The sequence below is a fragment of the Bacteroidota bacterium genome (assembly GCA_018816945.1).
In the GTDB taxonomy this organism is placed as follows: domain Bacteria; phylum Bacteroidota; class Bacteroidia; order Bacteroidales.
Genome location: JAHIVC010000087.1, coordinates 1 through 115,343, shown reverse-complemented (window position 1 = coordinate 115,343; position 115,343 = coordinate 1). Strand labels below are relative to the sequence as shown.

84 protein-coding genes, 3 tRNA genes and 1 pseudogene are annotated in these 115,343 nt (G+C 35.8%); 38 read left to right on the top strand and 50 right to left on the bottom strand.

The window, feature by feature from the left end; genetic code table 11:
* The first annotated feature begins 50 nt into the window (after positions 1 to 50).
* A complete protein-coding gene (locus KKG99_13345) occupies positions 51 to 914 on the top strand; it encodes a hypothetical protein (GenBank protein MBU1013979.1) in 864 nt (287 codons plus the stop codon).
* On the opposite strand, the gene KKG99_13340 is transcribed toward KKG99_13345, so the two are convergent.
* From KKG99_13340 to KKG99_13330, 3 genes are read right to left on the bottom strand one after another with little or no spacing between them, the layout of a single operon-like run.
* Complete coding sequence (locus KKG99_13340; protein MBU1013978.1) at positions 905 to 2,281, bottom strand: sigma-54 dependent transcriptional regulator; 1,377 nt, start codon at positions 2,279 to 2,281, stop codon at positions 905 to 907. The two genes, KKG99_13345 and KKG99_13340, sit on opposite strands and share 10 nt — an antisense overlap.
* Positions 2,278 to 4,572 carry a PAS domain S-box protein gene (locus KKG99_13335; protein ID MBU1013977.1) on the bottom strand — a complete coding sequence of 765 codons (2,295 nt, stop codon included), beginning with the start codon at positions 4,570 to 4,572 and terminating at the stop codon, positions 2,278 to 2,280. The genes KKG99_13340 and KKG99_13335 overlap by 4 nt, the downstream gene beginning before the upstream one ends.
* Positions 4,573 to 4,575: 3 nt before the next feature.
* A complete protein-coding gene (locus KKG99_13330; GenBank protein ID MBU1013976.1) occupies positions 4,576 to 5,046 on the bottom strand; it encodes a DUF1684 domain-containing protein in 471 nt (156 codons plus the stop codon).
* Between the two features lie 869 nt (positions 5,047 to 5,915).
* Between KKG99_13330 and pdxH the strand changes: the two genes are divergently transcribed.
* The gene (pdxH, locus tag KKG99_13325) at positions 5,916 to 6,563 is read left to right on the top strand and encodes a pyridoxamine 5'-phosphate oxidase (protein ID MBU1013975.1); all 648 of its coding nucleotides are present in this window, start codon (positions 5,916 to 5,918) and stop codon (positions 6,561 to 6,563) included.
* Between the two features lie 85 nt (positions 6,564 to 6,648).
* Positions 6,649 to 8,094, top strand: coding sequence for a sodium/proline symporter (locus KKG99_13320; GenBank protein MBU1013974.1), 1,446 nt, complete (start codon positions 6,649 to 6,651; stop codon positions 8,092 to 8,094).
* A gap of 130 nt (positions 8,095 to 8,224) precedes the next feature.
* Here the strand turns inward: KKG99_13320 and KKG99_13315 are convergent, their stop codons facing one another.
* Positions 8,225 to 9,745 (bottom strand): DUF4301 family protein, encoded by a 1,521-nt coding sequence (locus KKG99_13315; GenBank protein MBU1013973.1) that lies wholly within the window; start codon positions 9,743 to 9,745, stop codon positions 8,225 to 8,227.
* 136 nt (positions 9,746 to 9,881) lie between these two features.
* Here KKG99_13315 and KKG99_13310 point away from each other — a divergent pair.
* The 28 genes from KKG99_13310 to KKG99_13175 all read left to right on the top strand — a co-directional run bounded on the left by KKG99_13310 (position 9,882) and on the right by KKG99_13175 (position 46,721).
* Positions 9,882 to 9,965 (top strand) — tRNA-Leu (locus tag KKG99_13310).
* Between the two features lie 50 nt (positions 9,966 to 10,015).
* Positions 10,016 to 10,099 (top strand) — tRNA-Leu (locus KKG99_13305).
* Positions 10,100 to 10,386: 287 nt separating this feature from the next.
* Positions 10,387 to 11,136 carry a dipeptidase PepE gene (gene pepE, locus KKG99_13300; protein MBU1013972.1) on the top strand — a complete coding sequence of 250 codons (750 nt, stop codon included), beginning with the start codon at positions 10,387 to 10,389 and terminating at the stop codon, positions 11,134 to 11,136.
* 246 nt (positions 11,137 to 11,382) lie between these two features.
* Positions 11,383 to 12,735, top strand: a complete 1,353-nt coding sequence (locus KKG99_13295; GenBank protein ID MBU1013971.1) for a PQQ-like beta-propeller repeat protein — start codon at positions 11,383 to 11,385, stop codon at positions 12,733 to 12,735.
* Positions 12,736 to 12,758: 23 nt separating this feature from the next.
* Positions 12,759 to 14,123 (top strand): PQQ-binding-like beta-propeller repeat protein, encoded by a 1,365-nt coding sequence (locus KKG99_13290; GenBank protein MBU1013970.1) that lies wholly within the window; start codon positions 12,759 to 12,761, stop codon positions 14,121 to 14,123.
* A gap of 17 nt (positions 14,124 to 14,140) precedes the next feature.
* Positions 14,141 to 15,496, top strand: coding sequence for a PQQ-binding-like beta-propeller repeat protein (locus KKG99_13285; GenBank protein ID MBU1013969.1), 1,356 nt, complete (start codon positions 14,141 to 14,143; stop codon positions 15,494 to 15,496).
* Positions 15,497 to 15,566: 70 nt separating this feature from the next.
* A complete protein-coding gene (locus tag KKG99_13280; GenBank protein MBU1013968.1) occupies positions 15,567 to 16,211 on the top strand; it encodes an SGNH/GDSL hydrolase family protein in 645 nt (214 codons plus the stop codon).
* A 263-nt stretch (positions 16,212 to 16,474) separates the two neighbouring features.
* On the top strand, positions 16,475 to 19,018 hold the full coding sequence (locus tag KKG99_13275; GenBank protein MBU1013967.1) for a DUF5686 and carboxypeptidase regulatory-like domain-containing protein: 2,544 nt from the start codon (positions 16,475 to 16,477) through the stop codon (positions 19,016 to 19,018).
* Between the two features lie 65 nt (positions 19,019 to 19,083).
* Positions 19,084 to 20,358 (top strand): kynureninase, encoded by a 1,275-nt coding sequence (kynU, locus tag KKG99_13270; protein ID MBU1013966.1) that lies wholly within the window; start codon positions 19,084 to 19,086, stop codon positions 20,356 to 20,358.
* A 179-nt stretch (positions 20,359 to 20,537) separates the two neighbouring features.
* The gene (locus KKG99_13265; GenBank protein MBU1013965.1) at positions 20,538 to 21,749 is read left to right on the top strand and encodes a PQQ-like beta-propeller repeat protein; all 1,212 of its coding nucleotides are present in this window, start codon (positions 20,538 to 20,540) and stop codon (positions 21,747 to 21,749) included.
* 133 nt (positions 21,750 to 21,882) lie between these two features.
* Positions 21,883 to 23,130 carry a PQQ-binding-like beta-propeller repeat protein gene (locus KKG99_13260; GenBank protein MBU1013964.1) on the top strand — a complete coding sequence of 416 codons (1,248 nt, stop codon included), beginning with the start codon at positions 21,883 to 21,885 and terminating at the stop codon, positions 23,128 to 23,130.
* A 49-nt stretch (positions 23,131 to 23,179) separates the two neighbouring features.
* The gene (locus KKG99_13255; protein ID MBU1013963.1) at positions 23,180 to 24,427 is read left to right on the top strand and encodes a PQQ-like beta-propeller repeat protein; all 1,248 of its coding nucleotides are present in this window, start codon (positions 23,180 to 23,182) and stop codon (positions 24,425 to 24,427) included.
* A gap of 29 nt (positions 24,428 to 24,456) precedes the next feature.
* Positions 24,457 to 25,683, top strand: a complete 1,227-nt coding sequence (locus KKG99_13250) for a PQQ-binding-like beta-propeller repeat protein (protein ID MBU1013962.1) — start codon at positions 24,457 to 24,459, stop codon at positions 25,681 to 25,683.
* 18 nt (positions 25,684 to 25,701) lie between these two features.
* Positions 25,702 to 26,946, top strand: coding sequence for a PQQ-like beta-propeller repeat protein (locus KKG99_13245; protein MBU1013961.1), 1,245 nt, complete (start codon positions 25,702 to 25,704; stop codon positions 26,944 to 26,946).
* Between the two features lie 4 nt (positions 26,947 to 26,950).
* Positions 26,951 to 28,201 (top strand): PQQ-binding-like beta-propeller repeat protein, encoded by a 1,251-nt coding sequence (locus KKG99_13240; protein MBU1013960.1) that lies wholly within the window; start codon positions 26,951 to 26,953, stop codon positions 28,199 to 28,201.
* A gap of 38 nt (positions 28,202 to 28,239) precedes the next feature.
* Positions 28,240 to 29,673, top strand: coding sequence for a PQQ-like beta-propeller repeat protein (locus tag KKG99_13235; GenBank protein ID MBU1013959.1), 1,434 nt, complete (start codon positions 28,240 to 28,242; stop codon positions 29,671 to 29,673).
* Positions 29,674 to 29,686: 13 nt separating this feature from the next.
* Complete coding sequence (locus KKG99_13230; protein ID MBU1013958.1) at positions 29,687 to 30,655, top strand: hypothetical protein; 969 nt, start codon at positions 29,687 to 29,689, stop codon at positions 30,653 to 30,655.
* A 9-nt stretch (positions 30,656 to 30,664) separates the two neighbouring features.
* Positions 30,665 to 30,880, top strand: coding sequence for a hypothetical protein (locus KKG99_13225; protein MBU1013957.1), 216 nt, complete (start codon positions 30,665 to 30,667; stop codon positions 30,878 to 30,880).
* Positions 30,877 to 31,461 (top strand): ferredoxin, encoded by a 585-nt coding sequence (locus KKG99_13220; GenBank protein MBU1013956.1) that lies wholly within the window; start codon positions 30,877 to 30,879, stop codon positions 31,459 to 31,461. Before KKG99_13225 ends, KKG99_13220 begins: the two co-directional genes overlap by 4 nt.
* Before the next feature lie 16 nt (positions 31,462 to 31,477).
* Positions 31,478 to 32,770, top strand: coding sequence for a 4Fe-4S binding protein (locus KKG99_13215; protein MBU1013955.1), 1,293 nt, complete (start codon positions 31,478 to 31,480; stop codon positions 32,768 to 32,770).
* On the top strand, positions 32,767 to 34,656 hold the full coding sequence (locus KKG99_13210) for a PQQ-binding-like beta-propeller repeat protein (protein MBU1013954.1): 1,890 nt from the start codon (positions 32,767 to 32,769) through the stop codon (positions 34,654 to 34,656). Before KKG99_13215 ends, KKG99_13210 begins: the two co-directional genes overlap by 4 nt.
* A 154-nt stretch (positions 34,657 to 34,810) precedes the next feature.
* Complete coding sequence (locus tag KKG99_13205; protein MBU1013953.1) at positions 34,811 to 37,162, top strand: NAD(P)H-dependent oxidoreductase subunit E; 2,352 nt, start codon at positions 34,811 to 34,813, stop codon at positions 37,160 to 37,162.
* Between the two features lies 1 nt (position 37,163).
* Positions 37,164 to 38,735: a (2Fe-2S)-binding protein gene (locus KKG99_13200; protein MBU1013952.1), complete on the top strand. Its 1,572-nt coding sequence runs from the start codon at positions 37,164 to 37,166 to the stop codon at positions 38,733 to 38,735.
* A 10-nt stretch (positions 38,736 to 38,745) separates the two neighbouring features.
* Complete coding sequence (locus KKG99_13195; GenBank protein ID MBU1013951.1) at positions 38,746 to 39,978, top strand: PQQ-binding-like beta-propeller repeat protein; 1,233 nt, start codon at positions 38,746 to 38,748, stop codon at positions 39,976 to 39,978.
* Positions 39,979 to 39,997: 19 nt separating this feature from the next.
* Entirely contained in the window at positions 39,998 to 41,293 is a 1,296-nt protein-coding gene (locus tag KKG99_13190) for a glycosyltransferase family 4 protein (protein MBU1013950.1), read from the top strand.
* Positions 41,294 to 41,389: 96 nt separating this feature from the next.
* Positions 41,390 to 42,073, top strand: a complete 684-nt coding sequence (locus tag KKG99_13185; GenBank protein MBU1013949.1) for an ABC transporter ATP-binding protein — start codon at positions 41,390 to 41,392, stop codon at positions 42,071 to 42,073.
* A gap of 4 nt (positions 42,074 to 42,077) precedes the next feature.
* Positions 42,078 to 45,350 carry an FtsX-like permease family protein gene (locus KKG99_13180; GenBank protein ID MBU1013948.1) on the top strand — a complete coding sequence of 1,091 codons (3,273 nt, stop codon included), beginning with the start codon at positions 42,078 to 42,080 and terminating at the stop codon, positions 45,348 to 45,350.
* Between the two features lie 735 nt (positions 45,351 to 46,085).
* Positions 46,086 to 46,721: a hypothetical protein gene (locus tag KKG99_13175; protein MBU1013947.1), complete on the top strand. Its 636-nt coding sequence runs from the start codon at positions 46,086 to 46,088 to the stop codon at positions 46,719 to 46,721.
* A gap of 415 nt (positions 46,722 to 47,136) precedes the next feature.
* Here the strand turns inward: KKG99_13175 and KKG99_13170 are convergent, their stop codons facing one another.
* The 4 genes from KKG99_13170 to KKG99_13155 all read right to left on the bottom strand — a co-directional run bounded on the left by KKG99_13170 (position 47,137) and on the right by KKG99_13155 (position 52,476).
* Positions 47,137 to 49,962, bottom strand: a complete 2,826-nt coding sequence (locus tag KKG99_13170) for a prolyl oligopeptidase family serine peptidase (protein MBU1013946.1) — start codon at positions 49,960 to 49,962, stop codon at positions 47,137 to 47,139.
* Between the two features lie 198 nt (positions 49,963 to 50,160).
* Entirely contained in the window at positions 50,161 to 51,285 is a 1,125-nt protein-coding gene (locus KKG99_13165) for a diaminopropionate ammonia-lyase (protein MBU1013945.1), read from the bottom strand.
* A gap of 10 nt (positions 51,286 to 51,295) precedes the next feature.
* Entirely contained in the window at positions 51,296 to 51,982 is a 687-nt protein-coding gene (locus KKG99_13160) for a GPP34 family phosphoprotein (GenBank protein ID MBU1013944.1), read from the bottom strand.
* Positions 51,979 to 52,476 carry a hypothetical protein gene (locus tag KKG99_13155; GenBank protein MBU1013943.1) on the bottom strand — a complete coding sequence of 166 codons (498 nt, stop codon included), beginning with the start codon at positions 52,474 to 52,476 and terminating at the stop codon, positions 51,979 to 51,981. The genes KKG99_13160 and KKG99_13155 overlap by 4 nt, the downstream gene beginning before the upstream one ends.
* A 146-nt stretch (positions 52,477 to 52,622) precedes the next feature.
* Here KKG99_13155 and KKG99_13150 point away from each other — a divergent pair, with 146 nt between their 5' ends.
* Positions 52,623 to 54,998 (top strand): ABC transporter permease, encoded by a 2,376-nt coding sequence (locus KKG99_13150; GenBank protein ID MBU1013942.1) that lies wholly within the window; start codon positions 52,623 to 52,625, stop codon positions 54,996 to 54,998.
* A 324-nt stretch (positions 54,999 to 55,322) separates the two neighbouring features.
* Here the strand turns inward: KKG99_13150 and KKG99_13145 are convergent, their stop codons facing one another.
* From KKG99_13145 to KKG99_13115, 7 genes are all read right to left on the bottom strand, one after another.
* Complete coding sequence (locus KKG99_13145) at positions 55,323 to 55,817, bottom strand: polymer-forming cytoskeletal protein (protein MBU1013941.1); 495 nt, start codon at positions 55,815 to 55,817, stop codon at positions 55,323 to 55,325.
* 184 nt (positions 55,818 to 56,001) lie between these two features.
* A tRNA-Gly gene (locus KKG99_13140) sits at positions 56,002 to 56,074 on the bottom strand.
* Between the two features lie 369 nt (positions 56,075 to 56,443).
* Positions 56,444 to 58,213, bottom strand: a complete 1,770-nt coding sequence (locus KKG99_13135; GenBank protein MBU1013940.1) for an ATP-binding protein — start codon at positions 58,211 to 58,213, stop codon at positions 56,444 to 56,446.
* A gap of 1 nt (position 58,214) precedes the next feature.
* A complete protein-coding gene (locus tag KKG99_13130) occupies positions 58,215 to 58,877 on the bottom strand; it encodes a hypothetical protein (GenBank protein ID MBU1013939.1) in 663 nt (220 codons plus the stop codon).
* A gap of 6 nt (positions 58,878 to 58,883) precedes the next feature.
* Complete coding sequence (locus tag KKG99_13125; protein MBU1013938.1) at positions 58,884 to 60,521, bottom strand: hypothetical protein; 1,638 nt, start codon at positions 60,519 to 60,521, stop codon at positions 58,884 to 58,886.
* A gap of 21 nt (positions 60,522 to 60,542) precedes the next feature.
* On the bottom strand, positions 60,543 to 60,764 hold the full coding sequence (locus KKG99_13120; GenBank protein ID MBU1013937.1) for a hypothetical protein: 222 nt from the start codon (positions 60,762 to 60,764) through the stop codon (positions 60,543 to 60,545).
* Between the two features lie 442 nt (positions 60,765 to 61,206).
* Positions 61,207 to 62,778, bottom strand: coding sequence for an ankyrin repeat domain-containing protein (locus KKG99_13115; protein MBU1013936.1), 1,572 nt, complete (start codon positions 62,776 to 62,778; stop codon positions 61,207 to 61,209).
* A gap of 186 nt (positions 62,779 to 62,964) precedes the next feature.
* On the opposite strand from KKG99_13115, the gene KKG99_13110 reads away from it, so the two are divergent.
* A complete protein-coding gene (locus KKG99_13110; GenBank protein ID MBU1013935.1) occupies positions 62,965 to 63,897 on the top strand; it encodes a helix-turn-helix transcriptional regulator in 933 nt (310 codons plus the stop codon).
* 142 nt (positions 63,898 to 64,039) lie between these two features.
* On the opposite strand, the gene KKG99_13105 is transcribed toward KKG99_13110, so the two are convergent.
* Complete coding sequence (locus KKG99_13105; protein MBU1013934.1) at positions 64,040 to 65,680, bottom strand: hypothetical protein; 1,641 nt, start codon at positions 65,678 to 65,680, stop codon at positions 64,040 to 64,042.
* A 504-nt stretch (positions 65,681 to 66,184) separates the two neighbouring features.
* Between KKG99_13105 and KKG99_13100 the strand changes: the two genes are divergently transcribed.
* Positions 66,185 to 66,706: a serine acetyltransferase gene (locus KKG99_13100; GenBank protein ID MBU1013933.1), complete on the top strand. Its 522-nt coding sequence runs from the start codon at positions 66,185 to 66,187 to the stop codon at positions 66,704 to 66,706.
* Between the two features lie 2 nt (positions 66,707 to 66,708).
* Positions 66,709 to 67,616 (top strand): annotated as a pseudogene (gene cysK / locus KKG99_13095) (cysteine synthase A).
* 15 nt (positions 67,617 to 67,631) lie between these two features.
* On the opposite strand, the gene KKG99_13090 reads toward cysK, so the two are convergent.
* The 26 genes from KKG99_13090 to KKG99_12965 all read right to left on the bottom strand — a co-directional run bounded on the left by KKG99_13090 (position 67,632) and on the right by KKG99_12965 (position 101,913).
* A complete protein-coding gene (locus tag KKG99_13090; protein ID MBU1013932.1) occupies positions 67,632 to 68,360 on the bottom strand; it encodes a LytTR family DNA-binding domain-containing protein in 729 nt (242 codons plus the stop codon).
* Positions 68,332 to 69,411, bottom strand: a complete 1,080-nt coding sequence (locus tag KKG99_13085) for a histidine kinase (protein MBU1013931.1) — start codon at positions 69,409 to 69,411, stop codon at positions 68,332 to 68,334. Before KKG99_13085 ends, KKG99_13090 begins: the two co-directional genes overlap by 29 nt.
* Positions 69,412 to 69,493: 82 nt before the next feature.
* Positions 69,494 to 71,350, bottom strand: coding sequence for a DUF1080 domain-containing protein (locus KKG99_13080; protein ID MBU1013930.1), 1,857 nt, complete (start codon positions 71,348 to 71,350; stop codon positions 69,494 to 69,496).
* Positions 71,351 to 71,355: 5 nt separating this feature from the next.
* Complete coding sequence (locus KKG99_13075) at positions 71,356 to 72,888, bottom strand: dienelactone hydrolase family protein (GenBank protein MBU1013929.1); 1,533 nt, start codon at positions 72,886 to 72,888, stop codon at positions 71,356 to 71,358.
* Between the two features lie 55 nt (positions 72,889 to 72,943).
* On the bottom strand, positions 72,944 to 73,690 hold the full coding sequence (locus tag KKG99_13070; GenBank protein ID MBU1013928.1) for a hypothetical protein: 747 nt from the start codon (positions 73,688 to 73,690) through the stop codon (positions 72,944 to 72,946).
* A complete protein-coding gene (locus KKG99_13065) occupies positions 73,691 to 77,293 on the bottom strand; it encodes a CIA30 family protein (protein MBU1013927.1) in 3,603 nt (1,200 codons plus the stop codon). It lies immediately after the preceding gene.
* Between the two features lie 23 nt (positions 77,294 to 77,316).
* A complete protein-coding gene (locus KKG99_13060) occupies positions 77,317 to 78,150 on the bottom strand; it encodes a transglutaminase-like domain-containing protein (GenBank protein ID MBU1013926.1) in 834 nt (277 codons plus the stop codon).
* The gene (locus KKG99_13055; protein ID MBU1013925.1) at positions 78,147 to 79,994 is read right to left on the bottom strand and encodes an ankyrin repeat domain-containing protein; all 1,848 of its coding nucleotides are present in this window, start codon (positions 79,992 to 79,994) and stop codon (positions 78,147 to 78,149) included. The genes KKG99_13060 and KKG99_13055 overlap by 4 nt, the downstream gene beginning before the upstream one ends.
* 24 nt (positions 79,995 to 80,018) lie before the next feature.
* Positions 80,019 to 80,921: a hypothetical protein gene (locus tag KKG99_13050; GenBank protein ID MBU1013924.1), complete on the bottom strand. Its 903-nt coding sequence runs from the start codon at positions 80,919 to 80,921 to the stop codon at positions 80,019 to 80,021.
* Positions 80,918 to 81,838 carry a hypothetical protein gene (locus tag KKG99_13045; GenBank protein ID MBU1013923.1) on the bottom strand — a complete coding sequence of 307 codons (921 nt, stop codon included), beginning with the start codon at positions 81,836 to 81,838 and terminating at the stop codon, positions 80,918 to 80,920. Before KKG99_13045 ends, KKG99_13050 begins: the two co-directional genes overlap by 4 nt.
* A 126-nt stretch (positions 81,839 to 81,964) precedes the next feature.
* Positions 81,965 to 84,376: an ABC transporter permease gene (locus tag KKG99_13040; GenBank protein MBU1013922.1), complete on the bottom strand. Its 2,412-nt coding sequence runs from the start codon at positions 84,374 to 84,376 to the stop codon at positions 81,965 to 81,967.
* Positions 84,377 to 84,399: 23 nt separating this feature from the next.
* A complete protein-coding gene (locus KKG99_13035; protein MBU1013921.1) occupies positions 84,400 to 85,296 on the bottom strand; it encodes a hypothetical protein in 897 nt (298 codons plus the stop codon).
* A 43-nt stretch (positions 85,297 to 85,339) separates the two neighbouring features.
* On the bottom strand, positions 85,340 to 86,800 hold the full coding sequence (locus tag KKG99_13030; GenBank protein MBU1013920.1) for a serine hydrolase: 1,461 nt from the start codon (positions 86,798 to 86,800) through the stop codon (positions 85,340 to 85,342).
* A 178-nt stretch (positions 86,801 to 86,978) separates the two neighbouring features.
* Complete coding sequence (locus tag KKG99_13025; GenBank protein ID MBU1013919.1) at positions 86,979 to 87,410, bottom strand: CPBP family intramembrane metalloprotease; 432 nt, start codon at positions 87,408 to 87,410, stop codon at positions 86,979 to 86,981.
* Between the two features lie 346 nt (positions 87,411 to 87,756).
* Entirely contained in the window at positions 87,757 to 88,977 is a 1,221-nt protein-coding gene (locus KKG99_13020) for a beta-lactamase family protein (GenBank protein MBU1013918.1), read from the bottom strand.
* 161 nt (positions 88,978 to 89,138) lie between these two features.
* Positions 89,139 to 90,773 (bottom strand): tetratricopeptide repeat protein, encoded by a 1,635-nt coding sequence (locus KKG99_13015; protein MBU1013917.1) that lies wholly within the window; start codon positions 90,771 to 90,773, stop codon positions 89,139 to 89,141.
* A gap of 79 nt (positions 90,774 to 90,852) precedes the next feature.
* Positions 90,853 to 92,247: a tetratricopeptide repeat protein gene (locus KKG99_13010; GenBank protein ID MBU1013916.1), complete on the bottom strand. Its 1,395-nt coding sequence runs from the start codon at positions 92,245 to 92,247 to the stop codon at positions 90,853 to 90,855.
* Between the two features lie 13 nt (positions 92,248 to 92,260).
* Positions 92,261 to 93,241: a hypothetical protein gene (locus KKG99_13005; protein MBU1013915.1), complete on the bottom strand. Its 981-nt coding sequence runs from the start codon at positions 93,239 to 93,241 to the stop codon at positions 92,261 to 92,263.
* A gap of 123 nt (positions 93,242 to 93,364) precedes the next feature.
* Complete coding sequence (locus KKG99_13000; GenBank protein ID MBU1013914.1) at positions 93,365 to 94,312, bottom strand: hypothetical protein; 948 nt, start codon at positions 94,310 to 94,312, stop codon at positions 93,365 to 93,367.
* A gap of 26 nt (positions 94,313 to 94,338) precedes the next feature.
* Positions 94,339 to 95,277 carry a hypothetical protein gene (locus tag KKG99_12995; protein MBU1013913.1) on the bottom strand — a complete coding sequence of 313 codons (939 nt, stop codon included), beginning with the start codon at positions 95,275 to 95,277 and terminating at the stop codon, positions 94,339 to 94,341.
* A gap of 22 nt (positions 95,278 to 95,299) precedes the next feature.
* The gene (locus tag KKG99_12990; GenBank protein ID MBU1013912.1) at positions 95,300 to 96,304 is read right to left on the bottom strand and encodes a hypothetical protein; all 1,005 of its coding nucleotides are present in this window, start codon (positions 96,302 to 96,304) and stop codon (positions 95,300 to 95,302) included.
* Positions 96,305 to 96,329: 25 nt separating this feature from the next.
* Positions 96,330 to 97,250 carry a hypothetical protein gene (locus KKG99_12985; protein MBU1013911.1) on the bottom strand — a complete coding sequence of 307 codons (921 nt, stop codon included), beginning with the start codon at positions 97,248 to 97,250 and terminating at the stop codon, positions 96,330 to 96,332.
* A complete protein-coding gene (locus KKG99_12980; protein ID MBU1013910.1) occupies positions 97,234 to 98,934 on the bottom strand; it encodes a hypothetical protein in 1,701 nt (566 codons plus the stop codon). The genes KKG99_12985 and KKG99_12980 overlap by 17 nt, the downstream gene beginning before the upstream one ends.
* 11 nt (positions 98,935 to 98,945) lie before the next feature.
* Entirely contained in the window at positions 98,946 to 100,133 is a 1,188-nt protein-coding gene (locus tag KKG99_12975; protein ID MBU1013909.1) for an ankyrin repeat domain-containing protein, read from the bottom strand.
* Between the two features lie 804 nt (positions 100,134 to 100,937).
* Positions 100,938 to 101,585, bottom strand: coding sequence for a hypothetical protein (locus KKG99_12970; protein ID MBU1013908.1), 648 nt, complete (start codon positions 101,583 to 101,585; stop codon positions 100,938 to 100,940).
* 97 nt (positions 101,586 to 101,682) lie between these two features.
* Positions 101,683 to 101,913 carry a hypothetical protein gene (locus KKG99_12965; GenBank protein ID MBU1013907.1) on the bottom strand — a complete coding sequence of 77 codons (231 nt, stop codon included), beginning with the start codon at positions 101,911 to 101,913 and terminating at the stop codon, positions 101,683 to 101,685.
* Positions 101,914 to 102,641: 728 nt separating this feature from the next.
* Here KKG99_12965 and KKG99_12960 point away from each other — a divergent pair.
* The 3 genes from KKG99_12960 to KKG99_12950 all read left to right on the top strand — a co-directional run bounded on the left by KKG99_12960 (position 102,642) and on the right by KKG99_12950 (position 107,486).
* Entirely contained in the window at positions 102,642 to 104,492 is a 1,851-nt protein-coding gene (locus KKG99_12960) for a tetratricopeptide repeat protein (protein ID MBU1013906.1), read from the top strand.
* 184 nt (positions 104,493 to 104,676) lie between these two features.
* Positions 104,677 to 106,950, top strand: a complete 2,274-nt coding sequence (locus KKG99_12955) for a PAS domain S-box protein (protein ID MBU1013905.1) — start codon at positions 104,677 to 104,679, stop codon at positions 106,948 to 106,950.
* Positions 106,951 to 107,003: 53 nt separating this feature from the next.
* Positions 107,004 to 107,486 (top strand): response regulator, encoded by a 483-nt coding sequence (locus tag KKG99_12950; GenBank protein MBU1013904.1) that lies wholly within the window; start codon positions 107,004 to 107,006, stop codon positions 107,484 to 107,486.
* A 17-nt stretch (positions 107,487 to 107,503) separates the two neighbouring features.
* On the opposite strand, the gene KKG99_12945 is transcribed toward KKG99_12950, so the two are convergent.
* The 8 genes from KKG99_12945 to KKG99_12910 form a co-directional block, all read right to left on the bottom strand.
* The gene (locus KKG99_12945) at positions 107,504 to 108,274 is read right to left on the bottom strand and encodes a hypothetical protein (GenBank protein ID MBU1013903.1); all 771 of its coding nucleotides are present in this window, start codon (positions 108,272 to 108,274) and stop codon (positions 107,504 to 107,506) included.
* Between the two features lie 877 nt (positions 108,275 to 109,151).
* A complete protein-coding gene (locus KKG99_12940; GenBank protein MBU1013902.1) occupies positions 109,152 to 109,931 on the bottom strand; it encodes an ADP-ribosylglycohydrolase family protein in 780 nt (259 codons plus the stop codon).
* Between the two features lie 195 nt (positions 109,932 to 110,126).
* Positions 110,127 to 110,543: a hypothetical protein gene (locus KKG99_12935; protein MBU1013901.1), complete on the bottom strand. Its 417-nt coding sequence runs from the start codon at positions 110,541 to 110,543 to the stop codon at positions 110,127 to 110,129.
* Positions 110,530 to 112,011: a DUF2779 domain-containing protein gene (locus KKG99_12930; protein MBU1013900.1), complete on the bottom strand. Its 1,482-nt coding sequence runs from the start codon at positions 112,009 to 112,011 to the stop codon at positions 110,530 to 110,532. The genes KKG99_12935 and KKG99_12930 overlap by 14 nt, the downstream gene beginning before the upstream one ends.
* A gap of 66 nt (positions 112,012 to 112,077) precedes the next feature.
* A complete protein-coding gene (locus tag KKG99_12925) occupies positions 112,078 to 113,385 on the bottom strand; it encodes a type II toxin-antitoxin system HipA family toxin (protein MBU1013899.1) in 1,308 nt (435 codons plus the stop codon).
* Positions 113,379 to 113,732 (bottom strand): helix-turn-helix domain-containing protein, encoded by a 354-nt coding sequence (locus tag KKG99_12920; protein MBU1013898.1) that lies wholly within the window; start codon positions 113,730 to 113,732, stop codon positions 113,379 to 113,381. Before KKG99_12920 ends, KKG99_12925 begins: the two co-directional genes overlap by 7 nt.
* A gap of 208 nt (positions 113,733 to 113,940) precedes the next feature.
* Positions 113,941 to 114,351, bottom strand: a complete 411-nt coding sequence (locus KKG99_12915) for a response regulator (protein MBU1013897.1) — start codon at positions 114,349 to 114,351, stop codon at positions 113,941 to 113,943.
* 505 nt (positions 114,352 to 114,856) lie between these two features.
* Positions 114,857 to 115,343 (bottom strand): hypothetical protein (locus KKG99_12910; protein ID MBU1013896.1); only part of this gene is annotated, 487 nt, incomplete at its 5' end.

The following is a 115,343-nucleotide window of genomic DNA, read 5'->3' as shown; positions in this document are numbered from 1 at the left end:
ATTGGATTTATATCTAATGAATTCAATTAAAAAGTTGCCATAATCCAACCATGAAGAACCAAAAAATGATGAGAACGCGGATAATAAGTTTTGTTTTTGTTTTTATGATGATCTCTGGTTTTGCCCAAAAAGATGAACTGAAATTACAAAGAGATAGCCTATATCAGGAGTATGTCAACTTTAAAGACACAATGAGCTCAAGAACCTGGATTAATATGGTTGATTTGTCGAAGAAACTTGAAGCAGTGGTATTTTTTGATAACACAATGCTTGATTCCATGGCTATTGTTTCACCTAGTGAATCAATTTTGCATTCACGTATTCAAGAACTTTCAAAGTTAAGGGATGAGCTAATCACTGATAATGCCAGAGTCAATACCTTGCTTATACAGACAGAAAAATATAAAAATACCTTATTGATTATTGCCATTATGATGGGTTTACTTTTTGTGGGAGTTTTAATTAGCTTGATATTCATTGTTACCAAACACAAAAAATTATCTTCCGATTCGGATAATTATATGGACGGCATATTAAAGCTTAAAGAAGCCCATAAAAAGGAAACGGATTTATTGAAGGATCAGATTGAGGAATATGCAGGTGAAATGGAATTGCTCGAGAATAGTGCACTTTCAATAAAAAAAGCATATGATATTTTAAAAACTGAGCAGGTAAGCCAGCCTGATATCGCCCCGACAGATAACTCAAATGAAATAGCTGATATTCGTAAAGAAGTAGAAGAACTCAGTGAAGAAATGGCTAAATTAATAGCAGAACGGGACGAATTTGAAGAAGCTTTAGGAATGGCTAATCTAAAACTGGCCCATCAAATTGATTTAAACAAGAAATTTGAAGCTGATCTTGAAAGCTTATTAGGACGTGTCAAAGGCAAACCGAAAGACGATCAGGATTGATCAGAAATCCCATACTTTTTAAGACGCCGATCAAGTGATTGCCATGAAATATTCAATAAGGTTGCAGCTTTTGATTTGTTATAGCCTGATCGCTCAAGTGCTTTGATTATGAGTTCCTTTTCGATTAACTCAATATCGAGCATTTCATTTTGCGGATCTGGATTCTTAGTTATTTTATCGCGATTAAACAGAAAATGATTAATACTTAAATGATCTTCATCACAAACGATCATCGCGCGCTCTACCATATTCTTTAGTTCGCGCACATTCCCGGGGAAAGAATAATCAAGTAAGTCATTAAAAATAACCGGATCTACCGTTTTAATGGATTTTGCCATCTTTCTGGAATATTCCTTTATGAAAAAGTTTAAAAGTACTTTTATATCTTCCTTGCGCTCACGCAAGGGCGGAATATGAACAACAAACGAGCTTAAACGATGGTAGAGGTCAAAACGGAATTTATTGTCTTCGCTCATCTTTTCGAGATCACGATTTGAGGCAGCGATTACTCTTACATCAACCGGGATTAATTGATATGAACCTACCTTGCTTACTTTTCGTTCTTCTAGCACACGCAAGAGCTTTGCCTGCTGATTTAAAGGCATATCGCTGATTTCATCTAAAAACAGGGTTCCTTTATCTGCAATTTCGAACCAGCCCTGTTTGTCACTATCAGCACCTGTAAACGATCCTTTTTTGTGCCCGAAAAATTCACTTTCAAATAAACTTTCAGGAATGGCGGAGCAATTTACCGAGTGAAATGACTTGTTTTTTCGGTTACTTAAATAGTGAATGCCTCTTGCAATCAGCTCTTTACCCGTTCCACTTTCTCCTGTAATCAAAACTGAGGTTGTATCGCTTTTTGATACTTTGCTCATTAGGTCGATCACTTTCTTTAGGGCACTGCTATCTCCGATTAAACGCTGACCAATATTATCATGTAATTCTTTTGATAACAGCGTATTACTTGCTTCAACTTCCTGAAGTTTAAGGTTTAAATCTCGAAATCGTTTGGTCCGTTCAATGGCATTGTTTATTTCCAGCAAACGAAAAGGTTTTGGGAAATAATCAGCCGCACCTGAGCGCATGGCATCAATAACACTGTTCATATCGCCATGACCCGAAATCATAATGATTTCAATGGTTGGATCCTGTTCTTTTATTTTTTTCATCACCGTTATTCCGTCCATTTCAGGCAATTTGATATCAATAATTCCAATATCGATTTTGTTTTTTTTCAGAACTGTAAAAGCTTCAGAAGGTGAGGCGGCTTTATAAACCTTATAGTGATTCCCTACCAGAAATTCCTCAATTTCTTCTCTTACTCTTTTTTCGTCATCAAGTACTAATATTTTAAGCTCGTTCATGATTTATATTTTGGCAATGTGATTGTCATAATGGTATATTTATCTTGCTCACTCTCAACCTTGATGTCGCCCTTCATTTCTTTGATTAATCCATACGAGATGGATAGGCCAAGCCCTGTTCCTCTGTCAAATTCCTTGGTAGTATAAAAGGGATCAAATATTTTATTTATATGTTCACTGGCAATTCCAATCCCGTTATCTTCAATAACGATTACTAAGTTTTTATCCCGACTGGCACTGTTTATGCTAATTCTCTTGTTAAATGAAGAATCAGATCCTTGTTTCTCTTTTTTCTCATCAACTGCATGCTTTGCATTAGATAAAAGATTTAATAGAACTTGCTCTAGCCGGTACTGATTCCCAAAAACGAAATTATCTGTTTCTACCAAATCGAGAACGAAGTTGATCTGATGGTTCGAATATAAGTTGTTAATAATTGATAATGCATTTCGAATAACCACATTTATGTCCACTTTTGTAAATTCGGTTTGTTGTTGTCCTCTGGAGAATGTTCGGATATGGTCAATAATCGTTTTGATGCGTTCAATATCTTCAAATGATTGTCTGATTTTTTGTTGCAGGTAATCTTTTGAAACTTCACCATCGTTAAGTTTAATCAGGATATTGTCCATTGCCATCGAAATTCCACCTAATGGTTGGTTAATTTCGTGGGCAATCCCTGCAGCAAGCTCACCGAGTGACTCAAGCTTTGATTTTTGAATTAGAAGTTGTTGCTGTTCTTCTGTTTTTTTTAATTCTTCTTTAACTCTCTTTTCAAGATTCAGGTTTAGTTCGCTCAGTTCATCTTCAGTTCTCTTTCTTTCGGTAACATCACTGATAAAAGTCAGAACCGCAGGTTTTTGTTCCCAGGTTAGTAATGCCGACTTAATCTCAAACCATTTTTCCTCACCACTCTTTGTGAATACCTTGATATCATATCTTTCCTGAATCTCCATTCCCTTTAACCTACCAACATGGTTATCGTAAACAACGTCGCGATAATCGGGATGTACAAAGTCGGTGAATGGTCGTTCGATGGCTTCCTTTGGCAGGAAACCTGTAATTTCACATAATTTGGGATTAACAAATCTGATTACTCCATCCACCGTCAGCAGAATTCCATCATTCGCATTTTCAAATATTTGACGATATTTTTCCTCACTTTCGCGTAGGAGTATTTCGGCAAGTTTACGATCGTTTACTTGTTTTTGAAGTGCCCTTGTCCTTTTATCTACACGTGTTTCCAATTCATTGTTCAGCATCAATAATTCTTGCTCAATCTGATTGCGATGGATGGCAGCACCAATAATATCGGCAGTAATGGAGAATATTTTTAGCTCAGTATCATTCCATTCTCGCTCACGCGTGCATTCATCAAATCCAATAAAACCCCACCATTTATTGTGAATAAAGATTGGTAAAACAGCGATGGAAAGTATGTTTTGCTGAGATAGAATTATCCTCTCTTTTTCAGGGAAGTTCTTTACCAAACCATGGAGTGGTTTGTCGTTTTTTAAGATATCGACCCAACGTTTAAATCCTGATTTTGCAAAATTAAAAAATTGTAAATCCGGATTATCAATTTGAGATTTGATGTTTTTGTTGGTCCATTCTAGTTTATGGCTGCTAACTAAAGTTTTGTCAATGATAGCATTCTCAAATATATAAACCCTGCTTGCACCTGTTGCCCGCCCCAAATTCTTAAGTACTTTTTTAAAAGTTTCTTCACTAAAATCAAAACGAAGAAATTCTTCAGTGGCAAAATTTACGGCTTCCTGCACCGATTTGCTTTCCCTGATCATGTCTTCAAGTTTTACCCGCCTGTATTCTTCATACTTGATATTTCGCTCAAGCATAATGCGTTCGGCAAGCTCATCGATGGCACTAAAAAGACGTTTTGTATCAACCGGTTTGATCAGATAACTCTGAACCCCAATGGTAATGGCACGTAAAAAATAATGTGGTTTACTAAAAGCCGACATCACGATTGCCTTGGCCGATTTATCTGTTTTTTTAATTTTTTCAATCATTTCCAAACCATCCATTTCAGGCATTTTGATGTCAGATAGGATCAGGTCCGGCTTATGTTCAATATACAAATCGTAACCTTCACGCCCGTTTTCGGCAACTAAAAGTGTTTCAAATTTCCGTGACAGAATTTTCTTGAATTTTTCCCTTAAAATAGGATCATCTTCTGCATATAAAACGGTGATTTTTATTTTTTTCATCTGTTTGTAAATTGTTTTCATTCGCCAAATAGAACTTGTCCAGAATGTTGGCACTCGTTTCATAATTTAATGATCATTATATTTCAATTCGCCTGCAGTTATTCTTACATTTAAATGATTTTCGTATGGTGGTATCGGGCATGAATACTTATGGTTGTATGCACATAGAGGGTTATATGCCAGATTAAAATCGATGTATACCGTATCCTCACCATGATACCGAAAGTCAAGATACCTGCTGGCACCATATGTTTCTTCTCCACTGGTTAAATCTCGGAATGGAATGAATAAATAATCTTCATATCCGGGACGCTTTGTCAGTTCTACATTTTGATAAGCACTTAACACACATTCAACAGTATCGATTTTAAAATGAATTTTACCGTAAGTTGAATACAGAGGCAAGCGATCGGTTGATGTTTTCATTTCAAAAGTTCGGAAGATTGTATCTTTTACAAAGAGTCCTTTAACTTTGAATGTCGGATTAATTTCAAAATAATTAAGCATCACAAAGGTTTTTAATTGCTCCTCTGTCATCGGGCTTGATTCTTTCTTAGTAAATTCAATGTCCTTGGCATTTCTTTGGTATTGTATTTCATCAATAAAAAATCCGGCTTTAAGGTCAGATAGTGCAATTTCTTTGTCGGGATTAAACAAAAATTTCGCATAGAAATATGCGAGTGCCTCATTGAGCACGGTTCTAAACCCCTCACTTGATTTCCACCATTTCTTTCTATCATAATTCTTATCGTTTCCGGCGATAATGCCAACTTCGTAATCAGATCCTAAGGCTTGTTCAAATAATAATAGTGACCGTCTGGCATGACAGCCAAGGGTGAACACATTTACAGTTTTTGTTTCATATTTGTTTTTTTGCAGCCAATCCCAAAGTAATAATCCGGTATTGTAAGTCCGGTCGCGAAAAACCGTTTCAGGGATGGAAATATTAATAATTTTCGAAGTATCCATTCCCATTTTCATCAACGATGTTTTCATTAAATCGGCAGAGGTCATGTATCCGATGATATAATTACCCTGACCAATTGGTTTTCCGATGATGATCATGATCTCATAATCACCTTGATAAAATTCAATCATCAAATCCTTAAGCGTATAATCAGGGAGAAATCCTTCGACTGCCAATACTTTGCTTTGAACGGGTTCTGTAATACTCAGGAATTTGTTTAATCCTTTGAAAATAAAAAAGATGATAATAATTAAGACGAAAAAAATAAGTAGTTTTCCCATTATTGTAGGGCGAGTTCTTACTTTGGTAGAAAGTAGTCGGAATTTTATCATATTAATTTTCTTAAATTTGAACGCCAAGTTAGCAAATTTATATGTTTATTGGTGCGATTAGATTCACCTAAATCGTAAAATTGTTGATTATAAAGGCATACGAAGATATGGAAGAAGTAAACAGATTGCATGGAATCAGAAGGGAATATGAAAAATCCAGCCTTGATGAACATTTGATGGATCAAAATCCCCTGAATGAATTTAGGGTATGGCTGGGCTCAGCGATTAATTTAATTGAGGATGATGCAACAGCAATGGTACTTTCAACGGTTTCTAAGAATGGACGACCTTCATCCAGAATGGTTTTATTAAAAGATGCAAACGACAACGGACTTACCTTTTTTACTAATTATAAAAGCAGAAAGGGTAAGGAATTAATAGGTAATGCATTTGCCAGTTTATTGTTTTACTGGAAAGAACAAGAAAGACAAATTCGAATTGAAGGTAAGATCAGTAGAACAAACCCTGAAATTTCAGACGAGTACTTTAACGGGAGGCCATATGATAGCCAAATTGCAGCCATTTCTTCTCAACAAAGTCAAGCTGTTGAGGATCGTTCAATACTCGAAAAGTCATTTGAGCGAATAAAAGCAGAAACAATGGGTAAGAGTTTAAAACGACCTGAACATTGGGGTGGGTACATCTTAAAACCGGATACTTTTGAGTTCTGGCAAGGGAGACCTAATCGTTTGCACGACAGAATCGTTTATATTTTAGAAAATAATTTGTGGTCAATTAAAAGATTAGCACCTTAGGAAAATTGCTGTTAGCTGTAAGTCTTTAACTTTTAGGTGTTGGTATTGAATAATCAATGAACAATATAAAATAATCATTCTAAAAATGGAATACCAAACACAATTATTATTGGTAATGATCATTTATATGGCATTGCTAATCGTTTTTGGAATTTATCATGGGAGAAAAGTTAAATCAGCATCAGACTATGCAATTGCTGATAGAAAATTGCCCGGATGGGCTGCAGCTTTATCTGAAAGGGCTACAGGTGAATCATCCTGGGCTTTGTTGGGACTTCCCGGAGCCGCTTATGCAACTGGGTTAACTGAAATCTGGACAGCAATTGGTTGCGTTGCTGGAATAATTACCGCTTGGGTTGCCATTGCTTGGCGATTAAGAGATGCGGCCGAAAAATACAAGGTGAACTCCTTTACCGAATTTATTGCAAAGCGACATGGAGAACAAGCAAAATGGCTAAAAATCGTTGGTAGTTCAACCATCGTTTTCTTTTTTTTCTTTTATGTCGGTGCTCAGTTTTTAGGTGGAGCTAAAACTTTGCACACGATGTTTAACATTAATACAAACTGGGGTATTTTCATAACCTCAGCTATCATAATTCCTTACACTATTTATGGTGGTTTCAGAAGTGTGGTATACACCGATGTTGTGCAAGCCATGGTTATGATTATTACTTTAATTGTAGGTCCAATCGTTGGTATAATTTATATTTCAGGACATCCGGATTTATTTGCACATTCAATTTCAGAAGCACTCATTTCGGCAGGACCAACCTATACATCATTAACAGGTGGAGTTGGCGGTTTTGTTGCAGGGATAGTAATTGCCGGAGGATTTTCCTGGTTTTTTGGTTATTTAGGAGGCCAACCACAGCTAAGTATGCGATTTATGGCCATCAAAGATGTTAAAAATGCCAAACAGGCTCGAAATATTGGAATAATCTGGACAATAATTGCATATGTTGGGGCCTTAAGTTTAGGCTGGATAGGCTTAGCTATTTTTGGCCCTAATGGCCTTGAAGATCAGGAATTTGTTATGCCGGCTGTTCTTTTACATATTTTTCCCCCTGCTATTGCTGCCATATTGATTATGGGAGCTATTGCTGCAATGACTTCAACCGCAAATTCAATCATTATTTTATCTTCAACTGAATTATCTGAAAACTTGATCAAACCACTGTCAAAAGTTGGTTTAAGGAATGCTGAAACATCCTTATTCCAATCTAGATTGATCACAACTTTATTAATTGTTGTGGCACTTGGTTTATCCTATATTTCTCCTTCCAGACTTATTTTTACTTTGGTTAGTTATGTTTGGGCAGGAATAGGAGGGACCTTTTCAGTAGTAATCCTGCTTAGTTTATTTTGGAAAAGATACCATGGCAAAGCAGCATTGTTGACGATCATCGTTGGGATGGTTTTTACTATCATTTGGATAAGTAGCGGGATGGATGAAATTATTACATCTCGTATTCTTACATTTTTTGTATCCGCAATTGTTGCAGTGTCTTCAACTTATTTGATAAGAAAGTAATTTGAAGTATGATGCGAGACTTACTAGTAATAGTTTTTTGTCATCTAGATTCAAATCTTAAAATCAAGAACTGATTCATTCAGATTCTCAATTCATCACTCATCACTCATCACTCATCACTCCTAACTCCTTACTGGTGTTGTTCCCTCAATAAATCATTAATGATTTTAACAGGATTAAAAGTGAGAATAGGGCATTCAACAAAAATGGTGATCCAATTGGCCATGGCACCATTCCACAATCCGGGTAATTCCTGAGCTTTAAGCTCTTTTCCATTTTGTGATTTAATGGAGATAAATCCGGTTTGATGATCTACATAATTCTTTAGGTTGAATTTATTTCCTTGATAATCGCGAACACCACAAACTAAATCGACGGGATTGAAGTGAGTTGCATCACCCACTATCTTTTTCTGATTTTGGTTTTTCAGGTCGATTTGTGAGTTTTCGACAATTTGAAGTGATTGATTGCCATTTTGATCAAAAACCCAAAATGGACCTCCTCCGGGTTCTCCTTCGTTTATTACCATTCCGCATACCCTTAGGGGGCGATTCATTTTATTGAACAAATATTCGGCACGATCTATATTTATTGACTTATCACTTAAATCGATAAATAATTTGTTCTTGGCAAATGCTTCAATTTCGCTTAATAATTTATCAGGGATTGCTTTATTCTTAAGATTGGTAAGATATTCGAAAGTTTGCACTTGTAATTTAATCAGATGCGCGGCAATCACCTTTTTGTATATATAAGTTGTTTCTCTTAATCTGTCGGGTACGATATTATCAATATTTTTAATAAAAATAATATCTCCATCAATGTCATTCAGGTTTTCGATAAGAGCTCCGTGCCCTCCCGGCCTAAAAACCAAGTCGCCGTTTGCATCACGAAGAGGTTCGTTTTGCATATCAACTGCAATCATATCAGTCGAGGGTTTTTGAATGGAGAAACTGATCTCAAATTGAATGTCGAATGCTATTTCATGCTTTCTTTTTATTTTTTCAATTGCAACTTCAGATTTCTCCTGATGTTCGGGTGATACCGTAAAATGAATTTTCACTTTATTGTCATCATTCTTACAATATACAGCTCCTTCAACCAGATGCTCTTCAATTGCCAGCCGGGCACCATCGTTGTAGTTATGAAATTTCAATAAACCTTTGGGCAGGGATGCATATTGAAGTCCTTCAGCATTAAGTAATAGGTCAATGATTTTATTATATTCTTTATTCTGGATAGATACTGAAAGATTAAAACCCTCGGATTCAAAGATTTCGGATAAATCGTCATAAAATGCAAATTCAGTTAAATGCTTAAAAAAGTAGCCAACTGAGTTAAACCCATCATCATTCAATTGTTTAGTGTCTGGATTATCCCTGAATTCAAATAAATGCTTGAACATTCGACTTGCAGCACCCGAAGCCGGAACAAATTTAATGATCTCCCGACCCAGTGATTCCGAATTGAAATATTTAACTAGCTCTTTGATCTCAATATTACCAAATTTGATAATCCCATTCCCTGCAGTGGCAGCAGATTTTAAATTAGAATAAGGAAACCCGCTTTTAAAATTCAGTATATGGGTTTCTAATTGTGCTTCGCTTATACCTTTTGCCTTTATAAATTCAATGTCGTTGTTTTTGAGCATAATGTTGGGTTAGGTTGATGTAATAAGGCATAAAAATAAGACTAATTTTTATAATCTTAAGCCGAAATTAATTCTTGAATTAATTTCGGCTTAGCAATGTAAATTTGGCAAATAATGTTAATTTTGCAAATTGATTGCCCAGGTGGTGAAATTGGTAGACACGCCAGCTTGAGGGGCTGGTGACCATTAGGTCATGCAAGTTCGAGTCTTGTTCTGGGCACTTTTGAATAATCATTCGAGAATAGTCATTCAAAAATTATCATTTGTAAAGCCCAGATGGCGAAATTGGTAGACGCGCTGGTTTCAGGGACCAGTGGATGCAAATCCGTGCAAGTTCGAGTCTTGTTCTGGGCACTTTTGAATGGTTAATGATTATTTTAATTTTTTAAACATCTTTAATAAAAAATAAACATTGAAAAATAATCGTTCAAAAATAGTTATTCAAAAATTATCATTTGTAAAGCCCAGATGGCGAAATAGGAGAAAAGGTTTCGTGTATCAATTCATTTCTTAAGGTTTAAATCCGAGCACCGTTAGCATTTCTATTTTGTTTTTCTTTTTCGATCTAATGATTTTTATGCTAAAAACAAGATGTTTTTTATCTTTACATCACTAATATATTCATAAAACAGAAACATAAAATGAAAAAGAGATTATTATTGATCAGTAATTCAACGAATTATGGAGAGGCCTATTTAGGCTGGCCGCAGGAACACATAAAGAGTTTTCTTCAAAATACAGGAGTTAAACGCATCTTGTTTATTCCTTATGCCGGAGTTGGGTTATCAAAAGAAAGTTTGGAGAAATCATTTGATCTTTACGAAGAGAAAGTAAATGCAGTATATCAAAAGCTTGGATATGAAATTTATTCAATTCATAAAGAAGTTGATCCGATAAAAGCGGTGAAAGCTGCTGAAGCAATTGCAGTAGGAGGAGGTAATACTTTTCATCTGGTTTACATGATGCATAAAACAAAAATCATGGATGCGATTCGTGAACAAGTGAATAAAGGAGTTCATTTTATGGGATGGAGTGCCGGATCAAATGTATGCTGTCCTTTTCTTAAAACAACCAATGATATGCCCATCGTCGAGCCGGAAAGTTTTAATTGCTTAAACTTGATTCCGTTTCAAATAAACCCACATTATTTGGATGTCAATCCTGAGGGTCACGGAGGTGAAACCCGTGAGCAAAGAATCGAAGAATTTATGGTCGTGAACAGAGATATTAATGTTGTTGGTTTGAGGGAAGCTTGTTTGTTATTATTAGAAGGGGATAAGTTAAATTTGGTTGGAAGGTACGGGATGCGACTATTTAAATTCGGACAAGAGCCACAGGAAATCCGGAAAAATAGCGATGTTAGTTTTTTACTGAAGCAAACAATTAGATAATCTTAATAAAAAACTGGTTATAAATTAATTAATAAGCACGATTGTCAATTTGGCAGTCGTGTTTTTTTATGCTTTTTAGGTAAAATTCTTCTGTTAGCCAATTCAAATTGCTATAAAAATGATTGTTTATTTCCTGACAATTTTTTGGTGCTATTTTATCAAATCCTGACGACATTTTTTCTAAAAATGTGATTTCGGTAGATCGAATTTATTTCTATCTTTGAAGCAAGCTCAAATAAAAAAACAATGAAAAAACCAATCACATTTATTCTTACAATTTTACTTTTTTCTGTATATAGTCATAGTCAAAATTCTGTTGCTTTTAGTCAAAATTGGCCATCGTTTAGAGGTCAGTATGCGAGCGGAATTTTTGACAATTCGAACATTCCTCTTGAATGGAATTTAGAAGAAAACATAAATATTGCATGGAAAACCCCAATACCCGGTTTGGGTCATTCATCGCCAATTATTTGGGGAGATAAAGTTTTTATTACAACAGCCATTAGTGAAAATTCGGAAGAATATTTAAGAGTTGGATTGTACGGTGATATTGCACCTGTTATGGATAGCAGTATTCATGAGTTTAAAGTTTATTGTCTGGATAAGAATAGTGGGAATATTATTTGGGAGAGGCTGGCTCATAAAGAAGTTCCAAAGGTAAAAAGGCATACTAAATCATCCCATGCAAATCCAACTCCGGCAACAGATGGAAAACATTTGGTTGTTTTTTTCGGGTCGGAAGGATTATTTTGCTATGATTTGGAAGGAGAACTTTTATGGAAGAAAGATTTAGGGGTTTTAGATGCTAATTTTTTTGCATTGCCTTCTGCACAATGGGGTTTTGCTAGTTCTCCTATCATTTATAAAAATAGAGTGGTAGTTCAATGCGATGTGTACGAAAGATGTTTTTTGGCATCGTTTGATGTAAAAACAGGAGAAGAAATCTGGAGAACCGATAGAGATGATTATCCAACATGGGGAACTCCGGCAATTTATGCCGATAAAAACAAAACCCAAATTGTATTAAATGGGTTTAAGCATATTGGAGGCTATGATTTTAAAACGGGTGAAAAAATTTGGTGGATGAAAGGTGGAGGCGACATTCCTGTACCTACCCCTGTTATAGCTCATGATATGATCTTTATCAATAGTGCTCATGGTAAGATGTCGCCCATTTATGCAATTTCGCCGGAATCAACAGGTGATATTTCATTGTTGGCAGATAACACATCCAATGATTTTATCAAATGGAGTATCGGTCGTGGGGGTTCTTATATGCAAACGCCCTTGGTATATGGTGATTATCTATATAATCTCGCTGGTAATGGACTTTTGAGCTGTTATAATGCACTTACTGGTGACTTAATCTATAAAGAACCATTAAAACCTAATGGAGGTATTTCAGCTTCAGGCGTAGCTTCAGATGGTAAATTGTATTTTGCTTCTGAAGCTGGCGATATTTTTGTCGTAAAAGCGGGTCCTGTATTTGAAATCCTTTCAAAAAACCCAATGGGAGAAATTTGTATGGCCAGCCCTGCAATTGCAAAGGATGGGATATATATCCGCACCCAACATCATATCGTAAAAATATCCAAATAAAATATTTAATTAAAACTTGAATTATGTTAAAATCACGTCTTCTATTAGCTTTAATGTTTGTATCGTTGATTGCCTGTAAATCAGAAATTAAGAAAGAAAGTTTAAGCCTTATGAACCAATGGCCAAGTTTTAGAGGATATCAGGCCAGCGGTGTAATGGATAATTCTAATATTCCATCTGTTTGGAATGTAGAAGAAAACGAAAATGTAGCCTGGAAAACTCCGATTCCAGGCTTAGCTCATTCAAGCCCAATAATTTGGAATGATAAAATTTTTATTACCACAGCTATTAGTAGTAGTGAAATGGAAATTTTGAAAGTTGGACTTTACGGTGATGGTGATTCTGCTCAGGATACTACCAGCCATCAGTTTAAGGTTTATTGCCTTGATAAAAACAGTGGAGATATTCTTTGGGATCGAATTGCACATGAAGGGGTGCCAAAAACAAAACGCCATACCAAAGCCACTCAAGCGAACTGCACCCCGGTAACTAATGGGAAATATTTGGTTGCTTTTTTTGCTTCAGAAGGATTGTTTTGTTATAACATGGATGGTGATTTGATTTGGAACAAAGATCTAGGGAAGTTGCAAACTGGGCCAATAAGAGATATCAGTCTGGATTGGGGTTTTGCAAGTTCTCCAGTAATTTATGATAATACGGTTGTTGTTCAATGTGATCATTCGGGAGATTCATTTTTAGCAACATTCAATATTGAAACTGGTGAAGAAATTTGGAGAATGCCCCGCGAAGAATTTTCTACTTGGTGTTCCCCAACTGTAATTGAGGTCAATGGAAAACCACAAATTATTGTGAATGGGTATAACCATATTGGATCTTATGATTTTCTAACAGGAAAAGAAATTTGGTGGATGCATGGAGGTGGAGATAATCCTGTTCCGACTCCTATTTTCAGAAATGGTTTAATTTATATTAATAGCGCGCATGGTCCTATGTCACCCATTTATGCCATCCGACCAGAAGCAAAAGGTAATATCACTTTAAATGATGGGGAAACAAGTAATGAGTTCATAATTTGGAGTATATTAAAAGGAGGAGCGTATATGACGACCAATCTTGCTTATGGGAATTATATTTATAATATTTTAAATAATGGACTTCTAAGTTGTTACGACGCTTTTACAGGAGAAATGATTTATAAAGAGCCTTTAAAGCCTGGAGGAGGAGTCTCTGCTTCAGGAGTTGCCTCAGATGGGAGGTTGTTTTTTACTTCCGAATTAGGTGATGTGTTTGTAGTTAAAGCTGGCCCCGTATTTGAAATTTTGGCTAAAAACCCGATGGGAGAGATTTGTATGGCAACCCCTGCAATAGTAAAGGATGGAATTTATATTCGTACCCAACATCATATGGTAAAAATTGCTCAGAAGTAGCACCTAAAATTTGTTTTATGTTCAGATTTCGTTTTTCAGCATCCATAGTATTTGTCTTTTTTCTCTCCCAAACACTTTATGGTCAGGTATCGATTGATAAACAATGGCCATCATTCAGAGGTTTAAATGCAAGCGGGATTTTTGATGATGCTAATCTTCCTTTAAGATGGAATGGAAATGAGAATGAAAACATAAAATGGAAAACTTCAATCCCCGGACTGGGCCATTCATGCCCTATCATTTGGGATGACTTTCTGTTTGTAACCACTGCCATTAGTGGTAATGAAAATGAGTTTTTAAAAGTTGGATTGTACGGGGATATTGACCCACTCGAAGATAGTACGATTCATCAATTCAGGGTTTATTGCCTGGATAAAAATAGCGGCAAAATTATTTGGGATCGTCTTGCTCATGAAGGAGTTCCAAGAACAAAACGACATCCCAAAGCCTCACATGCTAATCCAACTCCGGCTACAAATGGAAAATATTTAGTTGCCTTTTTTGGTTCAGATGGTTTGTATTGCTATGATTTTAGGGGTAATCTTATATGGTCAAAAGATTTAGGGAAGTTAAATGCAGGTCCTTACACCGATCCGGATGTAGAATGGGGATTTGCCAGCTCGCCAATAATTTATAATGGACGGGTAATTGTTCAATGTGATTTCTTGGGTGAATCGTTTTTAGCTTCCTTCGAAGTTGACACGGGCAAAGAGGTTTGGAGGATAATGCGGGATGAAATTTCAACCTGGAGCTCGCCAACAATCATTGAAGTTGAAGGAAAAGCCCATATTATTGTGAATGGGTATAAGCATATCGGAGCTTATAATTTTGAAACGGGTAAAGAAATTTGGCGGATGCAGGGAGGTGGCGATGCACCGGTTCCTACACCTGTTTTCAAACATAATTTAATTTTTATCAATAGCGCCCATGGAAAAATGTCGCCAATATACGCGATTAATCCTGATGCCAAAGGGGATATCACTTTGGGTGAAGAAGAAACAACAAATAATTATATCGTTTGGAGCATCAAAAGGGGTGGAGCATACATGACAAGCCCGCTGGTGTATGGAGACTATCTTTATAATTTGGTCAATAATGGCCTTTTAAGCTGTTTTAACGCACGAACAGGTGAATTAATGTACAAAGAGCCTTTGAAACCAGGTGGAGGAATCTCAGCCTCTGGAATCGCTTCTGACGGAAAATTATTTTTTACCTCTGAGTTAGGAGATGTTTTTGTTATTGAAGCGGGACCGGTTTATAAGTTGATCTCTCAAAATTCTTTGGGGGATATTTGTATGTCAACTCCTGCAATTTCAAATAGTACATTGTATTTTCGTACTCAACATTACGTGATGACAGTGGCTGAAAAATAGATAATTAGTCTTTAAAATAAAGATAATGAGTCAACCTAATAAATTTTTAATTTTCTCTCTGATTTTCCTTATGTCCTGCAATTTAAATCATCAATCAAAAAACACGAAATCCGAACCCATAAAATATCTGGCTTTGGGAGATAGTTACACAATTGGAGAAAGTGTTTTGGAATCAGAGCGTTGGCCTGTTCAATTAGTAAATAATTTGAAAGCCAAGAATATTGATGCAGAGGTTAACATATTGGCTAAAACAGGTTGGACAACTGACGAATTATTAAAGGCTATTAAAGATTCTACTCTTACTGAAAGCTATGATCTGGTAAGCCTTCTTATTGGTGTAAATAACCAATATCGTGGTCGTTCAGTTGAAAATTTTAAGGAAGAGTTTAGGGTTCTGTTGAATACGGCCCTTGCTTTTGCAGGGAACGATCCGACGAAAGTTTTCGTAGTTTCTATTCCCGATTGGGGAGTAACTCCATTTGCCATGGAGCGAGATAAGGATCAAATTGCCGGTGAAATTGACCATTTCAATCAGATATGTGAAGATGTGTGTTTGAAAAACAAGGTACTTTTTATTGATATTACCGATATCTCCCGAAATGTTTATGCTGATGAAATGCTGGTTGCAGCAGATGGTTTGCATCCATCAGGTAAAATGTATGCTCAATGGGTTGATCGAATCTTTCCTTACATTAGTGAAATAATTGATAACTAAACTATTGTACAATTAAGCCATATCAGTTTAGTGTTTTTAGATGGATAAATGGCTTCAGAATTTTGCTTATCGAATTAATTTAATTGAAAATTGGTGGCTATTTCTATTAATATTTCTTAATTTAACATGTTTTGTAATGTTTATTGTAACAATTAAAGCATACATGTCGTCTCGAATAAACCCTGTTGAATGCATCAGGGAAGAATAATCTTGGTAATATTTATTTTTTCAACGATCAATCTTAAACGCAAAATAAAACTCAAATGCGAAAATTTCATTTTTTTCTTAAGACACTCACCTTCATAGTATTGATATTGATACAAAACATTGAATTATCAGCTCAAACATCAAATAATAATCTTAAATTTATTTCCGGACAGGTGCTGGATCAAGAAAATGAGCCCTTGCCTTTTGTCAATATTTATGTTGAAGGCAGCACACATGGAGTAACCTCAAATCTGGAAGGGTATTTTACCCTGGGTATTGATAATAATGTGAGTTGCAACTTAGTATTTCGGTATGTCGGGTTTAAAAAACAGACCATTATAATTCCTATAGGCAAGAACCCATCACCATTAAAAGTTGTCCTTAGTGTTGAGAATGTTCAATTGAGTGAATTCGTTATTTCTGCAAATCGGGAAGATCCGGCATATCCGATTATTCGTGAGACCATTAAAAAACGTAAATATTATTTGGATCTTGTACATTCATTTTCTGCAAAAATGTACATGAAAAGCAATATCGTACTTGATGAAATACCGGAAAATTTTTTTTTCGTGCCCAAGAGTGAAATGCCCGATTCTACTGATCTGGGATTGGTTTACTTGTCTGAATCCGTTAGTAGGTACCATTTTGAAAAACCCGATAATATGAAAGAAGAGATGATTGCCTCTAAAGTAGCCGGTGAAAAGACAGGCTATAGCTTTAACAGAGCAGATATGATCATGCTTAACTTATATAAAAACCTTATAAATGTTGGGATCTCTGAACGTGCCTTTATTTCTCCAATAGCGAATAATGCCATGTTTTATTATGATTACAAACTCATTGAAACTTTTACTGATAATGAGGATTTGATTAATAAAATTCAGGTTATCCCGAAGCGCAAGCATGATAATATTTTTAGTGGTTTTATCTATATCGTTGATAAGATCTGGAATATTCACAGTATTGACCTCATGATAAATCGTCAATCGCAAATCGATTTTACTGATAGTATTTACATTCGTCAGGTACATGTGCCGGTTAATGATTCGATCAGAATGCCATTGTCTTTGCATATCGTGATGTATTTTAAAGTATTCGGGTTTAAGGCAAATACAAACTTTATTGGGTTCTTCTCAGAGTATGATGTCAATAAAACTTTCCCCGAAAAGTTCTTTAATAATGAGGTTTTTAAACTTACGAAAGAGAGTACCAAAAGAGATTCAGTTTATTGGGAAGATAGCAGACAGTCGGTTCTCACCGATGAAGAAATAAAAAATTATCATAAAGGCGATAGTATTTTGGAGTTGAAAGAATCACAGGCATATAAGGATTCTGTTAACAAAAAGAATAATATATTTCATATCAAGGATGTATTATGGGGTGGAGGTTACACGTATCGGAATCAGTTCAAACATACTTCATATTCTTTGAATCCCTTATTAAAATCTATGTTCAATTATAATGTGGTTGAAGGATTAAATATCGATATAAATCAACGTTTTTCAAAAAACTTTGATAATAGGAATAATTTCTCATTTATTCTGTCCACGAAATACAGTTTTACAAACCGGAATCTTTATTTTCAACCTCGAATTACCTATTCTTTTGATCAAATACACAGCCAGTATCTCCGATTAGAAGGAGGTATAAATAGCTTTCAGTATAATGAAAGTAATCCCATCAGTTCTATCATAAATACCTACTATACGGTTTTGTTAAAAGAAAATTACGCCAAATATTTTGAGAAAAAATTCCTGAAATTAACATTTGGCAGGGAAATTATGAATGGCCTGGATGTGGCAAGCTCCATCGAATATGCGAAAAGATCACCGCTTGTAAACAATTCAGATTTTACAGTGTTTAAGTTTCCGGATAAGGAATTTACTTCCAATAATCCTTTAGACCCTCTCGATAATAGCCCTGCCTTTATCAGTAATAAGGCACTTATCTGGACAATCGATTTTACTATCAAATTTGGACAGGAATTTGCTACCTATCCCGATCATAAACAGCGTTATGGGAGTAAATATCCAATAATCAAAATGGTTTACAAGAAAGGAATAAACACTTCTTTTTCCGAATCTGATTTTGACCAATGGTATTTCAGGTTAAACGATAAAATAAGCTTGAAAAATTTTGGGGTTTCGGATTATACGGTTGAGTTAGGAGGGTTTTTCAATACATCTCATATGTATTTTACGGATTATAAACATTTTAACGGAAATCGAACCATCTTTATCCCGGTTGAAGGAACGACTGAAATTTCTATCGGAGGTGGAAGTAATTCTAATTCAGAAAATAAATCGATACTTTACCAATCCCTAAATTATTATTCAAATAGTACGAAGGGTAATTATATAGCCATTAATTATGCGCACCATTTCAATGGTTGGATCATCAATAAAATACCATTCTTACGAAGATCTAAAATTCAGGCTTTAGCCGGGATTAATTTCTTGTACACTGAAGAAAAAAAGGAATATACAGAGCTCTATCTGGGTTTTGAACACATATTTAAAATGATGCGGATCGACTTTGTAAGCAAGTATTACAAAGGCCAGAAGTTAATCCCTGAAGTACGAATCGGGGTTGGTTTCTGATTTAGATCGGTTAATTGAATTTTTCTTTTGATATTTGTAATGTAACCTAGACCGAATTACCATACATGAATAATTTTTTAAAGAAAGCAACAGAACTCGACAATTGTGATCCACTTTTGCCGTTTAGGAATAGATTTTACATTGATAATGATCAAGTTATCTATCTCGATGGAAATTCATTGGGCAGACTTCCTAAGCAAACAAAAGAACTCATAAATGAGGTCGTTGAAAAGCAATGGGGAGATAAATTGATCAACAGTTGGAATGAAAACTGGATTGGGCTGCCAAAAAGGCTTTCTTCAAAGATAGCAAAGCTGATTGGCGCAGAAGAAGATGAAGTTTTTGTTGGTGATACAACTTCATTAAACCTCTATAAACTAGCACATTCAGCACTTAGTTTAGACAAAACCAAAACCAAAATAATTTCTGATTCATTAAATTTCCCAACTGATTTATACATAATTCAGGGATTGATTAATCAGCAATTTAAGACCCTTAAACTTGAGTTGGTTGAAAGTGAAGATGGTATCCAAGTATCTGAAAGTATGATATCTAAGCTATTGGATAAACATACAGCTTTGGTCAGTTTGAGCCATGTTGCCTTTAAAAGTTCATTCATGTACGACATGAAACGGATTACTGAATTGGCTCATCTTAATAAGGCCTTGATAGTATGGGACTTAAGTCATTCAGTTGGGGCTGTACCCATCAATCTTAACGGAAGTGGTGCAGATATGGCCGTAGGTTGTACTTATAAATATTTGAATGGTGGACCTGGAGCACCTGCTTTTCTATACGTTCGAAAAGCGTTACAAGAAAAAATGACAAATCCTATATGGGCCTGGTTTAGTCATTCCGAACCATTCAAGTTTTCGAATAACTATGCAGCCAGTAACAGCATCGAGAAATTCGCAACCGGTACACCCTCAGTAATTTCACTTGCTGCAATTGAACCAGGTTTGGATATTGCACTTGAAGCCGGTATGGATAAAATCAGGGATAAAAGCATCAGGCAAAGCACTTTTATGATCGAAATGATTCATGATTTATTATCTCCCTTGGGCTTTATAATTGCATCTCCTTTAAAATCAGACATTAGAGGTTCGCATGTTTCTATTCAACATCCGGAAGCTTATCGAATTAGCCAGGCGATGATTGCGCCCAATGATAGTTCAAAATCTATTATCCCTGATTTTCGACCACCCAATAATATCCGTTTAGGCATTGCTCCGCTTTATAATTCATTTATCGATATTTATGAGACGATTGTTCGGATTCAAGCTATTGTTGCAGAAAATCAATTTCAGCATTATAGCTTGGAAAGAAAGCATGTTACCTAAAATCAACTTCCCTTAAGACAAATAATCATTAATAGGAATATTCTAAATAGATTTTTAACAAGTAGTTAAATACCTATATTTATTTGTTAAAAATCTGTTAAATAGGGCATAAGGCAACTTAATAATCTTTATTTTTAGTCAATTATTTACCCTAATCAATCTATTAAAAATCAATTTTTATGAAACTAAGACTACTTGCATTATTTAGCCTGCTAATTACCACACAGTTACTATCACAAAATTCTGTACAATGGAGAGGCTTGAACCGTGATGGAAAATACGATGAATCCGGACTTTTAAAAAGCTGGCCTGCCGAAGGCCCTCAATTGTTATGGCATTTTGATGAATTAGGTGATGGACATGGCTCGGCAGCCGTGACCAAAGATATGGTATATACTACAGGAACTTTAAACGGAATTACTTATGTTTTTGCATTCAATAATGAAGGCAATCTTCTATGGAAATCAGAAGTTGGAAAGGAATGGATAGAAAGCTGGCCAGGTGTAAGAACAACCCCTTTGATTAAAGATAACAAATTGTACTTGATGACCGGTTATGGACTTATTGTTTGTATGAATGCAAAAAGCGGAGACCTGATCTGGAAAGTGGATATCATGACCGACTATGACGGTCGAAATATTGTATGGGGGATGTGCGAAAATCTTTTGATTGAAAATGAAAAACTGTTTTGTACGGTTGGTGGGTTGGATGCCAACGTGATTGCTTTGAATAAAGATTCAGGAAAGCTTATATGGAAATCAAAGGCTAAAGGCGAAAAAAGCGCATACAATACACCCGGGCTTATCGAGTGGGGTGGTATTAAAATATTAGTTACTATGACAGAATTCTCAATTCTGGGAATTAATGCAGAAAATGGAGAATTACTTTGGAGCCATGAACAAACCAATCAATATTCAGTTCATGCTAATTCACCACTTTTTAAAGACGGAAAACTTTATGTGGTAAGCGGTTATGGTAGAGGAGGGGTAATGCTTCAACTTTCGGATGATGGGAAATCAATTACCGAATTATGGCGAAATGAAAGTCTTGATAGCCGCATGGGGGGAGTTATACTTGATAAAGGCAGGATTTATGGTGGAGGCGACAAAAGTCGTAAATGGGTTTGTCTGGATTGGAATACAGGAACAGAACTTTACGACTCGAAAGAGATCGCAAGTGGCAACTTGATTATGGCCGATGGTTTGCTTTACTGGTACGGAACGAGTGGTGAAGTTGCTTTGGTTGAGCCAACAAACGATAGTTTTAAAATTATTAGTAAATTTAAAGTTCCCTATGGTTCGGCACAACATTGGGCACACCTTGTCATATCTGGTAAAAGGCTATATGTTCGACATGGAAATTCAATGATGGTTTACTCAATTTCCGGATAAATTTTATGTCTGTTAAAACCATCAGTTACGCGATGTTTCTGCTTACTTTATCCAAAAGTTATTCTCTGTCTTGGATATATTGGTAAAAACATCGTTTTTTGTATCAAGTACTTCTTTAACTAAAAAACTTACTGTGAAAAAACTCATCTTATCCATATTATTTGTATTTGGTTTATTATCAAGCTATAGCCAGGTAATTGATGAATTCAGGGGCATTGGCCGAACTGGAATTTATAATAATGAAACAGGATTATTAAAAGAATGGCCTGAAAATGGCCCTGAAATGATTTGGTCGATCGAAAATATCCCAATCGGACATTCTGCATTAACAAAAGCCTATGGCATGCTCTATTTAACCGGTATCCGTGATTCCCTGGAGTTTGTATTTGCCCTAAGTTTAGACGGAAAGATCAAATGGCAGACCAATTACGGATGTGCATGGAATGGTGCTTTTCCAAATAGCAGATGTACACCTACGATCGAAAATGAACGACTTTATGTTTCAAGTGGTTATGGCGATCTGGCTTGCTTGAATGCTTTTAATGGTGACATTATATGGCAGGTGAAGGCGATGGATAAATTTGAAGGCACCTATGGAAGATGGGGGATCGCAGAGTCATTAATCGTTCTCGACAATAAAGTGTTTTTTACGACGGGAGGAAAAAAAACAACTATGATTGCACTGGATAAAAATACAGGAGAAACCATATGGATGACAGAAACACTAAAGGATAATCCATCTTATGCTTCACCAATACTAATCCAAACAGAAGAAAATAAAATTATTGTCAATGTAACTGAAAACTATGTTGTTGGCGTTAATTCTGTTGATGGTGAAATTTTTTGGAAATTCAGTTTTGGGGCGTTCGCCGGAGGCAGGGGCAGGGCAAATATAAATTGTAACAGCCCAGTATATAGCGATGGGAAATTGTTTATTACTGGTGGTTATGATCATCGTAACGTGATGCTACAATTGTCCAAAGACTTCAAAAAAGTTTATTTTGAATGGAGTGATGATGTACTTGATGTGCATCATGGTGGTACTGTTAAATTAGGCGATTATATTTATGGTTCGAACTGGGAAAATAATGGAATGGGCCGATGGGTGTGTTTGGATTGGAATACCGGAGAAACCAAATATGAAACAGAATGGATCAATAAAGGTTCGATCATATCTGCCGAAGGCTTATTGTATTGTTATGAAGAAAAATTCGGAACCGTGGCAATTGTCAAAGCTACTCCAGATGAATTTAAAGTGATAAGTTCATTTAAAATCCCATTAGGTAGTAAAGGACCCTATTGGACTCATCCGGTGATCAAAGATGGTATCTTATATGTTAGGCATGGAGATGCACTTATGGCTTATAATATTAAAGAATAAACTTAGATTTTGAATTTTATCCAGACTAATCCTAAACTTAAAATTAAAAATGATGAAAAAAGCCTTATCGTCAACTATACTGTTTACTTTATTATCATTGCTAGGTTATTCCCAAGTTTATCAATGGAGGGGCGAAGGCCGAAAAGGAATTTATGATGGAACCGGATTAATGACTGAATGGCCCGAAAACGGGCCAAAAATGTTATGGTCAAAGGTTGATTTACCATCTGGTTATTCTTCCCCATCTATCGCTTACCAAACCATTTATCTTACTGGGGTTCAGGATACATCGGATGTACTGACGGCACTGGATATGGATGGTAATATTAAATGGCAGACCGTTTACGGAAGGGCATGGCTGAGAAACTATCCGGCCAGCCGATGTACTCCTACCATTGAAGATCATAAACTCTATGTAACCAGTGGGATGGGAGAGATTGCTTGTTTGGATGCCGATAATGGAAGCATCTTATGGAAGGTGGATGCACATGGCATGTATGAAGGGCAGTTTGGTATGTTCGGATTATCTGAGTCGCCCTTGATACTTGACAATAAATTGTTCTATACTACTGGTGGAAAAAAAACAATGTTGATTGCGTTGAATAAAACAAATGGTGAACTTATATGGGCTTCTGAAAGCATGCACGAAGCACCTGCTTTCGCTTCCCCGCTTTTAATTGAGAAAAATGGGATCAAAATTATTACAACCTTTACCAAAAATCATTTGATAGGCGTGAATCCTGACAATGGGAAAATATTATGGAAATTTGATTATCGGCCTTATGCAGAAAGCAGGGCTCGCGATAATCATGCAAATACCCCCTTGTACGAGGATGGAAGTATTTTTATTACAAGTGGTTATGATCGAAAAGCAGTCAAACTAAAATTAACTGAAGATTTGGCTTCCATTTCTGTTGAATGGACCAATGATGTGCTTGATAGTCAGCATGGTTCGGTTATTAAAATTGGAAATTATATCTATGGTTCTTCATGGGACAATAACACCAGCGGAAAATGGATCTGTCTTGACTGGACAACCGGTCAAACTATTTATGAAAAGATGTGGAATAGTAAAGGCCCAATAATAGCAGCAGGTGATTATCTGTACATTTATGATGAAAAATATGGCAATGTGGGATTGGTAAAAGCTTCACCGGATAATTTTGATGTGATCAGTTCATTTCAGGTTACTTTAGGGAAAAAAGGGCCATTTTGGCCACACCCAGTAATTAATGATGGAATATTATACATCAGGCATGAAGATGCATTCATGGCATATTCAATTAAAAGCGAATAATCATTCAAAAATCTCCTAATCAATTAAAAATGAAAAATAAGCAATTGGCAATTATCGTGCTATCGCTAATTCTGGTAGCGAGTTGTGTAAGCAAATCCCCGGATATTAGTAAGTGGAGAGGACCAAATGAGGATGGCAAATTCCCTGATAAAGGATTATTAACTGAATGGCCTGAAAATGGGCCAACCGTTGCTTGGAAATACGATCAACTGGGCAAAGGATATTCATCCCCGGCATTTACATCCGATCGTTTTTACATCACCGGAACTCCTGACAGCGTTGGCTTTATTTATTCATTCGACCATGAGGGAAATCTCAAATGGAAAAAAGAATACGGTCCTGAATGGATGCTGAACTTTCCCGGATCTCGGCCTACACCAACAATTTATGGTGACCTGGGATATGTTATGAGTAGCGTTGGGGTTGTTTATTGCTTTAATACCAAAGATGGTGAAAATATTTGGACAGTTGATTTAATGAAAACTTATGGAGCACCCCAAATTAAATTTGGAATGACGGAGGTTATTAGAGTTGATGAAAATAAAATTTATTGTACTCCAGGTGGTACCAAGTCAAATGTAATTGCGCTGAATCGTTTTACAGGCGATTTGGTTTGGGAAAGTAAAGGATCCGGAACCCCAAGTGCTTACTGCCCGATCACAATCTTTAATCATGGAGGTGTAAAATACTTGGCTACTGTTACTGCATTAAATGTGATGGCCCTGAATGCTGAAAATGGTGAAGTAGCATGGACATTTCCTACAAACAATGAATCCGCCATTCATGGAAATTCACCGCTATATCGCGACGGTAACTTATTCATTATGAACGGATGGGAAAACGGTAGTTTTTTACTTAAGATTGCCGAAGACGGTAAAAGTATAGAGCGGGTTTGGGAGAACGATCTGATGGATTTAGAAAATGGCGATGCCATGTTGTTTGGGGATAATTTATTTGGATCCAACTGGGAGCAAAAAGGCTTTAGTTGCGTTGATTGGAAGACCGGCATTGAAAAGTTCACCACCAAGGAATTTAATTCGGGTACTTTTATTTTTGCTGATGGTTTATTTTACTGGTATGGAATCAATGGACAAGTTGGTTTGGTTAAAGCCAACGACGATTCTTTCGAAGTGATAAGTACTTTTCAACTAGAAGGAAAAAAAAGCCGTGATCATTCTGCGCATCCTGTAATTCATAAAAAGAAATTATATATCAGATATGATTCCACTTTGTGGGCCTTTGATATCGCATTATAAAATTCTTAACCAAATTATATGAAAATTAATTCACAGATATGCTTGTCAATTCTATCTTTGATTTTATTGGCATCTTGTTCAACCCAGGAAATTTCAAATACAATTACCCAATCTGAATGGAGAGGTCCGAATAGGGATGGAATCTATGCAGAAAAAGGATTATTAACTGAATGGCCTGAGGATGGCCCTGCGCTATTATGGAAATTTACTGAGTTGGGCGAAGGTTTTTCATCCCCTACTTTTGTTGGTGAAACAATGTTTATCAGTGGTACTCTTGATAGTATCAGTTACCTGTTCAATTTGGATATGAATGGTAAGTTATTGTGGAAAAAGGCCTATGGAAAAGAATGGATGAAATCTTATCCCGGAGTTAGATCTTCACCCACAATTGTTGGCGAACAGGTTTATATTTTAAGTGGAATCGGAGAATTGTTATGCTTGTCTGTTGAAAATGGTGATCTTATTTGGAAAAAAGATCTTCCTTCTGAATTTGGTGCCCAGCCTACGCAGTATGGAATGTCCGAGAATTTATTAATAGAAGGGGATGCTCTTTTTTGTACTCCCGGTGGAGTAGAGTATAATGTGATTGCATTGAACCGCTTTACAGGTGAATTAATTTGGAGTAATAAAGGGATGAGCGAAAAAAGTGCTTATTGCAATCCTCGGATAATCGCCATTGTCAAAGAAAAATATTACATCACAATGACTGATAAATCAGCACTTTCAATTAATATCACCACAGGCGAACTTGCATGGAGCTATCCTTTAGATGGAATAAAAAATGGAGCTCATGCCAATTCTCCTTATTACCGTGATGGATATCTGTTTTTAATGGATGGTTTTGAAGTTGGGGCATATATGCTAAAAATAGCTGCTGACGGTAAAAGTGCAGAAAGGGTCTGGAAAAATGAGATCATGGACGAAACACAAGGTCATTCGGTAGTGGTTGGAGATAATGTATATGGTTCAGCCGAATCGAAAAACAAATTGGTGTGCCTTGATTGGAAGACAGGAGAAGTAAAATTCGAACTTCGAAAGTTTGCTCCCGGCACCACAATTTATGCAGATAATCATATCTATATTTATGGTTACAGTGGCGTGGTTGGCTTGGTAGAACCTACCCAATCTGAATTCATCGATAAAGGTTCTTTCAAATTACCTAAGCGAAGCGAACTACATATTGCACATCCGGTTATTCACAATGGCGTTCTTTATATCCGTTATGTGAATGAACTTATGGCTTACGATATCAAAAAAAAGTAATGATATGAAATCTATACAAACACTAATTCTAAGCCTAATTGTTTTAAGCTTTACAAGTTGTGGCTCTTCTCAGAAAGATTCTGCTGAATCCTTGCAATGGAGAGGTCCCAACCGTGATGGTATTTTTAATGAAAAAAATCTATTGGATGAATGGCCGGAACAGGGTCCTGAATTATTGTGGAAGTATGAACAACTTGGTGCAGGGCATTCTTCAGTTGCTTTTGGCGGAGAAAAGGTATTTACTCTGGGAACAAACTTGGAAGATAGTTTAACTTCCTTATTTGCATTTAGCAAATCAGGTGAACTTCTTTGGAAAAAAGAATTAGGCAAAGAGTGGATGACAACCTGGCCAGCTGAACGATCTACACCACTTATACTTGATGGAAAAGGCTATGTCTTTGATGGCTTGGGAGTGATGTATTGTTTTAGTATTGAAGATGGTACTTTAATTTGGCAGAGAAAGCTAATTGATGAGCTGGCAGGAAGAAATAGTCAACACGGAGTTCATGAAAACCTTATTATTGACGGGAATAGGTTGTTCTGTACCATCGGTGGAGAAGAAAGCAATATCATTGCCTTGGATAAGGAAACAGGTGAAACCCTTTGGGTAAGTAAAGGAACCGGAGAAATGAATGCCTATTGCTCTCCTACAATTATTGAGCATTTTGGAAAGAAATACTATATCACAATGACATTTAATGCATTGGTTTCCGTTGATATTGAAAATGGAGAAGTTGCATGGAAACAGGAACTTACAGAACCCAAATATGGTATTCATGCCAGTGTACCTTTGTATCACGATGGTTTATTATTTATCATCGAAGGATATAGAGATGGATCCAGAATGTTTAAGATTGCCGACGATGGATTAAGCGCTGAAATGATTTGGAGGCACGATTCTATTGGGCCACAAATGGGCGATGCAGTAAGAATAGGGAATGATTTATATGTTTCAAGTAGTCCGAAAAGAAAATGGTTTTGTATTGATTGGTATACTGGAAAGGTTAAATTTAGTAGTGATAAATTATCAGAAGGAACAGTCATAGCGGCTGATAATAAGCTGTTTATATTAACTTATAAAGGAGTTGTTGCGATGGTTAAGGTTGAGGTTAAGATTGAGATTGAGATTGAGATATGTTCTTTAGAAGTAGTTCAAATAGCAGGCGAATATGCAATTTATATTTATTCAAGATATGCTAATCCGTATCTTCGCAGATCTAAGGTATGTTATTGTATATGGACTTCAGAATCTTGATGAAACTATTACTTAGAACTAATAATACTATTGATTAAATGATGCTTAAAACCAGGGTAGAAACAGGCGCAATTTCACTTGCAATTTTAACTTGTATTGTTGTCTTTGTATACTGGTTTCTGCATAGCCCAACCAAAGATTTATCAATGAGTTTGCCGGGGATGGATAACCGTCCGGCTCTTGCTGATGGAGCCTCTGAAAATATTAAGATTGGGGCAAGTTTTATGAATTATACCACACAATCTTCAAACTTAAAAGGAAGTTGGACCCGTTTTCGCGGAGCTGACTTCGATAATATCAACAAAGAAAAAATCCCTTTGATTAATAGTTGGGGTAACGGTCCGGATATTCTGTGGGAGGTTGAGTTGGGTGAAGGTCATGCAGCACCGGTCATTCAAAATGGCAAAGCTTATGTGCTTGATTATGTTGAGGAAAGAAATACAGATGCTTTAAGATGTTTTTCGCTTGAAACAGGAGAAGAGTTATGGAGCCGATGGTATTTGGTTAAAGTAAAACGAAACCATGGCATGTCGAGAACCGTACCTGCCATCACTGAAAAGTATTTGGTAACGATGGGCCCCCGATGCCACGTGATGTGTGTTGACCCTGAAACAGGAGATTTATTATGGGGCAAAGATTTGGTGAAAGAATATGGAACTGAGATTCCATTCTGGTACACAGGTCAATGCCCGATTATTGTTGATGATGTCGTAATTTTAGCTCCAGGAGGTTCTTCCCTTCTGATTGGGGTTGATTGTGCCACAGGAGAAGTTTTATGGGAAACCCCAAATCCTGATAAGTGGCAAATGTCGCATTCTTCCATTATGCCTATGACTTTTGAAGGCAAGAAAATGTATGTTTATTTTGCAGTGGGCGGGATTGTTGGTATTTCGGCCGAAGGACCTGATATCGGAAAAATATTATGGAAAACAAATGCATTCGCACCAAACGTAATTGCGCCATCACCGGTTATGCTGGGAAATGGTAAATTTTATGCAACGGCAGGCTATGGTGCCGGTGCCGCATTATTTCAATTAAAAAAGACTGGCGACACCTATTCGGTTCAACACCTTCAAACCTATAAACCAAGCGAAGGAATTGCTTCTGAACAGCAAACACCCATTCTATATAAAGGTAGAATGTTTTCTGTCGCACCGAAAGATGCAGGCGGACTCCGTAATGAGTTTTTGTGTGTGGATCCAAACAATCCTAAAAACATTTTATGGACGAGTGGTAAAACAGATCGTTTTGGACTGGGGCCATACATCATGGCGGATAATAAATTTTTTATTTTAAATGATGATGGCACCTTAACGATTGCCAAAGTCAATTTAAATTCTTTCGAATTTCTGGACAAGGCAAAAATCATAGATGGTCAGGATGCCTGGGGACCTTTTGCATTGGCCGATGGGTACTTATTGATGCGTGATTCAAAGAAAATGGTTTGTATAAATATCAGAGCTAAAAACTAAAAAATATTTACAGATGAAACCAAAAAATATTCTAATTCTTTCTGTTGTATTGCTGCTTGTTGTTGTGGGTTTCATGGCTGGCGATTTTTTCTTCTCGAAAGGGCCAAATCAGGAAAATCCTTACGAATATGATCTGACCAATCAAAAAGAAATAGATCCTTCTTTGATTTGTTATGAAGAGCTTCCTGCGATCAAACCTGAAACAGATTATTTATATGGAATTGCAATAGATAACAACAACAATCTTTATGTTTCAGGTACAGAGAAGCTGTTTATTTATAGTTCGGTCGGACAATTGATAAGCACAATTCCATTAAAGGATAATGCCTACTGCCTGACGGTTGCTCCTTCCGGTAATATTTATTTGGGGATGTCCGAACATGTGGAGGTTTGGAACAAGGATGGTGTTCAGCTACAATCGTGGCCTAGCATAAGCGATTCTTCAATTTTTACTTCCATTGCTGTTAATGAAACTTCTGTTTTTGTTGCAGACGCAGGAAAAAAGACAGTTTATCATTTTAATCTGAATGGGGAATTACAAAATAAAATTGGTGAAAAAGATACTGGAAATGGAAAATTAGGATTTATTCTGCCTAGTGCATATTTCGATTTGTTGATTGGAAGGAATAATGAACTTTGGGCAGTAAATCCCGGAATTCATCAATTAGAATCTTATAGGCCAAATGGGGAAATGATTGCCTCATGGCAAAGAACTTCAATGCAATTGGATGGGTTTAGCGGCTGCTGTAATCCTTCACACATTGCCATGCTATCAGATGGGTCATTCGTTACGAGCGAAAAAGGAATCGAAAGGGTAAAAATTCATAGGCCTACAGGTGACTTTGAATGTGTGGTTGCAGGCCCCGATCAGTTTATCGCAGGAACTACCGATCTGGATTTAGCTGTTGATACAAAAGATCGTATTTATGTTTCCGATCCTAAAAAAGGACTGGTCAGGATTTTTGAAAAAATTAATAAATAATCTTGGAAGATGATGGACAGGAGAAATTTTATTAAGAAAGTTGGCAGGAGTTTAATTGTGGGCGGAATTGTAGCAGGAGGTGCTTATTTATTGCTTAAACCGGTTGGAGATGAAAAATGCGAGTTAGATTTTATCTGCAAAAATTGTAAGCAATTAAAGAATTGTTCATTGCCTGAAGCCGATGATTTTAAAAAGAAAAATGAATCTAGCACCAATAAAAGATGACCAAAGAAAAATCAAATAAAAAAATTGATCGCAGAGAGTTTCTGAACAATACCTTCAGGTTCTCATTGGTAGTTGGTATCGGAGGATTGGGCGGTGTCTTAGCGAAAAATACCTTGGGAACCGATATGGTTTGGCAATTGGATGCTGCGAAATGTGTTCAATGTGGCAGATGTGCAACCGATTGTGTTTTAACACCATCCGCTGTTAAGCTGATACATGTTTATGATATGTGTGGATACTGCGATCTTTGTGGTGGTTATTTCCGGCCCGAGGCAAAGGATCGTTCGACCGCTGCTGAAAACCAACTTTGCCCAACAAGTGCCATTGAGCGAATATTTATTGAAGAACCTTTTTTCGAATATCATATCAATGCAGATTTGTGCATTGGCTGCGCTAAATGTATGAAAGGATGCAGTTCATTCGGGAACGGCTCCATGCAAATTCAGGTGAATCACGATTTATGTGTGAATTGCAATGAGTGTTCCATAGCAAGAGTTTGCCCTTCTGACGCGTATACAAGGGTACCAGCAAACGATCCTTATTTGTTCAAGGGAACTTCTGGTCAGAGTAAGAAAATTTAATTTGGGAGCTATTTTGATGAAAAAACAGATAATTGTCATTTTATTTTTAATTTTTACCGCGTTTCAATTTACAAGTGTGTTTGCTCAGCAACGTTTTCCCAAGCCTGAATTTGAATTAGGCCATACCCAGCCTCCAACGCTGATGCCCGAAGCACGGGCACCAATCCTTGAGTATCTGGACATTGTTGTATTACTTGCAAGTTTATCTTTTGTTACATGGTTAGTACTTAAAAAGCGATCCAGAATAGGCGTTCTTTTAATGTCCATCTTTTCAATTGCTTATTTCGGATTTTTCAGGGAAGGGTGTGTTTGTTCAGTAGGCTCTTTACAAAATATCGTTTTGGCAATCTTTAACCCGGGTTACCATATTCCGATATCAGTATTGGTGTTTTTTGCGGCTCCTTTGTTATTTTCACTGTTTTATGGAAGAACATTTTGTGCAGCTGTTTGCCCTTTGGGTGCCATACAGGATTTTTTCCTCCTTCGACCGGTCAGTATGAAAGCATGGTTGCAGTCTGTTCTTGGTGTCATACCGTATATTTATCTGGGCTTATCAATACTTTATGCCGCGACATCAACAGATTTTGTGATTTGCAGATACGACCCGTTTATCGGGATATTCAGACTCAACGCTACATTCATGATGTTTGCATTAGGTGGTGCATTTTTACTGATCGGTATGTTTATCGGAAGACCATATTGCCGATTTCTTTGTCCTTATGGAGTATTGCTAAATCTAACAAGCCGACTTTCAAAAAAACATTTAACCATTACCCCGGCAGCATGTATCCAATGTCGTTTATGTGAGGATTCATGTCCGTTTGGTGCTATTAATAAGCCTGTTGCGGCTAAAGTTGCTGAGGACAGAAAGACGATTATTAAGAGATATTCATGGATGATTATTCTCATTCCGGTGCTGATGTTTATTGGTGGTTGGACTGCAGCAAGTTTTCATGAAACCCTTGCAAAAGTTAATCCTAAAGTGCGTTTAGCATCCATTATTCATGAGAATCCTACTATACTTGACGAAGATACTAGCATTGATATTGATGCTTTTCGATCATCAGGAAAAACAAGGGCAGAACTTTTTACCGAAGCGGCGGATATCGTCAGTGATTTTTACCTTGGAGGATGGATATTAGGAGCATTTCTGGGTTTGGTATTTGGATTGACCCTTGCAAAACTGACCATCATCCGTTACCGAATTGATTATACCCCAAACAAAGGAACTTGTTTCAGTTGTGCCCGCTGTGTCGATTATTGCCCGGTTGAAAAAGATAAAATAGAGATAAAAACGCATAAAATATGAGTTTAGTTGAGCATAAAAAAATAGGAGTTAATGTTAAACTCTGGAATTCGATAGCCGTCATTGCCGGTGTGTTTGCATTCTTGATTTGTTTTTTGGTCATTGCCAATTACATACAAATAAACCGTCTTGATCCGGTAAATACGGAAGCCATCAATACTTTGGTTAAACGGTTAAGTGAAAATCCAAACGACGAAGCACTTCGGAACGAAATTCGGGCTTTGGATTTACTTGTACGTAAGGCTTATTTTACAAATCAGTGGCAGGTTCGAGCAGGAGGATATATCTTGTTATTTAGTATTGCCGTAATGTTGATTGCCATTCAAATCGTTCGGACAACCACTCCCATCAATCCAATTATAGATGAATCCGTTACGGAGAATGATCAGCTATTTAAAAAGTTATCCCGAAAATGGATTTCTATTGGTGGAGGGGCTATTGTAGTGATCGCCTTGATTTTGGCTTTTCTTACACACGATAAATTGGAAAAAACCTTTAAGGAAGCCGCAATTATTGCATCTACCAATGAACCTGAACATACAGAAGAAACCCCCAACCGAAAAGTGAATACTACCTTAGTTGAAGAAAAGACCAATGAAGGTGAGGTTGTTAATCAAGCAAGTGACGTTCAACCCAACGATAAGTCAGAAGTTGAAAATGTTGCGGTAACGGAAACTCCATCTGCAAAAACCAATATTCCAATAGAGGCAGCCAGTATCCCTGATTTTGTGCTGGAAGCCAGAAAGAACTTTCCATCCTTCAGGGGTGCAAATGGTTTAGGAATCGCGTATCAAAAGAATATTCCAACAAATTGGGATGGCCCCAGCAATCAAAATATCTTGTGGAAGACCAAAACTAATCTAAAGGGGTATAACTCACCCATTATTTGGGGCGATAAGTTGTTTTTAACCGGAGCAAATAAGCAAACGAGGGAAGTATATTGTTATAACAAAAATACTGGAGCCTTACTGTGGACCAAAATAGTAGATAAAATTCCTGGATCACCGGGAACTGGTCCCGATGTTACGGAGGATACAGGTCAAGCTGCCCCAACTGCCACTGCTGATGGCAAAAATGTTTATGCGATATTCGCCAATGGCGATATCATCGCGATAGATTTCAGTGGAAAACAAGTTTGGGCAAAGAATTTGGGCGTACCACAAAACCATTACGGGCACTCTTCATCACTTTTAGTTTATGGTGATAAAGTGATTGTTCAATATGATCAGGGAAAGTCACCAAGGGTCATGGCTTTATCAACCCAAACAGGAGCCGAGTTATGGAGTACAACACGACAAGTGAAAATTTCCTGGGCATCACCGGTGATTATCAATCGCGGAAATCAAGCTGAAGTTGTATTGATCGCCGATCCAAGCATCGCGGGCTATGATATTCAAACAGGAAAAGAGCTTTGGAAAATCGATTGTATTTATGGGGAAGTCGGGCCTTCGGTTGCTTATTCTGATGGAATTGTGTTTGGGTTAAATGAATATGCCAGTTTAGTTGCCATAGGTGGGGGAAACGATCCAAAAGTGATTTGGGAAGATTTTGATTATCTTTCTGATGTGCCAAGTCCGGTTGCTACAAAAGATTTACTTTTTGTTGTAACAAGTTATGGTGTGGTGGTTTGTCACAATGCTAAAACGGGAGAAAAATACTGGGAACACGAATTTGATAATGGTTTTTATGCATCACCAATTATTGTTGAGGATAAAATATATTTAATCGATAGGGATGGGATTATGCGTATTTACAAGGCAAGTAAAGAGTTTGAATTGATTGGAGAGCCTGCTTTGGGAGAAAGTGTGGTAAGTTCACCTGCATTTGCCGATGGACAAATCTTTGTGCGGACCGAAGATCATTTATTTTGCATAAGCAAAGGAAATTAAGTTATGAGTTATGAGTTATGAGTTATGAGTTATGAGTTTGACTAGCAAAGATACGTATTGTTAAGTATTTAACGTCTAACGTCTAACATCTAATGTCTAACGTCTTTAAATCTAATAAAAAGATCGACAGGTAATTGTAAAGACTGAGTTTTAAATGAGCAAGGAAATTATTGAAATAGTAGATCAGATTATTCTTAAGCACGGCAAAACGGTTGATAAGGCCATTCCAATTTTGCAAGCGATTCAGGGTGAGTTTAATTATTTGCCTGAAGAGGCAATGGATTATGTTTGTAAGAATACAGATATCAGTGCTGCCAGAATTTATGGTATTTCTACTTTTTACTCACAGTTCAGACATAAGCCGGTTGGTAAACACATCATAAAAATTTGTGTTGGCACTGCTTGTCACGTGAAAGGGGCCATGCAGGTTTATGACGCCTATCGGCGCGAGTTAAAAATCACGGATGAAATTGAAGATACAGATGCCCAGGGACTATTCACCATTGAAAAAGTAGCCTGTTTGGGATGCTGCACCATTGCTCCGGTTGTTCAAATCGATGATATTACCTATGGGCATTTGACTACGGAAAAGGTTTCAGAAACCCTTACCGATTTTATTAATTCCAAGAATAATCCGAAAGAAGCTTATGTAGGGTCGGGTATTAAAACCAGAGAAATACAAGGAGAAATAAGGCTGGGATTGGGTTCATGCTGTGTTGCCAGTGGCAGTGCCTTGGTAAAGACCGAACTTGAAAACATACTTGATAAAAACAGGATCAATGTGAGTGTAAAGCAGGTAGGTTGTGTTGGGATTTGTAATCAGGTTCCCATGCTGGAAATCCATAAACCCGGCGAAGTACCAACATTTTATGCAAAAATTTCGGCGGCAGAAGTAAACAGCGTAATTCGGAAACACTTCAAACCAACCAATTTAATTGATCGATTAAGGAGTAATTTTTATAATTATTTCGAAGGCATTGTCTTTAATGAGATTCCTATATCAACTGCCAGATATGAAAGCGATAGAAGAGATACCCCTGTTTCTGAATTTCTGAACCGGCAAATTAATATTGCTACTGAATACCGTGGTGAAATAAAACCCACCGATTTGGAAGAGTACAAAGGTTTAGGCGGTTTCACAGCATTTAAAAAATGCATTGCTGAATTATCATCTAAAGAAATTATAAAAATTATCAAAGACAGTGGATTAAAGGGCAGGGGTGGAGCTGGCTTCCCTACAGGATTGAAATGGGAACTGGTTGAAAAACAAATAGCTGATAAAAAATACATCATTTGTAACGGAGATGAAGGTGATCCGGGTGCTTTCATGGATCGAATGCTTCTGGAATCTTATCCATTCAGGGTAATTGAAGGCATACTCATAGCAGCTTATGCGGTGGGCGCTTCCGAAGGAATTTTCTATATTAGGGCTGAATATCCGCTTGCGGTAAAAAGGATCAGGGAAGCACTCAAAATGTGCGAAGCAGAAGGCTTAATTGGTAAAAATATATTGAACAGCGAATTCTCCTTTAATTTGAAGATATTTGAAGGTGCTGGAGCTTTTGTTTGTGGTGAAGAAACTGCTTTGATTGCCTCAGTTGAAGGAAATAGGGGAATGCCCAGCATGCGACCACCATTCCCTGCGCAAGCAGGTTTAAACGGAATGCCAACTCTGATTAATAATACGGAGACTTTTGCAATGGTTTCATGGATTATAAGAAATGGGGAAGAAGCGTTCAATAATATTGGCTCAGAAAATAGCAAAGGAACAAAGGTTTTCGCACTAGCCGGGAAAATTAATCGGGGCGGTTTGATCGAGGTTCCAATGGGGATCAGCATTAAAACCATTGTAGAAGAAATTGGTGGTGGTATCCCAAACGGCAAGAAATTTAAAGCTGTTCAAATTGGTGGCCCTTCCGGTGGTTGCATTCCGGCATCGATGTCAGATATTTCAATTGATTATGAATCGCTAAGCGGTGCAGGTGCAATGATGGGATCGGGAGGTTTGATTGTTTTGGATGAAGATGATTGTATGGTGGATATTGCAAGATATTTTCTTTCGTTTACACAAAACCAAAGTTGTGGAAAATGTACTTTTTGCAGAGTTGGAACCACCCGAATGCTGGAAATTTTGAACAAAATATCCAGTGGTAAAGGGGTAATGGCTGATTTAGAAATACTTGAACAATTGGCACATACTACTAAAAAAGGCAGCCTTTGTGGTTTAGGGAAAACTGCGCCAAATCCGGTATTGTCAACTTTAAAGCATTTCAGGGATGAGTATGAAGCGCATATCAATGGGAAATGCCTGACCGGAAAGTGCACAGCCATGATTACTTACAAAATTACCGAGGATTGCAATGGATGTACCAAATGTGCTCAACGATGCCCGACAGATGCAATTTTAGCCAAACCTTATCAGTTGCATGAAATCGATACCGAGAAATGCATCAAATGTGATATCTGTAGGCAGGTTTGCCCGGTAAATGCCGTAATAACTGTATAAAATGATTAAACTTAAGATAGACGGAAAAGAAATAATCGTTGCTGAAGGAACTACCGTTCTGAATGCAGCTGCAGAATTGGGGATAGATATTCCGACCATGTGTTATTTGGAGGGCGCAGGTTTTCACAACCATCCATCTTGCATGGTTTGTTTGGTGAAGGATGGAAACTCAGGTAAACTATTGCCAAGTTGTGCATTGCCTGCTGCCGAAAATATGAACATCATTACATCTGATCAGGAAGTAATGAATGCCCGAAAAGATGCATTGGAACTACTCATGAGCGATCATGTGGGCGATTGTGAAGCTCCATGTACTTTGGGATGTCCGGCCGATATGAATATTCCTATGATGAACCGGTTAATTGCTCAAGGAAAATTCGCTGAAGCGATTGAAGTTGTAAAAGAAGAGATTGCTTTACCTCATATTCTGGGGTACATCTGTCCTGCTCCTTGCGAAAAGGTTTGCCGCAGAAATTCAGTTGATAAACCGGTGCAAATCTGCCAATTAAAGAAATTTGTTGCTACTGAGGATATCAGAGGAAATCATACATTCTTTCCTGAGAAACAAACCAAATCAGGGAAAAAGGTGGCGATTATTGGTAGCGGTCCGGCCGGACTGGCTGCTGCATTTTATTTACTAAAGGCTGGTCATATTTGCACCATTTTCGACAAAAATGAGTTAGCAGGTGGATCATTGAGATATTTGAAATTGGATAAACCCTTGCCAATTGAAGTATTGGATTCGGAAATCAACTATTTAAAGACTTATGGGGCTGAATTTAAGCTTAATACAAATATAGATTCTGCATTCATCAATCAACATTTAAAAATCGACTACGATGCTATTATCATAGCAACAGGAGCCATTGACCAAGTAAATTTTAAAATTGATGGTCTTGAGTCAAATGATAAAGGAATAATAATCAATCCAAATACTTTTGAAACTTCAATTCCCGGGCTGTTTGCATGCGGTAGTGCTGTGAAATCTTTAAAAATGGCAGTACGTTCTGTTGCTCAAGGGAAAGATACTGCTCGTTCAGTTGATCAATTCCTTCGGGGAGAACAAATGGTAAAAGCACCCAAAATGTTCAATTCAAAATTTGGAAAGCTGGCTAATGAAGAAATTCAGGAGTATTTGAAAGAATCAAAAAATAAAGTTATTGAGAATAAAGTTTATGAGGGCTTAGATCCTTATCAAATAGCTGATGCACAAAAGGAAGCCAATCGTTGCATGCATTGCGATTGCCGGAAAATAGATAATTGTAAGCTAAGGATCCATTCGGATGCTTACCAAATTGATCGAAGAAAATATTTATTGGGCGAACGGAATAAGCTCAGTAAACACTTTAAACAAGACGTGATCGTATATGAACCTGAAAAGTGCATCAAATGTGGATTATGCGTTGAAATCACGAGTAAAAGGAAAGAAGAATTCGGTTTGACTTTTATTGGCAGAGGATTTGATGTCAGAATAAAGGTCCCGTTTGGAAAATCGATAGATGAAGCCTTGACTTCAACAGCCATCGAATGCGCAAATGCATGCCCTACAGGGGCAATTTCATTAATTGATTAATTTTGAAAAGATGAGAAAAGATAAAAATATCACTTCTGTTATTTCAATCCCACTGCAAATGGGTGAGAAATCTCAATCTGTAAATAAACCTAAGAGTTTTCTCACCGCCAAGTGGCGATTCGAAAGTACATTAGCTGTTATTTTAATGATGGTAGGGATTTTAATTGTCTTGCCTCGACAAAGTCTTGCTCAAACTAACAATTGTTGGCCATCTTTTCGGGCAAATCAGGAACTCACGGGCTACACTCCTGTTTCCATTGGCAATTCTATCAAATTGAAATGGGCTTTTAAAACAGAGGATGCCATAAAATCATCGGCTGTAGTTTGTAATAATCAAATTTATATTGGTTCCAATGATGGATTTTTATACTCTTTGTCAATGGATGGGAAGCTAATGTGGAAATTTGAAGCGAAGAATTCAATTGAAGCAGCACCTTTGATATTGGACAACACTATTTATTTCGGAACATTACAGGGTGATTTTTTTGCACTTGAAGCAAAGTCGGGTAAATTGAGGTGGAAGTATCAAACCGATGGTCAAATATCCGGTTCAGCAGGATGGATTTATTCTCCTGATAAAAAAGAAAAATGGATTATCGTAGGTAGTTACGATTTTTTTCTTCACTGTGTGAATGCAAGAACGGGTGAAATGATTTGGAAATTTGAGGCAGATAATTATATCAATGGTGCTCCTGCAACAGATGGAAAAATTGCTATTTTCGGTGGTTGTGATGGTTTTTTGCACATGATCAATGTTGCGGATGGCAAGGAAAAAGACAAGATTGATGTAGGTACTTATATTGCTTCTTCAGCGGCAATTTCAGGAGACCAGGCCTTTTATGGAAATTATGACGGCGGTTTATATGCCACTGATTTAAAGTCTAAGAAAACATTATGGGAGTACAAAGCTGGTCCTTTCCTCGGATCACCTGCCTTAGCTGATGGCAAAGTAGTGATTGGTTCTCAGGATAAAAACATTTATTGTTTTGACCAGCAATCCGGCAAAGTTCTATGGAGTTTTAAAACTCAGAGAAAGATTGATGGTTCAGTTGTAATTGCGGGAGAAAAGGTTGTTTTTGGTTCCGGTGATGGAAGAATTTATGTGTTAAATTTAAAAACAGGTGAAAAAATATGGTCCTACGAACTAGGTGCAGCTCTTTCAAGTAGCCCCGCGGTAATTAATGGAATGATTATTATTGGTGGAGAAGATGGGATTGTTTATGGTTTTAGTACAGGTAATTAAGAATTGAAATTTATTAGTGATGAAAATTGTAAATATTGTTCCCGGTTTTGGCGGATCCTTTTATTGTGGTAATTGTTTAAGGGACAGCTCTTATGTTAAATCATTAAGAGATGCAGGGCATGATGCGGTAACCTTACCAATATATTTGCCTTTAACACTGAATGGTGAAAAACAATCAGATGCCCCTGTATTTTACGGAGCCATCAATATATACTTAAAGCAAAAATTTCCTTTTCTTCGTAAGATGCCAAAATGGTTGGAGCATATTTTTAATTCACCATTCTTGATGAAATATGCTGCAAAAAAAGCAGGATCTACCCGTGCACATGGACTGGAGGAAATGACCATCTCCATGCTTAAAGGTCATGAAGGTTATCAAAAGGAAGAACTTGAGCATCTTATTGACTTTCTAAAACATCATGAAAAGCCCGATATTGTGCATCTGTCAAATGCATTGTTAATGGGTCTGGCAAGGAAAATTAAGGATGAATTGAATATTCCGGTAGTTTGTTCTTTGCAGGATGAAGATGTTTGGATAGATGCCATGGACGATTCCTATCAAAAAAAACTTTGGGATTTATTCAGTGAAAAAGGCAGAGATATCGATGCTTTTATTGCGGTGAGCCATTTTTATGGAGCAGTGATGAAAAAACGCATGTACATACCGGATGAAAAGTTAAATGTGATTCATGTTGGAATTGATCCGGAAGTTTTTCAAATGTCTGCTCTGGCATTCAATCCGCCTGTAATTGGATACATGTCGCGGATGAACGAAGAAAATGGCTTTGAGGTACTCATTGATGCTTTCATCAAATTGAAGTCAAAAGCAGCTTTTAAAGACGTGAAATTGCGATGTTCCGGTGGTCAGACAGGTGATGACAAAAAGTTTATTCAACGTCAGGTAAGAAAATTGAGAAAGCTCAATTTTATGGATGATGTAGAATTTGTTGAAGAATACCGGGAAAAATTCCTGAATCAATTTTTTCAACCCTTAACTTTGTTATCGGTTCCTGTTATAAACGGAGAAGCTTTTGGATTATATCAAATCGAATCATTAGCTTGCGGGGTTCCTTTGGTTCAGCCTGCATTGGGAGCCTTTCCTGAAATTATTGAAGCCACAAAAGGCGGAGTAACATACGCCCCAAATAATTCAGAAAATTTAGCTAAGAAACTCGAAGAAGTTTTAAGCGATCCTGAAAAATTGAAATTGATGAGTAAACAGGGGCGTGAAAACGTTGAAAAGCATTTTAACAGTCGAATCCTTATCCGTAAAATGATGGGGGTTTATGAGAAGGTAGTGATGAATGATAAGTGATAAGTGATAAGTGATAAGTGATAAGTGATGATGAGATACTAACTACTGACTACTGACTACTGAATTCTTTTTTCAAAACTAAAAATCTAACGTTCAATGATAAAACTGGAGAAAATAAGCAAATATTACCAAAGTGCAAGTGGCCAAGTTGTTCACAAGGTGCTCAACGATATTTCTCTTGAAATCAGGAAAGGTGATTCCATAGCCATTGTCGGGCCATCGGGATGCGGTAAAAGTACACTGTTAAATTTGATCGGCACACTCGATTTACCAACTTCGGGAAATATCGTTTTTGATGGAGTTGAAATCAATACATTGGATGACAAAAAATTGTCGGCGCTGCGAAACAAAAGAATTGGTTTTGTTTTTCAGATGCACCACTTACTGCCGCAATTGAATGTATTGGAGAATGTATTGTTGCCTGCATTGGCAAATTCATCAAAAAATCAATTAAAGTTAACATCTGAAAAAGCGATTCAATTGCTATCGGAGGTTGGGCTTAAGGCACATCTTTATAAATTTCCGGGACAATTGTCAGGAGGCGAATGTCAAAGAGTAGCCGTGGTGAGGGCATTGATCAACGAGCCGGATATCATATTAGCTGATGAGCCTACCGGTTCGTTGGATCATGAATCAGCAGAACAAATTGGAAATTTGCTGGTTGATTTGCAGACGAAAAAAGAGATGGCACTGGTGATAGTTACCCATTCGCTGGATCTTGCAGACAAAATGAAAACCAGGTACTCATTGCTCAATGGTCAACTTAATCAACTGAAATAATCGGATGTCAATTACAAAATTCATACTTCGGAGTCTTTGGTATTTCAAGAAACAACATCTTGCCATTTTGCTTGGAACCATGCTCAGTACTGCGATTTTAACCGGGGCATTGATTATTGGGGATTCCGTAAATTATAGTCTGAACCAGATTGTAGGTAAAAGGCTTGGGAATGCAGGGTACGCTTTAATGACCGGCGACCGTTTTGTGCGAAAAGAATTGGCTGAAGAACTGGGGAATAATTTGAAATTAAAAACCGCTGCTATATTAAGCGTCGAGGGAATTTCAATCAACCCCGAAACCAATGTGAGGGTGAATAAAAGTTTTGTTTATGGCATCGATGATACATTCTGGACTTTGTCAAATTTGGAACCGATGCCTTTAACCAATGACGAGGCAATCATCAGTTCAAATTTAGCTCAGAAATTAGTGTTAAATGTGGGCGACCAGTTTTTGCTACGGGTTGAAAATGTGGATTTTATTCCGCTCAATTCACCCTTTATTGAAGAAGAACAGGCATCGGTAGCCTTACGACTGACGGTTAAGGAAATTGTTGAAGCAGAAAAGATGGGTCGTTTCAGTTTGAAAAGCAATCAGGTTGCACCCAATAATGTTTTTGTTTCAAACTCTTTTTTAAGTGATCGTCTGGAATTAGGTGCTTTCGTAAATACCATCCTCGTTGAAGGCTCTGATGATAAATCAGTTACTACTGATTTTCTGAATCAAAAATTAGGCGAATTATGGACGATTGCTGATGCCGGATTGATCCTTAAAGATATTCAGGAAACAGATCAATTTGAGATTTTATCCAAACGAATTTTTATGGATGAATCCATTGTTGAGTCCCTATCAAGTCTTCATCTGAAAAATGAAAGAATACTGACCTATTTGGTTAATTCTTTGCGTTCTAATGGTAAAACGACTCCTTATTCTTTTGTAACAGCATCATCATTTCTGTTTAATAATGAACGACTTAAAGGGAATGAAATTGTAGTGAACTCATGGTTGGCAAAAGATTTGGGAATTTCTGTTTCAGATACCTTAACCCTCGATTATTTTACGATTGGCCCATTACGAACTTTAGTCGAAAAATCTGCTTCATTTGTTGTGAAGCAAATTGTTGAAACGGGGTTAAATGGTTTGGATAATTCTTTAATGCCGGCCTTTCCGGGCTTGGCCGATGCAAATAGTTGCAGCGATTGGGAAACCAGTATTCCGATTGATCTGACCCTGATTCAGGATGAAGATGAAGATTATTGGAATAAATTTAAAGGGACTCCCAAGGCTTACATTTCATTAGAGAAAGGTGCAGAATTGTGGAAAAGCAGTTTTGGAACCTATACTGCCATGCGCCTTGATAAACAAAATGTTGATGCAAAAGGATTTGAAAGTCAGGTTTTGGCACAACTCAAACCAATGGACATTGGGATGCAATTTATTCCGGTTCGGGAGCAGGGATCGCAGGCAGCGAATAACGGGGTTGGTTTTGGAGAGCTCTTTTTAAGCTTAAGTTTTTTCGTAATTCTGGCAGGAATTTTACTTACCGCTCTGCTTTATTCTTTAAATGCAGAATCGCGTAAGTCAGAATCAGGACTCTTATCCGCTTTCGGCTTTACCAGAAAGCAGGTATTGAAAATCCAGTTTTTTGAATCTTTTTTCATAACATTACTGGGTGGGGTTCTTGGTGCTTTTCTGGGCATTTTGTACAATTATGGCATCATGCAGGGGATTCAATCCATCTGGTCGGATATCGTACGAACCAACGATTTGGTAGTTTTTATAATACCTTCAACTATTTTAATGGGGGCTTTAAGCGGAATGATCATTTCCTTGTTGGTGGTGTTTTTGATTAACAGAAAGAAATTGAAAGCACCTTTGATTTCTCTGCTTAAAAATGTTTTAGCACCTCAATTGAAAATTAAAAACGGGCTGTTTTGGATTAAATTCTCAGCTTTTGCCGGTTTGGGAGGCAGCTTGTTGTTATTGATTTATTCCATTATTGGGGTTACCGAAATGAACCCTGGCTTGCTGATGATGGCCGGAGCATTATTTATGTTTGGAGGAATTGCTTTATCAAAGTGGGTATTAAGTAAATCATTGAATGGCTCTTCTATTAAACCGCTTGGAATAAAAATGCTTGCCCTTAAAAATGCCGCCTTAAACCAGGGAAGGAGTATTGCGGTGATCTCTTTACTAGCTTTGGGTTCATTCACGATTTTGATAACAGGCGCCAATCGAAAAACCTTTTACGGTTTGGACAATTCTAATGCATCCGGCACGGGTGGCTACTTGCTTTGGGCAGAGTCGACCATGCCAATTTTGAATGATTTAAACGAGCTTACACATGAGGAGCTGAATTCAGGTATCAGTTTTGTTCAGTTTCATAATCTGGAAGGTGATGATGCCAGTTGCCTGAATCTCAATCTGGTCAATAAGCCTCAGCTGCTTGGAGTAAACAGTGCTGCTTTTAATCAAAAGCAAGCTTTTTCATTTGCGCAACTATCTGATGAAGTTGACAAAGCCCATCCATGGCTGACTTTGAAAGATTCTCCCAAAGAAGGGGTCATTCCGGCTTATGTTGATCTTACGGTATTAACATGGGGGCTGAAAAAGAAAGTAGGGGACACCCTTTTGTACTTAAGCGAAAGTGGAGAACCCTTGTCATTAGTAATCAAAGGAGGATTAAATAGTTCTATTTTTCAGGGAAATTTGTTGATAGAGGATGAATTGTTCAGAAAATATTATCCTTCCATTGGCGGATCTAAAATTATGCTCATTGAAGCACCTGCTGATAAGCAAAAGGAAATCGAAGATTATCTGAGTGATAATTTTACAGATTTTGGAATCGAGATTAGCCTTACGACTGATCGATTGGCTGAATTCAATTCAGTTACCAACACTTACCTTACTGTTTTTATGGTGCTTGGCGGATTGGGTGTTTTAATCGGGACGATCGGATTAGGTATTGTTTTACTCCGGAATTTATTGGATCGTCGACATGAAATTGCCCTGATGCAAGCCTTGGGTTTTAACAAATCGAACATTCTTAAAATTATCTTTTTTGAAAACTTTGTGCTGCTCGTAACAGGTTTATTAATTGGTGTTTTAGCTGCATTTATTGGGATATTGCCATCCTTACTATCCTCAGCTTTTGATATTTCCGGAGGATTTGTGTTTTTCATTCTGACTGCTGTTTTCGTCAGCGGAGTTGCGTGGATCTATTTCCCGGCACGATTTAGTTTGAAGAGATATTTGATACAGACTTTATCAGGAGAATAAGTTCAAAGGGCATTTCGATACTTTCCGCTATCACGGAAAACTCAATGCCCTTTTACCCATAAGCACCCTGAGTGTTCCGACAATAGTCGGGACGTACCGAAGGGTGCACTCTCATTCTATACACTATTTTGTACCGCCTCGTAGGGTGCTTGCGAAAAATAAAAATCCTGCGAGCGTTTCAAACGCTCGCAGGATTATAGAATTTCAATCAATAATATTTAAACCAATATTATCTCACCAACTCATATCACATCTCAAAACCTTTGTTAATTGCAGGAATCCCCTCTTTCATCCATTTTGGCATTGGTTTGCCTTTTAGGAAATGATCGAAAAATTGTGCTATACGAATTTGAAAATCATTTATGTTGTATATAAAAGTCATGAATGGTATAGATGATTATTTATTTAAAAAATAATTTAATTCAAAAAAATGAATATTTCATGGTTACCTTTTGCAAATAAGCAGAATTAACTGATAAATCTCCCCATAAATTTTATTTATTGTTTATCCATAATTGGACGAATAAAGTACTTATGATAAATTAGTTACTGACGATTTAAATTTAAGTTTAACCATTCTTGAGAGTATCCCTTCTTGAGAGAAAAAATAACAGGGAAAAAAAAGTTGTCGGTAACGGGAGAAATTCAATTGAAAATAAATTCCTTTGAAGGCATTTTGCCAGTATTAAACACTCCTGAATAATTGTTTTTTACGATAACCTTAATATTGATAAAATGAATACTTTAAAATTTTTCAGAAAACCGTATTTATCCCTATTCATTGCGTCTTTTATTTTGTTTACTTCGTGTGCACAGAAGGATACTTTGAATATAAATAATCAGGAAATTGAAACAAATAAAAAAGATGACAAAATAATTGAGTCGAAGCTTAAAAGTAATCTTAAGAAGGATAATTCTTATATTGAATTAATTTCAATTCAAGAAAGTATTACTAAAAAAGTGAAGCAAAATAAAGTATCAATTCCAGAATTAAAAAATGCTTACCTTAGTAATAATATTGGAAAGATTAAATCATTAATTGGATTCAATGATGAGGAATTGAACTTAATGGATCAAAGAATCAAGCAATTAGGATATGATTTAAAGAGTAAATATCCAGAATTATTAATCGATTCATCTGTTGCTAACTGTTTGGGTTGTAATATCGATAAAGAAAAAATATCTTATTTTTTTGATAATTTTGAAATACTAACGAATTATAATTCAACCAAATCATCTCTTGATGATGGTTGTGCAGATTATACCTCATTTACGATATGTCTAATTGTTTGCACAACGTCCGGGCCAGTGATATATTGGTTATGTTCATATTTATGTTATAGAACTTATTGTGTACCAAATGAGACCTAATTAAACAAATATTATTATGGAAAATCTATTTTATGTAATTTTAATTGCGGCAATAGTGTACCCTCTATCCTTTATCAAACCTAGAATTATCTTTCAAAAAAGAGGCTATTTAATAGTATATATTAGTCTTGTTTCAATAGCATTATCATACTTAATAATTATGCAATTGATAAACAGAACTAATAATTTTTATTTTGTTTTATTTTTGGCAGTGATTGCGTGTGCCAATATATTTAAGATAATTAAAAAAAGGAAAATATTAAATCAACCCTAAATATAAAAAGTCTCAGATCTGCCATAGGTTCAATTCAATATCTGAGTGAATAAAGTGATGTACACCTATGGGCGCGAAGGGTATTAAAAAAGTCTACGATTGTAATACTGTCGTAGACTTTTTATTTTGTCCTTTCTATTATTATTTCACCAACTCATATCCCATCTCAAAACCTTTGTTAATAGCCGGAACTCCTTCTTTCATCCATTTTGGCATTGGTTTGCCTTTTAGGAAATGATCGAAAAATTGCGCCATCCGAATTTGAAAATCATATTTATCGCGAACCAATAAGGGCCAGTGATCTGCCTCATTGTAGTTTAGCAACCAGACTTGTTTTCCCATTCTGCGTAAGGCAGTAAAATACTCTATTCCCTGATACCAAGGAACTGCTCCATCATCATCGTTGTGCATAATCAGGATTGGAGTCTGAACTTTATCCATGCTGAAAATAGGTGAGTTCTCAATATATCTTAATGGGGATTCCCAAATGGATTTCCCGATGCGGCTTTGAGCATGTTCATATTGAAATGATCGGTTTAATCCGGAACCCCATCTGATGCCACCATAAGCACTGAACATATTTACAACCGGGGCACCGGATTCGATGGCGGCAAAAATATTGGTTCGAGTTGCCAGATAAGCGACCTGATAGCCTCCCCAACTGTGACCTTGGGCAGCAATGTGATTTTCTTCAACAAACCCTTTTTCAATCAATGAAGTTATGCCTGGCATAATGCAATTGAAGGCATCTTCACCGGGGTAACCTGTTTTATAATAAATATCAGGATTGAATACCAAGTAACCGTTACTGGTGTAATAGTGATAATCTACGGTCGAACGATGTGCTTCGGGCATTCGGTAGCTGTATAATTCCTGAGAATTCTTTTCGTAGAAATTTACAATAAGCGGATATTTTTTATTCGGGTCGAAGTTTTCAGGTTTATGCAAGGTTCCCTGTAATTTTCTTCCATCAAGTGATGTCCAATTAACCAATTCAGCACTTCCCCATAAAAAATCTTTTTGCTGTGGATTGGCATCACTGATTTGTCTGGAATTTTTAAAATTAAGATCGCTTAATAAAATATTTGGATAAACTTGAAAATCTTCTTTCGTATAAAGAACAACCTCAGCATCTTTTGCCTTGATCAGTCTGCCAAAACTAAATTCCCCACTGATTAATTTTGTTGGCTCTGCTGCTTTTTTAAGCGAAGTTTTATAATAACCTTCCTCCCGGGTAATTTCATTATGTCCGGAAAGATAGGCTGTTTTCTTTATATCAATGCCTTCGGCTGATCCTCCTCTGAAACCACTGCTTACATTTTCCAGATCAATCAATCGATAGGATGTTTGCAATTTTTTACCGTTAATTGTAAGGTTTAGAGGGTTGTTTTTATTCACGGGATCAAGTTGCCATATATCAAAGCGATCGTATACTATCATTGCTTCATCATCTTTCAGCCAACCTGCAATGCCGTATGCGTTTGGAGGATTTGGAACATCGTTCAACTCATTGGCACATTGCACCGTATTGGGACTTGTAAGTTTATATTCTTGTCCTGATTTCAAATCATAAGAATTCCAACTGGTATCAATTGAATTATACCAATAAAGAAATTTTCCGGCAGGAGATACCGATGGGTTTGCCCTTAAATCCTGTTTAATCATCTTTGCTTTGCCGGTAAAAATATCCACAAGGTAGAAATCAGCATGTTCAGGACTTCCTTCCCACATGGTTTGTATTGCATAGGGGACATTCGAATATGCCAATACCTGATCCGCATCGCCGTCATTAATCAGGCTTATCCGATCATAATTTGGATTTTCAAGTTGAGCAATTTTTCCCTGATCGGCATGATAAACGGCCATGTATGTTTTTCTTAAATCTCTTGATTTGGTATAAAGTTGTTCGGTGTGCAGCCTTGCCTCATTCCATAACCAAATATCCAATACCGGTATTTCTTCGTCCAGAATAGTTGTATCCTTTACCGGTCGAATTGGAGCTGTTCCAAAGAAAATCCGATTCGTTTCTTCTGCAAAGCTAATTCGCCCATTATCGCTAATCTCCCAATTTTCCGGAATTGCTTTGTTAGTATTATTGACAACTTCTTTGGACATATCATTGCCATTCCATAAGTACAAAGCATAGTTTTTGGCCTCATCTTTAGAATTTGAAGTATCTGCTAAAAATGCGATTTTTGATCCATCTTTACGAATAGAAAGTTGCTTAAAATCTGCTTTTCCAAGATAGATTGCAGTATTTGATTTAGTGATGGCATCAAATTTATATACTCCTTCCTTAAAGTCTTTATCGTTCCCGGTAGATACAAAAGTGAGTACCTTACCTTCTTCTGCAAATAAATATTGGGTCACAAACGGGAAACTGATCATTTCATCAGCATTCAAATTTTTAACTTGCAGACTGTACCCGTTTTTAGCACTTTCTTCTTTAGCCTTTTTGGCTTTTGGTTTTTCTGCCTCAGTACTATCTTTCTTAACTTCCACTATTTCAGCTTCGGTTTGATAAGCAATCCATCCACTCCATTTTTCAGGAGTTTTGTAAGACTTCAGGTTTTCAATTTTGGTGAGTGAATTCTTTGTGAGATCATAGATCCCCAGAGCATCCTTAGGTAATTTTTCCTTTTTAGTCTTTTTAAGTTTCAGTTGACGAACAACTTCAGTTTCGGGTTTGATGGTAAAAACAACAAATTTTGAATCTTGAGTTAATGAAGCACCGGTTCCACCAATGAGGGAGAACTGTTCGACTCCTGCAGAAGATGAGATTTTTAAAACAGGGTCGCCTTTCCAGGGTTCGTTTTTATATACAACGAATTTTCCATCGTTGGAGATCATTTGTTCCGTGATCCGGTTCCATTTAAGGATATCATCGAAGGTCAAACTTTTTTTATTCTGAGCTGTAATGGTTGAAGCGAATAAAATAAACAGAGCTAAAAATGTTATTTTTCTCATCAGTATAAGAATTGGTTAAGAATAAAATTATATACAATAATAATTAAAACAGCGGATATAAAAAAGCTTCATGTCACCTTATCGATCGTTCGTCAAGTATCTTAGATCAAATGCGAATTTCGATTGATCAAGCTGAATAATAAAATGGGAAAATTACTATATTTATTCGACTAAATCACCTAAGAAAACTTTAAATGATTACTCCAACGACGAAATGATTTGATGAAAGGATTCAGGGTCGGTATCCCCTTCGGTATTAAAAAATAAGATTTTGGTCGATTCGTTTATATCCAAGTGTTTAAGTAGGGACTTAAATTTCTTTTCCCGTAAAATTGCCAAAAAAGCAGCAAGTCCGGCGGCCCCTGACTCACCTGCAATGATGGTTGGATCATCAGGCATCGGATCTGCCAAAATTCTCATGGCTTGCTTTGTGTAATCATCTTCAATACGTATGCATGCATTAGCTCCCGATTGTAAAATGGGCCAGGCAATTGATGAAGGTAAACCGCAATTTAATCCGGCCATGATGGTTTGTTGTTTTCCTTTGGATGTACTTAGTTTTTTTTGCTTAAAAGATTCAAGAATGCCATCTGCTTCCAATGGCTCCACAATAACAATTTTTGGTTTTTTAATCCCATAACGATTCAGATAATACCAAACTGCAGCCGATGCGAAACTACCAACACCCGCTTGTAAAAAAACGAGATCAATCCCAGCCTTTTCAAATGGGTGAAGACTATTTTCCATCTCTTTGAAAATACTTAGATAACCGGACATTATTTGAGCAGGTATTTCTTCATAGCCCTCCCATGCAACATCCTGAACCAATTGCCAGCCATCCTGTCGGCTAAGCTTTTCAGCGTATAAACAAGCATCATCATAATTCCCATCAAATATTTCAACTTTTGCTCCCTCACTTTTAATAGCTTCAATTCTGGCACTGGTGATATGCTTGGGAACTATGATTACTGCGCTTTTCTCAGCAAGTCTGGCCGACCAAGCCAAGGCCCTGCCATGATTCCCATCGGTAGCAGTGCAAAAAGTGTGTATGCTTGGATTAGCCATAATAAATTTATGCAGGGCATAAGAAGTTCCTAATCCTTTAAATGATTTTAATCCGAACCTGAGAGATTCATCTTTTACAAATATGCTTTGCACCCCAAGCCATTTTGCAAGTACAGGTAAATGGTGCAGGGGAGTGGGTGAATAATTTTTTAATGTTGAGTGGTAAATGAGCGAATCTGAATTTCTCAGCGATTCTGTTGTACTATTAGTTGCTAATTTATAAGAAGGCTTAAGTGTTTTGTAATCAGCGACAATCATTGGAATTATTTTATCTGGATCCGGAGGTTGCAGCCATGGTCGAGACCATCACAGCTGCGGTGATAGCAGCCTGCATTTCTTTTATTACCTGATCAACCCCCGAAGCAATTAAGTCCGATTTAATGATTTCCTTTAATTTTTTTTGAAAATCTTTTCTCTCAGTCCGATCCCTGGCAATAATTGGATACATTTTGCATGCCTCTACCATTCCCAATAAGGAGGCCATTTCAGTATCCGGTTTTTTTGAATAGATGAGGATTTCCCTAATTTGATTGATTAAGTTTATCCGTTCGTTTTTTTTAATAAGATAGGCATTGAGGTATGGGATAAAAAGAAATTTTTTATACTCAATTTTAATCAATCCTTTATCTCTTAATCCTTCTAAAATTTTCTTTCTGTAGGTTCCTGATTTCATTGAAAGCTTTTGGATCCATATTTTAATGTTCCTTTCTTTTTCAGATTGTTGAATGATGGATAGAATTTGATTATGGGTTGCTGACATCTTTGAATAACTCGATTTTGCTTGAAGCATTTTATTTTTGATCAATAATTTATCCTCTTTTGTCAAATCAAGAAGAATAGCTCCGATTAAACCTGCGTTTAGGGCCTGATCGCTAATTTTATAGCGTGCTTTATCAGGGTGCATTGCTAATAAAATGAACTTTTCGGTAAGATTGAATTTGTCGATTTGGGTCATGGTTTTTTAAGGATTTTAGAAATTTCTTCTGCTTTTCTGGTACCTATAATGATTTTCTTCCCATTTTCAAACTCGACTAAAATTCCTTGTTTGCCCGATATATTATACACCATTCTCTTTCGAAAGAAACCGGTACGAATTCCCCAGCCGCCAAATTCACGTATCGGGTCATATTTTATGATTTCTATTTTAGTTATCTTCTCCCGTTTATACGATTTATACACCCAATGAAAAGGAAAGTATTTTATGTAAATCCATTTCTTGGTTATTCTTGTTTTTAAGGAACAAGTCGAAAGTAATAAAAAGAAAAAAAACACCAAAATGGTGAGCAGGATCAGAATCGTATTGTCGATTGGTTTGTCGCCAAGTGGCTGTCCTAAAATGATTTGCTGAATGAATCCAAAAATGAAAAGCATGTTTATTGTGACAACGATCAGCCAAATCCACCATTGCCTGACTTTTTGATTTTCGTAAAAGTTTTCTTTTTTCGGCATGAATTAAATGTTAGGTCATTAGCTTCATATCGGGTAAAGTTAAATAGATTCAATCAAGATTCAAAATTAAAAACATCGTTTAAATTTTAGTGAGTAACATTTTAAATCTGTGAGCGTCTAACGAATGGACCGTTAAAATGTATATCATGATTCAGAATTTTTTTAAAATTGCATTGCGAAATATGTTCAGGCATAAACTACATTCATTAACTAATGTATTTGGCTTAGCTATTGGTTTGGCGGCTACCTTTTTAATAGCTTCCTATGTTTATTTTGAATTAAGCTATGATCGATACAATACAAATTATGGAGAGATCTATCGATTGTATTCGAATATTACCCTCCCAAATGGCTCGAGTGTTGAAGGGCCGGTAACATTGGGAACCGTGGCCCCAATGATCAAAGATCGGATTCCTGAAGTTGGGGCAATAAGCCGGATTTATGCCAATCGCAATCCTGAAGTTGAGTATAATGACCAAAAATTTTCCGATAACGAATTGATGTGGGTCGATTCAAGTTTCTTTGATATATTTACGCTTCATTTTATTGCAGGTAATCCAAGTACTGCCTTAACACAGCCCAATTCAATAGTTATAACAAATGAATATGCCAAGAGACTTTTTGGGGAGGCAGATGCCTTTAACCAATCGATTCGTTTTTGGGATGAAAACTACAAGATTACCGGAATTGTAGAAAAAGTACCGGTGAGTTCTCATTTTTATTTTGATATGCTTGGATCATTCGTTACCGTGAGTAATGAAAAAAATGATATTGCCAAACGGAATGGGTTCAGTTTTTTTACTTATTTGACCTGTAATGAAAAAGTGGATAAAGTAAAGGTTGAAGCAAAGTTAAACGAATTGATTAAAGAAGCTGCAAATGAGCGCTTTAAATCGCTTGGTCTCACAATAAAAACCGTTTTGCAACCCTTGGGCGATATCCATCTTAAATCACATACCAGTATGGAAATGGAAGATGGTGGTGATATTAATAATGTTTATATTTTTTCAGCACTCTGTATTTTTATTGTCCTCATAGCCATTGTAAATTTTGTAAACCTTGTTACTGCAAATTCAGAAACCCGGGCGAAAGAAATTGGATTACGTAAAGTAATGGGCGCGTATAAGAGCCATTTATTCCGACAGTTTATTGGAGAATCCATGATCGTCTCTTTTATTGCATTTTTACTTGCCCTTGGATTGTCTGAATTAATGATCAACCCATTCAGGCAATTGATGGATAGCCCGATCATTATTCCTTATTGGAGCGATCCGATGGTTTTTGTGCTGATGATATCCGGGGTATTATCCTTGGGAGTGCTGTCGGGGGCATACCCGGCTTTCTATTTATCCGGATTTTTGCCAATAAAAGCATTAAAAGGCGGTAAATCGTCCACCCATAAAAATAGTTTATTACGAAAGGTTTTGGTGGTGTTTCAGTTTGCGATAGCAATCTTTTTGTTGGTTAATTTGGCCCTGTTGTATACTCAGGTAAACTTTTTAAAAAACAAAGATTTAGGATTTAATAAAGATCAGGTAATGGTTGTGAATAAACTTACCAATACCATTCACAATTCATATAAGTCAATAAAAGCTGATTTACAGGCAAATCCGAATGTTTTATCGGTAGCTGCATCGCAGTATGTTCCGGGCAGAAATCAAAATGTAGAGGCACTTTTTAAACTGGGTGAGGATGCATCGTCCTCCATTGTTTTTAATATTGGGAGGATTCAGACCGGCTTTTTAAACACCTATGGAATGGAAATTATTGAGGGCCGCGATTTTTCGGACGAAATGAAAACGGATTATGATAAGTTGCTCATCAATGAAACTACTGTTAAAAAACTGGGACTTGAACACCCCATCGACCAAAAATTAGTGGTTACATTCGATACGATGCAGGTAATTGGTGTTTTCAGGGATTTTAATTATCTCTCACTTCACAATGCGATTGAACCTTTTGGATATGCCTTAAACAACTCAGGGTTTAATTATATTTCGATTAAATTGCAAAGCAAGGACTTATCAAAAACCATTCAGGAAATTGAACAACTATTTCAAAAGCTGGATCCAAATTATACTTTTAGCTACCAGTTTATCGATCAATATTACAGTAATTTGTATGAGAAGGAAGAAAAAGTAAATCAGCTAATCACTTATGCCGCTATTTTATCCATTATTATTTCCATGCTTGGCTTATTCGCATTAACCTCTTACACTATTCAACAAAAAATTAGAGAAATTGGAATACGAAAGGTGATGGGGGCTTCGGAGGGAAGTATCGTTAAAATGTTTATCTATAATTTATCAAAATGGGTATTAATTGCAGCAGTTTTAGCTTTTCCGCTTTCATATTATGCCATGGATAAATGGCTCGATAAATTTGTTTATCGCACTGAAATTGCTTTGTGGATGTTTGCTTCAGGGGCAATTTTGGCCCTGTTTATTGCAATCATAACGGTAGGTATAATAACAATTAAAGCTGCAAGGGCAAACCCGTCAGAATCGCTGAAGTATGAGTAACTTAAGTTTCGTGGTTAAACCTATTTAGTGAAAATCAGATAATTTTTTTATTAAGCATAATTGTTATTGATATACAGCTAATTACATACTCCATTCCTATTCAAAAATTCTCTTTGTGTATCTCTGTGACTTCTTTGTGCAGCTCTGCGTAGCAACTTATTAGCTATGCCACTAAGAACCTCAAAGAAGACACAAAGTGACACAAAGGTTAAAATTAAATTATATTTTATTGACTATCAGATATAAAAGTTCAGAAAATTACACGCGAAACTTGAGTGAGTTATTATTGTAAAAGTTTTGTAAGTGTTTGGAAACTGAATCAACTTAAGCAGACTCAACTATTGGAACGATTGCCGGGTTTTGATTTTGTTTTTTCCCTGCAGTAAAAACATTCTCCTGAAATAGCGTAATTATCTTTTTTAGATTGCTATCGGTAGAGAGTTTTGTTGCAGCATCGATATTCATCAAAATATCCTGAATGCTATTTATCACTGCATTGTTAGGGATTTGAATAAAGCAATTCAAATCGCAATCTGATTCATTCTGAAATAATTTTGTAAATACATGCCCCTTGATGGTTGATTTACCAATTACAGTCAGTTTTCCGGTGCAATAGATATTACCTTCAAAGCCACCACTGATAACCAATTCAGAACAAACGATATCACCAATTACCTTTGATGTTTCATCAATGGTGATTTTCTCAAGCGAAAGCAAGGTTCCATGAAAATTACTCTTTATTTTAAAGGATTTCTTGGTTTTAATAAATCCTTCAATGATTGTATCCTCGGGAATAAGGATCGTATATGAATTTTCCATGAGATTGGGTTTAGTGATGATCATAAAACAAATTTATCTTAAATTATTTATAATTAATGCTATATTACTATTTTACATTCAAAATTCAGCATGATATTTGGTCATTTCGAAGTTAGCAAATACATTTGAATGTTTATAATTGATAGATGAATAAAAATTACTCAATGAATAACACACGTTTGAGAGCGGCAAATGGGGCTCGAACCCACGACCCTCAGCTTGGGAAGCTGATGCTCTACCAACTGAGCTACTGCCGCATATTTGCAAAATTAACCGAATTTTGATTCCGGTCAAAAATTTTTTCCTTTTTGTTTTAAGATATTCGCAAAGAAAATGGATTGCGCAAAAGATTAATTATATTCATTATAATCCGATGCGAATGGGTCTTGTTATTAATTCTGAAGATTGCCTATATTCGAGTAACAGAAATTATGCAGGGCCGGAATCGTTAGTTGATTTATTTTTCTTAACTTTCGTTGGAAAACGTATTAGATTTGTGACCTACAGGCACGGCCTGTATTAAATATTTCGGTTGAGTATAAAACCTCAACCTAACAGGGTAACAATGTATCACGGAATGAATGTCCGCTAGCGAGTGATATGATTTAAAATAATCACAATTCTGATCAATCAAAATAATTAATCTCTCGGTCAACTCTAATTTCTAATTGCAGTTTAAAAAAATGCTTTCTAAAAAGTATTAAAATATCATCCCGTTCATCTTCAGGTTGAGTTTCAGCTTCTTTTTGGGCGTAATATTGTGATACAATTAATAAAACAAAATTTGCAATATTTTCATTTCTTACAACTTCATTTTCCTTACCATCACCATACTTTACAATAATTGGATGAACAGCATTTATCCAAATGACTCCAATTGAGTACATGTCTCTATCACTGACTGGGTCATCAAATTCTGTAAATGTAGGACTATCAGGATTCTTTAAGTCATTTGACATTAAAACCTGAAGACCTTTCTTCTCTCTGATTTTTTTAGCAGGAACCTTAGATTTTGATCCAACTTTTACTGCTAAATCCTTACCATCATCACTTGGTAAAAATTCAGCATTATCATAATGCTTAGGATCAACAGAGCTTTCATCATCTCTTGGTTGAACCCATGTTCCTTTGACTAATAATTCTTCTGCATCACTTTCTGTTGGTTTTCTAAAAACAGATTGGCTATCACCCTCCCAAGTTTGATTTGTATTATTTTCACTAGAAGTTTCATCTTCATGATTAAACCTTCTCTTCATTTCTTTTAGTTCGACTCTGAATTTTAAATCTTGCTTATTAAGAAACTTACTCAGTTCGTTTAGTTTCTCATTAACCGCATTAATTCTTTTGAGTTTGTCTTTCTCTTTTTGATGATCTTCAATACAATTAATTACTTCATTAATTTTCTCTTTAAGAAAGCTTTCGATTTCTATTGTAAGATCATCACCTTCTTCTAAGCCTCTTCTATTCTCCTTTATTGCAACTGAATCAATTAATTTTGTTATAACTAGAGTGCCATTAATATACTTTGAGAAAGGTCGGGAATCATAGTTTGAAGCTACTAAGTCTGCAACGCTAGAAATTCCATCTGTTAAATCAATAAATGCATTTTCACCAATGGGTTTTTCGAAGAATCTTATGTGGAGATAATTATCAAAATCAGTTCCATTTATCAAATTGGGTGGTAGCTTGAAAGTCCATTTGTCTACAGCAGTGTCTGAATCAGGCTCATCATATCTAAGAATGACCGAATCAGTAGTTTTTTTCCTTATTATTTTAAAACTTACTTGGTGGCTTTTTAAAATGTGTCTATTTCGTTCTAACTTCTCAAGATGTTGAATAAATTCATCTAATGGAAGACTAACCTTCAAACTGCTTTCAAGAAAAACAGTTGTCCCATTATTCTCATAAGTTTCTCTATCTCTATAACCACCCTTATTATATCCTCGAACAATAGTCTTATTTTGATAATTCCATTTAAACCAAGCCCTACATTCTTTTCCATCTTTAATAGAATTTATCCAACAATCTCTAAAATTCATAATAGCATAAGCCTTACCTCCTGTTCCAAATCTCCCTGTTACCTTTTCTCCTTTTTCTCTGCCACTAAAACTTTCAAAATATTTAAAGAATTTATTCTCTAAATCATCAAAAGACATCCCTTCAGCATAGTCTCGAACAATAAGTTTATCAATTGCCTTACCTGTTCTAGAATAGATCTCAACCTCTATCTTTTGATTTGAAAATTGTTTCAATCTTCCATATGAATCAGATGAGTTTGAAATATATTCCGCGATTCCTCTTGGATGATGTCCACCACCCTGCCATTTTTTCAATTGAGTTTCTAATAATTTCCCGAAATTGACAGGAACTTCTGATTCTTTAACTTCTATAACCATTTTAGTTTGTCTTTAATAGTTTTTCCTTAACGTAACCAAATTTATCATTCAGAAAAATGTGTATATTTTTTAATATGATGTCCTTTTTGGCAAATCTATCCACAATGGAGTCAATATTTTTAATTTTATTTTGAACAATAGATGGCTTAGTATGCCAAGTGATGCCATAGAAATATAGATAATCTGTTTCGACAAGTTCACTGATTCTATTTTTTTCAAATTTTAAATACGCTGGTGTTCTTCTAAGCCTTTTATAAGGTGCTTCATCAATTGAACTTAGTGATCTATCAGCTGAAAACTTCGATTTAGAATTTAATATTACTCCAAAATTAACTAACGAGTCAATATCAGCAAATTTAGACTTAGATATCTCAGTCAAGAAAAATCCACTTCGTATAGTTCCATTTAACATTCCTTTCTTGCCCTTCATTTCGTAAACTCTTTTTGTTACAACACCTGTGTCAGGGAACTGCTCATAACATCTCATTGAGTGCTTTTGGGGATTAATCAACCAACATTCTATTGTTATCTCTTCTATTGTCAATTTTATTTTATCAATTTCACTTTTGCCTATGATCCAAATTATTAAATTCTCAGTTGATAACTTTTTGAGTTGCTCAATCTGAATTTCAGATGCTAATTTTAATCTAACTAACTTGTCCATATATTTCTATTTATCCCATTCTCTTAATGTTATTTTGTCGTTTTTAAGCTTGACAAAACGATTCTCTAGTTCATAATTAAACAGTACAACACTGATCGAACTTTGAGATATGTATAATTCTCTGCTCAAGAACTCTTCTAATTCTTTTCGGTCTATTGGTTTATTATATTCACGAATTTTTCTTTCTGCGACATCGCCAATTTTCCCAAAATAACCTCCCCATTCAAGCAAACCATATTTTCCTTGACCTTTAAGTCCGAACACTTCAGTATTCCTAGTTAAAGTTGCATGAACACTCAATGGTGAGGTAGCAGTAATTCCCCTTTTAATGCACTCATTATATATATCTTCATAATGCATTGGTTTGTTAAATTCGTTTAGGATTTTAACAATATGCTCATGTATGAGGTAATAGGTATTCTTTTTAAAAATAATTGATTCAGTATTTATGGATATCTCATTCTCCTCCGAACTCAAAATTGTTGCAATAAATCCAAAAACTTTTATGATCCTATTTTCCATCTCATTAAGTTCTTCATTTAAGGTACCTTCCTCCTCGAGTAACTCTCCAATCTTGCAAAATTCTATTAAATCTCTCAGAGGGACTTCTAAATCCTTTTTCCTTCTTCTGGAATGAATCCCCTTAAGATATTTATAACATTCCTCCGAATTAAAGGGAATATCCTTTCTAATAAAGAATCCGTTATAGTCCCTAAATTTCTTTTCAGTATTTACAAATGAATATTGAGGGTGATCTATGCTGCTTAACACAAAAATGATAAAAGCTTTAGAGAAATTTGTATCCTGAGAAGTATTTAATTGTTTAACAAACTTTTCAGTAACTTCTAAACAATCCCCTTGAAAGTAAGAATATATTTCATAATTATAATTTTGCTTTAGGGTATTAATGATTTTTTTAATTTTCAAAGGTATTTTTTCTGTTATTTGTCGCACTCTCTCTCTTGTTAGTCCATGATCAGTCCCAATAGCCTGATAAGTCTTGGCTGTCCCCCCTTGATCTAACATTAAATAGTTGTGGATAATATTGAGTTCAACATCTCTAAAGTTTTCATTTTCAAACAGCCATACCTTCAAATCGCTTAATATTCCATCACTTTCGTTATTAATTGATTTGTCGTGAATAAGTTCAAGGATTGTTAACTCAAACTCTTTTATTTCGTTAAGTGTTTTTTGACCGCAGTTTTTAACATTTTGAATAAAATTTTTATTTTTTTTTCTGATAATATTGTCATAAAACCCTGAAATATTTGCAGCTTTTAATTGTGTAAGAATGTTAATTGCCCTAATGCTAATCAATTGAAGCTTTTTTTTAAAAATTAGTCTTTTTTTGAGGCTAAAAACTACTTTTTCTTCTAGATATTCTTCAGTAGTATCTTCTTCCCTAAGCAAGCCAGATTTTATATAGCACTCTTCCAATTCATTATAAAAATTCCTTAATTCAAATTGGGTTTTTGATCCACAGTTTCTAATTTTGTGAAAGTTTACTACACTATATCCATGGACAAAATGCTCATAGAAATCTTCAAAAGTGCCTAACTTAATATCTTTTAAGATATTCTTTGCACGTATAGACAGATTATAATATCCAGCGTTAAATTTAGTATCTAATTCACTTTTACTCATATTTTTTAATTAGAGTATTATCTAGAATTTAAATTCATGTTTTTTTGAACTAAGGCTCTGGCTATATAATTCATCAACTTTTCTGACCTGAATTTTAATGACTGACATCATTTTTTGTACATCATTTCTGTTATATTCATAATTATTCTTATTTGCACATTTTGCAAGAAGTTCCAGATCCTCAATGACTCGTTGTACCCTTTTAGCAGCAACTGTTTCGAATCTCTCTCTCTTTGTTTTCATATCTATGTTTTTAGCAAATATAGTAAAAAAATAAAAACAAACTATATAAGCTATATAATATTTAATGTAGTATACATAAATTAATATAAAATATACAGAAGCTATTAAATATTTTATGAAAAACTATACAGAGTATCAAAAAGTAGAATAAATATACTATTTTCAATAATTTAATTGTGCAAGATTAACGAGATGTAAACCCCACGTTGGGCGGCTGTTGCACCACCATCCGAATATTTTTCTTAGCATAGTACTGCCAGCCATAGTCTGGTAGTCCGTGCGTAGGATGAAAACAAAAAACCCAACTCACAAGGCTGGGTTTTGTTGTTTATATGATTTGGGGTGTCACCCCTGGATTATTTAGAAATTAACCTCTGCACAGTTTAGGAAAACTAACGAAAAGGGAGCAGGCAGACTCCCTTTATATGACCTGGTTATATTGCTAATTGGGTCTCAATTCATCAATAATCGATGCATCGACCCAATAGATGCTTCTGTATTTAGCGCCTCCTGAACGTGTACTTTGAAAGAAAAGAAACTTGCCATCAGGCGATAATCTAAACATAGAGCCATCCAAATTTAACTTTTCACTTAGGTTTATGGGTTCACTCCAACTGTCATCTTTATTTTTAAATGAAATATACACTCCACTTGTATAATTGGGGGGTGGAGTACTGCGGTTAAATATAATAAAATCGCCTTTAGGGCTAATACAAGGACCAATTGCTGAACTCTTTTCGATATTGATTGGATAAGGGAGTTTAACAGGAGTTAAGTATTTCCCATTTTCATATTTCGACATGTATAAACCACTAAAATAAACAGTGCCATTTATATCCATTGAACCCTGGAAATGCATCGGTACAGAATTGGCAATTGAATCGAGGGGTTGCGGATTGTCCCACCCTTTTTCTGTTTTCGTGAAATACCAAAAACCCATTCTGCCTGACATTCCCTGATTATCAGTTTTACCTGCCAGAAAGTAAAGTCTTTTCCCATCAAAAGAGTAAAATGGTGCATCAACAGCATAGCCCTCAATAAAAGGAAGAATACGAGGTTTTGTCCATTGTCCATCTTTTACTTTCATTATTTGTAATCCCTTCGACCCATCACTGGTCCACGAAACCTCATTATTATCAGGAGAAAAAGCCACAGTTCCATGAATACCTTCACTGGTAGAGATAATCCCCTTCAAAAAGATTTCAGGTTGTTTTCCCGGTTTCCTCTGCCCAAGGTAGTTACCCTTCATCACCAGAAACATCTGAGGTTGTTTGTCTGCTCCTTTTGCAACTAAAAAACTTGCTATTTCTGTAAATTTTTTATCCTGTGCTATATTATATGCGGTTTCTCCAATAGTATTTTGAGTATTAAGATTTGCTCCCTTACTCACCAGAAGTTCAACCATCTCCTTCATTTCACTTTTTACAGCAATATGTAAACACGAATTACCATCAAAATCCAAAGAATTTAGAAGTTCCGGATACTTTGCAATCAAGTATTCAGCAATTTTCATCTGATTTCCATTAACAGCGGAATGAAGAACCGTATTTTCATTCTTATCGACGATGTATGCATCGGCCCCTTTTTCTATCAGTAAAACAAGCATCTGATAATGTCCTGAAATTGATGCCATATGTAACGGTGTGGCTAATCCGAATTTATCCTGAATATTTAAATCGGCTCCTTTTTCTATTAGCAACTCTGCGGCTTTAACAAGACCTCTGCTCGCAAGACTCTGCAAAGGAGCAATACCATTCATATCCATTAGATTCAAGTCGCTACCTTTATCGACAAGTAGCTTTACAAGCTCAATATTATCAATTCTACAAGCCCAATGAAGCGATGTCCGTTTAAAATTATCAAGGGAATGAATCAGTGTTGGATCAACCATCAAAAATGATCTCACTTTGCTAATATCACCTTTTGCTGCAGCCTGATGGATTTCCTGAGCCTCAATTAAACTAATTGAAAGGATAAAAACCATAATGAGAGAAATAAATTTTCTTTTTTTCATACTTTTTAAAATTTAGTTTATGCTCAAAATTAACCGACAAAACAGACTCTAGCAATAGGAAAAAGTTCCTAAATTCGTATAGGAAGTTTGTATCAATCCTATCGAACTTAGCGTTTTATATACCAATAGAATAACTATGGATTGATAATCACAAAAGCAGTATATTAGCTATAGAAAAATTGATAGATGGCGCATATTGCAATATTTTTATACATCATTTCGCTAGGAATAGGAGTTGCTTCAATTCTTAATTGTAAAAGGATATTAAACGATCAACATATTTCTTTCTTAAAATCCTTTTTAACATTTATAATCCTATTCAACATATACCTTCTGGTTGATTTTACAGCACTTTACCTGTCTATCAATCTATCTACACAAATCATTCCGGGTAATCTTATTCTTATCTGGATTTTAATTGGATGGCTATCCTTTTTTACCCTTTCTGGATCAATCTGGTTCTACCTTCAGTTAATACTGAATTTATTATCCATGAAGAATAGTCGATTTTTCTCTTTGACATTTATAGTTCTTGCGATCGGATTTATTATCGCTTTTATCAATGGAATAGTTGCTTATATCATGCACGATACAGTAATTATCTATAAGTACACTATTCCCGCATTTAAATATACTTTATTGAGTTTTGGGATTTTATTAACTGCCCTATTGGTTTTTGAATCAAAAAATATAAATATATTGAAAAAGCGAGAGGTGCTTAGCACTTTTGGATGGGTATTTATGGTGTTGTTATCAGGTATGATCGTAATTTATATTATTCGCTCAAAAACTACGGTTTTAATGCTTTCAGTGATAAGTCTATCTGTAAACCTCATCGTTTTATATGGTATGAAGCCCTTTATTAAAAGGTTTTATGGTAGTTATCCTACTTCTATAAATAACTCATTATCTATTGACCATATTTCGGAACAATTCAATATTTCTATCAGAGAGAAGCAAGTATTTGAGTTGATAATTAAAGGAAAAAGCAATAAAGAGATTGAACAAGAACTCTTAATTTCTTCACATACTGTAAAAAACCACATTTATTCCATTTTTAGGAAAGTTGGTGTACAGAGTCGTAGCCAACTAATTAATAGGGTCTTGGGAAATTTTTAATCTTTTCTGTAGACATATTTTATTATTCTTCCATGCTTCTAATCTATGTTTTACTTTTTCTTCAAAAGGGTTTCTCGCTAATCAATCACTGATTCAGGCAAAGGAGCGTATTCAATAAATCCTATTAACATCGGTAAAAATCTTATTTTCCGGAGTTGTCAATTTGTTGCAACCTGAATGCCCCTATCTTTGTTGAGTATGCATTTGCACCTTTTTTCAGGTAATCACCCACATACCAGATTGTGAAATCATCGGAGGGATCTATCGCGGTTTGTGTATAATCTTCCCATCTCAGGGTATTGGTTTGCGAAGCTTCTCCGTTTACCAGCACAGTCTCTTTAAGGGTCATGATCCCAAGCGGATCACAGGCTAACCTTCCGGTAAAACGTTGTCCGGGAAAGAGTTCTTCTCCTGAAATTGAATAACCGATACCAATATTCCCAAACTTGTCCATCGCAGGGCTGGGAAGCCAGCGATAAAGGCTGTCAGGTGCATAGGTTCCTTGCTGAAACAAAGATATGTTTTGCTGATCATCCAGTCTGAATTCATACCATCTGACACCGCCACTTTTTGATGATTTAACCGAGTGCACGGCAACGATCGATTGCTGATCTCCAATTCGGCGATAGATCACTCTTGACATCAGTTTATCTCCCTGAGTATCGAGTCTTTGATTGGTTTCGGGTTGTGGTACCGAATTTTTCAGCTGCCCGTCGCCCTGATAGTGATATTCTGCTACTTCAATTTTGGTTGGTCCTTCGAGTATGCTTTTTTTAGGATTTACCCAATCCGGTTTTATTTTCCAGACATAAATACCATCGTCGGTGAAGATATTGTTTAACTGAGATCCACCCGTAGCCAGCATTATATTCGCGGCTCCTTCAGGAGGAAGTTGCAAACCGTCCATATCAGCATTATTAAGGAAGTTGACATTGTCGATGATAAAACTAATTTCTTTTGCAGGATTCCCTTTTAGCATTTCCTGTCGTTCAACGATGCTCGCATGCTTTTGAATCACATGATCACCGGTACTTGTAGGAACATAGTAACCATCAGGCCAGATTGCAGGTCTGGGATAATCAGGGAAAAGTGGTCTGACGAACTCGTAGCGATAGTAGGAACCAAAAGGGTCGGGACCTGTACTCACAGCATAACACATGCAGTATGACCCTCCCTCAGGGATTACCTGTCTTCCTTGGATTCTTCGCAATGAATCGGCTTGGGCCAATTCTAAAATTGTAGTTTTATCAGGAATAAAAAGTGGTTCAGCATTTCCTGGCTGATCTGATTTTCCAGGCAAATTTAATGTTGCAGGTTCTCCATTTTTTCCCGGTTCCGGCTCGTATTCTCGTGGAGGTAATTTTGTGAAAATCGGCATTACAATAAGCCACCTGTCGGCAAGCTGATCGTAGCGGACAACCGCGTCTCCATTATTTATCTGCTCACAAGGACCTCCAAAACCACGGAAAACATTTCTTGTTTCGACCGGGCCATAAAGAACTTTGCCACTTTCTTCATGTTTTTCTCCCTTTTTAGTGAAGATAGCCATTCGCGAATTGACAGTCTGTACAATATGATTCGGTCCGACTGCCAGTGAATTATCTGATGGGTTTCTGTATCGGGCTTCCCCTTGTGGACCCGTAAATCCATAGCCCAGGCCATCAAAACTTGCAACTAATTGGGCAGGAGGATTCTGGCCTTGTTTTAACTGTTCAATATTCTTGGTAGAAATTGCCTGTCCATCCTCATTTCTTTGATTAATAACAGATCGGTTCGTAATCATAATTGAAGGATTTGACTGAGAGCTCATAACTCGAGAAGTGTCGTTCCTGACCGAGCTGCTTATGATGATATCGGATTGCCCATAAGAGTTGAGCATTAGCATTAGAATAAAGGGAAATAGAATAAGAGATCTCATCGAAAAATAAATTTAGTTATTCATAAATTTAAACAAATAAACAATATTGATCTCAAAAAAACATTTTGGGAATAATATTCGTGCATTAAAAAACCCTGCAATTATAAAAATTACAGGGTTTTAGTGATCGCAGAAGGATTCGAACCTAAGACGCAATACGCACTTTATTAAGCAGTTACAAAATGTAAAAAACGAAAGTCCAATAGTAAGTCCAACGGGAATTTTACCATTAGATTTATATAAAGATAAGAATAATTGAGGGAAAAAGACAGCAAATGGAGGTAATAATTTGACTAATTCGTTAAATATTTTTGTTGCGAAAGGTAGGTATTCTAAGACTAATAATGGAGGGATAAAAGAAAAAGCCCTATAATTTGCAGGGCTTTAATATTAAGGCGCTGTGAGGGTTGTTATACCAACGTAGAAAGAATCGGTTACTTTACTTCCGTCAGGAGAAGTGAAAAATACCCAGGCGTGCACAACATCACCAACTGCCCACTATTGAGGAGTTACACTCAGACCGTTATCACAACGATTGGTTCATCCTTATGCATCGACCATGGAACAGGGATTGTGATTGGCGAAACTGCTGAAATTGGGAGTAATGTAAAGATTTATCAGGGTGTCACGATAGGTGCTTTAAGTATTCAAAAAAATGAAAACTCTATCAAACGACATCCAACTATCAAGGATCATGTAATCATTTATGTCGGTGCCACTATTTTGGGTGGAAATACAATAGTGGGCGAAAATGCAATAATAGGCGGAAATGTTTGGCTGATCGAAAGTGTTGAGCCTCATTCAGTAGTGACCCATAGCCACAAGATTCAAATCAGGCAGAAAAACAGAATTCAAAAAAATATTAAATCAAACCTAAATTATAGTATTTAAAAATGAAAACCCAAAATGTATTAAAAGCGATAGGAAATACACCGATTATCAGGATTAATAAAATGTTCGATCCTGAACTAAATGTATGGATAAAACTGGAACATCTGAATCCGGGTGGAAGCATTAAAGATAGAATTGCACTGGCTATGATTGAAGATGCAGAAGAGAACGGTTTATTGAATGAGTCGATCACAATTATTGAACCAACTTCAGGAAACACAGGAATAGGATTAGCAATGGTAGCAGCAGTAAAAGGCTATAATTTGATATTGGTTATGCCTGATTCAATGTCAATTGAAAGGCGGAATATTTTAAAAGCCTATGGTGCAAAACTGGTGTTAACTCCAAGAGCAGAAGGGATGAAAGGGGCTATAAAAAAAGCAAATGAACTTTCAAAAAGTCAGCCATTCTGGATGCCAATGCAATTTGAAAATATTACAAACCCAAAGGTACACTATGAAAAGACTGCAGTGGAAATCTTGAAAGATTTCGACGGCGGTATCGATTACCTAATATCAGGTGTAGGTAAAGGTGGACATATTACAGGAATATCTAAAGCGCTGAAAAAAGAAATGCCACAATTAAAATCATGGCTGTTGAACCCGTAGGATCGGACGTTATTGGAGGAGGAAAGCCCGGACCACATGCCATACAAGGTATTGGCGCCGGTTTTGTTCCTAAGAATCTGGATTTATCGATGATAGATGGTACGATTTCAATTAGCAAAGAAGAAGCGTTTGAATTTTGCAGAAACGCGGCTAAATTGGAAGGATTGTTAGTTGGAATTTCTACCGGAGCATCATTAGCTGCTATTGCAAAAAAATCGGAGCTGCTTAAAGATAAAACAGTTTTGACCTTATCTTATGACAGAGGTGATCGTTATTTGTCGGTTGAAGGATTGTTTATCTAACCAAATCATATTTATTTACTTGTAGAAATATTTTTCTCTTAATATTTTATAATAATTTCTGCTAACTTTTATCGGTTCCGGCAAATTTGTCATATAAATTTCGGCAGTAGAACCTACTCGAATTGTTTTTTCGATAAAGTTCAGATTAATGATGTTTGATCTGTGTGCTCTATAGAAATGATCATCTGGCAACTTTATTTCCCAATCATTCATAGAACTTAAAACAATGAATTTCTTATGATCAAATGTGGTGATAATTGAATAATCCTTGGCAGAAGTGATCATCACAATGTCTTTGATCAATAAAAAATGAAGGTAGCCTTTTTGCTCAATCATTATGCGATCGCTGTATAGGAATCTCTGGTATGAATGGAGTCCCTCACTTTTTTCCGGAGATGAGATTTTTGAAATAAGGCTTTTTAACCTTGTATTTGATACCGGCTTAAGTAAGTAATCGACAGCGTTAACTTCGAAGGCTCTGAGGGCATATTCATCATAGGCAGTGACGAAAACTACTTTACCTGAAAACTCTATTTTTTCCAGCAAATCGAATCCACTGCCATCTGAAAGCTGGATATCAAGAAATAACAAATCAGGCTTAAGTTCATTAATAGCTTTGATGGCCGAAGCTATACTTGATGCTTCACCAACGACTTCAATCTGCTGAAAAATGGCAAGTTTTTTCCGAAGGCTAACTCTTGCCAGACGTTCATCATCAATTATTAGAGATGCTAATCTTTTCATTCTTTAAAGTTATTAATATCCTGGCTATTACAAAACCATCCAATTCATCCAAAATAAAGGAAAACCTCCCGGGATAACAATTTTCAAGACGGTCAAAAACGTTTTGCAGGCCCACACCCATGCGCCAGCCCTGTTCAAGCTTTCCTGAATTGGCAACTTCAAGGATAAGTTTTGAATGTTCGATAAAAACATTAAATTTCAGTTTAATACCATCCGGGTTATTGAACAGGCCATGCTTTATTGAATTCTCGACAAGGGGTTGTGTAATAAAACAAGGGATTTCGACTTTCTGTGCTTTTTCATCAGTATGAACCATAAAATCAAGACGTTCTTCAAATCTTATTTTTTCGATCGTAAGGTATTTATGTGTGATATCAACTTCTTCTTTCACCGAAATCATAATTTTATCATTGTATTTAAGGGTGAATCTTAAAAACTCTGATAATTCGGAGACCATGGAATCTGCCTGATCGGGGTTTTCATGCACCAATGCCTGAATTGAATTCAAGGAATTAAAAAGAAAGTGGGGGTTTAATTGATACCTGAGCATTTGTAACTGGGCATTTTGCGCCATAACCACCGCATCATTGGCCCTTTGTTTCTCAGCAACAAAATCTTGCCAGTATTTTATCCCGAAATAAAGAATACTCCAGACAAAAGGTACCCAGGTCCCTGAAATGACTCCTGACAGATAATTAAGATCTCTTGGGTAAAACCACCATGTACTTTCAGTTTTGAAAACTATTATATCAAGAATTGTCCTTATCTCTCTCCAGAATAAACTACAGATAAAAGAAGTGAAGACTGCAATGATCAAATATATTGCCGGGTTATATTTGCTTTTGTAAATTCTTCTGTAAAAAAGATGTACTAATTCTAGGAGAGCGTATAATACGGCAAAAGTTGTAAAAAACCGGAGCGAAAATACATAGGAAATGCTTATGCGATTCCAAGCACTTGAAATCTCGTTCATTAGATAAATGAACCATCCAAGTAGCTGATATTGCCAGTATTTTCCTTTGAATATGGGGTTTACGATTTTTGGTGCCATGTTCATGTTTGGTATTGTAAGATAAAGGATTTTTAAATATTTATCTAAAAAATAAAAATTTTTAAACCTTTTTTATAATGTTTTATTTAAAAAAGTATGACACTAAACTGTTGCTGTACAAACCCGGTATTACGATAAGATTTTTATCACTGATAAAATAAAAATCGGAAAAATTGACTCCTTTACCTGATAAATTCAGTAGCTCATTTATCTTCCCGCTTTTATCTATTAGGTACAATATTCCATTAAAACCACCAACCAGTAAAGAGCCATCTTTAAGTACCTGAATTCCATCAATGATGGTTCCGGGAAAGAATTCGTGCAGAGTTGTTGCTTTACCTGATAGTATGTCAATTGACATCAGGCTATTATTGCCCATGCACCCTACAATGAGTTTCTGGCCAACAATGGCCATTGCGTTGGGCTTTGGAGCGACTGCACCCTCAATCCAAACTGATACTTTTGATTTCTCGAGTTTATATATTCGACTTGCTTCGCTATCGCCAATAAAAATGGTTTTGCCATTATCCGATATGGCTATGTCGTTTAGGAAGCGAGCACCCTCAACGGGTATTCTTCTACGAATTGATGCCGACTTGATATCAACAACCGCAATTCCCCTTCGCTCAACAACCAGTAAACTATCGCCCGTTAAAAGTAAGGCAGTGGGGCGACGTAATCCCTTAACCCATTCCTTTTCAATAATTTTACCGTCAATTGAGATTTTCGATAGGTATTCTTCAGGACCTTGTACATAGTTGGAAACATAAAGCACTTTATTCTCTTTATCCCAGGCAACAGATTCGGGATAATTAAGTTGATTAATTATTTCCCAGTTTTTGGTAAGTTTTTTAGAAACAAATTCCTGCTCTGCATTGCGAAAGGAAAATCCCCAACCGCCCATCTGTTCGCCAATAAGTAAAAGCAAATCGTTTTCTCCTTTTTTCAGATTAAGTTTCACCTTATCGAAGTAACCTAAAAGACCAGCATAAGAGGGATCGCGGCTAGTAAACGCATTGTTACCTTGATAGATTTCCTGACCATTAAGGAAAATGGTGATATGATCGCTGTAACCGAATGAATACCAAATAGATTTATCAGAATCGGAATGCAAGCTAGTTTTTGCATAAACCCAGGCGGGTTGAAAGGGATTACTGATAATATGTTTGGTTAGGTTTATCATCCCAGATTTTTCAGCATTGATTGATTTCCAGTTCAATCCATTGAGGTAGTTTTCCCCGGGGTAGTTCTCGTTATCAACCAAATTGTTAGTAATAGATTCTGAAACATCCCAACTAGCAATTGTTCCGGGCAGAACAGGCTTTTCTGTTTTTTTGCCAAACAAGTAGTTCACTGCATCAGTTACACTAAAATTGGCAAAGTAAGCCGAGCCATCTGTTTGTCCGTTTAGTACAATGGAACCCTTGGAAATACCATGCTCCAAATTATGAATAGTAAGAGCTACGTTTTCCATATCTCCAATAAAAACCCTGGCCTGATCATCTTTTACAACTAACTTGTAATGAATCCATTGGTTTGAAGGGATAGTAGCCTCTTTTGTGTAACCCTCGCCGTGATAAAGCTGCCAGCACGATATTCCGTGATAAGCCGGAGTGTATTGTAAGGCATCGTAATGGTAACCATTGGTTTTGTGTGGGCGGATGTAAAAATTTCCGTAATCCTGCTGCCCGTTCATCCTAAAAAAGATTCCGGGATATCCACGTTTTCCGGTTGTGTACATATCCCACTCAATGGTACCGTTTTCAAATTCGTAATTATTGAGCAATGCAGTTCCCATAAAAGCTTTTTTCCCTTCAAAATCAATAAACTGTCCATCGTAAACCGTCCAGTTTTCAGCAGTAAGTGGGATTGTTTCTTGAGACATTAATTGAAAAGTCGATAATGTCAGAATTGTCAGAATTGTAAATAGTTTTTTCATTTCAGTTAGTTATTAATTAATTTATCAATCATTTGCTTAGCGTTTTCATTGTCAGGATTTAACCCAAGCGATTTTTTATAGTACTGTAATGCCTTATCTTTATCACCAGATATAAGCCAGGCCTCGGCCAAACTATCATAGGCATTTGCCGAATTGGGAAATAGCTCTGTGATAAATTCAAAAACAATAACTGCTTCAGACTGTCTATCCCACCAATACAGGAAATGATACCCTAACCAATTTAGTTCGTTTTCATCAGTAAATATTTTGTCCTGAATTTCTTTGTCGATACTGTTAAATGCAGAGATGCCTGCCTGTGCACCATCCTCAATAATTAAATTGATAAAATCAATTTTAGATAATGTAATATTTCTGTTTTCAATCCTTTCAAAGGTTCCGTTATTGCCCATATTGCCTAATTTTTCTGATAAACTTTTCTTTGAGTTTTTATCATTGTTTAAATAAGCATTTAAAAATTCTAGAGAATAGGTGCAGACTTTTTCATATACAGGTTTAAGATCCATAAAATCATTTTCCCAATATCCGGTAACAGAATTTTCTACTCCAAGCGTTGCATACGAAGTAAAAGCTCCATGATTAGTTGTATTCAACAATAACAGGTAATTATCGCCAAAAGCCTTCTGCTTCATTGCATTCGAAGGATGTGCCTTTTCAAATCCTCCCGGACAAAAGCGCGATTGAGTAATATGAAGCCAGGGAATGTTAAGGTTTGATATGCTATAATTTGGATGACTATTCGGTAAGCCCGAATAATGCGGATATAAAATACCTGCATCAAGGCTGATAAATGCATCTATCTGAGGATTTCGCATTGCCAGAATCATTCCTGCCATACCTCCCATATCGTAGCCGATAACTCCAATTTTGTTTTTAAGTGCAAATGGCAGTTCCAATGCTACTGATAACGAAAACTCAAGGTCTCTCACCAATGTTTCCAAATCAGTAACATTAAGATTAACCAAACGGTATTGAGTTCCTTTTAATGGACAGCTCACAACAACATAACCATGGCTGGCAAGATACTCACACAGAATAAAATGTGTAGAAGGAGACTCGTAATAGAGTCCTTGTCCAACAACAATTACAGGAAGCTTTTGGTTTAAGAAGCCAGCATTGCGAACGGATAAAGTATTTTGAAATTTTATACTATCGAGTTTGTATTTACTAAAACCTTTGAGTAGAGGAATAGGCTCGGAACAATTAATTTTGCTGGTTTTTACATTACAAAAATCATCCTTTGCCAATTCAATAAAATCACTTACGGTCATTTTTTGTTGATGGTTTTCCTTTGATGGGTACCATACATAAGTTCTTACTGGCCTTGGATTGTACAGCAAACTATCGGAATCAGAAATCTCAATAATTGTTCTGCTTAAATCATCATGCTCAAAAAGTTGAAATCCTACATCATAGTTTCCTTTTTGGAGGTTATATAAACTCTCCTGGCCTACTGCATGATTAAAGTTAATTGTAGACAGAATTGCAGCGATAATTAGAAATCTTATTCGTGCTTTCATCGTTTTATTCCATTTATGTTTTTCAGATATAGAGATATGCTTAATTTACAATCATTTAATTACTTAATAAGATGCATTCTTTTATTAAGGATTTGTACTTTTCTTTCATTTCTATTGAAACCTCATGCCCCTTATTTTCAAACTCAATCAGGTTTACATTAAACCCGAGAGTCTTAATGAATTCGCAGGTTTCCCTTGCTTCGCTAATTGGAACAATTTTATCTATTGTGCCATGAAATGGAAAGATATGTTGGTTATTATTGTTGAAATCAACAGCTTTAATTGCTTCTTTCTGAATGCTTGCTGCAATAGGAACAGATAATACAAATTGATCGGAATAGTTTAAAGCCAACAGATATGATAAATCTCCGCCTTGAGATACACCAATTACAATAGATGGTGAATTGTTGTTTACCCGCTTTTTATATTCAGTAATGAACCTATTTATCTTTTCAACGGTTTTTGCCTGGCACAATGCTTTTTCCTTTTCGTTCATTTCATCATAATACTCAACAGGGTAAAAAGAGTAACCATTTTCAAACTCATATTCACCGGCAACATAAACTACTTTAACCGGAAAATCAATATCGCTAAATATCTTATAAAACCCGCTGGGTGTTGACCCCATATAATGAAAAGCAAATATTAAAGGTGCTTTCCCCTCTATTGTTAAATTTCCGTATCTTTTCTCCAGATATCTAATTGAATCAATTGTAGATAAATCTTGAGGAAAAACAGTGATTGAACTTAACATCCCTCCTGATAGGGCAAGTGACAATAATAATTTTAAAAAGGTTTTCATTTAATGCTTATTAGATGTTTCAAGAATTAACCTGTTATTGAAATAATCGAAAATTACTGTGAACTTTTGAAGCAAAGGCAAGCCAATCATTGTATTACCATAAACATTTGCTTCTTCCGTAACCGGAATAAAAGCCGCTTCAATATTATTTAGTGATATTTCACCCAGATGAATGCTTTTTATATTTCCAAGATACCCTTTCTGAACTTGCAATCCTGCACCAAGAGTAAATTCTTTTGCTTTTTCAGGTTTTGTTATTTTCTCATCTCTTCCGAGCGGAAGATAAACTGGATAAAGTCCGCCCAAATCGACCAGCAAATCGAGTTGAACACTATTTCCATTATCAAGATCAACTGTTGCTGAAACCAAACGAGAATTGAATGGCCCATGTTTCATTTCCAAAACCAGTCCGTTACCTGAATAATTGAATTTTTCCGGAGGAATTAATTCTAATAACCTTTTCTTAAAATCAATTTTAACTATAAAGTTTTTAAAAAAAGCTGCACTTACTTGTCCTTCGGTTCCCTCCCACGGATTTGGAAACTTTGGATCGTACCTTGTTACGATAGCCGTTTGGTTATTAAATACAATATCCTTAAATTCTATGGTAACATTCTCTGCTATATCGGCTTTACTAAAACCAATTGAGGTTTCGCCTGTGAACTTTAAATCTAAAGAATCAACATCAGGACTTCCAAAAAACAGGAGTTCATCCCATAAAGATCCATTATCAAGCATCATATTGCAGTTCTTCCCGTTTATTTTGGCCTTAAACCTAAATTTGTTACGGTAATACTCAAAGGGAATGATAATACTATTGGAGTTTGATACAATTTTGTAATTATTTATTGTTGCTGATTGATTTGAGTTTTCATTATTTCGTAGTTCATTAAGCACCTCCGTTGAAACCCAGTATATATCAGCCTTCGACATATAGAACAAATATTTCCCATCGGGTGAAAGTGATGGGCAGATATCGTTCCATTTGGTATTGACTTTATCGCCCAACCAATAGGCTTCACTCCAACCACCATTTTCGAGTTTAAAGCAAACATACAGGTCGGTATCCTCAGGATCATCCTTTCGTTTTGAGTCGAAAACAATAAAACTCTCATCAGGGGCAATACACGGATGTGCCCCCATTACAGGCGAGTTAACTCCTCCTCCAAGAAATTCTTTTTCAGAGTATTTCTCGTTTTCGTAATTATATCTATATATCCCCGGCTTTTCGCCGGTAATAATAGTTGTATATAAATTGCCATTCTTTGAGGTTGAACTGAACATCCCCGGTGCACAGAATTCGGGATCACCAAAATCCAATCCGTTTTTATTCATAACCCAGATATTTGCCATACTTTCCTGCTTTTGCTGATCCGTATATTTTTCAGGATTTTTTGCCATTTCGGGAGGCAATGCGAATCGAGTATAAAAGAATTTCTTCCCATCAGCAGATATAAATGGCTCGAAACCCGGATGTTTTTTAAAAACTTCTGGTACTTCCGGATCCGTCCATTTACCATTTTCCCAACGGGAACAAAGCATGAGACCACCGGTCTGTGTTTGGCGGACAAAGTAAAACTCTTTTCCATCGGGCGACCAGGTACAACCTATTTCCAGAAATTCGGGAGTAGAAACAATGCCGGGAGCAAAAACTTTAGGATCAACATCTGGTGGTGTTTGCCCCAGGTACTGATTTGCTAATTTAATATCAGTCCCAGTTTTTGATGAATCAAGTTTTTCTGTTAGGATTAGATTTGTAAGCTTCAAATTATCAATGCGAATAGTAAATTCATTTGAACAAGAATTACTCCCAAATATCATTCCTACTATATTCTTGCCACTTTCACTTCCCAATTCGTTAAATGGAATGGTGAATTTTTTCCACTCATTTGTTAGCTTGAAGTTTTTGCTTACCGGAAATCGTTGGTCGGAAAGCATAAACATGACCATTATGCTATCTGTATCTCCTTTAGCATCAAATGAAACGGCATTCCAACCCGAAAGATTTGCAATTGTAAACTCCATTGCCGAAGGGAAAAATGCTGCACCAGACCATGCCTTTGGTTTTGAACAATCGACTTTACCAGAGATCATTAAAGAACCTGAGGAATTATTAGCGCCTTGATTGGAATATTTGATTAATGATTGGGATGATCCACCAAAAAACTTATCGCTTATTGCAAAGAAAAAGATACCAAACTCAGTAATTAAATCACCCGACTCAAAATTACATATAAGACCTGGTTCTGATCCAATGGGGCCAGGAACTTCACCCGTTTCATTCCACTCCTTTTGTTGCTTTTCAATTTTATTAATCCAGGGAACTCTATCCACCTTTTTACCATTAATCCATACATCTTCAATGTTTCTTGTATCAGTAATATTTTTAGTTGGATCTCCCTTTACAAGCAGCAGATCTGCCCGCATACCTTTTGCAATTCGGCCTCTGTCTTTTAAACCAAAGGTTTTGGCAGTCAGAGAAGTGGCTGAAATTAATGCATCTAACGGAGAAAGACCTGCGTAAGTCAACAACTCCAATTCGCCATGCATACTTGCACCGTGAACGGTACCCGGATTGTAGGAGTCGGTTCCGGCCAAAATTGGTATTCCGGCATTGTGCAGAATCCTAACTGATTCCTCTGCATTTTTATATTTTAATTGTTTGTATCCCCTGTAAGGACGATCATTTTTTAACCCAACCAATATTTCGGGGACAATTAAATTAGACAATCTTTGGTCTTTAAGAATAACTATCTTCTTTGCATCAGGCAAGCTATTCATAACCGAAAGAGTTGGAATAACAAAGACCTTTTTTTCTTTCATTAAGTTAATAAGAATATCATCGGGTAAAGTATCGGCAAAACAATGGCCCAAACCATTTACCCCGGCAGATATTGCTTCAAAAGCTTTGCTATAGGTTTCGATATGCACCACGGTTAATAGTCCCCTTTTACCAGCTTCATTTGCAACAGTGGCAACAATATCCTTGCTAATAACCTTTTTTCCCAATCCCGACATAATTTTAATGTAATCTACTCCTGCCGAAATTGATGAATCCATAAATGGGTTTACATCTTCGATTCTTGAAATGGTTGGTATTTCGGTTCCCCATTCGGTACCATGCCCTCCGGGATAAGTAGCTGGTTGTCCGGAAGAAAAGAAGTCGGCCATATCGGTATTGCAATCACTTTTTACACGAGCCCTTGCTTGTTGCATAAATTCTACGGTGGTCATCATATCAAGGACAGTAGTAACTCCAAATACCGCCTCTTGTTTTAAATCTCTTAGTGATACTATATGCACATGCGCATCAATAAGTCCCGGCATTAATGTATGCTCATCTCCCTGGTAAATAGTTGCATTACGGGGTATTTTGATATTTTGCCCAACTTCAATAATTTTTGAGTCTTTAATAATTACAGTACAAGGGTTTATCAATTTCTCACCATCAAAAACCCTTATGTCTTTAAAAACAGTGGTTTCTGATTGTGGTTTTTTCAGTTGAATACTATTTAGATCATTGTTCATTCTGCTAATATTAAATGCTAACAAAAAGAACGAAATAACTATTGTAGTTATAACAGCGAGTAGTTTTCTTTTCATAATTGAGGCGATTTTTTAATTATTTAAAACCATTTTTTTGACAATTGGTTAATGCTTTTCTTTGATTCTAAGCTAATTGGATATATAAAATCCTTTGTATTTTTCCCTTCGAACAAATTGATAAATGCTATCCATTCGTTTCTGCTAAGCTTTTTGTTATTCCATTCAAATTTATAACTCCAAACTTCTTTGGTAATATTCTTCATGTCCATCATTCCATTCCCGGTTTCCTGCATTATAATAAACGGTGCTCCGGTCATCCTCCGCGGATTGAAAGAAAGCAGATAAGGCCATTGCGAGGTTTTTGTCCTGGTGGAAAAGAATTCGTCGAACCCACAAATATCAAGTGCCGAATCGTAGGGTTGCCATTTATTTCCATCGAAAAACATAAGCCAATAATGCGAATTATGGCCTGCGCCAAAATGCCCTGCTTTGGCAGAGTTTGCTCTCCATTGATCGATGATAAAGTAGTTCTTAATATGAAACTCGTGGCACATTTTTGCCGGAATGCCGGCCAGTCGCAAAAGGAAAAGCCCCATAATGGTATGCGAAACGCAGTTTCCTCCTTTTTTATCAATAATGCTTTGAATTGAACGAGGACTCTTTATCCTGTACTTAAAATTCTGAGCAATGTAATTTTCAATTAAACTTGCTTTTTCATAATTACTTAATCCTTCTAAATCTAAGGTCTTTAACAATTGAACTCCCCATTCAACTTCATCTTTTGAAGGTTTAACAATTGTTCTGGATGAGATGTAAATTTCATATGGATTCACAAATAAAGTATCACCAGCCTTTAAGTGCTGGAAATGAATAATTAGAAATACTATAGTAAAGAAAAGCCTGTATGTTCTCATTCTTTTGGTTTTAGATTTTCAATGAACGATGCATCAGCCCAGTAACCATCTTTAAAAATGTATTTACCATCTGGGGAAACAATACAACAAATTCCATAACCTATGTATTCCTGAATGCTAATTGGTTCAGCCCATTTGCCCTCCTTTGATTTGTAACAGATAAAGGGAACAGGTCGTCTGGAAATTAATCTGGAAAAAATAATATATGATTCGTCGGGTGATATATACGGACTCATGCCTTCAAGACCTAAGTCCTCCGGTTTTACATGTACCCCATTTTCATAACGGGAATAAAATATCCTGTGACTGTCACCTTCATCTATTTTGCTTGCAAAATAAAGAGTCCCATTATTTGCTACCGAAATTTGCCAATGAAGTTTCATTGCATTAATCTCTTCACTTATAGGTTTTGGTTCAGACCAGCCGGAAGGGATTCTTTCAACATACCATATGTTTTCTTTATTGTCTGTTCTTGCTCCGATTGGCCTGGTAGATAAGAAATATAATCTTTTATTATTGGGGCTCACAAAAGGACAATCATCAAATTTCGAATTTATTTTGCCACTAAATGGCGCTTCTATAGGTTTTATCCACTTCCCATTTTCTATCCTTGTCATCATAATTGGTCCATCTCCAAAAGTAGGCCCTGAGTTCCAATAAAGTTCCGTTCCATCGGGAGATACAGTAATTGTAGAATGGTTTGGTACAAATATATCAGGGGCAAAACGCACGGGTTCATTCTTCGGAAGATTTTGTCCTAAATAAGGGCCAGTTAAAACCGGGAATTTTTGTGATTCTGCACTTCCACCCAATTCAATTATTAAATCCTGAACCCCCTTATTTCCATTTTCTTCTGCAATGTTATAGGCCGACTTGCCCGACTTGGTTCTTTCGTTTATATCGGCACCATTCTTTACTAAAAATTCCACCATTTCAGCTTTATTATTTGCTACGGCATTATGAAGAGGAGTCCAGCCACTTAAATTAGGATCAAGCGTCAGAGGTATTCCTTTATCAAGTAGAAATTGTACAATTTCGAGAGAGCCTCCGCTTAGAGCAGCACGCATCAGGACTTTGCAATTTGCCTCTTCAGAAAACATATCCTTTCCTGCTTTTCCGACTGCAAATTTGAACAAACGTCCTGCTCCGCAATAAGCTGAATACTGTAATATTTGAAATGTCCCATTATTTGCAGTATCGAAATCTGCATTATTATCGAGCAACAAATCAATTACATCCAGAGAACCATTTTCTGCTGCGTTTACAAGTGAAGTATTCCCATTTCTATTTTTTGCATTCACATCTGCTCCTTTTTCTATAAGTAATCTGACCATTTCATAATCATTGGTCATAAGAGTTACTAAATTAAGGGGTGTCATTTGAGCTATTTGCTTACATTCAATATCAGCGCCTCTTTCAATTAGTAATTCAGCAATAGATTTTCGATTTTTTTGTACAGCAATATGAAGAGGCGAATTTCCAATTACATTTTGTCTATGGATATCAGCTCCCCTGTTAATTAATAATTTTGATACTTCATCATGTTTATTGTTTATTGCCTCGTAAAGGGGTGTGTTTAGCTGCTTATTAACTGCATCTATATTTGCTCCGTTTGATAACAATAATTCTATAATTGCGATTGAACCATCAATAGCTGCATAATGGAGAGGCGTATTACCTGCATTATCTTTAAAATTTAACACAGAATCATCTTTTACAGTTAATCCCATTATTTTTTTCAAGTCATTATTTTTTATAGCGTCGAATATTTCCTGTCCTTGCGTGCTTACAACATTAATTATCAAAACAATCGATAAGCAACTAATTTGAATGATTTTTTTCATTTTTTCGTTCTCAAAAATTGATTATTATTTTAAATCTTTTGGTTTAAGTTCATCTATAATTTTTGCTGAGGCCCACATCACACAATCGCGCCTCATATAAAAAAGGTATTTGCCATCCGGCGTAACCACAGGACATATCTCCAATCCTTTTGAATTTATTCTATCACCTAGATTAACAGCTTCAGTCCATGATCCATCTTCTTTTCGATAACTTATAAACAGATCCTGATTATTGCCATCAACTTTTCTGCTAAAAATTAGAAAGGATTCATCAGGAGCGATAAAGGGCGAGACCTGCCCATATACCACAGGATCATCGATTAAGATTATAGACCTGCTTAGCTTTACAGGTTTTGAATATTCTGCGTTTTTATATTCTGCCTTGTATATGAACCATATATCATGCTCTTTGTCTTCGCTGCCTCCAAAAAACAGATTCCCACTGCTAGAAACAGAAAATGCCCAATGGGTGTAGAAATCACTTGCCAATACAGGGGAAGACCAGCCATCACTTTTTTTCTCAATATACCAAATAGCTTCGTCTGACCTTCTTAATTGATACCATTTTTGAGGTTTGGTTGAGATAAAAAATAGTTTGTTGCCATCAGGTGTAATAAATGGTGCATCCTGTTTATAAAATGAAGTTTTGAATGAAACAGACCGCGGTTTTGTCCAAATACCATCTACCTCCTCCATAAATTGAAGCGGTTGATAATCCATATCTCTCCAGAATACTTGCTTCCCATCAGGAGAGAAAACTGGTGAAGAGTGTATGTTCCTGAATAAATCAGGGAGGAATTTTTTAGGAGTATCGGATGGGGGTGCTTGTCCCAGATATGGGCCACTTAATTTTGGAAAATCGCTTTGCTGTGCATTAGTTGTTATTGCCACTGCCAGTATGCAACTGATTAGAATGAGTTTTTTCATTTTAATTCTTTTGGTTTTAGTTCTTCAATAATTTTTGAGGAAACCCAGTATATTTCACCATTTTTATTTACTCTGCGGTGAAAGAACAAATACTTACCATCAGGTGAAACGTTGGCTGCAAATTCAGTTTGTGTTGCATTGATTTCCGGCCCCATATTTTGTGGTTGCGACCAAGAACCATCCGGTTTTCTGAAACAGATGAAAAGTTCGGGTTTACCCATTCCTTTTACCTGGGCATCGAATATTAAGTAGCTTTCATCGGGAGCAATAAAGGGATGAGCCGGTCGTATTGTATTAATCTCCTGAGGCAGATATTCAAAATTCTGATACCTTCCATCGCTATTTATCGACTTGAATCCGCCTCTTTTACCATCATAATTTCCAGAAAAATATAACGTGCCATCCTTTGTTGAAGTAAGCATCATTGTATATTTCTTGTTAATAGGACTTTCGAAGAATTTTGCTTCACTCCACTCTTGATCTTCTCTTAAGCAATACCATAAGTCACCATTAAATCCTTTTGTGTCCGGTCTTGGTCGTTCTGAATAAAAAAACAGTTTGTCCCCATCTGGAGTTATCACAGGCAGAAATTCAAAATTTTCGGTAGCAAATGTTGCAAGTGCAGGTTTTGTCCAACTGCCATTAACTTTACGGGTATAGTAAATTCTATTGTCCGACCCATCATAATCCGACCTTCGGGTAAAGAAAAATTCAGTACCATCCGGAGAAAAAGTACCTCCAAATTCAAACTGATCCGTAGAAATAATTCCCGGCGCAAATATTTCTGGCGTTATACCGGGAGGTTCTTGTCCAAGATATTGCCCTTTCAAAACTGGGAAATTTTTTTGACTTGTTTGGCAAAATAAAGGTGTGCCTAGAAATAACATGAACACAAAGACTAGTACTATTTTTCTCATCTTAAAAAATTTGATTTTATAATTAAATAATTCCAGCAAGTTTTAGTTCTTTATAAACTCTAAAACCTAATTTTTTTGTACACCCTGATCCGTATCAAACTCTATTATAAGAGCATAACATTTAGATTATTCATATTTCAATGTGTCAATCGGGTTACGAACAGAAGCTCTATATCCTTGATAAGACACGGTCAAAATAGCTATGACAAAAGCAATTAATCCTGATAATAAGAATATTGACCATTGAATATTGGTTCGATAGGCAAAATTATTCAACCAATTATCCATGAAATACCAGCATAGGGGTATGGCAATCACAAAAGAGATGAGTGTGAGTTTTATAATTTTAGTGGAAAAGAGAATAAAGATGTTTTTGCTACTTGCTCCATTTATCTTTCTGATCCCGATTTCCTTTATTCTTTTCTCAGCCAAAAAGGCGGATAAACCGAATAAGCCCAATGATGCAATAATAATGGCTAAGATCGTAGAAGCGACCATTATCTTTCCTATTTGTTGCTCCTCATAATACATATTATCGAATCTATCCTCTAAAAAGGAGTAGCTAAAAGGTTGATTTGGCAAAAATTCTTTCCATTTAGATTCCAATAATGCAGTAACCTTCTTAATGTCGTCAGACTGATATCGAAATGTCATAATGTTTCCATTCCTGCTATTGATATACATAAGCATTGGTGCAATGTCTTTTTGAAGAGATTCATAATGAAAATCCTGCACAACTCCTATAATCATTAATTTTTCCAGCTGCCATCCTCCATTCCGAAATACAGTGCATTTAATAAAATGATTTAAAGGGTCGTCCCATCCAAATTGTTTAATCGCTGCTTCATTAAAAATAACAGCAGTTGAGTCTGTCCCAAAATCAGGGGAAAAGGCACGGCCTTCAGTAATATTTAATTCCAGAGTTTTGATATAATCGAAATCAACCGTCCAATGTGGCATATTATGCATATTTTTATCATCTCCATCCAGCATTACTCCGGCTCGCATTTCTTCTGTTTGAACTGGCAAAAAAGAAGAGATGGTTCCAGTTAAAAACTCCGGATGATTAAGTAATTCTTTTTTAAATAATTGAGCCTGGTCGCCCAACAAACCCGAATTATGTAAACAGATCAGGTTTTCTTTCGTGAAACCAAGCTTTTTGTTATGAATAAAGTTTAATTGATGATATAGGATTAAACTACAACTGATTAAAACAATGGTTGTAATTAGCTGAATGACCACTAAAATGTTTCTAAAATTCATCCCACTCTTACTTTGTCTGAATCGCCCTTTTAGGGCCTGGATAGGTTTGATTGATGATAAATGAAAAGATGGATAGCTCCCGGCAATTATGCTTGTTATTATAACAACACAACACAGTGAAATCAGATTTGATAAATTGAAATATTCAACACTTATTTCTTTTCCCGAAAAACGATTAAAATATGGTAACACTATCTCAATCAAAACGATGGCAAGTAAACAAGAAATAAATACAATGAGAAAAGATTCAAACAAATACTGGAAAATAATTTGTTTTTTTACTGCTCCCGATACCTTTCTGATACCAACCTCCTTTGATCTGGTCTCAGATTTTGCAGTTGACATATTCATAAAATTGATACATGCTATAAGCAAGATGAATAGCCCAATAAATGAAAAAATATAAATATAAATAATGTCGTTATTCGGGCTAATCTCAAACAGCAGGTCAGATTTAAGATGTATATCCGTAATTGGCTGCAATTCAAAAGATGTACCTTCATTGATGTATTCTTCAAAAGTTCCTTTGTAACTATGTTGCTTTATGGGCCAATAATATTTTTCAATCAGTCCTTGAATTTTTGAATGCAATAAACGAAGATTAGTACCAGATTTTACGGTAATAAAGGTGTAATATTCTTGTTGATCCCAATTTACAGTCCTGCTCCTGCTTAAAGTTTCCATCGACATAATTGCATTAAACTTAAAATGCGAATTGTTTGGAATATCCCTGTAAACTCCTGATATTATAAATGAACTACCTCCGATACCAATGCTTTTCCCAATAGGATTCTCCGAACTAAAATGTTTTGTTGCTGTCGATTCGCTTAAAGCAACCTGGTACGGTTTATCTAGTATGTTTTTATCATTTCCATATATTAGTGGAACTGTAAACATCTCGAAAAAGGTAGAATCTGCGTATCCCATATCGCTTTCAGAAATAATCACATTATCATATTCAATGCTCTGATTACTACTTTTTTTCAATCTACATGAACTTTCAATTTCGGGATATTCCATACACATCGTTTCTCCCATTGAAGCAGTGGTTATTGCAAGACTTTTCTTTGTTCCATTGGAGCTGTAATGATTGATCACCCTAAAAATATTTTTGTGGTTGGCATTGTACCTATCGTAACTCAACTCGTCACTTACCCAAAGCAAAATCAATATCGTAGTTGCCATCCCTAATGCTAATCCAAGTATATAAAGGATCGAAAAAAGTTTGTTCTTGAGGATGTTTCTTACTGTTATATCAAAATAGTTTTTAATCATTTAATTATATTTTTAATTTGTGATTATTTTAATTCTTTTGGTTTTAAATCTTCAATTATTTTTGCGGAAACCCACATAACACAATCACGCCTCATATAAAAAAGGTATTTGCCATCCGGCGTAACCACAGGACATATCTCCAATCCTTTTGAATTTATTCTATCACCAAGATTAACAGCTTCAGTCCATGTTCCATCTTCTTTTCGATAACTTATAAACAGATCCGGATTATTGCCATCAACTCTTCTGCTAAAAATTAGAAAGGATTCATCGGGAGAAATAAAAGGGAAAAAGTAAGATGACTGCCCTTCAGCCAGACATAAAGGAGTTTCAATTTTAGCAGGTTTTGTATATTTTCCTTCTTTTAATTCTGATATATAAATGAACCATTTATCGCCGTCCTTGCCATTCAAATAGATATTTCCATTTGCCGAAACCGAAAATTGCCAGTGAGTATATATCTTATTAATTTCTTTACTAACTTGTTTTGGATTAGACCATCCATCTTTTTCTTTTTCAACATACCAAATAGCTTCACCAGACCATAATTGATACCAGCGCTGTGGTTTGGTTGTTATGAAATATATTCTCTTTCCATCGGGCGAAAAGAATGGAACATCTTGCCGGTAAAATTTTGATTTGAATGGAACAAAATCAGGTGCTGTCCATACGCCATTAATTTCTTGCATAAAAAGCAGGGACTTTTGATCCATCGACCTCCAGAACACCTGCTTACCGTCAGGTGAAAAGGCTGGTGAACTATGAATATTTTTGAATATTTCGGGCAAAAACAGTTTGGCTTCATCTCCAGATTCTGTTTGCCCAAGATATGGGCCACTTAATTTTGGAAAATCGCTTTGCTGCGCAATAGTTGTCATTGCCATTGTCAGCAGATAACTGATTAGAATTAGTTTTTTCATTTCTTTCGCCTTTTAAATGATAATTATTTCAGTTCTTTTGGTTTTATTTCCTCAGCTTATCCAACATTTTTTGTGCATTAGCATTTTCGGGATCTAATTCGAGCGATTTTTCATAACAGCTAATGGCAGTTTGTATGTTATTGAGGATTGAATTCATTTCACCTAAACTGTCCCACAATACAGCAGACTCCGGATAAACTTCAAGCGAAAACTCCAGGATACTTTTGGCAAAAGATGGTTCACTTCTGCTATAAACAAAATAGTACGCCAAATTATTTAACAAATCTTCAGAGTAGTTATAATGATCGGGGGCTTCGGTAACAACCTTTCGCATTTTATTCAAAGCAGCATCGAAACCATACATATACCAATTATCCAGAAACAAAGCCTGAATTGAAACTTTTGCCAGTTTATAATCTTTGCCTTCCATTATGCTTTGTGCACCCTGTAAAATTTCAGGAATTTCGCTCAACCACCAGTTATTGGTGAGTATAATAAGTGTGTTTTTATTATTTATATCTCTCCATAACAGGCCTCTAAAGGCTCCTATTGCTCCCCTGTGTGCAACAATTCCTCTTCCTTCTGTTTCACCCTCAATTCTCCAGCCCAAACCATATCTGTAACTATTTTTACTATCCAGATAAAGTGAAAAGTTATAGGCTTCATTTAATGTTTCCTGCTTAAGCAACTTGTTTGAATATAAAGCCTGATCAAAAAGAAAAAGATCATAAACGGTTGAGTAAATGTTTCCATGTCCGCTGGCCCTGTCCTGCAGATCATAATCCGTCTTATCCCAGTAATAAACATATGCATTTACTCTGTTTGGTGAAGCATCAGAATATTCATCTGCTATATAGGTTTTGTTCATTCCGGCAGGTTTAAATATCTTATCATCGATGAATTTTTTGTAAGACATCCCTGAGATTTTCTCAATAATCAATGCCAGAAACAAATAATTACTATTGCTATAACGGTATTTTATACCTGGCTGAAACTCTAAGTGGAAATTATTTATTAGTGTATCCAATGCCATTTTATTTGTTATCATTGGCTGTTTAAACACTTTAAATTTGTTCCCCCTGAAATCAGGAATTCCTGATGTATGGGTCAGGAGATTTCTAATGGTGATGGTTGATGCCTGAGCTGGAAATTCCGGAAAATATTTGCTCAGTTTATCATCGTAAGAAAGAAGCCCTTTCTCTTTTAACATCATAATTGCTGTTGCCGTAAATGGTTTTGTAATTGAACCTATTGCAAAAACGGCTATGCTGTCAAAAGGGGTTTTGTTCTCAAAATCTGAAAAACCAAAAGCTTTGTTATAAACAATTTTTCCGTTTTCTGCTGCCATTACCGCACCATTAAACATCCCATTTTCGTTATAATAACAAAACAGTTCATCTAATTTTTCACTTCTGGTTTGTGCAACAGTTGAAAGCATATGAAGCATTGTTCCTATTATCAATGCAATTGTTTTAAAGATTGTTAATATTGTAATTGATTTCATAATTATCCTTTTTTTAAGTTTTAAAATTTTTTATTCTTTTGGTTTTAATTCTTCAATAATTTTTGCAGATACCCAATAAATATCTGAGATTTCACTAATAAATCGTGTAAGAAAGAAATCCTTCCCATCGGGTGAGAAATGGGTATGGGATGCCCCATTTAATAAATTGTGTTCTTATTTATAGTAGAAAAGCAATGACATAGAACGAAATAAGATTTGCCAATCCGTGCGCAATCCAACCAGGTATAATACTCCCGTTTCCAACTCTTTCTTTTATAAATCCTAATATGTATCCTGCTAACCCTGAGAAGATAAAAACAAATATCAGGAATGGATAGTTAGGTTCAATTATGAGCAATATCAGAGTGATATGCATTAGTCCAAATATTAAAGCTTGTATTATATTGCCAGTATTAAATCCCAACCAATCTATCAAACGCTTGGCAATAAATCCCCTGAAAAGTATTTCCTCCGATAATGAGGTTTTTATTAATGCAGTTATCGCAAGGATAGCCAGTGTATTACCTGATAGTCCCATTAGTTTTAAGTTTCCTGCTACCGTCCCCTTTTTGGTCATTAGTTCCAATATTTCAGGGAACAGAAAAGGCATAAGTATTCCGTTAATCAAAACAATAATAGATACTACCACTGACCAAAAGATAGTCTTTCTTACAGGTTTAAGTATTCCTATGTACTTCAGAAATCCTCTTATGTTCCTTTTAGTTATCAGGAATACTACAAAAGGTATAAGCCCAAATAAAAGAACTTGTAAAACCGCGGAAATTAATTCATAAATTATCATAATATCAAAGTTTTAAGTTTGTATATCTGAATTAACTCAATTATCTCAATCCTAGTCATTTATGTATTTATCATCAATGGAGAATAGCCTCCCAAAAACATGGAAGAATGTAAATCGAAATTGCAACAGAATTGTAGTTAAGGTCAAGAATGCGTTATGCTTTATGCTTTACACTTTGAAAATGCTTTCTGAAAAGGTCCAGGACTAGCCTATCATAGGCCTTATCGTGCCAATCGCCTGTTATAAAGAAAACTGCCCCATATTTTTTGTTTGGATCGAAAAAGGCAAAAGTTGTAATTCCGGTTCCACCGCCGGAATGTGAAAAGAAATATTCAGACTCTGTTTCTCTGAGCCACCAGGTTAGTCCCATATCAAGTCTTTTGTAGCGGGGAGACGAACCCATTCCTTGCACGTTTTGAGGAGTCAAGATTAAGTTTACTGTTTCAGGTTTCAAAATCTGCTTACCTTTAAAATGACCATTGTTCATTAACATAATCATAAAGTTTGCAAACTGTTTTGGGCTGGTGTTTAATCCACCATCGGCATATCCTGGCCAGGCATAATGGCAAACAGCATTCTTCCCATTAATAGTTTCAGGATCGATACTTGGATGTCCCTGTTCCTTCCTTGCCTCCTCTTCAGAAATATAGTTATATGCAATGTTATCGAGGTTCAGGTTATTATAGAGCCAACCCGATTCATTCATTTCGAGAGGTGTAAATAAACTTGCGAAGCAATAATCAGGAAAAGAAAGCTTTGAAATCGTTTCAACCAAAAAGGCAATAAATACATACCCTGAATTACAGTACTCCCAACTTTCACCAGGTTTGTACTTTGCAAAATTTGTAGAATCGTATTGGCTTCCCTGCGGAGTATAGCAATTCGCTAGATACTCTTCGAAAGTTATATGTGTTTGATCGCCACAGGCATAGAGGCTGGAAATATATTTACTGTTATCGAATAATGATGAGGTGTGGGTGAGCAGCATTCGTATTGTAATAGGGATATCAGGAAAGTTTGGATTTCTTACCTTAAAAGGAAGGTACAAATTGATATCATCGTCAAGAGAAAACAAGCCCTCGTCATAAAGTGTCATTAACGCAGCGCCTGTAACCGTTTTCGATAGCGAAGCAAGAACAAACAAGGTGTTGTTATCGACCGGAATATCCTTTTTTAAATCGGCCCTTCCGCGTGTCATTGTCCAAATCAGGTCCTCCCTTTGAATAATACCCGCGGAAAAACCCACAAGATCTCCCTGAGCGAATATTGAATCGATGCTCTGCTCAAGAATTACATATTTATTTGAATTCATTTGGCAACTCTGCGTAAACAGAATCGCTATAAAAGCAATTGTTATAATTTGTGCTTTTTTCATCTTTATCCTTTTTAAAATTTGACAATTATTTTAAATCTTTTGGTTTTAGATCTTCAATAATTTTGGCAGAAACCCAGAAAACATCACCTTTGGAACTAAAAAAAAGGTATTTCCCATCGGGTGACACCACCGGACAGTACTGAATTAATATTATTGATTGTTCACTTTTTTAGTTGATTTAAAGCATCAATTGCATTCTGATTATTCGGATTTAGCTCCAATGATTTTTCGAGCGCCTTAATGCACTGATCCTTCTTCCCGTTTAAGTAATAAATTTGGGCAATCATATACCAAACGCTCCCCGAAGACGGGTATATCATAGTATTAAGCACCATTACTTGTTCGGCCTGATCTATTTTTCCTTCTTTTACCAATTTATCGGCTTTTGCATTAAGATTTGACTCCAAATTGACCGATGAGGACCACCAAAGTATGTCTGAGTACTTCTGAACCAGAACTTTATACTCAATATATGCACTATCAGCACCCTTTAATGCAGCAATATCTTCAAGGGGTATCGCTCCCTTATTTTGTATAGCATTTAATGCAGGATCCTGCCCGGAAAAATAATCGAATCCATTAGTTATTGCGGGAATATCAATTTTAAAATATTCGCGGTTTGATATCCACGCGTTATCTATTTGTCGGGAGGCAACTGATAAACCAAATTCACTATTGGGAAGGTTTCCAACATTTTGGCTGTCACTGAATAAATTGGCAGGACATGCACTCTGTGAACCCACAAAAATAGCATCTGTGTACTCCAGGAGACTTGTTGCCAAAACAATTGCAGCGCTAAAGGTTTTTTGACCTAATATAACAAACAATTTTCCTCTGGTGTCAATATTCCCTCGTTTAATGATCTCTTTTGCAAAGGAGATTGCTAATCTTCCTTGACCCCCGGCATTATACCTTAGATCAATTATTACGTTTTCAACCTCATCGGAATGTTTATCAATATAATCAAAGAATTCATATGAGAATTTACTAAACAAATCTTTTGTGCTTTGATTTTCAATTCTGTTTATTTGTACATACATTGCTTTATTGCTTTTTATGTACTCGAACCAATAGTTCTTTTGCTGATTTTTCAGGTGCAAAGGAGTTTCTGATCCCAATAAATCCTGAACTGAATATAAATCGGCAGGATTATAATCGCTACAAGCAATGGTCTTACTAAACTGATTGCCATCTTTTGTGATAAATTTGTAGTTAATTTCATCGTCAGTAATTTGTACACCTGCACCTTGAAGCATCAAGGGGTAGGTCAAATAAGATCTTAACTTCCCAAGCCTTCCGATTCGGTTATCGCCCGAGGATACCTCTAAAAAACGGTGGATAATATTTTCAACAGGGACTCCATTTATAGCAATTAATTTTAATCCGAGTAATTCCTTGTTGCCTTTCTCAACACCTATCACATGATACCCATCATTAAAATAATCAAATTGAATGGGGACTTTTCCCTTAATAAAATCAATTTTCCCCCTTATGGATAGGTTGGTGTGTCCATCCTGTAATGCGGCTATAATTTCCCTTATGGCAAAGTAACATTCAACATCCGAACTGGAATTCTCAATTTCAAGTTTTGCATTCCTAATTATGATGGATAATGAATCAGGCGAAATTCTTCTGTACAATCCAGGGTGCACCTCGTTTAGTTTGTCAACAACAAAATCGAGATCCTCGGCCCATTGTTGCTTGGTTAAGCGATTCATACTAACCTCTGTATTCTGACTATATACAACTGCAACGAGTAGGCATAGGCTAAAAGTTACCAAAGATACTTTTTTCATATTACTTTTCTTTAATTAGTTCATTTTACTATTCTATTAATGTTAAATAAAATGATTGGCCAATATATGGTTAGCTTATTCATTTTAAAACTCTTAGCTTCTCCAGAGCATTGGAATTTTGAGGGTTCAGTTCTAAGGATTTCTGGTAGTTCTTTATAGCAAGATCTTTTTGCCCGCTTTTCATATAGGCTTCTCCAAGGCTATCGTAAACATCGGCAGAGGCGGGATATAAATCAACATTTATGGTGAATACTTCAATGGCGGGATCATTCATTTCTTTGTTTAAAAGGCGATAACCAAGAGTGTTTAAGGCAGACTGGCTTATATAATAATCCTTCCTTCTGTTTTTTAGAATATCTTTTAATTCCTCTAACCCTTTTTCCGGTCCATTATCTTTGATGAAATTATCAATATGAGTGCTAATTACCGGATGCAGATGCACCCAGAATGCAAACAGTATCTTTTCGAAGTCCTCCCTTACCCATGCATCGCCGGTTTCTCTATATAAGTCCCAATTTTTAATGTAGCTAAATTCAGAATCGATGGAAAGCCTTTCTTCTACCTGTTCGAAATCCAGTCCTTCATCCGTTGCTTTTTTAATTTCGTTCCAGAGGTGTATCATGAAATTCTTCCTGTCTTCAATTTTTTTTAATGGCCAAATGCCCTTGTAACCCAAAACAACCTGTTCGTAATTGCTGCATTCGGAAAGGTATTTTTCCAGGATAGAAATCCATTGGTCTATTTCCAGCTTTTTTCCCCGTGGTGGACCTATAATATGAAGCGGATCAAACATCCCATTGAACATTAGGAATTTTTCTTCAGGGATATTAATAATCGTTCCGGCTCCGGCAAAATTCTCCATGTGCAGAATCATATTACCCAGATTCATAGTAAACCTGTTTTCAAAAACAAAGGAAGGTAATACCAAATCATACCCTGCTTTTAGATCATCGGCAATTCGCTGACAGTAATTCATCCAGTGGGAATGCATGGCCTGGTCATCAACGCTAAGATTTCCTTGTTTAAGAATATTTCTTGATCTTTCAGCTTTTTCATTAAAAAGATTTACTTCTCGCTGAATCTCATCATTGAGTTTAGTTTTGTTTAAGACCATCTCATTATAAACTTCATCGTCTGCAACAATCAAGGCATCTTTGTATAAAACATTTCCACCGCATGATATTATCCGTGACTTAGGATTTACAACATATTTGAAATTGGAATTTCCAAATTCCCTCTCAATTACAGCCCTATATTCCTTTTCAATTGCAGGCCCCCAATGCGTTCCGAATACGACAATACCCTTATCGGAATTAATTGCAAGCTGGGTATCCATTCCTCGTTCGGTTTGGACAAGAATTATATTTTTTGAAATAGGTTTTGCTACTAGTGTATTTCCTGTTTGCGAAATAGCAACAGTGGAGGTAAATAGCCCGATTAATATAACTGCGATACAATACAATGTTTTTTTCATAGCTGTTTCCTTTCTATTTTCTTAATATTTCTGGTTTTAGATCTTCGATAATTTTTAGAATTGTTATACCTTTTAGAACAAAAAATACATAATTGTCTTGTACAATAATGTCATGAACTCCCCCCTTTATACCCCGAATATGGTATTGAGCATAAACTCTAGGATTGTAGATATCAGAAATATCCTCTATTTTGATCCCTTGAAATTTTGTTATCAGATAATTTTCAAAAACAATTAAACCTGAGACTTCATTCGAATATTGATATTGTGTAATAAATATTGGGGATTGAGGATCAGATACATTAAATATTCGAACCAGATTTCCATAAGAACCTAAGTACAATAATCCATTGTTTATACCTATTCCGGCTGCTCCCTTTGTATTATCAACTACCCTAATTTTTTTGATTTCTGTTGGATCGGATATATCTAAAATTGTTAACCCATTTTTAGGATCGGATATATACGCAATATTATTTTGAACTTTTAAATTTCGTGCATTTTTGATTTGAAAGTTACCAATGCTTTTAGGTTCAAGCGGATTCCCTACATCAATTATTTCAAATCCATTCTCATAGGTTAAAGTATAGCAAAGGTTTTTATCTGCTTCTATTTTAGCAATTTTTCCATTAACGCTATACCTACTTACGATTTTAGGATTATTAGAATTTGAGATATTCGCTATAATCAACCCTTCAGAACTGGCGGCCAGAAAAGCATAATCATTCATTACCTGTACGTCAAAAATCGGAGTACCTATTTTAAGTTCACTTAGTTTAACCGGCTTTTCAGGCTTTATGATATCTAGGATAATAAGGGATGTGTTAGTAGTAACATATGCATAATGATCTTTTATAGATAATCCATAGGATATGCCAGTATTGTATCTCCCCACCCTCTTTAAGGCTGGTTGTCCCATTAATTCGAAAGATGAAAGGATAATGAGGCTTAGTGACAATACCAATATTATAGAATTATTAATGTGCTTTTTCATGTTTTTATATTTTAAGTTTTTCTGTTTTAGTTCTTCAATAATTTTTGTGGAATTTCAGTAAATATGACCTTTGGAGTAAAACAAAAGATATTTTTCATTGGGGTGAAAATCAACATTCATATATTATTGGTTTTTATCTAATTTCAGAATATAAAACCTATTGAGGGCCGTATAAATATATGACCCGTCATATATTACTTTATGCGTTCCACTCATTGTCCATTTTGCCAACTGTAATGGATCCTTTGGATTAGTAATATCAAATGCAATAACACCACCTGTGCCTGCTAACAATAAATCTTTTGATATGAATCCCTCTTTAACCTCCTGGCTGGTTAATGTACTCATAATCAGACTTGGAACTCTTGGGTCCTTTATATCCAAAACAAATATTCCTTTTAAAGTACCCACACAAATTTGTTCATCGTTTATTTGAATACTACAGGCTCCTTTAGTTTCAGGAACTGTGTTAATTAACGTCAAGGACATTGGATTGGTAATGTCAATGATTTCTAATCCATCTCTAATATCTGCCACATAAGCTAAATTATCCCTGATTTCAATTTCCCAATATTGCCCGCCATTGGACCAATGGCTTATTTTTCGAGGATTAAAGGGATCACTTATATCAATAACTTTCACACCCTCCTTTCTGTCACATAAAAATGCATATGGACCTGACTTAGCAAAACCGTATATTTCTCCATTATCTTGATATTTTCCAATAAGTTTTGGTTGTTTTACATTAGAAACATCCACAATAAAGAACCCATTTCCACCGCCAGATAAATAGACAACGCCATCTACCAACTTAACATCTCTAATAAAGCCTAAATCAAGTTTTCCTGCAAATACAGGGCTTTTGATATTACTAATATCAAGTATTAACAGACCATCATTAGTACCCATATAAACATAATTCCCATTTACATCAAAACCGTATGCCATACCAACTCTATATTTTCCAACCACAGAAAATTTTTGGCTTAATCCAATTTGCGGCGAAATGCATTTGGCATTAATAAAAATAAGAGGTACCAGAATAATGAGATTAATCATTAGCTTTTTCATCTTTTTTAGATTTTTTATTTTTACAACTATTTTAACTCTGCAGGTTTTATATCTTCGATGATTTTTGTAGAAACCCAGTAAGCCATGTGCCCCTTTCCATTAAAAAATGTAAAGAACAGATATTTGCCATCAGGTGTAATTCTGGCTCCCCCCATCATAACAAATGGGGTTTTCTCAGGGTGTCCAATAACATCTGTTAAGTTTTTAGCTTCCGACCAGTTATTGTTTTTATCTCTGAAACTTATAAAGAGATTCGACTGCGGGGGTGCATTCTGCTTTTCCAACATGCGGGTAAAAATAATGTAGCTATTATCCGGGGAGATGATTGGAGAAAATTCAGCTGAAGAAGAATTAATACTTTCTGGAAGCCGCACCGGGGTTCCATATTCTCCATCCTTATATTCTGAATAGTAAATTTCTCCTTTTTTATCCGGACTTCCACCACCATAATAAACGCTTCCATTTTTATCCAATGAGAACTGCCAGTGGAATGCAGGGAGATTCTCACTTAACAGCTTTGGCTCTGACCAACCATTACCCTTACGTTCAACAAACCAGATTTTTTCATTTTCTGCATTCCCGGAAGACCCAATATTACCCGAAAGGTAATAGAGTTTGGTCCCATCGTAAGAGTAGAATGGTTCGGAGTAGTTATATCCATCTTTAGGAAAAAATTCTTCTGGGTTCTGCCACTGTCCATTTTTATATTTCATAATGTAAATGAGCGCTTTTCCATTTACTTTATAATTAGGATGCCATGCTGCTTCGGTAAAATCAGAAGTAAATACAATATTTCCATGTACACCATTGCCAACTGAAACTAGGCCTAGCGCAAAAAGTTCGGGCGTTAATCCGGGTTCTTTTTGCCCTAGGTATTTTCCGGTTAACTTAGAATAATCTATTTGCTGAGCATTAGTTGTCATTGTCATTCCCAGCAGACAACTGATTAGAATTAGTTTTTTCATTTTTTTTCTCTTTAATTGATAATTACTTAAATTCTTTTGGTTTTAGCTTTTCGATAATTTCTGAGGAGACCCAATAGACATCGGAGTTCCCATTTTGACAGCCATTTAATGCATTTATAATGGTTTGGTAGTTAAAATCATTCGAACTGGGTTTGTATTCCCGAACCCTGTTGCTGCTAAAAAACAGATACTTTCCATCGCTGGTTACAATTGCAGCCTGTTCCATCGCTTTCGTATTAATTGTGGGACCCATATTAATTGCTGTAGTCCATTCTCCATCTCTCTTCCTAAAGCTGATATATAGATCCCAATCTTGTGTTCCCTGAGCATGACGATCGGAACCAAAAATTATATAGCTTTCATCGGCAGCAATATATGGTTCCTGCTCAAGGTAGGGTGTGTTAATCGAATCGCTAAGATTCACAGGTTTATCGTATCTGCCATTAATAAATTCGCTTTTATATATATCAAAGCCTCCTTTTGAGTCGGGATAATTGCAGCTGAAATACAGATTCCCGCTTAATGATACCGTTGGAAAAATCTGCCAGTGTTTTGTGTTAATCGTTGAATCTAAACGTATGGGCTTTCCCCAACTATTTCCAATTCTTTCGACATACCAGATATCGCTGTTATTCCCGGGCTTTTTTGTTTTATCTTCAGGGCCATTCGACCAAAAAAACAATTTCTGACCGTCGGGTGCTATAAAAGGATCGGCATTATGATCGGGATTGGAAAAAGAGGCAATCTCAGGCTGTTGCCAAACTCCATTTACCTCTTTAACACAGATCAGATGATTATACCCTTTTAATCCTTGTATTGTGTAATATGCCTCAAGTCCATCCGGTGTAAATGTGAGAGTCCACTCTGTAATATTTGTTGAAATAATACCTGGAGCGAAAATCTCGGGCGTTATGCCGGGAGGAGTTTGTCCAAGATATGGGCCACTTAATTTTGGAAAATTGCTTTGCTGCGCAATAGTTGTCAAAGCCACTGCCAGCAGACAACTGATTAGAATTAGTTTTTTCATTTCTTTTTCATCCTCTAATTGATGATTACTTTAAATCTTTTGGTTTAAGTTCATCTATAATTTTTGCTGAGACCCAAAATATATCCATATTTCCGGTTCTGGCACTGGTAAAAAATAAAAACTTACCATCGGGAGAAACAATAGGCCAAATATCATCCTGATCAGAATTAATAAGTGGACCTAAGTTTTTTCCAATAGTCCAGGTATTACCTTTTTTTCGAAAACTGATATACAAATCAATTTCACCAAAACCTTCATCTTGCTTAGCAGAGAATATGATATAGCTATCATCGGGAGCAATAAAAGGAGTTCCACCTTCAAAACTTAGATTAAGTTTTTCGGGCGAAGTATAGTCCTTATTCATATATTTCGAATAAAAGATACCTCCACCATCTTTATCTGAGTAAAAATAGAAGTTGCCATTCCTGGCAACAGAAATATGCCAATATCTACTTATCGAATTTATAATAGGGTCAAGCAATCCAGGTTCACTCCAACCTTCCTCAGTCTTTTCTGCATACATTATTAAATGCTTACTACCTGCATATCCTTCGGCAGATCTCCATCCAGTAAAAAAAACGCGCTTACCATCAGGAGAAAAAATAGGATTACCTTCATTTTCGCCCAATGAAAAGGATGCAATTTGGGGAACTGTCCACCCTTTGTCTTCTTGTTTCATGGTCATAATTTTCTTTCTAAATGGATCCGAATAAATTACGGACCAAAAGACTTCCTTGCCATCCGGTGAGAATGTTACTGTACCATGCTCTGTAAGTTCTGTTGTAATTATGTTTGGTGCAAATATTTCTGGTGTTAATCCGGGTTCTTTTTGACCAAGGTATTTTCCGGTTAACTTAGAATAATCTATTGGCTGTGCAAATAAACTTATTGCATAAAAAATAATTATGCTAGATATCAGTCCTGCTTTCTTACTTTTTGATTTCATTGATATTGTTTTTGGTTTTACTACTCTTACTAAAACTTGCATTTAATATCTCAAGAGCATAGATTATCTCTGCTTCAGGATCAAAATTATATGATGCGAACTTTTCATATGTCAATGGGTAATCTGGCATAAAACATTTGCCTTTTACAGGATCTTCAGGGAATGTAATATTTTGTTTAAATGATACATAGCCTTTTATTTCTGAATTGTTAAGCTGGAAAAACAAAATATCACCAAAATTATTACCGGGTTGTGCTGATGCTGTACCCAGCAATTTGGCTCCCTTTTCTGTTAATGATGTTAACAAATTAAACCCAGAGCTTGTAGTGTACGGATTGCATAAAACAATGATATTCTCAAGTTGCACCGCTGGTATATGATATTGTTCTGATTTATATACACTCCAAAATGTTGACGAGCTTTGTAAAAATTCCTCTACCTGCTCCAGATCAACATCGTTTTTATAGAAATCTTTTTCTTTTCCAAAATCGTAATCGTCTCCTGTGAGCAATATATCTCTATGTTTATTTATTATTGATAATGAATCGGAGGAATAGGTTTGAAAATATAAATCTGAGTATTTAATAATTTGATATCCCGTGTTCATACTAAGCAATCCCTCTTTACCAAAAAGAAAATAAACGAGCATTTCTTTCATCATTGAATTTCCACCAGTATTATCGCGTAAATCAACAATAAGGTTTTTGGTTTTATTCATTTTCAAATCTTGAATCAACGAAACAAATGTTTCGGTTGCAGATGGAATTCCTTTTAAAAGATCTTCCCTGTTTGCAGGTGGTTCAACATTATTAAAATGTTGATATGCAATACCAGAATATTCAGCAGCCCCTTCCATACCACTTGAAAACCAGGATTCGCTTGCTTCGCGGTATCTTTCCATATTTGATATTACTAGTAAAGCGGTTTCTTCTTTATCTATAAAACTGTAAACCACATCGGATTTTTCAACTGAAGGCTTTACAATTTTTGTTGGAATAGAAATCGCGTTTCCCTTATTATCGCCAGAAATCTGAAAATCCTGTTTTACTATATTACCAGATTTTGACTTGAATTCAACCGGTATTTTCTCATTTATTGACCATTCTGGTATTATGTTTTTAATCCCGTTTGAACTTTTTAAACTAATCGAAAGGAAAACTAACTCCCCGGGTTTATTTTCAATTCCCCTAAGTTGAGTTTGTCGTACAAGCAATTTTTCGAAAGGAATATCATATATTGAAACTAATTTGCTTCCAAGCAAGTTTTTATATTCAGATGAGGGCACTTCAACAACGACTAGATCCCAATCAATAATCTTGAATTTCAAAGGTAATCCAGGACCATTCTGCATTGGTTTTACTGGATTAATTAAGCCTGTATGCATATCACCAATTTTAGCAACGAATGGCATTAATGAGTTATAGAATTCGTTTTGTGTCATCCCTTCTTTGGGTGTTAATGAAAGAATTTTCTGAAATTCTCGGTGAAAAGCTATCTTACCTCCAAAATTCAAATATGGATCGGGATGACTCACTTCAATGTTCTTAATAAGTTGTCTTGTGTCCTCGATTAGTAGATCTTTTGAAATTATTTCGATTTCCTGTGCAGCCAAATCAGTTCTATATAAGAAAGCTATAAATAAGAATATTAAAAGCATTTTTGTTCTCATCATTTTTGTTTTCATAGTATATTCTTTTATTGTAAAATGAACTTAAGTATAAGATATTCAACCCTTAAATCCCTCAATATTTTAACAGGTACTTCCGGGTTTATCTTTACATCATAAAGCAACCTGAACAGATCACCTGGTTCATTTAATTTCACATTATTGAACTCAAGAATAATATCATTCTCTCTTAACCCTGCATCGAACGAAACCGAATTTTCCTGAACAAAAGTTACTATTTGAGCATAGGCATTGGCTTTTTGTTCGTAGAACAATAGCTTTAATGCTTCATAATTTATATCCTCAGCATTTATGGATCGGACTTTAATACCAAGGCGCGGTTTTTCAACAATTTCATCCTTAAATTTCACTTTCTTTCCAACTATGGTTTGTCTCTGAAAATCGATGGCTATTTTATCCACATTTCCATTTATATTTCTGAAAAAGCGAATTTTCCAGGGTTCCCGGTAATCATAAAACTGGTCGGGTGCTATGGGATATAATTCATCAATAGCGTACTCTTCCAACATTAGCTTGTTATCTGAAATAAAAACACGAACAGTTGAATTTCCTCCAACATTGTAAATTCCAACATAATCCTTTAAATTATCAGGAGTAACTGGAATCTGAACAGGTCTTTCGAATCGATAATCAGAAGGAAGTTTTCCAAATTGGTCTTTTATTGTATCGGAAGCACCAGCATGAACAAGTATCTTTTGCACTTCTTTATGCCCGCATCTATATGCATAATGCATCGGTGTCCATCCCTCATTCGATTTTGCTGAAATATCGGCTCCATTTGAAATTAAAATCTGAACTGTTTTTGCACATCCTCTTTGCGATGCCAAGCATAGCGGGGTGTTACCCCAGAGGTTTTTTAAATCTTTCTGAGCCCCTTCTTTAATTAGGAGTTCAATGATTTCGGTGTTTTCATGATTTGCAGCACAATGCATCGGCGATCCCCCATCGGCTCCACGTGTATTTACATCAGCGCCCATACTAATTAGAAACTTTGCTAAATCCCAATTTTGGCGAATTAATGCCCAATGTAACGGAGTATATCCGGTTTCGTCTGCACTATTAATAAGTTTTTTATCTTTTTGTAAGATAACCTTGATGTTATCAAGATCTCCTTGCTTAGCAACCTCATTGATGTTCTGAGAAAGAAGATTATTTGTCATGAAAAAGGAAAGGGCTATAAGAATAAATGTCTTCATAATAATTTGAATTTTGAGTAATGGACTGTCAAGCTAAAACTTATCAAATTAAATGTTTTGTGAGATAAGAATATATATAGCTTCGCCACTTCAGTTACAGAAATCAAAATAGCGGGAAATGCTCGCCAAATGAAAAATAAAAGTAAATGATAGGTTGCCAATAAGAAGTTTTTATTCGCTTAGGAGACAATTATAAGGATGAACGGTAAGAATGAGCGACAAATGGATAGGATACTAAACAACCGGAACAATGGTAATACTAAAATATTTATTCAATACATTTAAGATTTCTATATTTTCTTCAACTTTACCTATTGCAAGATATAGGAGCAGCTTAAAGATAAAACAGTTATGAGCATCTCTTATGACAGAGGTGATCATTATTTGTCGGTTGAAGGATTGTTTTGAAAATGTTGATATTTGGCAAATGGCTTGAAATGGCTAAAACCCATTTTATAAGTTGCGAGAAGATTGGATCGCATTCTATTTCATTAATAAATTTTGATGTTGCCAGTAATAAAAAAAGGAGAAAAAATTTTATCCAGACGGTACTCGAACCTTATACTGTAACGATCACTTTATTAAGCGATTACAAGATTTAAAAAACGAAAGTCCAATAGTAAGTCCAACGGGAATTTTACCATTAGATTTATATAAAGATAAGGATAATTGAGGGAAAATGAAAGCAAATTAAGGTAATAATTTGTTCAATTCTTAGAGTATTTTGGATGCAAATTGGTTGTATTCTTAGGGAAATAATTAGGAGGGAAAAGAAAAAGCCCCGCAGTTAAGCGAGGCTTCTAATTATGGAGTGTTAAGGGTCGCTGAACCAGCATACACAGAATCGGATACTTTACTTCCATCAGGAGAAGTGAAAAATATCCAGGCATGTACTTCATCACCAACTGCCCACATTTCAGGAGCTACATATACATTCGAATCAGAGCGTTTTCTAATTCCCATTGAAGTCATAACTGAACCTTTTGTAACGTTATAAAACAGTGCATACGCAAGGTCGTTGTATTCGGTATCTGTGCTCGAACAGTGTTGAGAAAAGGCTATTGATACAGATGACGCATTATTCTCATCAATACTTGGGGCCGGAACCTTGAGTAATGATCCCTGAGAAATCATTATTTTGGAAAAATCAATGGAATAATCCGGATAGGTTCCTGTAATCGAATTTTTGATATTGTAAGAAACACAGGCATTAAAAGCACTTTGTCCGATTGCCTTAAGAGCATAGCCAATCTTAATAATTGGCAATAGCAATCTAAGAAACTGTACAATTAAACTGAATTTAGTTCTTTGAGAAACCTGGCCTACCGTGCGAGGGTTCCCAACATTTGCTTGATAAGACCGCATGACGTCAATTCCGAAGATGCTGGCACCTACGACAGTGCCAACTTTGCCGGAAAATCCACCAAGGATCCCTTTTGAAATTGTTCCCATGATAATAAGTTTTTTAATTAATAAATTGTTTAATACTCAAAATTTGTACAATAGATTGAATGAATTTGGATCCCGTGCACTAGGAGTTAATACGGACTTAATTAGGAGAATCTCCCTTTTTACCTGATGAAACCGGCCTGAAGATTTTCGGGAATTTTGCCCTAAGAATATTCAAGACGATTGTAGAAATAATTCCGCCAATTAATGCAATTACTGTACTAAAAATCTGGTCGATCAAACCAGAGTCAATGAAACAGAGTTGATCTACGGAAATGAACAATCCGTATGAGCTTAAAAAACCGGCCGAGAAATCAAACACTGTTTTCATCGAATATTTATTTGTAGTAAAATTATGTTTTAGAAGTTCTTAAAGCAATTTATTTGAAGGAAAACTTTATATAAGTAGTTAATTTGCAATGCTTTGCGATTTATTGCTTTGTTCTTCTGTGAGGAAATGAACAGAATGAACCATTAATCAAACCTTAAGCATCAGAAATGAGGAGGGAGGGCTGAATTGCAAGGTTTTTTATGGTTTACGGCGCGATGGCACAAGGGTATGGCTAAATAATAAAAAATATTGCAAGGGGGATGGCAAATAAATTTGCTTAAGGTTTTATTAATGACAACCCTGATGTAAGCTTAAAAGAAAAGGGATGGCGTCCCGAAAAAGGAGGGAAGCCATCCCTTTGGCATGCGTCAAGCAGGTTAGATATATTTGAGCAATATGACCCGGAGGGAGTCGCTCTATAATCATAAAATTTAAAAATATTTTCTGTATTAAGTTTGGTTAGGTCTTAGAATTCGATTCATCAGGAGAGGGTTGAAGCAATGCAGTTTATTGATGCTGGTAATATATACCTCAAAATTATATATTACTGATAGGTTGCTTGCTGTTTTTATATACATTTGCACCACATATCAAATTTGGTATGAATTTTTGATGCTATTTAGTATCATCTTCAGCCATCAGAACAAAATATTATTATTCATTAATTTTAATAGTTAAATCTAAGGATTTAATTATAAAGGTTGTGTTTAATATTAATAATTTAAAAAATGATTAAAGGGAAAAATTGCTTGTTTGTTTGTTTAATACTATTTTTCGCTCCTATTGCATTACTCTCACAAAATGATTCAGCTCTTTTTTATACCAAACATTCAGAAGAATCATTTATCAGTTCCAACAAGCTTTCAGTCATAAAGATGTCCTCTATTTCAGAAATTTACGAAGTATTCAACAAATCATTAGCGAAAAATCCCAATGCCCCCGAAATCAAAAAGCTTCTTGATTCTATTTATTCAATAAAAAATAGCAGTTTCAGTCTACTCGACAGTTGTAATATGCTTATTGAAGTTGGACAAACATTGCGTAAAAAAGAATTACATGTTGAAGCTTTAAAACTATTTTTTCTCCTTCATTCCTATTTTCAGGAAAAGATAATTGAGAAGCGCGACGATTATTTGCTGTTTGCATGTATTAAGTTAAACATTGGAAGGGTTTATGGTGAAAATGGTATTTGGATTACATCCTTGCAATATCTTAATGAAGCATTGAATATATCAGAAAACCAGGATAATCAGAAAGGCATTGCCTGCGCATTACATTATATTGGATCACTATACATCCAAAAGGATGATTACACAGAAGCTAAAAAATACATTAATGCTTCAATCGTTATTAATCAGCAACTTGGGCTGAAAAAAGAACTATTCAATAATTATAATAACCTGGCCTTCATATATGTTTTACAAGAAAATTTAACTGCTGCATTGGATTATTTCATTTTAGCATTGGATCAAATTGACAAGAGTGATAATTCCAATAATTTGACGGCCATTTATACAAACCTTGCCTTGGTCAATTCAAAATTGGGGAAACCACAAGAAGCACTGGCCTATATAAATCTCGCCGAAAAATACCAAGTAGACAAAATTAGTTCAGTTTACATACCGGAAACAAAAGTAGAAATTTACTGGCGATTAGGGATGAAAGATAGTTGTATGAAATATTTAAACGAAGGCCTTGCAGTTTACCCAGGCATTAAGAATACTTCTGTCCAATTATCGATTATTAAAACCGCTTACGAGTATTTTAGCAAGAGTGAGGATTATAAATCTGCTTATAATTATTCACTAATATATCAAGTGCTCAAGGACTCTATACAGAATATCAACAATCAGCTAAACTATAGCATATTAAACACTATTAGCAGTATAAACAGTGTTGAAATGGAAAACAATTTACTCAAACAAAATTTATCTAATGAAAAAGGAAGTATAAAACAAAAGATTGTTTGGTTCATGTTCATTTCAGCTATTTTATTAATTACCTTGAGCTTTTTCATTCTTTTTTTAAGAAGCAGGAAAAGAGAAATAAAAATACTGACTAAAAATGCAGAAATGAATGCAAGATTAGTTCAACAACAAAAACAAATTTTGCTGAAAAATGAGGATGAGCTTAGCAAAGAAATTGATTACAAAAACCGTCAACTTACTTCAACAACTTTGCAACTTGCCCGTTATAACCAATTTATTTTAAAAACCATTAAAGAGCTTCAGAGTGTTATTCTAAACCTCAAATCACACGAATCGTCAAAGCAAAAGCAGATCCAAAATATAGTAGGCGAATTGCGTCATTTTATCTCTGGTAATAATTGGAACGAATTCCGCTTATGCTTCGAAGAAGTCCATCCATCATTTTATGAAAGCATCAGCAGTGACTTTCCTACTCTCACTAAAAATGAGTTGAAATTATGTGCGCTTATTAAACTAGGGCTCTCTAACAAAGATATAGCTTCTGTCATTTCTAGGGAAATCCGTAGTGTCGAATCTGCCAGAAACCGATTAAGGAAAAAATTCGGTATAGAAATTGAAAATTCCCTGTTCAATTTTCTTTCATCTTATTAATTCTGTTTATCAGTATATTACTGACTATTGAGGTAGTAATATGTTGAGGGTTATTTTTTTACAGTAGCCATAAATAACTCTGTACCCAGTCCGTCTCTTAAAATAGTAATATATTGGTCATTTTATATCAATAATTATTTGTCCATATTAAAGTAAACTCGTCAACTATTATTAATAGATAGTTATGAAAGGAAATCTGAATAAATTTTTTTTTATTGAGAAAGCTATTCTGGTCAATCGCTTTAGGTTTATTGTAATTATAGTTTTGGCTGCCATTGGAGTGCCAACTGGATTACTTATGGGAATTAAGTACGAGCTCTATGTATGCATTCTACTGGGTGTTATTATTATTTTTTATAATTCTCTTGGGTATTTTTATGTGAAAAAAAAGGGAGATGCCGTAGAATTAAATAAACTAGTTTCTATAATACTTTTCCAAATACTGGCCGATATTATTATTATTACGGGTATTATTCATTTTTCGGGAGGGGTTTTTAGTCCTTATGCTTTTTTTTACTTTTTTCCTATAGTGGCAATAACATTATGTCTGTCGGATTTCCCTCGATTTTGTTATTATAGTTCTGCAACAGTAAATGTTTCTTATGTTGCTATGCTCTTTTTGGAATACTTCAATGTAATTCCGCCTCCAGAGGTGTATTCCGAACTCCTTGAGGTGTATGCAAATCCTTTTCAGCTTATTTCCTTTGGAATTCTAGTTCCTTTAAGCTTTTGGGTAATATCATATGTTTTGGCTCAAGCCAACATAATGATTAAAAAGAGAGAGCTAGCTCTCGAAAATTCTGAGCAGCGTTTTAAGCAGATTGCTGAAAATGCTAAAGAAGGGATATGGGAAATGGATACGAATGGATTGATCACTTATTCCAATTCCGTAATTGAAAATATGATGGGTTATAAGCTTGAAGAGGTAGTGGGCAAGAAATATTTTTATGATTCATTTTGTCCGGAAGAGAAAGAAAAACTAAAGAATATCATATTTGACAAGTTTAAACAAAAAATACCGTTTCGGGATTTTCCGAATCTTTACAAAATTAAAAACGGTGAATATCTTCATTTTTTAACAAGTGGGGTTCCTATACTTGATGACAAGGGAAATCTGCTTGGTTATAGGGGGGCAAATATTGATATTACAAAACAAAAACGCGCAGAGCTTATTCAGCAAGTTATCCTTAATATTGCCAATGCCAACCAAGTTGCTACTGGTTTGAAGGAGATCATGCAAATTATTCAAAAAGAATTGGGGCGATTAATGGATACTCACAACTTTTATATTGCACTTTACAATAAAAAAACTGATTATATTCATATACCGTACTATCAGGATGAAAAAGATGATATTGTCGATTTTCCTGCAGAGAAGACACTTACGGGAATTGTTATTAAACAGGGAGTGTCACTTCTGCTTAATGACGCAAATGCTAAAAAATTAGAAGAAGAAGGAAAGATTGAATCTGTAGGCTTTGATTCGGAAATATGGTTAGGGGTTCCGCTAAAAATAAAAGGGGAGGTAACAGGTGCATTTGTGGTTCAGAGTTATTCCAATCCAAATGCATATTCCGAAAAAGATAAAGAAGTATTGGAAATCATTTCTCACCAGATTAGTATATCAATTGAACGAAAGAAAACCGAACAGAAACTGGTAAGAGCCCTTAAAAAAGCCACCGAATCCGACCGTCTAAAAACAGCATTTCTGGCCACTATGTCGCATGAGTTACGAACCCCACTCAATGCCATCATAGGATTCTCAAGTGTTATTCATGAGGATTTGCCAATCAGTGATATTGTAAAGTTTAGTAAAACAATTAATGATAGCGGAAACCATTTATTAAAGATAATTGAAGATATTTTCGATATTTCTTTAATTGAATCTGGTGTAATAAAAATTCAAAAAATAGAAATTAATTTGAATATTATTCTGAAAGAGATTCATGAGATCATTAAACACGAACAGGAAAAAACAAATAAGAACCATCTTGATCTGAACCTAATGCTCCCTTCGTATGAGAAAGAATTAGCTATTATTACAGATCCTGCAAAACTTAAACAAATACTAATAAACATTCTAAAAAATGCACTTAAATTTACGCATGAAGGAAGTATACATTATGGTTATAGCATCGAAATAGTTAATGGTGAACCTATGCTTAAATTTTATATTGAAGACACTGGTATCGGCATCGCTAAAAACGATCAAAGAATTATTTTTGAAATTTTCAGGCAGGTGGATGAATCATATACCAAAACATACGGAGGCGCAGGAATTGGATTAGCAATTTCTAAAAAATTGACTGAACTTCTTGGAGGTAATATTTGGTTCGAATCAGAAGGACGAAAAGCAGGTGGAACGGTTTTTTATTTTACGATTCCGTACGAAGGGTATAGAATTGCCGATAATATTATTGAACCTAAGACAATGCCCAAAGATGAAAATAAAAATTAGCTCATCATGAAAACAGTTTTAATTGAAGAGAATTTTGAACAAAATATAAATCATTGAAGCTAGTGCTTGACCAAGCAGGAATTAATACGCTCTGGGCTAAAAATGGTGAAGAGTCAATTAAGTTATGCCAAGACAACAACAATATTGATTTGGTTTTAATGGATATCAACATGTCTATTATGAATGGATATGAAGCTACCCAAAAAATAAAAACGTTTCGTCCAGATTTGCCAATCATTGCCCAAATAGCTTTTGCTATTGCAGACGACCGACAAAAGTCACTTGATGCTGGATGTGATAAAAATCAGATAAATATTTCTTGCCATTTAAAAATTGTTTTTTGTTATTATTTTTTCAATTTGCCCATATGTTCCTTTAGTAACTATATCCGCCCATCCTCCTATACGGCGGACAGGCGTGGTATGTATTGTTCACTTTTTAGTGCTATTAATATTTTAAAAAAATCAACCTGTGCTATTTGTTTTGGGGAGAAAAACAAACTCATACTGTTTTATTGTACTGAGTTGAAAATATAAGAAAAAACATGAAATGATCAATTTAGAAATTTATGGTTGAGTAATTCTACTCCTTTTTTAATTGCTATTCTTGTTCTGTCATAAGTACTGTATGTATTATCTGCTATTGCAGAAATATCCTTCCAACTTATATGTGGATTAAAGACTGCTGCACCTAGTTTGAATACTGAATAAATTGGAGGCTCATTGAACCCCAGGTCTTTGTATAGCAAGTTAGCCCAAACCTCAGCGATACAATCTGTTCTATGCAATTGTTCTGCATCAAAAGGTTCAGTGAATTTGGCTTCACAGACCAATAAAAGATTATCAATAGTTATGACAAGATCAGGTTTTGCATTAAACATAGCTTGCATAATTCCATAAACTTTGTTCTCGCTTTCTGATAGCTGAATGCCGACTGATTTTGCCTTTTGTTTAATTTGTTTAGGATGTGTCAAACTTATAACGTTTAATGGCTTAGGAAGTTGAGAATAAAGGCGGCAATCTGAGATGTTCTCCTGCTTCATTATTAATTGTGTCAAATCATCCATAAAAGGATTAATATCTGGCCTGGTATTTTGATAAGCATCGCGGATAATTGATACCTCACAAAAAATGGTGACATTATCATACCGTAAATTTTGAAATGAACCGTTACCATTTTTAAATGATAAGTTATTTTTTGATAAAATGCTGATAAATTGACCAAGTGGACTTTCTTCTTTCGAGTCAAGATTTTCATGAAGTAATCGGAACAGATGGGCGCATATTGCTCTCTCTTCTCTATTATAATTGTCGTAGTTGGGCATCAGACAGGATGTTAAGAATGATGTATTTGTTGATTGAATATTCTTAGCCAAGATACAAAAACTTCAGACTCTTATTACCCTCGCGAGCCGCTGCGAGCGGAGCAGCCCCCGCTTGGAAGGGGAGGGCGGAGCTTTTTATCGGGGATGGGAAAATGAAGCGGCTGAACGGAACATGTGGAGTGAAGCTGCTGAAGCGGGATCTTTTATGAAGCAACGAAAGTTTTTGACCGAACGAATGTTATTGAATTATAAGTTATGAGTTATAAGTTGAATTGTAAGTTTTGGATTATTGTTTTTACCGGATTACATGAGTGAGGTTAAACTTGAGATGCCTTTATAAATGATGAAGGCAAAAAGCGAAGCCCATTGCAAGCGTTAAATAAGGAATGGAGCATTCTAAAACACCCCAGGGTGATTATTTATAAGGAATAGATGCGGAATGACGAAATTGGGGCTGCGACACGCAGGCGAGCACAAAAGATAAGGTGCGGTTAGCCCCCAATTATTTATATTGAGCAAAGCGAAACAACTTTGGGGTTTGGGGGCTAAGAGTAGCACCGAGTGAGAAGCACCGCAACGCTTTGCAGGGGCTGAATAAAAACAAGGCCATGGAGCGAAGCAAAGCTTCGCAATTATGAATTATCCGCCACGGCGGACAGGTGAGTTATGAGTTTGTTTAGGTTCAGGTTGGAGTTGTTTTATAGAGGTTAAGCGGAGCGGAATGATTTATTTTGCCTTGTTTTTTTACAGCAGGCGAAGGCGCAGCCCGGAGCCGACCTGCATAAGTGAGGAGCGCACGAACACCGCTTAACCTGCGAGGGTACAATAGCTATGATAAATGATAAATAGTATCGGGTATCTTAAAAGGGTATGCTGATTAAGGAATATTAAAATTAAATTTTTTATCAAATTTAGTTATCAATTCCAGGAACTCCTGAGGTAATTTAGCATTTACGAAATCAATAATCGTCTGAGGGATATTCTTATAAAATGCAGAAGCAATCCCTCCAGTGATACAGGCTATTGTGTCGCTGTCTCCGCCAATGGAAATGGCTAATCGAATCGCATTTTCATAATCGGAACTTTCCAAAAATGCAATTATAGCTTGTGGTACTGATCCCTGGCATGTTTCATCAAATTTATAAGAAGGTCTGATGCTAGAAATGGTATCCTCTAAATTGTAATTGAAGGTTTTTGAAATGTAATCCTTAATAAATTTTTTGGTATGCCCGGTTCTAGCTAAAAATATAGCGGAAGCGATTACCTGAGCACCTTTAATCCCTTCCGGATGATTATGTGTAACTTCTGCTGATTGTTTGGCTACTTCTAATACCTGAGATAAATGATCATAGGCAAAGCCAACTGCGCTAACTCGCATTGCAGATCCGTTTCCGAAACTATTATAGGGTTTTAAATCAGTGTTTCGAATCCATGAGGCAAAATGACCACCATAACCTCTATTGGGATATTGTCTGGCATAGTCCCATATTGTTTTAGCAAAATCTTTTTTATTTAGAATACTATCAGCAACTGCTAAAGTTAAAACAGAATCATCCGTAAAATCACATTTTGCATTGAAAATAGGGAAATCAATGTTATTAACATTATTCCATTCATAAACTGAACCGATTATATCTCCTGCAATTGCGCCGATTATTGTATGTGGATTTTTCACTATCTTTTGTTTATCTTATTTATATTTTTGAATGGTCATTTTGCTATTAATAAATTCTTTGGAGAATAGAGGGATGTCGTCCCTGTTAGGCGGGAAGCCATCCCAGTGATCTATAATAGTTAATTGAAAAATCACCAACTATTTTTGGCATCATTACCTTTTTCAATTGACCAATTATTATTGATTAGCACCTATATAATTTTCAATACCAATAATATTTTCAATTCGTTTTTCCAGACGTTGAAGTATTTTTGGATACTCATCATTACCATAATAATTTTCTATCTCTCTATATTTACCATCCTTTAGCTGTATTGATGTTATACAAGATGGATTGCATGTAACCTCAAATTCTATCTTTTTTGGTTTAATAGTAAAGTAATTATACTTATGAATAGCTTTATTCAGTGCTTTGATTGACTGAGAATCAATCAACCATGAATGATGACCCGTTTTCTTTACAAAATTTTCACCCTCATATTCTATCTTACCATTTGAATATATTTCAACTAAATAAACCGGGCAAGTACCCATACATCCCGTTCTTCTTAAAGATATCTTTTCAAATTCAGAATATTTTTCAACTATTCCCATATAATACTTTTAATATTTCAACCATGGCCAAAGTATCCAGTTTGCAATATGCAAGCAAATCATCCCGGGTTTGTTTGATTTTGTGTTCATCCGTTTCGTTGTAAAGACTTTCAAAAGCGATACTGGCAGATCCTCCTTCATTAATGTTTAGATTTTTATAACTCAATTCAGGAACCAATGCTGGTAAGACCTTTTTAATTGAGTAGGAACCTTTCATTTCGGGGGTGTAATAATGTTTCTTTGAAAAAGGATCCATCAGGTCAACCACTCGTTGATTAATTTCGTTTGTTTGGTTTTGGTATTCGGGGAAGTCACTGCCAATTTCATTTAGTCGTGCGGTTTCAAAACCTTTGTTATAGACTATTATATCACCTTCTTTGCCAATGTCTTGAATAAGTTGCCTGATAAACGAAAGGCGTGGATCATCTTTGGCTTCTGCCAAAAATTCTTTATGAATTAGTTTTCCGTTTGGTTTATCTAAAATGTGAAGCGAATACTGAAAGCATATTTGCTGAAATGGTCTTGATTGATCAAACATCGGAACTGAAGGCTGAAATGTCTCAAAATCCAGAAAATATAAAGGATATTTCAGTTTGTTAAGAAAGGTGTTTATTTCAGTTTTGTCAATGATTGATTCTCCATTCTTCTCAGCCAATACCTGGAGTTGTTGATTGGAACTCAGAGGATAATCATCAGGAATATCAGAGAGCTTGATGATGCCCTTTTCATATAAATCAAATTTTTTGTCTTCTGACAGGCGTGAAATATTAAAAATGCTGTATTCAGGAACATCTTTCCAGCAATGTCCCATAAAACTGCAAGGGTAAGGATTGCTGCATTGAGGACCTATACTAATAGAAGGGCTGGTATCATCCTCAAGCATTCCTTTCATCTGTTTAATGTATTCTTTTACTTTGGGCAGGAGAGGGAGAATCTGGTCTTTAACGGACTCAATAGTAAATAATTCATGTAAATCAAGCTCTCCATTTCTCACATATTGGTTATTCAGATACACCACCGATATATCTTCCAACTCAATACCTGAGGAAATCATTACATGATATTGAAATGCAGTATCCCATAAATAGGTTTCTTTTACAGAGGTTGAACCTTTTACTTCACAGGCATGCCATTTACCATTCTTTTTTTCCATTATATCTATAAAACAAAGCAGATTATCATAGCTAAAACCCGCTTCGTAAATGGGTGCTTCCCCCAGTATCAGTTGATCTGTCTGTTTGAAGACTTCTAAGAAGTTATGTGGAATATAGCCTCCTAAATCGGTTCCTCCCGGAAAGAGTTGTTGAGCCAGTATTCCGATATTTGTTCCTTTATCAAATATAGCTTGCTGAGATTCTGAAATCTCATCTTCCAGCTCCGGATGGTACTTTTTTAGATAGAGGGATTTATGGCATTGAAGTCCTTTGATGAAGGCTGATTTTGAAAGGTTATATGATCGTTTTTTCATGGGTTGATTTTGAATAGTATTCTTGGGTTGTGGGGTGCCACCCCTTGGAGGATCATCTTTAAGTTTCTATTTCAATGGTTTTAAGGTTTTAGAAATATTGTCACGTCTTTCGCTACTCACATTGGTTTTTTTGGCATAAGCGCTCCAATTAACTACAACATTTTGTATTTCTTCAATGATTTTATCGGCTTTCCTTAACTTATTTGTTAGAGCAATTTTCATCAAATCGTCCTTCAAGATGTTTTTGTGCTTCCCGTTAATGCTTAATGTTTGCTGACTAACCCATCTGTTTTTAGGATCGTATGAATAGCAAACATCATATGCCGGAGCCAATTTCCAATTTTCACCTTTCTTAAGGATGAACCCAAAGTTTTTTGTGTGATCATCATAGTTGACAGCCAGTACATTAAATACCATCCTTCTAAACATTTGTTCAGCTTCAGGATAACTCAACTTCAACATCCGCATGGTTTGGAAGAGTTGTTCGTAACTATATCCATATATATTATTGAAATCAAAATGTTGTATCGCACAAAGTGTTTGTACATGGTGCTTTGTTTCATTCCCTTCCCTGTCAAAGCGTTTGGTCATAAAATGTGCACGATCTCTTTCCTCAAGTAATTGACATTCCGTCATTTCAATGCCACAGTCTTTGGCCATCAGATAATAAGCCATTTCTACTCTACCCCAGCCCTGGCTTTCTCCGAATTGAGCATCGCCTACGCCATCTAATTTTATTAACCAATGCTCAAATCCTTTTGGAGCCTTTGCCTGACCAGATTTAACTTCTCCCGTTTTTTGGTTATAAGCAATAACAGCTTTTGGCCTGGCTCCACCTGCAGAGGTTCCAATCTTTAAAATTTCCATCATGGCTTTTTGCTCATCTGCCTGAAGATTGGTTTCAAATTCTTCTCTTTTGGATAACATCTTTTGGGCCATATCTACCAAGCTTTTTATTTCGATAGTAAAGGCTTGTTTAGTAGCTTTTAGTTGAGCAGGTTCAAATTCCAATGCTCCCATTCCACGGGTGCCAATGAAACATAGTTTCTCTACTGGGTTCATGCTGTCCTTAGGGCGACCTTCTTGTGCAAGCCAAACGTCGATGAGCTGATTACCATATTTGTCAGGTAATGCATCGGCAAGTAAGCCCGGAAGCCCACTAAAAGAGTCAGGCTCACCAATACGGCCTGGACGTAATTCGGGGAAGGAGTAAATGCGGTTCCCTGAACGTAATGGCATTTTAAGTGGTGAAAGGTCATATCCTTCAGCGAGAAACTTCGTGTCATACTGAAAACTCGCAAACCTTTCTGATTGATCCCAGCGTACGACACCTACAAGTTCTCCCCATATTTTTACATAAGCATAATCTACCATTGGGAATCGTTGTTTGAATTATTTTCTTCACTTTGATTTCTTGCCCGTTGCCTTTTGTTCTGTTTCATCTTAGCATATTCTATGGGGCTTATTTGCTCTTTCACTTCGAAAGCATTCATAATATATAGCAGATCCAATACACGTAGCACCTGAATAAAACTACTTAATGTTACTGTTTCTCCCCGTTCTAATAAACTTAGTGTAGAACGACTAATGCCTGCAGCAGTAGATATCTCATCTTGAGTCTTATTTTGATTAAGACGGTGATGCTTTATAAAAGCACCTATGGTTTCACTTAAAGCATTATCACTCATAGAAACCCAATCTACGTATGATTTATCATTCATAAAGCCTATATTTTATTGTTACTGCATGATTACTCATACAAATATACGCATTATTATATCTTTGTCAAGTTTTATGTGTATGATTTATCATTCATAAAGCCTATATTTTGTCATTAATGCATGATAATTCATTCATATAACCGTAGAACGGGATGTCGTCCCGGAAAGGCGGGAAGCCATCCCTCCTGATTTTTAATTGAACGGCTTTTTATACATCTATCAAGCAAGCTTCAATTGTTTTCAGATATGGTACCCATTGCAAAGGTTTTCTGAAGTAAGCTGTTGCTCCCCGTATTATACAATTTTCTGAATGCCCTGTTGCAGACTGTGTACTTTGAACAATGATGGGTACCAGATTTTCTTGTCGTAGAGTAAATAGATGTTCGTAATGCAAATGACCATTAAAAAATATCTCACTAAGTATTAAATCATAATAATTTTCCTGAACCAGCCAGAGTGCATGCCTCAGGCTTTTGCTACATTGAAGTTTTATTTTATATTTCTTTAGCTGGAAATAATGAAGCTGATGATTAAGCTCATCCGGATCGATTAAAAGTACGCGTTTGCCGAAGCAGGCCTGAGAAACCGTTCCGGCATTTTTAGTGTTTGATTTTTGCATAGCTGTAAAAATTAATGATTACACAATGCATCCGCCAATAGGCAGATGCTGCTATGTTCCACATTGTTTGGGGAGATCCTCTTCGTATCATAGGCAAGGAGGAGATTTTATCCACCTTCGCTAAAGCTACAGTGGACAAGGAAAAAGCGTGGAACTCAGCCTATCCGTATCAGAGGTACCGCTAAGCACCCTTACCTACAAACAAGCAAGCCCACGCCTTGGCGTGAGCGCTTCTGCTTAACCTTGTAGGTAATCATGAATTTAGCGGTTTTCTGATACAAGAATTATAGCTAACGCTATTTTTTATATGTCTTTATTTATTTTTTTCCGCCATAGGCGGATGTTTTCATATGTTTTGTTTTGGTTTAAAGCAAAGATAAATGTTTTTTGAGATCAGATGCAAGATACAAGACACAAGATTTTAGATTAGCTCAATGCAGACCTGCATGCGGCAAACAGGCATGTCTGCATTAGCGGATCTTTTGTTGTAATCTAGCATCATTAATTAATAGTTGATTAATAGTTTATGTTTTTTCAATTTTATATTATCTGAACAATTGCATGTTGTATTGTATACCAATTCACTACCTTCATCTTCGAATAATCTTGTAATTGATGTCCTTTCTTCATCTGATAAGTTATTCTCCATAACATTTACTTTTAACTCCATGTCGATCAATGCATTACTTCCAAATGACTGTCTATATATGTCAAGAGCCTTTTTTAATGAATACCCAAATATTTCTATCTTCTTTGCACCTAATTCATTAGTTGTTAAATAAACGCACTTTATATCCAACTCGTTCTTTTCTTTTAGGGTGATATATTCAGCTTCGCTAAGACTAAAATGCAAGGTTACCACTGCTTGTGTGTTACTAGGGATAGACTCAATATTGATTTTAAAAAGTCTTTTTGAATAATCAACCTCACTCTCATGAAAAGAACCCATAATATTTTGGGATGTTTCTAGTTTAGCAACACCCAATATTGAT

Bases quoted from the DNA above. Each gene is read 5' to 3' on its own strand.
- KKG99_13345 (MBU1013979.1), top strand. From the start codon at position 51: ATGAAGAACCAAAAAATGATGAGAACGCGGATAATAAGTTTTGTTTTT.
- KKG99_13340 (MBU1013978.1), bottom strand. From the start codon at position 2,281: ATGAACGAGCTTAAAATATTAGTACTTGATGACGAAAAAAGAGTAAGA.
- KKG99_13335 (MBU1013977.1), bottom strand. From the start codon at position 4,572: ATGAAACGAGTGCCAACATTCTGGACAAGTTCTATTTGGCGAATGAAA.
- KKG99_13330 (MBU1013976.1), bottom strand. From the start codon at position 5,046: ATGACAGAGGAGCAATTAAAAACCTTTGTGATGCTTAATTATTTTGAA.
- pdxH (MBU1013975.1), top strand. From the start codon at position 5,916: ATGGAAGAAGTAAACAGATTGCATGGAATCAGAAGGGAATATGAAAAA.
- KKG99_13320 (MBU1013974.1), top strand. From the start codon at position 6,649: ATGGAATACCAAACACAATTATTATTGGTAATGATCATTTATATGGCA.
- KKG99_13315 (MBU1013973.1), bottom strand. From the start codon at position 9,745: ATGCTCAAAAACAACGACATTGAATTTATAAAGGCAAAAGGTATAAGC.
- pepE (MBU1013972.1), top strand. From the start codon at position 10,387: ATGAAAAAGAGATTATTATTGATCAGTAATTCAACGAATTATGGAGAG.
- KKG99_13295 (MBU1013971.1), top strand. From the start codon at position 11,383: ATGAAAAAACCAATCACATTTATTCTTACAATTTTACTTTTTTCTGTA.
- KKG99_13290 (MBU1013970.1), top strand. From the start codon at position 12,759: ATGTTAAAATCACGTCTTCTATTAGCTTTAATGTTTGTATCGTTGATT.
- KKG99_13285 (MBU1013969.1), top strand. From the start codon at position 14,141: ATGTTCAGATTTCGTTTTTCAGCATCCATAGTATTTGTCTTTTTTCTC.
- KKG99_13280 (MBU1013968.1), top strand. From the start codon at position 15,567: ATGTCCTGCAATTTAAATCATCAATCAAAAAACACGAAATCCGAACCC.
- KKG99_13275 (MBU1013967.1), top strand. From the start codon at position 16,475: ATGCGAAAATTTCATTTTTTTCTTAAGACACTCACCTTCATAGTATTG.
- kynU (MBU1013966.1), top strand. From the start codon at position 19,084: ATGAATAATTTTTTAAAGAAAGCAACAGAACTCGACAATTGTGATCCA.
- KKG99_13265 (MBU1013965.1), top strand. From the start codon at position 20,538: ATGAAACTAAGACTACTTGCATTATTTAGCCTGCTAATTACCACACAG.
- KKG99_13255 (MBU1013963.1), top strand. From the start codon at position 23,180: ATGATGAAAAAAGCCTTATCGTCAACTATACTGTTTACTTTATTATCA.
- KKG99_13250 (MBU1013962.1), top strand. From the start codon at position 24,457: ATGAAAAATAAGCAATTGGCAATTATCGTGCTATCGCTAATTCTGGTA.
- KKG99_13245 (MBU1013961.1), top strand. From the start codon at position 25,702: ATGAAAATTAATTCACAGATATGCTTGTCAATTCTATCTTTGATTTTA.
- KKG99_13240 (MBU1013960.1), top strand. From the start codon at position 26,951: ATGAAATCTATACAAACACTAATTCTAAGCCTAATTGTTTTAAGCTTT.
- KKG99_13235 (MBU1013959.1), top strand. From the start codon at position 28,240: ATGATGCTTAAAACCAGGGTAGAAACAGGCGCAATTTCACTTGCAATT.
- KKG99_13230 (MBU1013958.1), top strand. From the start codon at position 29,687: ATGAAACCAAAAAATATTCTAATTCTTTCTGTTGTATTGCTGCTTGTT.
- KKG99_13225 (MBU1013957.1), top strand. From the start codon at position 30,665: ATGATGGACAGGAGAAATTTTATTAAGAAAGTTGGCAGGAGTTTAATT.
- KKG99_13220 (MBU1013956.1), top strand. From the start codon at position 30,877: ATGACCAAAGAAAAATCAAATAAAAAAATTGATCGCAGAGAGTTTCTG.
- KKG99_13215 (MBU1013955.1), top strand. From the start codon at position 31,478: ATGAAAAAACAGATAATTGTCATTTTATTTTTAATTTTTACCGCGTTT.
- KKG99_13210 (MBU1013954.1), top strand. From the start codon at position 32,767: ATGAGTTTAGTTGAGCATAAAAAAATAGGAGTTAATGTTAAACTCTGG.
- KKG99_13205 (MBU1013953.1), top strand. From the start codon at position 34,811: ATGAGCAAGGAAATTATTGAAATAGTAGATCAGATTATTCTTAAGCAC.
- KKG99_13200 (MBU1013952.1), top strand. From the start codon at position 37,164: ATGATTAAACTTAAGATAGACGGAAAAGAAATAATCGTTGCTGAAGGA.
- KKG99_13195 (MBU1013951.1), top strand. From the start codon at position 38,746: ATGAGAAAAGATAAAAATATCACTTCTGTTATTTCAATCCCACTGCAA.
- KKG99_13190 (MBU1013950.1), top strand. From the start codon at position 39,998: ATGAAAATTGTAAATATTGTTCCCGGTTTTGGCGGATCCTTTTATTGT.
- KKG99_13185 (MBU1013949.1), top strand. From the start codon at position 41,390: ATGATAAAACTGGAGAAAATAAGCAAATATTACCAAAGTGCAAGTGGC.
- KKG99_13180 (MBU1013948.1), top strand. From the start codon at position 42,078: ATGTCAATTACAAAATTCATACTTCGGAGTCTTTGGTATTTCAAGAAA.
- KKG99_13175 (MBU1013947.1), top strand. From the start codon at position 46,086: ATGAATACTTTAAAATTTTTCAGAAAACCGTATTTATCCCTATTCATT.
- KKG99_13170 (MBU1013946.1), bottom strand. From the start codon at position 49,962: ATGAGAAAAATAACATTTTTAGCTCTGTTTATTTTATTCGCTTCAACC.
- KKG99_13165 (MBU1013945.1), bottom strand. From the start codon at position 51,285: ATGATTGTCGCTGATTACAAAACACTTAAGCCTTCTTATAAATTAGCA.
- KKG99_13160 (MBU1013944.1), bottom strand. From the start codon at position 51,982: ATGACCCAAATCGACAAATTCAATCTTACCGAAAAGTTCATTTTATTA.
- KKG99_13155 (MBU1013943.1), bottom strand. From the start codon at position 52,476: ATGCCGAAAAAAGAAAACTTTTACGAAAATCAAAAAGTCAGGCAATGG.
- KKG99_13150 (MBU1013942.1), top strand. From the start codon at position 52,623: ATGATTCAGAATTTTTTTAAAATTGCATTGCGAAATATGTTCAGGCAT.
- KKG99_13145 (MBU1013941.1), bottom strand. From the start codon at position 55,817: ATGGAAAATTCATATACGATCCTTATTCCCGAGGATACAATCATTGAA.
- KKG99_13135 (MBU1013940.1), bottom strand. From the start codon at position 58,213: ATGGTTATAGAAGTTAAAGAATCAGAAGTTCCTGTCAATTTCGGGAAA.
- KKG99_13130 (MBU1013939.1), bottom strand. From the start codon at position 58,877: ATGGACAAGTTAGTTAGATTAAAATTAGCATCTGAAATTCAGATTGAG.
- KKG99_13125 (MBU1013938.1), bottom strand. From the start codon at position 60,521: ATGAGTAAAAGTGAATTAGATACTAAATTTAACGCTGGATATTATAAT.
- KKG99_13120 (MBU1013937.1), bottom strand. From the start codon at position 60,764: ATGAAAACAAAGAGAGAGAGATTCGAAACAGTTGCTGCTAAAAGGGTA.
- KKG99_13115 (MBU1013936.1), bottom strand. From the start codon at position 62,778: ATGAAAAAAAGAAAATTTATTTCTCTCATTATGGTTTTTATCCTTTCA.
- KKG99_13110 (MBU1013935.1), top strand. From the start codon at position 62,965: ATGGCGCATATTGCAATATTTTTATACATCATTTCGCTAGGAATAGGA.
- KKG99_13105 (MBU1013934.1), bottom strand. From the start codon at position 65,680: ATGATTACGAACCGATCTGTTATTAATCAAAGAAATGAGGATGGACAG.
- KKG99_13090 (MBU1013932.1), bottom strand. From the start codon at position 68,360: ATGAAAAGATTAGCATCTCTAATAATTGATGATGAACGTCTGGCAAGA.
- KKG99_13085 (MBU1013931.1), bottom strand. From the start codon at position 69,411: ATGGCACCAAAAATCGTAAACCCCATATTCAAAGGAAAATACTGGCAA.
- KKG99_13080 (MBU1013930.1), bottom strand. From the start codon at position 71,350: ATGAAAAAACTATTTACAATTCTGACAATTCTGACATTATCGACTTTT.
- KKG99_13075 (MBU1013929.1), bottom strand. From the start codon at position 72,888: ATGAAAGCACGAATAAGATTTCTAATTATCGCTGCAATTCTGTCTACA.
- KKG99_13070 (MBU1013928.1), bottom strand. From the start codon at position 73,690: ATGAAAACCTTTTTAAAATTATTATTGTCACTTGCCCTATCAGGAGGG.
- KKG99_13065 (MBU1013927.1), bottom strand. From the start codon at position 77,293: ATGAAAAGAAAACTACTCGCTGTTATAACTACAATAGTTATTTCGTTC.
- KKG99_13060 (MBU1013926.1), bottom strand. From the start codon at position 78,150: ATGAGAACATACAGGCTTTTCTTTACTATAGTATTTCTAATTATTCAT.
- KKG99_13055 (MBU1013925.1), bottom strand. From the start codon at position 79,994: ATGAAAAAAATCATTCAAATTAGTTGCTTATCGATTGTTTTGATAATT.
- KKG99_13050 (MBU1013924.1), bottom strand. From the start codon at position 80,921: ATGAAAAAACTCATTCTAATCAGTTGCATACTGGCAGTGGCAATAACA.
- KKG99_13045 (MBU1013923.1), bottom strand. From the start codon at position 81,838: ATGAGAAAAATAGTACTAGTCTTTGTGTTCATGTTATTTCTAGGCACA.
- KKG99_13040 (MBU1013922.1), bottom strand. From the start codon at position 84,376: ATGATTAAAAACTATTTTGATATAACAGTAAGAAACATCCTCAAGAAC.
- KKG99_13035 (MBU1013921.1), bottom strand. From the start codon at position 85,296: ATGAAAAAACTAATTCTAATCAGTTATCTGCTGACAATGGCAATGACA.
- KKG99_13030 (MBU1013920.1), bottom strand. From the start codon at position 86,800: ATGAAATCAATTACAATATTAACAATCTTTAAAACAATTGCATTGATA.
- KKG99_13025 (MBU1013919.1), bottom strand. From the start codon at position 87,410: ATGCCTTTTCTGTTCCCTGAAATATTGGAACTAATGACCAAAAAGGGG.
- KKG99_13020 (MBU1013918.1), bottom strand. From the start codon at position 88,977: ATGAAAAAAGCACAAATTATAACAATTGCTTTTATAGCGATTCTGTTT.
- KKG99_13015 (MBU1013917.1), bottom strand. From the start codon at position 90,773: ATGAAAAAAGTATCTTTGGTAACTTTTAGCCTATGCCTACTCGTTGCA.
- KKG99_13010 (MBU1013916.1), bottom strand. From the start codon at position 92,247: ATGAAAAAAACATTGTATTGTATCGCAGTTATATTAATCGGGCTATTT.
- KKG99_13005 (MBU1013915.1), bottom strand. From the start codon at position 93,241: ATGAAAAAGCACATTAATAATTCTATAATATTGGTATTGTCACTAAGC.
- KKG99_13000 (MBU1013914.1), bottom strand. From the start codon at position 94,312: ATGAAAAAGCTAATGATTAATCTCATTATTCTGGTACCTCTTATTTTT.
- KKG99_12995 (MBU1013913.1), bottom strand. From the start codon at position 95,277: ATGAAAAAACTAATTCTAATCAGTTGTCTGCTGGGAATGACAATGACA.
- KKG99_12990 (MBU1013912.1), bottom strand. From the start codon at position 96,304: ATGAAAAAACTAATTCTAATCAGTTGTCTGCTGGCAGTGGCTTTGACA.
- KKG99_12985 (MBU1013911.1), bottom strand. From the start codon at position 97,250: ATGAAATCAAAAAGTAAGAAAGCAGGACTGATATCTAGCATAATTATT.
- KKG99_12980 (MBU1013910.1), bottom strand. From the start codon at position 98,934: ATGAAAACAAAAATGATGAGAACAAAAATGCTTTTAATATTCTTATTT.
- KKG99_12975 (MBU1013909.1), bottom strand. From the start codon at position 100,133: ATGAAGACATTTATTCTTATAGCCCTTTCCTTTTTCATGACAAATAAT.
- KKG99_12970 (MBU1013908.1), bottom strand. From the start codon at position 101,585: ATGGGAACAATTTCAAAAGGGATCCTTGGTGGATTTTCCGGCAAAGTT.
- KKG99_12965 (MBU1013907.1), bottom strand. From the start codon at position 101,913: ATGAAAACAGTGTTTGATTTCTCGGCCGGTTTTTTAAGCTCATACGGA.
- KKG99_12960 (MBU1013906.1), top strand. From the start codon at position 102,642: ATGATTAAAGGGAAAAATTGCTTGTTTGTTTGTTTAATACTATTTTTC.
- KKG99_12955 (MBU1013905.1), top strand. From the start codon at position 104,677: ATGAAAGGAAATCTGAATAAATTTTTTTTTATTGAGAAAGCTATTCTG.
- KKG99_12945 (MBU1013903.1), bottom strand. From the start codon at position 108,274: ATGCCCAACTACGACAATTATAATAGAGAAGAGAGAGCAATATGCGCC.
- KKG99_12935 (MBU1013901.1), bottom strand. From the start codon at position 110,543: ATGGGAATAGTTGAAAAATATTCTGAATTTGAAAAGATATCTTTAAGA.
- KKG99_12930 (MBU1013900.1), bottom strand. From the start codon at position 112,011: ATGAAAAAACGATCATATAACCTTTCAAAATCAGCCTTCATCAAAGGA.
- KKG99_12925 (MBU1013899.1), bottom strand. From the start codon at position 113,385: ATGGTAGATTATGCTTATGTAAAAATATGGGGAGAACTTGTAGGTGTC.
- KKG99_12920 (MBU1013898.1), bottom strand. From the start codon at position 113,732: ATGAATGATAAATCATACGTAGATTGGGTTTCTATGAGTGATAATGCT.
- KKG99_12915 (MBU1013897.1), bottom strand. From the start codon at position 114,351: ATGCAAAAATCAAACACTAAAAATGCCGGAACGGTTTCTCAGGCCTGC.